Raw genomic sequence first — 115,343 nt, forward strand, 5'->3', positions numbered from 1 at the left:
TCTCACTAAAAATCTGCGCAAAATTAAAATCTGCCTGAGCCGTATCAAAAAGTGGGAAATTCGTTTGGTCACGATAAGGCGTATTCACGTAGAACAAACGCGGCTCTAGCGTTTGCGTCATTTTTTCACCGAGTAAACTGGCGCGCCGCTCAAAGATCAAACCGCTGTCCAAGGAAACACTGGGGACTGTCCTTTGCAAGCGCTCTGGTTGTCCAACTGCTGGATTATCGATTTGATAGCTTGTCGCATGAAAAGAAATTTTGGGGACAACAAAAAATGCTGGCTGTATCCAAGGTAAGGATAACTGTGGATTAATCACCGCACGTTGGCCACGAATGAGCGTCGGATGCCAGAAGCGCGTCATCAATGCATCAACCGACCAATCGAATCCAAGAATATCACTCTGTCCAGCGTGCACACTGAACTGAGGCAAACGTTCGTAAGGTAAAGTAATCGGCGCCGTAATATCTTGCAGAACTTGGTAGCTTGTCGATCGCAATGCGGCATTCCAGAATGAGCCGTAGTAGTCGAAACCCACTTCACGTAGCAAAAGTCGTTGTGCGGTTTTGGTCGTCGAATTAGAAAAATCCGCAGGGTAATCGTTGTCTGAGGCCTTATTCATGTTCCACGAAAAGACCAATTCAGGTGTCAGATTTTGGCGATGCACCGAGGTTCCAGCATAGCGTGTCGAGTCCGTCAATTTGTCGCGAATCACTTCAATCGCGGTCTCGCCCGCATAGGTTTCACCGAGATAGCGACCTTCCATCCCTAACTGTAATCCGCGTCGAGCGATCATTTTAGGATGCAATGTAAAATCGCGATTAGGTGCAATATTAAAATAATAGGGAACACCGAACTCCACCCCACCCTTGTTCGAGTGGCCGACCGTTGGCGGCAAAATACCAGAGTGACGTGCGCCAGACAAAGGGAAACTAAAATTCAACCATGACGGCGTTCCCATAATCGGAACACCTTTAAAGTACAAAACTGACTTACCAGCAATCCCGGTATCGAGCCCGGTGTCTAATCGCATCGTGTCGGCTTGCAAATACCAATCAGGATCTAATCCTTCGCATGTACTGTAAGTGCCATTGCTGATCGTTGCTTTTTCTTCATTCTCAAACGCTATTTGGTCAGCGCGACCTTGCCCCTTATTCTTGGCAAAAAAATAGCTTGGATTTTGAACAAATCCGGCACCGGTTTCTAAGACAAAACGCATTAAGTCACCGCTGTAACAGTCGCCATTGCGTTTTAAACTGACTTTACCTGTCGCATCAATTTGGTCTTCGATCGGTAAATACCTTGCCTTGTCCGCGTTAAATAGCAGATTTCCCCGCTGGACTTCCACGCCGTGATCGAGGTGAATAACCCGATCCGGTTGCCCTGTAACCAACTCAGCCTGAATCAAAGTCGGTCCCACATCATTTTTTTGATCATCTTTATTATTCGATTTAGTCGAAACTTTTGTTTCCACGATGAGGGGCTTGGGCGTACTTTCAGTTTGCCCGACTGCCGCAGTCAATGATGACGTCTTATTATTTTGTGCCGTCGTTGGTGGCGTATTTTGATGTGCAAGAGATTCTTGTGCATGTACGGGCGCAAAAGCCGTGAACAATACACTAGCGAGAATAGTTTGCTGCAGACCAGACTTTGCCGCAAACGTAGCTGTATGTGACGATGAGTGCGATAATACGTCTTTGATCCGATGACTGTACTGGCACATGGAATGGTTATTTAATGACATTAAGTTAACTGCTTCGCAAGCATTTTGGGTTGATTGACCACACGGTCGGCACCTTAAGCGATACATTTGCATCGAACTTTGTGAACAAATCTTGAAAGAAACTCAGTAAGTAACTCAAGAAAGCACCCAGTAAAAGCAAGCTATTATAGGCGCAAACGCCGCAAAAGTTGACTTTCACCCAAGGACAATTGCAGAAAGCCCAAGCGATTTTTCAACCGCATTCGAGTTTTCTAAGCGGCAAAAACTACCATAAACGACGTCAATCAGATTTTGAATCTTTTAAACTCGCATCCTATTTCATTGTAAGACTATGACCACAATCAATTCCCCCCAAGATCCCCAACGTCTACAAGACCTCAAGCAATGGCTTTCCAGCTTGAAGACACCGCAATTAGCAGTCGACACAATGCGCGTTGCTTCTGCCGACGCTAGTTTTCGACGCTACTTCAGAATTGACGGTCAGTTGAATCAAGAATCCATGAGCTTCATTGTCATGGATGCACCGCAACCGCAAGAGGATGTCAAACCATTTATCCAAATAGCGAATTTATTTGCCCAGTTACACCTCACAGTACCCCAAGTATTGGCTGAGGATACAGAACGCGGATTTTTGCTGTTGAGTGATCTCGGGTCAACCATGTATTCCCATGTACTGAATACGGACACCGCGCATAAATTGTATTTGGATGCAATCGACTCACTTGTTTTACTCCAATCGCAGAGCCAAGCCGATGTCTTGCCCGAGTATGATCGCGATTTCTTACTGCGCGAACTGATGATTTTCCCTGAGTGGTACATACAAAAGCATTTGGGGGTCAATTTGACCGAATCCCAAACTGCGAGCCTTCAAAAAGTATTTGATGCTCTTCTAGCAAATATTGTTGCTCAGCCCCAAGTTTATGTTCATCGTGACTTCCACTCCCGAAATTTGATGTTAATGGACAAAGGCAATCCAGGAATTCTAGATTTCCAAGGCGCCTTATACGGACCAATCACCTATGACCTAGTTTCATTGCTAAGAGATGCCTATGTGCAATGGGACGAAGAAATGGTCTTGGATTGGGCTATCCGATATTGGGAAAAGGCCCGTAAAGCTGGGCTTCCTGTGGCACCAGATATCGACAGTTTTTATCGAGACTTTGAATTCATGGGATTACAACGCCACCTCAAAATCTTGGGTATCTTTGCACGCTTAGCACATCGCGATGGCAAACAGCACTATCTAGATGACATGCCGACAGTGCTTGACTATGTGCGTAAGACTGCCAATCGTTACAAAGAACTGGTGCCCTTATTGCGCTTACTCGATAGTCTTGAAGACGCAGCACCGCAATTTGGGTACACCTTTTAATTGCGCTACCTATCGACTTCTGATCCATTCAACCACAGGTTAATTACTGCATGAAAGCAATGATCCTTGCCGCAGGTCGCGGTGAACGTATGCGCCCTCTTACCGATACTTGCCCCAAGCCCTTGCTCAAAGTGCGTGGACGCCCTCTGATCGTTTGGCACATCCTCAATTTGGTGAAAGCAGGAATCAATGAGATTGTCATTAACCACGCCCATCTAGGCCATCTCATCGTTGACGCTTTAGGCGATGGCAGTCGATTTGGCGCGAACATCCAGTATTCTGCAGAAGAGCAAGCTTTGGAAACCGCAGGAGGCATCGCGCTGGCTTTGCCCATGTTAAGTGATGGAATAGACCCTTTCTTGGTGGTTTCAGGTGATATCTACATTCCCCATTTCGACTTCAAAGAATGTTTTAATACACTTGAAGACAAGGATATGTGGGGCAACCCACATCCGCTCGACAAACGTGACGTGGCCTGGCTGTATATGGTGAAGAATCCTAGCTTTCATCCGGAGGGAGACTTTGCACTCAATCTAATGGGGCTGAGCAATCAAGACAACGTCGGCTCAGTACGTTTGACGTTCGGGAATATCGGCGTGTATCGACCCGAGATGTTTGCTGGCATTAAGCCAGGTAGCCATGCGAAACTTGCTCCCATATTGCGCGATTATGCTGATCGAGGTCAACTCGGAGGGGAGCTATATCGTGGAGAATGGCACAATGTTGGCACACCCGACCAACTTGCTGATTTAAACGCGCCTTTTCAGCCAAGTACCCATCAATAAATCGAACTTGAAAAGACATTCGGAATTCGAAAGTTATCCAAGCAAATAATCTCTATTCGCCCTATGCAACTGCACTCTCGCTAAGATGAAACTCCAGTCATTCACTGCTTCCTCCTCACGTATTGCTATTTGTGGTGCAGGTCCTGTTGGGCAGGCGCTTGCTCTCATGTTGTATCGATGTGGCGTCGCTGCGCACGACATGGTGTTATTTGATGCAAAGACGACAGAACAAGCTAGCCACGACGCTCGAAGTATTGCACTTTCATTTGGTAGCGAACAACTCTTGAAACAGCTGGGAGCGCCGACAGAACGAGTGACTGCGATCGAGGAAATCCACGTTTCACGTCGCAAACACTTTGGTCGCAGCTTACTACGCGCATCTGACTATGCGCTACCAGCACTCGGTTACGTTGCGCGATACGGGGACATTGTCGCGCCCTTGGAAGCCGCGCTCAATTCGGTCGGAATACAATCCATTAGACCTGCCCTAGTCGAACATATCGAGGAACAAAACCAGCACGTTTTACTTCATTTACAAGACGGCCGACAATTTGCTGCGGAGTATGTCATTCAAGCTGAGGGCGGCACATTCGCGGAGCAGGAACAAGGAATCCGACACCACGATTATCAACAAACCGCATTAATCGCCCATGTCACGACTTCGCATCCATTAGCAGGCCGTGCATTCGAACGCTTCACCGAACAGGGTCCACTCGCCTTGCTGCCGCAAGACACAGGCTATGCTTTGGTATGGTGCATGCGACCAAGCCAAGTTGATCAACACCTTGCGATGGGTGATCAAGAGTTCCTAACTGCATTACAAATTCAATTTGGCGACCGCTTAGGACAATTCATACACAGTACCAAGCGCGTCAGCTTTGCACTCGGACTCAACACTCAAGCCTCTGCCACCAGGCGGACAGTTAGAATCGGCAATGCCGCACAAACTTTGCATCCCGTAGCGGGTCAAGGATTGAATCTTGGTTTACGCGATGCAATTGGACTTGCGCAATTTTTCAGTACACAAATGAGTAATCTTGCAGTCAACAATGACACAATCGATTTACACGACTTCTTGAATACTCGGCGTATCGATCGGCAATGGACGATCAAATTGACTGACACAATGGCGAGGATTTTCGCCAGCAGTGCGGATGGATCACTCTTGCAAAGTCTGCTTGGATTGGGATTGTGCGCAATTGATTTGGTTCCGCCACTCAAACAAAGTTTAGCCGAACAGATGATGTATGGCGCTCGCCACTAAGCCCTTGATTCGCCACTATCAAAATCCATCGGTGCCCGAAGAGTGTTCTCTCGGGCATGCTCGATTAGAATCCGTCAATGCGTTCAACGCTGTGATGGGCGCTTCAACGTGCTAGCTTTATCCAATGGCGCCTGCCTCTTTTTGCTGCCAGCTTGGTCTTTTGTTAAATCGATTTGCAAACTCAGAGATGGTGCATCCTCAGGCTGCAGTTTTAACTGAAAACGATGCAGCTCATCACGTCGGAACGCATGAACCTCAACCGTTTCACCAACACGGTAGGGATTGAATAAAGTCGACAAATTATTTGCCACGTCACTCGCGCTCACCCGCAATCCATTAATGGCAACGAGTATGTCCCCCGCCGACATTCCGGCCTTCTGTGCAGCGCCTGAATCAAAGACTTGGAGCAATTTACAATCGGCACCGCTCTTACCCAAACGCGCATTCATTGACGGCTTTTTCGCTGTTGAATCCTCCACCATTGAGACGCCAAAATCCGCATAGAGTTTTGCCAAAGGAAGATCTTCAGTTCCTTTGACAATACGATCAATGAAACGGGCGACCGACACCCCTGTCACCTGTTCCACTAATTCGGCAAAGCCATCTTCACTCAAGCCTTGCTGCATACCGGACTTCTGCTTTAGATAAAAATCTTTTCCGTATTTTTTCCATAGCGCACGCATCACATCATCGAGTGATTTCTTCCCAGCTGTTTCCGCGCGGATCATCAAATCGAGACCGAGCGCAACTAAAGAACCCTTTGCGTAATAGCTCACAATCGCGTTGGGTGCGTTTTCGTCTTGGCGATAATACTTCGTCCACGCATCAAAACTGGAATCCGCTAGGCTTTGTTTCTTTCTTCCCGAGCCGCGCTGTACTGAATTGATCGTCTTCGCGACCAATTTCAAATATGCAGCCTCGTCGATGATCTCACAACGACGTAAAAACAAATCATCGTAGTAACTTGTAAATCCCTCAAACAGCCATAACAAACTAGTGTAATTTTCTTGCGCTAAATCATAGCTTGCAAAACTCGCAGGTTTGATCCGTTTGACATTCCATGTATGAAAATACTCATGGCTACACAAGCCCAAAAAGCTGCGATATGCCTCACTCATATTCGCATCATTTTTGGTTGGTAAATCGTTGCGACTACAAATTAACGCTGTCGAAGCTCGATGTTCAAGTCCGCCATATCCCTCGCCAACCGCCATCGTCAAGAAAACATAGCGCTCCATCGGCGCCTGCTTGGTTCTCGGCTCAAAGAATGCGATTTCAGCTTCACAAATTTTTTGAAGGTCTTTCGCCAATCGAGACAAATCCAGATTAGGTACTCGACCTGTCACGACTACATCATGCGGTACGCCATGCGCCTTAAACGTCACGAGGGCGAAATCCCCCATCTCAACTGGGTGATCGACTAATTCATCATAGTCACTCGCAACGTAGGTGCCAAACCCATACCGCTTTGCCTTCAATTCTGGCAATGAAGTGGCAACACGCCAATTTTTAGCAGCAGGATCAAGCGGCTGCTGAATATCGACAACGTGTGAGATTTGTTCTTGTCCATGTACTTGTAAAAACACACTAGTTCCATTGAAGAATCCATGTGTTTGATCAAGATGAGCTGCACGTACAGATAAATCCCATGCATAGACTTGATAAACTATTTGCAAGGGGCTGTCACATGGGCTTGCTTGCCAGCTTGATTTATTCAACTTCTTTAAACCCAGCTTTTTACCTTTAGCAAAAGCAGAAATTTGCACAATATTGCGCGCGAATTCACGCACCATGTAACTACCAGGTATCCAAACGGGCAACGATACTATTTGGCCATTGAGATCAGGATTCGCAACTGTTAACTCAATCTCAAATAAATGAGCACTCAAGTTCAGTGCCTTGATTTGATAAAAAAGTGCATGCTTTGTTTGCGCGACCATAATCACCTCATGCGTAATTACGAACTGTAAAAGTCACGAACATCAAAACTTGGGTTGTCACTACCACGCAAGTCAGACGATAACGCAACTCCACAAACCATGATGGCAAATCAAATCGCTGATACATGCGCTTGTCATACTGGTAGGAGAAAACGAAGGCAATCATCTGCACTAAAAAGGCAGTTCCGGAAATATAGGCCAAGGAAAACCAAGCAACAATGGTTGGTACGACGCCCCAGATCAAATCCCGTTTCAAATCATGCGTACTACGCTTACTCTCAATAAATGAAAGCCCCCAATGCAAACCACCAACAAATCCAAGGATCGCGACGCCATAGACTAATTGTGCTTCAACAAAAAATGCAGCCACTTCCAATGGCACTAGCCAACACAAGATCATTAGTAAGACGAACGGTGCCAAAGCGATCATGCCTAGACGCGTGGCAAATTGTTTATCAAGATTATCCATACCAGCCAAAAAAAGAAAATCGCCGTTGGGCGATTGGTAAATTCGTCAAAGAAAACAGTATTTTAGGCGAAAATCTCGAGGAAAGCCCTAAATCGCACTGAATTTCTCGTGTCGCAAGACTAAATTGAACAGACGATCGATCATCCATCAATCAAATCGTCGCTTACATTCATCCATTCATCGAGAAAGATCTGCCGGATAATCAATATCACGCAAAATTCCAGGATCATTCACGGGCAATTCCGTCACTGGCAAATCACGCAATAATTGACGTGCGCCTTGATCGCCACTTAATTGCGATAACAAAGAAAAGTAATGTCGTCGAAATCCTACCGGATTGCCGCGCTGTCCTGCGTAAGTCGGTACGACAACGCTTGCACCTGCACGCATGGACGCGACCATCGCATGAATAGTGGTCGGTTGCACGAACGGCATATCGCCGAGAGCAATCACCACAGCATCGCAGTCAACTGACAAACAGGCTAAGCCAGCGCGTAACGAATGCGCTAGGCCTAGACTTGCATCGTCACAATCACAGATTGTCAACTTGGTCAGTGACAACGTTTCCCTCAGTTGCTGGCTGTGTTGACTTTTTGCGGAAATCACCACCATGCTTTCGGGTAAAACCGCATTCAGGTTTGCACTACTCGTCGCAAGAATGGAGCGTCCATCAGCTAAACTACTTAATAACTTATGCTTACTGCCTGAAGAATCAAACCGCTCGCCACGCCCAGCGGCGAGCAACATACCGCAGCAACGAAAGGTTTGCATATTCACTTCGTGCAAACTTATTTTGCTACGATCGAAGGGTTCTTCAAACTGGCAAATTTATCTTCCAAGCCTTTGACATCGACCATCCCCGGCAAGCGGGAACCGTCGGTAAAGATCACGGTCGGCGTCCCCGTTACTCGTAATTTCTTACCGAGCGCCAAAATTTTATCATTGGGGGCATTGCAATTTGCAGGTGCAGTCGCAGCCACTTTGCCATTCATCATCCACTCGTCCCAAGCTTTGCTACGATCGGCTGAACACCAAATATCGCGTGATTTCACCGCAGAATCTTCCGCCAAAATGTTATACATAAAAGTGTAGATCGTCACGTTGTCGACAGACTGCAAAGTTTTGCGAAATTTCTTACAGTAACCGCAATTCGGGTCTTCGAAAATAGCAATGACGCGTTTGCCATCCCCTTTCACATACTTCAACGCGGATTCCAAAGGAAGCTCAGAGAAATTCACCCGATTCAGTTCGTCCGTACGCTGCTTGGTGAAATTGACTGTCCCCTTCACATCAATGATGCTGCCGACGAATACATACTTGGCTTTTTCATCCGTGTACACAATCTCGCTGCCCATGCGCACTTCATACAAACCGCCATAGGGAGTTTTCGTCACAGAATCAACCTTCGCACCGCCACCGATATTTGCCGATATTGTTTTCTTTATATAGGCCTCTGTCGGTGTTTCTGCCTGAGCAAACGTACCCACTCCGGCAAGTACAAGCGCAATTAATATTTTTTTCATTTATTTTCCTTCTTTTGATTCGATACAAATTTAAGAGGCCAAGCCTGGTAATACGCTAAGTTGCTTTTCCCATTGCATGGGAGATTAATTTTCTTTTTAGGACTGGTAAGTGATTCAGTAAGTTCATTCCCGCACCCCGCACCAGACGAACGGCTGGAAATGCGCTACCGAAGAGACGTGCCAAGCCGTCCGTCGTTATTTGCATCAACGCGACCTCTTCGCTGCGAGCCCTTTGATAACGGCGCAACAATCGACGATCGCCACAATCACGATAAGCCTCACGCTGCGTCAAAATTTGTACCAATGCCTGAACATCACCAAAACCTAAATTCATTCCATGTCCCGCCAATGGATGCACGGCATGCGCCGCATCACCGATCAAAGCAACGCGCTCTGCCACCATGCTATGAGGACGGATCAAACGCAGAGGAAAAGCCTTAATCGTCGCTGGCTCCAAAGGCGTCAACTCGCCCAGTGAGTCGTGAACATAGATCGATATTCGCTGTGCTAAATCCGTCAAACTCATTTGCAACAATTCAGACGCAAGTGCATCAGGTGCTGACCAAACCAATGACACCAAATTTCCCGGCAAGGGTAACAAAGCAATAATTCCCTGCTCTTCCACAAACCATTGCCGTGCAATTCCTTGATGCGGCTTAGTACATGCAAAATTCGTCACCACGCCTTGTTGACCATATGAACGATAATCGAGACCTATATCCGCTTGTCCTCGTACCCACGACTGTGCACCATCGGCACCAACAATTAATTCTGCCTGTATAGTTCGCCCATCATGTAATTGCAAACTTGCGTAGCTCTCCTGAATACTCATACCTGTAGCGGTGCCAACATATTGCTGAATATTCGGAGCAAATCGCAGTGCCGTATCGAGAGCACGATTTAAATTGCTATCTTCGACTATCCACGCCAATTCATTAATGTAAGCACCATAAGCATCAAAATGTAGTAGACCCTTTGCATGTTCCGATGCATCAGCGACATGCATGGCGCTCACTTCAGCAATGCGACTCTTATCCAATGCACCCCAAACTTTCACGCCATCAAGTAAGCGATGGGCTACATGGTTTAACGCAAACACCCGCACGTCCCATTCCGCGGGAAGCGCACTAGTGGAAAAAAGTGCCGCATCTTTTGTACTGCTCGCACTTAAGAGACTCACAGATAAGCCAGCTTGTGCCAATGCCAATGCCGCTGCTTTTCCAACCGCCCCATCACCGACGATACAGACATTCGTACGACTGAATTGTTGGTTCATATTCAACCTTTGTTGAGAGAAACACAGAATCTCCGCATTATACGTGAGCGCCCAAATTTATCCGTGGAAGCAAAATCCTCAACTGATTTCCCTCAAACTCGGAGATCAATTCACAAATAATTTGCTTTTTTCCGAATATGTGTCTATAATTCTTGGTCTTGGCCTGGTAGCTCAGTCGGTAGAGCAGAGGATTGAAAATCCTTGTGTCGGTGGTTCGATTCCGCCCCGGGCCACCAAGAAATTCGTATTAAAAATAAGGGCTTACAGCGATGTAAGCCCTTATTTTTTGCGCCGTCAGTTCTACAATATGGGTCTAACTCTACAATTCCTTTGGCTTAGGGAAGTTTACGATATTGTATGAGTGTCGAAAAATTGACTATTGAGTGAACTTATCTTTTTATTCTGCGATTTCTGTTTCGTATTCGAAAGTTAGTTTCGCATCATTTCCCCAACTTTGGTCGTAGATTGGGGGGACATATCTATTTACGGCCTTTCCTTTATATACAAAGATTTTTCGTTCCCCCTCCTCTAGGCTAACCGAAGTAAATCGACGAGGCTCAGCAAATGCGATCGCTACCTTTTTTGATTGACATACGCTAGCTCCCATTGACAGTGACACTTTCATTAAAAAAGTTAAGTCTCGCTTGTTCATCGCCCAATCCATTTCACATTGAAGACGGAGATCTCCTAATCTCTTCTCGTTTACTAGTAAATTTGGGGATCGAACCGCGGATTGAAATCTGGTGGTCCCTGATTTCGTGGATACTATTACTTCAATGTCCTCTTGTTGCCCTTTACTCATGTTTTTATCTAAGCGAAAGAATCCGTCTTCTTCCATAGGAATTACAGCTTCGGCATCGGAAGAAACCAAGCGCAAGTTCAAGCCTTGAATATTAACTCTTACATTTTGTTGAGGAAGTAATTGAAAACCGACATCCGCTTTTGGCGCAAACGACTGAAATTTTTCAGCGGCTTCAAGGCCATAAAGAAAAGATTGTAGGGGACGACGGTCAGGATTTTTTATTGCCAAAATCTTAACTTTTCGCGTGATGTCATGTTCTTGGAATGAGGTGGTTACAGATGCATAGGCATCTTTTTGAATTCCAGATGTTATGAAAGCTGTTAGTAGCAATAATAAATAATTTGACTGATATTTCATGTTTCCATCCTAAATTTCTCAAATTAGAATTTGCTTTTGTATTAGATTTTCGATTAGCGATGCGCTTACGCCCGGCCTATTTACGATTTCTGAATAAGTCATCGAGTTTGCTCTAATAGAATTAAGCAATAAATAGAAATTCACGCTAATTGAGTTAGTTAAATAATGTTTTCGATCAAAAAGAACATAATTTGAAATAGTGTTTTTATTAACTTCAAACATGATGTATCTTTTTTCATTCAACTAAAATGTTCTAAGTGCATTGTTATATTTGTCGATGGTATTTACTTCAGTTTCTTCATCAACAAGCACGTGATTAATATACCGCCAACACTTCCATTGCTCATAGCTATTTACCAATTAATTTTCCAAATGATTATATATTTTATTAATTTCATTTGTAATATACAAATCACGTAACTGCCCTTTTTGAAGATGTACCATGGAGAAGAACGTTATTTTATTTTCCATTAAATTTGTGGGTAAACGTCGAACCACTGCTGGGATTAATGTGGTTTGTGTCAAATAAGAAAGAAATGGAATCCCCGTACGAACACTAATTTTCTTCGCCAAAAATTGACTTGGATAAGATTACCAGAGTCTTTTTTGTTGTTACCTTTTCCTTTATTGCCATCTAAGAATGCAAGTATTGATCTTTTTTCTTTACTGCTCCCCGTACCACCAATGCCATAGGCTGAGTTGACCGACGCGGCATTTAAGACTATATAAAAACAGCGATAGGAAAAGTTTTGAGGAGTAAAGGACGTATCGTCAATACGCGCTTTTTTGCGATAACAGCGTATTACCAGTTTGATCCTGACTTCAGTAATGGTGCCTCTGGCTGGAAGAAATGGATTGCTGAAAAGAGAGTACTAGATTGTCGCCGCCGTGTTTGGCATAAGGCTACGCTGGAAAGGAGTGGTAGCTTGGCCGAACCCAATGCGCAATTGGGCACACAGTACAACCGATTTTGGAGCGAGTATTGCCACCCGGACTACCCTAATTTACCAGCCGCTGATTTACTTGGACAACAAAAAGTATCGCAAAACTCGATGTCTTCCAATCGACGATACTTTCATATTGCAAAATAAATACCAAAACCTTACTCCAATAAATCCCCACTCCCTTCACGCAAATCTGCGAACTTCTTCGCCATGGTCGGATTCCCTTTGGTCAGACGCTTAATTGTCACATCCTGCGCCTTATCATTCGCTAAGCGCAAATTGCGATCAGTGCCCAACAAGGCGTCTTTGGTCTTTTGCAGATGATCGATGGACTTGTCGATTTCCTCGATGGCTTTTTGGAACTTCGCGGAAGCCAACTCATAATTTCTACCGAACGCAGCCTTAAAGTTATCGAGCTCACTCTCAAAATTGGTGATATCAATATTCTGCGACTTCACCAGCGCTAGCTCGTTCTTGTACTGCATAGAATTCATCGCCGCATTGCGCAACAATGTGATCATGGGGATAAAGAACTGCGGGCGCACTACATACATTTTGGGATAGCGGTGGAAGACATCAACGATGCCCGAATTGTAGAGTTCGTTTTCTGGCTCAAGCATCGATACCAAGATCGCATATTCGCACTGCTTTTCATGGCGATCTTTGTCGAGCTCTTTCAAGAAATCTTCATTCTTTTTCTTGGTCGCGGTCTCTTCGTTTTCGTTTTTCATCTCAAACATGATCGAGACAATCTCGGTACCCGATTCATCAAAATCACGGAAAATAAAATCGCCCTTGCTGCCGTTGCGCGCGTCATTGTCTTTTTCAAAGTCTGCACGCGGAAATGCCATCGAACGGATCTTGTTAAACTCGATCTCGCAATGCTGCTCCAAAGTCTCGCCCACCATCTTGGTCGACAGCTTGGCCTTCATATCCTTCAAACGCTCAATCGCTTCATCGCGGTCTTTCAACTGCGTTTCGTATTTCTCTTTCAACGCACTTTCAGCCAAACTACGTTCCAGCTGCGAACGTTCTAAACCGCTCCTCAATTCATCACGCTGTTTCTCAACTGTCGTAATCGCCTCTTTAATCGCCAATTGCTCGCTGATGGCCTTGGCATCCAACTGCGCTTTCAAACTCTGAATCTGCGCCTCTTTCTCTGCCGCGACTTTCTGCATCTCGGTTTGCAATTTCGCTTCCAACAAAGCCGCTGCTGCTTCGCGATCACGCTTGGCTTGCGCCAATTCATTCACCAAGGTATCACGTTCTTTTTGCACCTGACTCAAAGCCTCAGCCACCGCCAACTGCTTCTCAACCCCCACAGCATCAAGCTTAGATTTCAGCGCCACGATCTCAGCATCCTTACTCGCCGCCACCCGCTGCACCTCACTCGCACTTTTCGCCTCCGCCAACTGCACCGCCGTCTGCTTCTCTTGCGCAGCCAAGCTCAAACGCTCATGCAAAGCCTGCTCAAACTCAGCATCATGCACCTGCCGCACGATATCGGCATAACCAGTTTCATCGATCTTGAAAGCTTTACTGCAATGGGGGCAAATGATTTTGTTCATAAAAAGTACCTGAAAATAGTATTACTCGCACTATACACAAACAGCATGACATAGGCTGTCGCAATCTCGGCGCAAGATTTAAAAAGTCTTAAAAATTAATACGTAGCTTGCACAAGCACATCAGTCATTCAAACACTGCCAACGCTAACGACATGAAATACGGTAGCGACGATATGCAGCTAACTCCCTCGATTTTTTAGCGTGCATAAGTCGAGGCATTCCCGATACGAATGTGTCCTGCCGGTACCATTGCAAGAAGCAAACGTGATTACTCGCACGGTCTGTTCTTATCCATTATCGCTTCCACCAACGCGGCAATAATGCTTGAATTTGGTCTTGTTGAAATCGATCGTCAATTAAGTAAATCACACCGCGATCTGTGTTGGTCCGAATCACGCGCCCCGCAGCTTGTACCACTTTTTGCAATCCAGGATACAAGTAGGTGTAATCATATCCAAACCCAAATAGTTGATACATTCTTTGCTTGATTTGTTCGTTGATAGGATTGATTTGCGGCAGTCCTAGCGTTGCTATAAAGGCGCCTATCAAACGCGTACCAGGCAAATCAATTCCTTCGCCAAAAGCGCCACCCAACACCGCAAATCCTACGCCTTGACTGTCCTCAGTGAAATTGGCAATAAACCGATTCTTCGAAGCTTCGTCCATCTTTCTAGTCTGCACCCAAGTGCTGATGTGTGGAAAACGCTGCGTGAACAAGCTCGCGACTTGATCCATGTATTCAAAACTACTGAAGAAAGCAAGATAAGCACCTGGCGTTTGATCGAATTGGTTTGCCATCAGATCCGTGATCGGCGTCAGAGATTGATGCCGATCTGCATAACGGGTGGATACTGTTTCAACGACATGGACCGCTAACTGTTCAGGATCAAATGGGGATTCGACATCAACCCATGCGGTTTTCTCTGGCATGCCGAGGAGATCACTATAATAATTCCACGGCGTCAATGTCGCAGAAAACAAAGCACTTGTGTGACTTGCTTTAAATCGTGCTTGTAAAAACGGTGCAGGCACAATATTTCGGATACAGAGAATAGATCCATTTTGCTTCATCGACACGTCGAATATCGAATGCTCTCCAAAACATTCACTTAGTCGAATAAAGATCAAAGCATTGAAATAGAACTCTTGCAAACCGGAATTATTCGCCGAGGGATGGTCGACAAAATAGCTACCAATTTCGGCACAAAGACTTATCAATGTTTTAGTCAATTTATCGGGAAGTTGTGCGTGAACTTGATACGAATCGATACCCTTGCTTTGTATTAGATCTGACTTCTCAAGCATTCGCCACTGTCGCCGTACTTTATCGCACGCCTTTTTTAGTTCGGGTGGCGCTTGTCTTTGCATCTCCTTAAAACGTGCAGAATGCAATTCTATTGTGTACATCTCACGCGCACGCGCCACCATATTGTGCGCCTCATCAATTAGGACGCTGATCTTCCAGTTATTATTCAGTGCCAAACCGTACAACATCGCATTTAAATCAAAATAATAATTATAGTCACCGACAACGATGTCACTCCATTTGGCCATTTCGATACTCAAATAATACGGACAAATTTGATGAGATAAGGCAACCTCTCGCAACTGTGCCTGATCAAGGATCGCAATCCCAGCGGCAGCCGCGCGCGCCTCGGGTAGGCGATCATAAAACCTTTTTGCTAAAGGGCATGCTTCGCCATGGCAGGCGTTTTCTGGAAATTCACATGCATTCGCTTTCGCGACTAACTCCAGTGCTCTTAATGATGACGGCGGTAGTTTCTCCTGCATGGTGGCGATCGCATTCAACGCTACTTTCCGCCCAGAAGTTTTGGCGGTCAAAAAAAAGAGCTTATCAAGTTGGTGTTCCGCGATCGCTTTGAGCATAGGAAAAAGGCTGGCGATAGTTTTGCCAATTCCTGTTGGTGCCTGTGCTAATAAACAGCATGCACGATTGCTTGCTTTGAACATGGCTTCGGCTAGTTCGCGCTGACCAGCTCTAAAACTAGGATGAGGAAACGGCATCACACGTAAAGCTTGGTCGCGCTGTCGACGATGCGTCGATTCGTGTCTAGCCCATGCCAAAAAACGCCTGCAAGTTTGCTCGAAAAAATGAGCCAATGTGGCGATATCGAAAGTCTCAGTGAGTGGGATTTCGGTCAGCCTATCGATATCGTAATAGATCAACGCCAGACTCAATTCTGGTAGTGCGTGCTGTTGACACAATAAATATCCGTATATTTTTGCTTGCGCCCAATGAAGCTGATGATGATTCTCGGGAATCGCATGAAAGTCACCACGATAAGTTTTGATTTCCTCCAGTTGAACTCGATCAGGGTCAAACCCATCCGCACGGCCTTTAATTACTAATTCCTCATAGCGTCCTTCTAGTCGAATTTCTCGTTGGTAGTTAGGCTTTCTGCGCGCAGCAACTTGTTGATGTCCTTCTATTCCCTCTAGTCCCGATGGTGAAGGTGTAAAGCGGAAATCCAAATCTCCTTGCTTTGCTGTGAACTCGACCAAGCTACGCACCGCGACCACATAGGAACTCGAATTCACAAACTCACCTCGCACCATTCGAGATAGCAAACCGCGATCGGCATTTGATGTGTAAGGCAGTATTCCATCATCCTTTTCTGATTATCTTGCAAGCGATCACCTGGCCCCTTTACTTCAATCATGTTGTAGCGCTTTTCTTGAGGCCAAAACTGAATCAAATCAGGGAAACCATTTCGATTCAATTTCACGTCAGACAAAATTCGCGTAAACCACAGTTTGAGATGTGATGCAGGAATACAGGTTAAAGCAAGATCAATTAACGTATGGTCTAGCAGGCTCCAAAATACAAATGGAGACTGCATGCCTTGTTTCTCAACATAGGTTTGTAAAATCGTCGTCGCGTATTCGCCAGTCTCTAGCTGATTGAAACATTGTTCGAAAATATCTTGGCGCCTAGCATAAAAATCCACACTTGTTAGATCAACTGGGCCTCGATGAAAGGGATGAAAAAAAGCACCAGAAACAGGTTTGAAAATCGCTTTCCAACACAATAATCCGAACAATGAATTAATGAGAGAATTCTCAACATAAAACACCGGGGCATCATCTCGATGGAGAAAATCTCTGACCACATTTTCCACGGAATAGGCTTCACCTGGATAGGGCAATTGCAGATCCATTCTTTCCACACTAGATGGGTTCGCTACTCCAACTTGCTTATGTCCGAGCCTACGTTGCAAGCGTGGCGCACTACGCTGTAATTGCTGCAGCTCTGCTTCATTTTCCGGTGCAGTCAAAGCTTCATTGAGTAAATCTAAAGCTTGCAAACTCTGTCCATTTTTCTCGAATGTGCGGATCAGGCGTGCACGCACGCCTGGGTAAAACGTGCGTTGATAAATGTGGATTGCCAAATCCCAATCCTTGCACTTTTCCGCTGCCTGTCCAAGCTGAAACATGAATTTATGTCGGCGCCGATCTATCCACTTATTCTGAATATGAAGACTGAGCGCATGAGAACAGGCAATCGAAATTTGCGCATCCTGTTCAAACAAATCCCGATATTGTTGCAAGCGCAAATAGTCATCGATGTCACCCCTCGTCTGAAAGCCGCGTGACTCCAAAGAAATCTCGACCGATTCATAGCGATAAATACCTAAGTCTGACAAAACAAATTCCGACCAGTCTTGATGACAATTTCCAAAGAAAATCAAACGCAAGCGATCACATAGCGCTTGATTCGTAATCTGAACAAGGGTTTCTTGCGAACTGGAGTGCCAACAAGAATAGCGCTTTGCTGGGCCCACACGATCGCGTAGGTAGCATAATTGTTCGGCTTTTTTCGATTGCTTGATTGGTGCGGTCAGATCGAATATCGAAGTGATTTCCGGCTTCGACAAGACCTCAAACAACTGATCAATCGAAAGCATGGGATCAGACTCGACCCAACCAGCTGCGATCAGTGGAGCAATCGCCATTTGCGGGTCACCAATTTCTGCATAGTTCAATTTCGTGAGGCGAAAAAATTCTCCCTTGCGCATCACCATTCGAACGAACAAAGCTTGCGCGTTACTTGGCAAACTTTGAAAAGACGCGATAAATTCACGCTCGTCCGCAGTCAATAAATCGTTATAACGCGTAGTCAGCCAATCGAGAACCAACTGAAAATTTTCGAGATAGTACAACGGGTTGTCGAGAATGGGTTTCATGAGAAAAAATTGCTGCGGCGACTGCGAGATTCACGACATTTGAAAGTATTGATTGATTATTGCCTGACATATTACACTGATTAAATATACAGTGTAAATGTCGTTTCAGCCTGCGTCGAAAAATCTCTCGTTCGAACAATGCAAACACCAATTCTTGGCCCGCACTATCTCTTGGCATTCTCTTATTTTGAGCGGTGACACTCGACGATCTACGCATTGGAAATCGATTCATTTGTAGAACAAGTAACCTCAGCGTAGTCATGGTCCCTGCCACCCACTTGCCTTTTGCATTTTTAATTTTATATTTACATTAGTTAATGTTGACACACTCAGCACTTGAAAGTGCTTAATTGATTGTTGACGGCGTCTATCAGATACACTCCACGGTCGACCGACTACGACGCTACCATCCAATCAAATCAGCATTGATATCTGCCGCAACGGAACCTTTCCCTTTTTATAGAAATAGAAGAGACATCCTCGCAAAACTTCATCCTACTTTGCGTCTCAGCGCACGCCAATTCACGCATTTAGGAAAGGAAAAGATAAAATCGTGCCCATTAACCACGACAGGTTCGCGCTTCCTTGGAGACACTCAAATAGTGCGCTATGATGTTTCTTAGTATTCAGTCTCTAGACATCGGATCGCTGGTCACAAGTGATGACCATCTCGGTTGGTTTTTTGTGATTCACGGATAAAAATATGGTGCGCATTCGCAAACTGCACACACGGATCATCTTCGCATTTTCTGTCTTGCTTTCGATGGTGCTGATCGTCGAGCTAGCGGTGGTGAATAGCGTCGTCTCACAAAGTGCAAATGAGGCTATTGAGCGCAACTTGCTGGCTGGCGAACGCTTGTTCAATTCGATCCGAGAAGACAATATCAAACGACTTTCACAGTCTGCAGGGATCTTGACATCCGATTTTGCTTTTATTAAAGCGACTGCAACCGGCGATCACAACACCATAGTCTCTGTATTACTCAATCATGGTGGTCGCATCAACGCCGATATGGCAATGCTCGTCGCGCCCGATAATCGCGTTATCGCTGACACCCTAAGAAAAAGTGTCAACGATCAAGCATTTCCGTTTCCAGAGTTAATCAAACGCGCCGAACTGAAAGGACAAACCACTTCCATCGTGACCTTAGATGGCAAGCTATATCAACTGATCGTGGTACCCGTTATGGCACCGCTACCCGTCGCTTGGCTGGCGCTGGGATTTGTGATCGATGACAAATTCGCGAGAAACTTGAAAGGCGTTACTGGCCTTGATGTATCGTTTCTGACGCCGATCACTGGTTCAGATCGCCTTAACGTTTTAGCGACAACATTAAACGCCGACCGCGCTGCGGATTTATCCAGCGATGTCAACAAAGTGTCAGAAACCGTTGGAGCGACGACCAAGGTTTTAAAGCTCAGTAGCGAAGAATACCTAGCCCGCATCGATCACTTAAAAATCGATGATGGTACAGAAGCGATCACAGTATTGCAGCAGTCCCTCGATATCGCATTGGCACCATTATTCCACTTGCGCTGGATACTGACAGGTTTAGGTTTTTTCGCTTTAATAGCGACGCTCGTCGCAGGCTATCAAATTGCGCGTAACATTTCCAAACCTTTGGTGGACCTTAGCCAAGCCGCGCAAGACATTGAAGCGGGTCACTACTATACGCAAACTACCGTGATTGCGCGTGATGACGAAGTCGGTCAACTTGCTACTGCCTTTCAAAATATGTCAAAAGGAATTGCAAGCCGCGAAGATAAAATTAGTGAACTTGCTTACCGGGATCGTCTCACTGGCTTGGCTAACCGCACTTTGTTTAGCATTTCCATCAATGACAGAATCAACAAAATAACATCACTGGGAAACGATAAAGCGAGCGCTAATAGCTCTGACTTTCCATTCGCGATCTTGCTGATCGATATCGATCGATTCAAAGAAGTGAACGATATTTTAGGTCATCATATTGGCGACCTACTCTTACAGGAAATCGCCCAAAGACTTCAGGTAGTAGTGGCGCAAAGTGATGCGATGGTGGCGAGACTCGGGGGCGATGAATTTGGCATATTAACAAAGGCTGTCGATCAAACTGTTTCAATGGCACTCTCCCAAGCGATCTTAGCTGCCTTGGATAAACCTATCTTATTGGAAGGCCATCAACTAATTGCAAGTGGGAGTATCGGGATCGTTCATTTTCCAACTGATGGCAATGACATCAATGCCTTACTTCGTCACGCTGAGTTGGCAATGTACACTGCGAAACGTAACAACAGCGGCAGCGCTAGATATGACACCAGTCTTGAGAGTGCGAGCCAGCAGAATCTGTCGCTGATGGCAGAACTTAAACAAGCGATAGAGCACAATGAACTGCAACTCTACTATCAGCCCAAAGTCGATCTTCACAGCAACACGATTAGTGAAGTCGAAGCATTAATACGCTGGATTCATCCTAAACGCGGTGTGATTCCACCTGATCAATTTATTCCTTTTGCTGAGAGTACAGGATTTATCGCGGCAATTACTGAATGGGTAATCGCTCGAGCACTTGAACAGCGAGCTGTTTGGCAAACGCAAGGATTTCCCTTATCGATTTCGGTGAATATTTCTGCACGTGACTTACTGAACGCCAAACTACCAGGAAATTTTGCACAGTTGATGGAAACACACAACGCCAGCACCGACTGGCTGAGTTTGGAGATTACCGAGAGTGCGATCATGACAGATCCAGAAGCAGCGATGCAGGTTCTCAATCAATTAAGAGAAAATGGTTTAGCCATGTCTATTGATGATTTTGGGACGGGATATTCGTCCTTAGCTTACTTAAAAAAATTACCTGTGACCGAATTGAAAATTGATAAATCTTTCATCACAGAGATGGAAAATAATCCTGATGATGCGATCATCGTTCGTTCAACAATCGATCTCGGACACAACATGGGATTGCGTGTGATAGCAGAAGGCGTAGAAAACCAAGCAACTTGGGATGCTCTTGTGGCGATGGGTTGCGATTCTATCCAAGGTTATTTTGTGAGTCGCCCTCTCGCAGCTGAAAAACTGATGACTTGGTTACAGCACTCGCAATGGAAATTTAAAGAAAAACCACAATCATATCGACTTACAGGCAAAGAGAATGTCATCACTTCAGCATCCACTTAAGTTTAAGGTCAAGCTCAAAGCACAAAAGCTACAAATCTTAAAGCGACGTTGGCTAGATCTCGCCATTGCTAGCGCATGTAGCATCGCTGCGATTTATCCAGCGCAAAGCCATGCGGAAGACTTCGCGCAACTGGACACACGTCTCAGATACGACAGTAATTTGGGCAATGCTAAAGCACCTTACATCGTCAGTGACTCTAGCTGGTTGACTAGTTTGATTTTGGGCAAGCAGCATTTTCTCGGCGAAAGCAATGTCAATTTATCGTATGCGGCAAAACTCTCGAATGAAAGCTTCAATCGGCTACCCGGATTGAGCCACACTGGCGCAGGAATACAAATAAGTGGTAAGCATAAACTTGGCATAGGTCCGTACGCACCCAACTTCACTCTCACCGCTGCACTAGAACGTCAAGCTTTTCGCGATCAAATCCGCAATGCGACCCAACACCAGATTGAACTCAAAATGGGCAAACGTCTTTCAGAGCGTCTATCAGTTTGGGCTGCAATGTCGAGCGAGAAAAATCACTCAGATCATCAAGAAAAGGTCGAATATTACATTTCCGGCGCAACCTATGAAACCAGCAATCGCAATTACAAATTGAATCTTGATTTCGCACAGCGAGAAAACATCATCTGGAACCTAAGCTATTCCATGCGGCGTGGCGACGTTTTGGTCACCACGATGGCTGATCTCGACTACAACTATGATATCGCGCGCGCAATTCGCCCTGATCCGAGTTTTGGGCCAGAACGCGATATTTATCGCCTCAATGGCAGCACACAAACTATTGCAACTGGCATCACTCACAGCATCAACACAAACTGGACTTTGCATATGCATCTGCAAAAAAACTGGACCATCATACCGGGCGGTGTGAACTATCAACGGCATGGTTTTTCGATGTCGGCGAGTTACCAATTTTAAAAGAGTGTGATGATGAAAATGACATGTCTAAATGCAATGAGCGTAATCCTTTTCAGTCTATCGCTCCCGATTCACGCAGGAGAAATTCGCGTGAACGTGAAAGACCAACACGGCAAAGCAGTCGAAGATGCGGTGCTTTTGTTGACACCAGTCGATCCGTCCAAGATACCCAAACTAAAACCCAAAGATGAAGTCGTCGACCAGATTGACAAGGAATTTGTTCCTTATGTCAAACCGATTGTCACCGGGTCACGTGTTTTTTTTCCCAACAAAGATAATGTCAGGCACCACGTCTACTCGTTCTCTCAAGCAAAGTCATTTGAGATTCAACTTTATTCTGGCAAATCTGCGGCACCTGTTGTACTCGATAAGGCCGGCATCGTTGTCTTAGGTTGTAACATTCATGACTGGATGCTTGGATATATTTATGTTGCCGACACGCCTTACTTTGGCAAATCCAAGTCTGATGGCAACATTACTGTTGCTGCACTGCCAGATGGAGAATATACGCTCAAAATATGGCATCCTGGAATGGGGATGACGGCAGGAGAAAACGGCAAACGGGTCACCATTAGCGAATCCAATGTTGCACAACTTAACTGGCAAGTGAACTTGAAACCTATCATACGCATCCCGCGTAAGACCTCAGGTCAGGGACCGGGCTACTAACAAGGTCTCATGATCACAATAAAGAGTTGACATGATGATGCCATGCAGATTCAAGACTTTTCTAAACGAATTCTTATCCGCTTATTCATTCAGCTTGCGGTGCTGAACGTTCAACGTGAGGCGCGTAACTTTTGCAAGAGTTGATCAACCTCTCGACTCAACGGAATCCGATGTTCGCGCATCAATTGCACATGTAAAACAAGATTTTCCAATACAAGCTTTGCAGCAACAGCTAACAAAGTAAGGTGCTTATCTTCTTCACTGAAATTAATCATTTTTTCCGCAATCTCGCATAAATGAAGCGCGACAATCTCACGCAATTCATCTTCTTTAAATGGCAAATCGGCAAAGTCGATAGGATCATCTTTTTCGACTTCTTTCATTAGGACCTGCAACAAATCTGGCGTGATTGTCATGACATCATCCTTTCAGAAACAACAGCAATTCAAGCAAACGATGCGGAAACTTTAAATGAAAAAGAAATTCATGCCAACCTCACTATTTCGAGTATGGCAAGTCCAAAAAATTTTCAACAGAAATTGCTTTCATCAAAAGGGTAGTCGATCGACGTCTTGATCAAGTTTCACAACACAACGCACTCCTCAAAAGCAAAAAAGCTGATCAGTCGATCAGCTTTTTACTATCACTACACCGATTGTCTGAGAAGCGCTAATTCGCACGCTCGGGACGGCAAGTCTTTAAAACTCAGATTGAATACCAATCGTAAAGTTGGTCACGCCAGATGTTGTCTGTGGATATCCAGTTACTTTCACATTGCGGTGATCAACCTCGGCACGAATTGCGACTTTTTTATCCACTTGGTACATCACGCCAAATCCAATCAAAGGTTGTCCGGAATAATGCGTTTCTCCTCCGTTAAATCCATTCACACTAGCGACCACTTCACCTTTCATAAAGGCTACACCTAACTTCGCGAAACCAACGAAATTGTTGATTGGTGCTGTGCGCGCTACGCCTGCCAAATCAATGCCACGTCCATTAAATGTCGCATTTAAAGGTGCCACTGTCGCACCAACTTCATTCAAGAAAACATAGCTACCTTCCACACCAAAATTAGGAGAGAAGTCATAACCACCAAAGAGCTTCCAACTACCTGCCGCTGTATGGCAACTGGTCGCACCAGAGCAATCAAAATTCCATTTTGCGCGACCAACTGCACCGCCAAAATAACTCGTTTGCGCTGCAGCGTGAGCACTCAATACAGCGCTACCCAGCACAAAGGCAGCTGCCAATACATTTTTCTTTAACATGAAGGATCACCTTTCAAGGATGTTTTAAAAAGCTCGCTACCTAATTTGCAAGCAGTCTCTCCAACGATGTCATAAAGCAGGTTTATGATTTCGTATTAATTTGGCATTCTACCTGCATGCGATCTGCTTGCGCAGCAATTCTTTACGAAATCCCAGAAATCGTTGCATACAGGTTCGCAGCAACAATAGATTGCAATCACTCGACTAGCGAATCGGCAAACTACTCACTGGCTTAATTTCTTCCATACAGATCATAGAGCGCAAGTTACCGACGCCGGGTACTTGCATGAGTTTATCCGTCAAGAACTGCGATAAGCTTTTCAAGTCATTGGCAACGACTTTCAACAAATAGTCAAAATCACCGGAAATCGTGTGGCATTCGATAATGTCAGGAAACGCCATTAAGCTGCGTTCCAGTTCGCGTGCATTGCGATATTGTTCGCGGTCCAGTGATAAACTGACGAATGCCATGACACCCAATCCAATCGACTCGGGCGCAACTTGGGCAGTATAAGCACGAATCACCTTCGCCTCTTCCAATGCACGCACTCTTCGCAAGGTTTGTGGTGGAGATAAATGGATTTTTTCTGCCAGCTGCAAATTGCTGATTCGGCCATCTTCCTGCAAATGCCGCAAAATGTTTAAATCGTAGCTATCCATATCCTCACCATTCAAATTATTACTTAATAACTGCTATTTTATACTTAAATTTCACCAAAATAACAATTTAAGAAATTTAATTTCCAAAAGATTGGGTTTTCACTAAAATAACGCAATCATTTTTTTTGCTCGACAGCTATAATTTGCCTGCTTGAACAACGATGATTTTAGGCCGATTCAGTTTTTCGGTCGATCAGAAATATCTTGGTCGAGTGACGCTGCAAGCTTTACTATTCGGCTGTCAGATCAATCAAGATTTGATTTTTTGCGCTAAGCGAACGCAAATCAGTCTCGCTATTTTTTGGAAAGTACATATTCGGATATGAAAACCATTTCACTTATCGGTGCACCTACAGATGTTGGCGCAAGCGTCAAAGGTGCCGGCATGGGTCCCGATGCGTTACGCGTTGCGGGTTTAGTACAGGCGCTTGAAGCGCGAGAACTCTCCGTAATAGATCACGGAAATCTACATGGCCCCGCCAATCCGTGGCAAGCACCTGTAAATGGATTGCGTCATTTAAATGAAGCGATTGATTGGAATCAAGCGGTGTATGACGAAGTGAGTAGCGCATTACAACTCGGTCACATGCCAATGATGCTCGGTGGTGATCACTGTTTAGCGATTGGTTCTATTAGCGCCGTTGCTAAACATTGCAAAGATCATGGAAAAAAATTGCGAGTCCTTTGGTTTGATGCACACGCCGACAGCAACTTATCGACCATCAGTCCAACTGGCAATATTCATGGCATGCCTGTTGCGTGCCTGATGGGTCATGGCCCAGAGCAGTTAATTGCGTATGGAGGCTACACGCCTGCAATGCAAGCAAACGAAATTCGTCAAATCGGCATTCGTAGTGTTGACGACGGTGAACGTCAATTCATTCACGACATGGGAATTCCTGTATTCGATATGCGCTACATCGATGAACATGGAATGCGTGCTGTCATGTTGAAGGCGCTAGAGGGAATCGACGAGAATACCCATATTCACGTGAGCTTTGATCTTGACTGTTTGGATCCAGATATCGCACCCGGAGTCGGAACAGCTGTGTTGGGTGGACCGACTTACCGCGAAGCACAATTGTGCATGGAAATGATTGCCGACACAGGTTTACTAGGGTCACTCGATATTGTAGAACTCAATCCCGCCTTGGACCTGCGCAATCAAACGGCTATTCTAGCGGTCGATTTAATTGAAAGTTTGTTCGGTAAATCTACACTAGTCCGTATGGCGAACAAATAGACCGTCAGGAAATTGATAAGGAAGCCCGCTGATCGAGATCGCGGGCTTTTTTATGTACAAACATCATCAAGGATTAGCTGACCAAAACCAGATTGTCTCGATGAATCAATTCGGGCTCTTCGACAAAACCAAGAATACTTTCAATGTCGGACGAGCTGCGACGCATAATGCGACGCGCGTCTCCGCTACTATAGTTTGTCAAGCCTTTTGCAACAATTTGACCAAGCTGATCAACGCAGCTGAGTACAGCGCCTCGCCCAAATTCTCCCCTAACCTCGCACACACCGATCGCAAGCAACGATTTACCTTCATCACGTATTTTAGTCACTGCACCCGCATCAAGGACTAACTGTCCCGACGTCTGCAAATGATCCATCATCCATTGTTTACGTGCTGCTAATGGCGCCATATCGGAGCTCAATTCGGTGCCGATAGCCTCGCCTTTTGCCAATCGAATCAAGACATTGTCTTCACGCCCCGAAGCGATCACCGTATGCGCACCAGAACTCGCTGCTCGCTTTGCAGCGATAATTTTGGTAATCATCCCGCCCGTACCAACATTGCTTCCGGCCCCACCTGCCATCATCTCGAGATTAGGATCTCCAGCGCGCGCTCGGTGCACAAATTGCGCTTGCGAATTCTTACGTGGATCCGCTGTATAAAGACCTTGTTGATCAGTTAATATGATCAGCGCATCAGCCTCAACTAAATTTGCAACCAAGGCCGCTAAGGTATCATTATCACCAAACTTGATTTCATCAGTAACAACCGTGTCATTCTCATTGATCACTGGCACAACACCCAATCCCAACAAAGTCGTTAAAGTTGAGCGTGCATTCAAATAACGCTCACGATCAGCCAAGTCAGCGTGCGTCAACAGAATTTGCGCAGTACCTAGTTGGTGAGCACGAAAGCTAGTTTCATAAATCTGTGCTAATCCCATCTGCCCTACCGCCGCACACGCTTGCAACTCATGCACTCCAGTTGGCCGTGTTTCAAAACCCAAACGCTGCCGCCCCTCCGCAATCGCCCCCGAACTCACCAACACGACCTCTTTCCCCATCGATCTAAGTGTGGCAATTTGTTGCGCCCAGTTAGCGATGGCAAAGCAATCAAGGCCTCGACCGTCGTTTGTCACCAATGACGAACCAACTTTAATAATTAAACGTTTCGCATTCAGGATGAGAGATTGCATAAAAGACTAGTTACCGTATATTTACTTGGATAATTTTCATCAAATTATACATTATTCTGACTTAATTAATATTTTCAGAATTTTATTTCGAGTCGACTTCATCTCGTATATTCAAGCACAGCTTACTTGTTCCAAACATGCAATAGTGCTAAGCTCATTACTCTATTTCAACAGAAAACCACACGAAAACATGTTTATCGAAAAGCGTCAATCGTTTCAAATTGCGATAGGCATCCTCAGCTTATGTCTCTCGCTTGTTTGCTGGTTAATTCTGCGCCCTTATGTTCCGAAAACCGACTCGCTCAGCCAAATCGCATTCGCCGTCTTGTTGCTCGCAGCCTCACACGGTTTTGTGTCTATTTTCAAACTCATTCTTCCTATAGGAATAGGCAAAATTTGGCCGCAGCTGAATTCCACAATGGGTACCGTGAAGAATACAGGGTGCGAATCATCGCAAAGCAAAAACAGTCTCGACAAAAAAAGAGCCGAACGAGTCGGCTCTTTTTTTACTTAGATCGCTATATCAACTTAGCTTCAGTCAATCACTTTGAATCGTGGATCATCGGGATCAATAGACAGAATGCCTTGCGCCTCTTCTTTCATTTGCGTCTCTTGCGAACGTTGCTCTGCTGTGCGCTTCTCTTCGAGATGCACGTAAATATCGTTCACCAAGGCTTGGCAACCCTCATGATTTAACGCGGAAATTTCGAACACGGGGCCTTTCCAACCGAAGCGCTTAACGAAGTCCTTGACGCGCTTTTTACGCTCGTCTTCACTCAACACATCAAGTTTATTTAAGACTAACCAACGCGGTTTATCTGCCAGCGTTTCATCGTATTTTTGCAATTCTTTAATCAAAGCTTTTGCATCTTTAACTGGGTCTGCGCCCTCGTCAAATGGTGCTAAATCAACGATGTGCAAGAGCAAACCAGTGCGCTGCAAATGCTTCAAAAACTGGACACCTAGGCCCACACCATCCGCCGCCCCTTCGATCAATCCTGGGATATCTGCAATGACGAAACTCTTTTCGTGGCTGACGCGTACCATGCCCAAATTCGGGTGCAGAGTGGTAAATGGATAATCAGCAATCTTGGGACGCGCATTCGATACTGCGGTAATGAATGTCGATTTACCCGCATTCGGTAAACCCAATAATCCCACGTCGGCCAAGACTTTTAATTCAAGTTTGAGTTCGCGGCGTTCGCCATCTTTACCATCGCTGCGTTGGCGTGGTGCACGGTTCGTCGACGATTTAAAATGGATATTACCCCAGCCACCCTCACCGCCACGCGCCAATAAAACCTCTTGACCGTGCTCAGTAATATCAGCAATCACCTCATCTGTATTACGATCAATAATCAAGGTACCAACAGGCATACGCAAACGAATATCATCTGCGCCTTTACCATAGCAATCAGCGCCACGACCGTTTTCGCCATCTTTGGCTTTGTGTAATTTGGAGTAACGGAAGTCAACGAGTGTGTTGATGTTACGGTCACCTACGGCATAAATACTGCCACCTTTACCGCCATCGCCACCATCAGGGCCGCCAAATGGACGGAATTTTTCACGACAGAATGAGGCAACACCGTTGCCGCCATCACCTGCAATGACTTCGATTCTTGCTTCGTCAATAAATTTCATGTTTTGCCGCCTAAACGAAAGGGCTTTTCAGCCTTAAATCCCAGTCTTTCTTTTGGTGGCATCTACTAGAGACAGACGCGCTTCACACCGAATACTGGGGAACTACGAATTGGGAGTCGGAACAGATTATTGTGCTGTTTTATTTTACGCGCAACAATAGACAATGTTCTAAGACAAAATAAGCTAGTGGCAACTACCGCTAGCATGAATGATTAATACAATCATTTAACTAAGTAGGGATCAACTTATCTCCCATACCTTTTCTGAAAACTAAAAAGGCTCTACCTATGGCAGAGCCTTTTTTTAAGCTTGCGCTTACAGCAAGTTGTCAGCTTAAATTAAGCGGTAACAACAGTTACTGTTTGACGCTTCAACGCGCCTTTGATTGCAAATTGTACTTTGCCTGTTACCAAAGCGTACAAAGTGTGATCTTTACCCATACCAACGCCTTCGCCTGCGTGTACTTTAGTACCGCGTTGACGAACGATGATACCGCCAGCATTGATAGCTTGGCCGCCGTAAACTTTAACGCCTAAGCGTTTTGACTCTGAGTCACGGCCGTTGCGCGTGGTGCCGCCGCCTTTTTTATGTGCCATTTAATAGCTCCTTGAAATCTAGTGAAATTGCTTACGTTAATGAACAGTTAAGATTAACCGTTGATAGAAACGATTTGCAGTTCAGTGTAATTTTGGCGATGACCTTGGCGCTTTTGGTAATGCTTACGACGACGCATTTTGAAAATGCGAACTTTGTCGTGACGACCGTGGTCGATTACCTTAGCCAGCACCGTAGCACCTGCGACCAATGGAGTACCAAATTTAATTGTTTCTCCAGCACCCATAGCGAGTACTTGATCAATGGTGATTTCGGAGCCAATGTCTGCAGGTATCTGTTCTACTTTAAGTTTTTCACCAGCGACAACTTTATATTGTTTGCCACCGGTTTTTATGACCGCGTACATGTGAAACCTCATCAAATAAATAATAGGAATTCCCCGAAGCTCTTCTTGACATCGCCAACAAAAAATCAAGGGAACTGCGGATTATACATAACTTCAGAAGTAGGGTCAAAAGAAATTTGCATAAAAATTCAGCAATCGAATGCAAACTTGTATGCAAAGTAAATAAAAATATCAAGCTCATTTCACGCGTTGATTTGCCTTCCTTTGGTGCAACTGCGTCAACGCCTTCATTTCACGCCAAATTCTCGCGTTGCGCCAACCTGGTGCAGCCAGCTGCAAATCCCATAACGCAACACCGACACCCAATTTACTAGCATCACTCAAATGGGAAGAGATATCAGTACCGGTCCCACCCTCACCCCACTTAGCCATCCAAGTTGGCATCCCCATCAATATCTGATCCTTGCGAAAGCCAGCTCGTTCTGCGTAAGAAAGTTGCCAACTATACTTGAAGATCGCAGCCCCTCCTTCACATGCTAGCTTCCCTTCAGGTCTGAAACTCACAGTACTCGCTTCAAATAAATCTTGATAGCCCATGCTATGAATTGTATCAACGTAATCTTTCCAATCGCTCCACCAACTCATGTTAGGCGCGTTAGCACAGGGACTATGAAAACTATCAACCGTTAATAATTTACCATTATTGCGCAATTTCAAGCCGAGTCTACGCACGAAATCAGCGTATGCAATACGATCGCTGTCGAATTCACCCTCTCCCTCCAAATCTAAATCAACCCCATCGAGGCCGTACTCATGGACGTTCTTCACCAACGCATCAATAAATTCACTAGGATTATCCCGAAAGGCGCGACGTGCCAACTCCCAATCCCATTTTTTTGTTAACTGTGAATTATTATAGACAGTGAGTAATACTTTGATTTTACGTGCCTTAAGCCACGCCACCACCTGCTTCACTTGCCGTTTTTCAACACTTTGGCCAGTTTCGTTCTTAGGCGCCAACTGAATGCTCTTACCGTCTATCGTCGGATTCCAAAATTGCAATCCAACTCGACTTAAGGTCGCCCCTATAAATGGATGAGTTGTCAAAATTTGCATCGACTTATCGATGCCATAGGCAGGAATCCATGACATTACCTGGAGCGGCTTTCCATTCGTTGCAGCAGCACACGATAGAGAACAGAAAAAAAGGAAAGTGACCAACAGTGTTCGACAAAATTTCATAAGCGGGGGATTCTCAAGGGAAAAAGAAGAAAAATCCGATAGGCTTGCTATCTCAGGGACCATTCTGCCGAAATTCCTCAAGGAAACAATTGGGGTTTTAGCTTACTGTCGGGCAATTTGCATGGGCGCGAAATGATCTAAAATCGACGCTAGATAACAATTTAATTCAAATCAACTCAATCAAACATTTGACCACCCACCTTTCAATTGCGATACGCTACGATGAGGACTTCTTTTGCAGCTTTGCATAGGCATCGTATAATCACGGCACATTTCATTTGCTTTTGCAGGATATTCCCTTGTCTGCCACGCCCAATCAAAACACTATTAATCAATTAATCGCACCAGAAATGGATGCGGTGAACTTGGTTATTCGCCAACAACTTCACTCTGATGTTGCACTAGTTAGTCAAATCTCCGAATATATTATCAATGCTGGGGGGAAACGAATTCGTCCGGTTCTTGTCTTGCTGATGGCAAAAGCGTACTCGTATCAAGGCAAACATCATTACGATTTGGCCGCGATTGTTGAGTTCATTCATACCGCCACTTTATTGCACGACGATGTTGTTGATGAATCATCGATGCGCAGAGGTCGGCAGACAGCAAATGCACTGTTTGGCAATGCAGCATCGGTCTTGGTGGGTGACTTTTTGTACTCACGCGCTTTTCAAATGATGGTGTCAATCAACAGCATGCAAATTATGCAAATCCTCGCTGATGCAACGAACGTCATCGCTGAAGGTGAAGTGTTGCAATTATTAAACATGCACGATCCTGACGTCACTGAAGAACGTTATTTAGAAGTGATTCGCTGCAAGACAGCAAAATTATTTGAGGCCGCTGCTGAGATAGGGGCGTTAATTAGCGGTGCAACGGCGAACCAAATTGCTGCGGCGGGCGAATATGGACGCTCACTCGGCACCGCATTTCAATTGATCGACGATGTCTTGGACTATTCTGGCAAAGCGGAAGAAATCGGTAAAAATGTCGGTGATGATCTACGTGAGGGCAAGCCAACCTTACCGCTGATTTATTTGATGAAGAATGGATCACTAGATGAACAAGCTCTCGTCAAAGCCTGTATCGAGCAGGGAGACGAATCAAAGTTCGATGCCATTTTGAATGCCATTACGCAGTCTGGCGCACTTGCATACACGAAAAATGCAGCATTTCAAGCTGCAGAGCGCGCTGCACTTGCCATTAATGACTTACCGGCGAGCCCATACAAGCAAGCCCTACTTGATCTCGCATTTCTCTCGGTCAATCGGAATCATTAATTCAAAGCAAACCTGGTCGAATGGTGCTTTCACCAGGTTCGTCAAGACGTTCCGATCTATCGCAATCGTACCTTTAAGACAACAGAAGCAGATTGAACTTAGGACGCCGGACTCAAAGAGTCTCGATTGCAGCTTTAGAGCTATTTTTCTGTCGCTTGCCTTATAGCTTGCCTTATAAATACCTGTCAAATACCTGTCAAAGCTGACAGATCAGCGTTTTTATCATACACAAACAAAGTAAACTCCCTGTTTACAAAAGTCTTACTTAGTTGCATTATCACAAAGCAACCATTTTCACTCTTAATTTCTGTGCGAGAACTATGTCAGCTGTCCCACCCAATTCTGCATCGACACCGCCTGCTTCGGGGCTTGCTCGTGCTTTAGCGCAAGCGAATTTACTTACCCCAACGCAACTAGATGCGATACAGAAAAAGGTTCAACTTGAGAAAAGTCAGTTCCTCGATGCATTGCTTCAAAACGGTGCGATCAATGCGCGCGATCTAGCGACGTTCTGCTCCGAAACCTTCGGCTACCCTCAGCTTGATTTAAGTGTCTTTGACGAAGCAATGTTGCCAGAGAAAATCATCGATATGAAGATGATGCAAACCCAGCGTGTGGTTGCTCTGGCCAAAAAAGGCAATAAAGTTTCGATAGGCATCTCTGATCCGACTAATACGATAGCCATTGACCAGATCAAATTTCAGACTGGTCTCAGCGTCGATATCGTGATTGTGCAGCATGACATATTGCAAAAGCTGATCGATAAAATAAGTAAATCATCTGAGCAGTCCATTACCGATTTGGCGGGCGATGATTTTGAAATTGAATTCAAAGAAGAAGATCTGAATTCAGGTGTAGCGGACACACAAGCGGCGGAAATTGACGACGCACCTGTCGTTAAATTTTTGCAAAAAATGCTGGTCGATGCAATCAATATGGGCGCATCCGATCTCCATTTCGAACCATTTGAGAAGTTCTACCGAATTCGCTTTCGTGTCGATGGTGAGCTAAGAGAAATTGCACAACCTCCCCTCGCGATTAAAGACAAGCTCGTATCACGGATTAAAGTCATTTCGAAATTAGATATTTCTGAGAAGCGTGTACCCCAAGATGGGCGGATGAAACTTGTTTTGTCCGCGAACAAAGCAATCGATTTCCGGGTCAGTACTCTCCCCACATTGTTTGGCGAAAAAATCGTAATGCGTATTTTGGATGGCTCCCAAGCGCAAATGGGGATTGATGCTCTCGGCTATGATCCTGATCAAAAAGAAATTCTTTTGGACGCTATTCAGCGCCCGTACGGCATGGTGCTTGTGACAGGACCAACAGGCTCCGGTAAAACCGTTTCGCTCTATACATGCCTCAACGTAATTAATAAGCCAGGGATCAATATTTCTACCGCTGAGGATCCCGCAGAGATCAACTTACCGGGGGTCAATCAAGTCAACATCAATGATAAGGCGGGCTTAACTTTCCCAGTGGCACTGAAATCATTCTTACGTCAAGATCCTGACATTATCATGGTCGGTGAGATTCGTGACCTTGAAACCGCTGACATTGCGATCAAAGCGGCGCAAACAGGTCACATGGTTTTCTCGACCCTACATACCAATGATGCGCCCTCCACTCTCACTCGCTTAATGAATATGGGCGTCGCTCCTTTCAATATTGCGTCTTCTGTAATCTTAATTACAGCACAACGACTGGCACGTCGCCTTTGCACGTGCAAGAAACCTGTTGACGTTTTAGATGAAGTCCTGTTGGCTGCCGGTTTCTTAGAAGATGAATTGGATGGGACTTGGAAACCCTACGGCCCAGTTGGCTGCGAGCGTTGCAGTGGATCCGGCTATAAAGGTCGAGTAGGTATTTATCAAATCATGCCGATTACTGAAGAAATCGAAAAAATTATTTTGGCCAATGGTACTTCCTTAGAAATCCGCAAGCAGTCTGAAGCAGATGGGGTTAAAGGATTGCGTCGCTCTGGATTAATGAAAGTCCGTCAGGGCTTGACGAGCCTTGAAGAAGTACTTGGCTGTACAAACGAATAAAAATAAGAGGAACCGGAGATGGCTACATCATCAAACAGAAGTAATAAACCGTCTCAAGTCAAAGAGAATCTTTATTCTTGGGAAGGAAAAGACAAACAAGGCAAGTCTGTCAAAGGTGAATTGCGCGCTGGGGGCGAAGCGATCGTCAGCGCCACATTACGTCGACAAGGCGTAATGGTCACCAAGATTAAGAAGAAAAGTTACAGCTCGGGAAAGAAAATTACCGACAAAGACATCACACTTTTCACACGTCAATTGGCCACAATGATGAAGGCTGGCGTTCCCCTCTTGCAGTCTTTTGACATTGTCGGAAAGGGACATGCCAATCCATCCGTGTCTAAATTATTGTTGGATATCCGTTCAGATATCGAAACTGGTACCAGCCTAAATCAGGCTTTCCGTAAATATCCTTTGTATTTCGACCCGCTATTTTGCAATTTAGTGGGCGCTGGTGAACAGGCGGGTATTTTAGAAGATTTGTTAACCCGGTTAGCGATTTACAAAGAAAAAACCCTTGCTATCAAAGCAAAAATTAAATCAGCACTCACCTATCCGATCGCGATTCTTTCGATTGCCTTCATCGTCACTGCAGTGATTATGATTTGGGTAGTTCCTGCCTTTAAGGAAGTTTTTAAGAGCTTCGGCGCGGATTTACCAGCACCGACATTAATGGTGATGGCGATCTCCGATTTTGTCGTTGCCAATTGGTATTTTATCTTTGGTGGGCTGTTCGGATCATTGTATTTCTTCTTCCAATCATGGCGTCGCTCATTGGAAATGCAACGTTTCATGGATAGAGCCCTACTACAAGCACCGATTTTTGGTGAAGTCATTCGAAAAGCAACCATTGCCCGTTGGACACGGACATTGGCAACCATGTTTGCCGCCGGGGTGCCACTCGTCGAAGCACTTGACTCCGTTGGTGGCGCATCGGGTAATGCCGTGTATTTAGACGCAACGATTAAAATTCAGACCGAAGTCACCACTGGCACAAGCCTGACAGTAGCAATGCAAAATGCTGGCGTATTTCCAAGCATGGTGACGCAAATGGTCGCCATCGGTGAAGAATCAGGTGCACTCGATGGCATGCTCGGCAAAGTTGCTGATTTTTATGAAGAAGAAGTTGACGATGCCGTTGCCAATCTAGCGTCATTGATGGAACCAATGATTATGGCAATTCTCGGCGTCATCATTGGTGGTTTAGTTGTTGCGATGTACTTGCCTATCTTTAAATTGGGTGCGGTGGTTTAATGGTCGACTTATTTCTTTTCACAGCACCTCAAAATGCACTCAGTGCTGGCTTTTTTGGCATTCTAGGCTTACTGATTGGTAGTTTCTTAAACGTCGTTATTCATCGCATGCCAATCATGATGCAGCGAGAGTCGGATAATTATGTCGCCAGCGAATCGGGCAAAGAACTAGTCCACACCAGTCCGTACAATTTAATCGTTCCTCGTTCAGCTTGCCCACATTGCAAACACCCAATAAGTGCATGGGAAAATATACCTATTGTTAGCTACCTAGTCATTGGTGGAAAGTGCCGGGGATGCAAAGCACATATCTCAATTCGCTATCCGACAATTGAGGCTTTAACTGGATTATTGTCTGGATACATGATCTGGCATTTTGGTAGTGGCACAGCAGGAATGGCTGCCGTTGTTTTTGTTTGGTTTTTGATCGCAATGACATTCATCGATGCCGATACCCAACTACTTCCGGATGACTTAACGCTACCCTTACTCTGGGGAGGCCTTTTAGTCAATTTGTATAGCACCTTCACCTCTCTAGACAATGCAGTGATTGGTGCCGCAGCAGGTTACTTATCGCTTTGGTCCGTATATTGGGCATTTAAACTCATCACAGGTAAAGAGGGAATGGGCTATGGCGACTTTAAATTACTCGCCGCACTGGGTGCATGGATGGGCTGGAGCATGCTCCCTTTAATCATATTGCTATCCTCCGCGGTTGGCGCAATCATCGGTGTCAGCATGATCGTGCTCGGTAAGTTGGGTAAAGGGAAGCCAATACCATTCGGACCCTATCTTGCCATCGCAGGTCTTATCGCGTTTGTGTGGGGGCCGACGATCAATCGTCAATATTTAGGACTGATGGCCTGACATGTCTTTTGACGGCACACAACAGTTTTACATCGGTTTAACTGGTGGAATCGGAAGTGGCAAAAGCACAGTTGCACAATATTTCGCTGAGCTCGGTGTCAGTATCGTAGACACCGACGTCATTGCGCACGCTCTAACTGCTCCCGGAGGTGAGGCGATCGAACCCATTCGCATGCAGTTTGGAGCAGATTTCATCAGTGCCGACGGCTCAATGGATCGCAAGAAAATGCGTGAATTGATCTTCACCAACCCTGAAGCTAAACAGACCCTGGAACAAATACTACACCCACGAATACGCACAGCCTGTGAGACGGCTGCTCGTCATGCTGAAGGTAGCTATGTGATGTTTGTTGTTCCTCTGCTAGTTGAATCGGGCAATTGGATAGATAGAGTTAAGCGTATCCTTGTGGTGGACTGTGACGAGGAAATCCAAATTCAACGTGTGATTGCGAGAAACCATTTCTCACGCGAACAAGTCGAGGGCATCATGCGAGCACAAGCTAGTCGAGCATTCAGATTGCGACATGCAGATGACGTTGTTAATGCCAATCTCAATTTGCTTGAGGTGGCCCGTCAAGTTGAAGCATTACACCAAAAATATCTCAAAATGTGTGTGTAAGCTCAAACAATCTCACGCAATGTTTGTAATTTTCCCCAGCTTGGTTCAGAATCACGTGAAACTTATTGCGCACTGCATTAGCACCATATTTACAGGGAATTTATTTTGATTGTTTACGAATACCCTTTCAACGAGCGTATTCGCACGTTATTGCGGTTAGAAGACCTGTACGAAAAGTTTTCGTTTTTCTTACACCAGTCCGATCCACTGCAACACCACGTTGCTATCGCTACTATTTTTGAAATGCTCGAAGTGGCAGGTCGTGCCGACTTAAAATCAGATCTATTGCAAGAATTGGATAGACAAAAAAATACCTTGATAGGATTTAAGTCAAACCCCAATGTGCAAGCAGATATGCTCGATCAAGTGATTAACGACGTCGAACGGGCGAGCACCAATTTAATGGCATCCACTGGCAAAACTGGGCAGCACATTCGTGATAACGAATGGCTGATGAGTATCCGCGGTCGCACCATCATTCCCGGAGGTGCTTGCGAATTTGACTTACCAAGCTACCATGCATGGAAAAAATTACCGGCCGAAAAGCGGTTTAACGATATTTCGAATTGGTTCACACCTATTGCCCCTTTGTTTGACGCGATTGCTGTTGTACTACGTCTGTTAAGAGAATCCGGTAGCACCACGAAAGTGATAGCGCAAGCAGGCAGCTATCAACAAATGTTACAAGGTAAAGTGTATCAACTTTTACGTGTCTCTATCGACCAAGGAATGGGCGCCATTCCTGAAATTTCAGCAAATAAATATATGCTGTGGATACGTATCATGTCGCAAGACGGCGATATGAAGCCGAAGCCATTTGAAGGCGACGTTCCATTTGATCTTACCCTCTGCAATTTCTAACAATTAAATTCTAGCTATGGCAACTGTTGTATCCTGCCCCACTTGTGGGGCTAAAGTCACTTGGGAACCGGCGAGTACTTATCGCCCTTTCTGTTCCGATCGTTGCAAAAAAATTGATCTTGGTGCGTGGGCAGAGGAAAAATATACGATCCCCGCTGTGAATTTACCCGAAGATCCCAACACTCCTGATGGTCCCGATCTCAGTGATCTCAATTAACACATCCCAACATCGGATGATAATTACTTCTTAGGAATGCCATGCTTGCGCAATTTGGCCGCAATCATGGAATGCGAAGTATCGAGCCTAGCTGCCAATTTACGGCTGGATGGGTATTCCTGATATAGCTTGCTGAGCAAGGCTGATTCAAATTGATTGACGGATGCTTCCCAGGTTTCTGCTTCCTCAAATACCACATTATCCGCCTGCATAGAATCTTCCGCCCAATCCAAATCGGCAGCATCCAATACACGTTGATCAGCCATCGTAATCGCGCGAAAAACGACATTCTGCAATTGCCGCACATTACCCGGCCAACGGTTATTCAGCATCGCCGTGGTAGCAGCTTGATTCAAGCGCGATACAGGTTTTTGCGCTTGCGTACAAGCACGCTCTATAAAATGGCGCGCCAGTAGCAAAATATCGTCAGCGCGTTCACGCAGTGGCGGCATTTCTAAATGCAGGACGTTCAAACGATAAAACAAATCTTCGCGGAAACTGCCTTCTTGCACCATCTTGCGTAAATTACGATGGGTGGCGCTGATGATGCGCACATCGACTTGAATTTCTTTGTCGCCGCCTATACGACGGAATTTCCCATCGTTTAAAAAGCGCAACAACTTCGCTTGCAGGTACAGCGACATCTCGCCGACTTCGTCTAAAAATACCGTACCGCCATCCGCCATTTCAAACAAGCCAGGCTTACCGCCGCGATTCGCACCGGTAAAAGCGCCCGCCATATAACCAAACAATTCGCTCTCGGCGAGACTCTCAGGCAATGCTGCACAGTTCAATTCGAGAAACGGTGCGTTGCTGCGCGCGCTCACCCCATGACACGCTTGAGCCAGCAACTCTTTACCCGTTCCCGTTTCGCCCGTGATCAACAAAGGTGCATCCACTACAGCAACCCGCGCTGCACGTTTTTTCAATACCCTAATTTGTTCAGAATCACCGATGATGGCTTCAAAGCCACCAATCTCAGCGCGTGAAATCGCATGCAAACGCTCACCTATGCGTTTCGGTGCGGTCAGTGTCAGGAGCGCACCAACGGCCTTACCATCGCTTGCTGTGCCTGCTGATAAAGGCTCAAACACGGGCGTGACGTCCATCATAAAAGGCTCGCCATTCAACAGCACTTCGCGTGTCGGCGCACAAAATTCGTTGGCGATTAATTCATGTTGGATCGTGCTATCTTGCAGCACTTGATATAAGGATTTTTGGCAGAGCTCTTTTTCCGTACAGCGCGCCACTTCGGCTGCAGCGGCATTGGCGATCACGATGCGACCTAACGCATCAATCGCCAACACTGGGTCTTCCATCACCGCCATGATGGTGTCGAGATTAAGACTGCGACGCATGCCCGGCAAAATATCAACGACTTCTATCGTTCCTACACCCGCAACCTGATCGCAATCGGCTTGTAAGCTTGCGAGCATGCTTTGCTTTAACTCGGGAATGTCGATATAAATATTCGGCGGATCGACCTCCACCGCTTGCACATTCAAACCCTGACGCGCCAATACCGCGAGAATCTCGTGAGCGATACCGACTCGATCTTCAAAGGGAATGTTGACGCGCATGCTCAGACTTTCTTGTTACAGGTTTCATTAAAAAACTAAATCCCCCAATGCCAAGACAATAAGGGATTTTGAATTTCATCTTAAATTGCAATCGGGCGATTCATGCTGCCATAGCGATCCATGTACAAGCCCTCGGTCGAGATTGCAGGCTTCTTGCCGGAAATTAAATCCGCAAGGAATTGGCCGGACCCGCAAGACATGGTCCATCCCAAAGTACCGTGGCCGGTATTCAGGAATAAATTGCGATACGGGGTAGGACCAACTATCGGTGTGCCGTCTGGTGTCATAGGACGCAAACCAGTCCAGAATTCGGCTTTACTGACATCACCACCATGCGGAAATAAATCAGTAACTGAGTGCACCAAAGTCTTGCGACGTGACTCTCGCAAACGCAAGTCGTAGCCTGTGATTTCAGCCGTGCCACCAACGCGAATTCGGTCGCCCAACCGCGTAATTGCGACTTTGTAGGTTTCATCCATCACCGTCGATTCTGGCGCACCTGCTGCATCCGTAATCGGTACAGTGATCGAATAGCCTTTGATCGGGTACACCGGAATCTTAATACCTAATTCACGCAACAAAATTGGCGAGTAGCTACCCAATGCTAAGACAAATTTATCCGCAGTGAATTGGCCTTTGGAAGTTTGCACGCTCTTGACTTGATCACCCTCAGCAATGATGCGTTCTATGCTGACGCCATACTCAAATTTCACGCCCAAGCCCTCTGCCAGCTTCGCCAAATTCTGCGTGAATTTGAAGCAATCTCCGGTTTCATCACCCGGCAAACGCAAAGCTCCGACGAATTTTTCACGCACATTCTTTAATGCGGGTTCAACCCGCAAACACTCATCGCCACTCAAGGATTCATACGGGACGCCATAGCGTTTCAGGATATCGATATCGGCTTGTGAGCCATCGAGTTGCTGTTGATTGCGGAATAACTGCAAAGTTCCTTGCGTACGTTCATCGTAAGAAATGCCTGTATCTTCACGCAGTTGCTGCAAGACATCGCGGCTGTACTGCGCCATGCGCAACATACGGCCTTTATTGATCTCGTAACGCTTGGTTGTGCAATTCATCAGCATCTGGAACACCCAGCGCCACATCGCTGGGTCCATACTTGGACGAATTGCTAATGGACTATGTTCCATCATCAGCCATTTGATCGCCTTCATCGGCACACCTGGGCCAGCCCACGGCGCTGAGTAACCAGGAGAAACCTCACCTGCATTCGCAAAACTCGTTTCCAAGGCAGCGCCACTTTGCCGTTCAATCACGGTGACTTCGTGACCCGCTTTGGCGAGGTAATAAGCGGTAGAGGTGCCGATAACGCCTGCTCCCAAGATGACTATTTTCATGTGTATTCCAGTCTCAATTAATTGTGTGAATTCGGTAATAGGATTAAGCGTCGATATAGTGACGTTGATAACGCGGACCTAAACTGGTTAAGATTTCATAACCGATGGTGCCGGCACGTTTCGCAACCTGATCGACCGTGTTATTTGGGCAAATCAAATCCACTAAAGCGCCCGGATATAGAAGTTGCGGATCGACATGGCTCACGTTTAAGGTGATCGTATCCATCGACACATTCCCCACCATAGGCACTTCGACACCAGCGATATGCGCAACACCACAGTTGCTTAAACTACGCAACCAACCATCGGCGTAACCGACTGATACCGTCGCGATCTTAGAGGGTTGAGTAGCACGCCATGTTTTACTGTAACCGACACTCGCGCCCATAGGAATTTCGCGCGTTTGAATAATTCGACCTTGCAACTGCACTACCGAATGCATAGGGCTAGCCTGTCCTGCAACGGGTGCTACACCGTACAAAGCGGCGCCCGGACGCGCCAAATCAAAATGAAAATCCGTTCCCAAGAAGATGCCAGAGGAATTCGAAAAACTCGCTTTCAAGCCTGGATAATGCTGCCGCAATTGCGCCAATAAATTTTGAAAGCCCTTCAACTGCATTTGATTCATAGGATCAAGTTGATCTTCTGCGCAGGCCAAATGACTCATGGCGTAACGGACATCAATCCCATCAGTAATACTAAAATCATTCAGCCAAGTGATGAGTTCCGCTTGCGACAAACCCATGCGCGCCATGCCGGTATCAATCTGAATCACCGCTGGCAAATTTTCTTGGCGTTCCTGCGCAAGCTTGCGCCATGCGGTAATTTGATCGAGGCTATTTAAAACGGGCGTACAGCCATATTCGATGAACTCTGCTTCATAACCCACTGGAGAGCCATGCATCACATAAATCGCCACGTCGTGCGGAATGTGTGCACGCAAACTAATCGCTTCTTCCAGTTGCGCAACAAACAAATGACGACAACCTTCATCCACCAAAGCTTTAGACACTGGAATCGCGCCCAAGCCATAAGCGTCGGCTTTCACTGCGGCACCACAAGCAGCCTTCCCCAAGCGCCCTTGCAAATAACGGTAATTGGCACGAAGTGCACGTAAATCGATCGTCAGTAGCGCCCCAGCGCGTCCTGCTTCTTGCAGCATACTTTGCAGCATAGCAACCTCAAAAAATCATCAACTGCAGTGAAATAGCAATTGCCATGCCAAGTTTTTGAAGTAATACACGCCTAGCAAAATCAATGACTTAGCAATACAAGCGAGAATTCTAACAGAATAGACTGTATCGAAATAAATACAAGAAGAAATTTTCGGTGTCGAGAAAGTTCGACGTATAGAGGAGAACTAGAGAAAATCGGCAATATGTAACATTTTCAATACAGAGTACGGATTACAATACATTTTAAAGTCTTCACAATTGAAAAATCTAAACGTAGAAAGCCGTCAGCCAAATGCAGTCAACGGCAGACAAAGAGAATTTTATGTGCAAAGAAATCGCTATATAGCTCAAATCAGACAAAACAAGGTTGTCGAACTATGCGCCCCACAAATCGCCATTCGGATTCGTGCGCGGAGCAGTAAGCCCGAAATGCTCATAGGCACTGGCGGTTGCAATACGCCCGCGTGGTGTGCGTTGCAAGTAACCTTGTTGAATCAGATACGGCTCTAACACATCCTCGATCGTATCGCGCTCTTCGCCGATCGCTGCGGCGACATTATCTAAGCCAACTGGACCACCACCAAACTTGAACAAGATCGCTTCCAGCAGTTTTCTGTCCATCAAATCAAAACCGACTGCATCGACATCAAGCATCTTCAAAGCCGCATCCGCCATAGGTTTGGTGATTTCACCGTTGCCTTTGACTTGCGCATAGTCGCGTACGCGGCGTAACAAGCGATTCGCAATCCGCGGCGTACCGCGCGCACGCTTGGCAATTTCAAATGCACCATCATCTTTGATCGGTACTTCAAGCAAAGACGCCGAACGGGTCACGATACGACTTAATTCTTCCGAAGTATAAAACTCCAAGCGTGCAACAATCCCAAAGCGATCCCGCAAAGGATTGGTTAACATCCCCGCGCGCGTGGTTGCGCCCACCAAAGTAAAAGGTTGCAAATCCAGTTTGACTGAGCGTGCTGCAGGCCCTTCACCGATCATAATGTCAATTTGATAGTCTTCCAAAGCTGGATATAAAATCTCTTCCACTACGGGTGACAAACGATGGATTTCGTCGATGAACAACACATCATTCGCTTCTAAGTTCGTCAACAAAGCGGCCAAATCACCCGCGCGCTCCAACACGGGACCAGATGTTTGACGCAAATTCACGCCCATCTCGCGCGCGATAATATGCGCCAAGGTGGTCTTACCCAAACCAGGTGGACCGAATAACAAAGTATGATCAAGTGCCTCTTTGCGCTGACGCGCGGCACCGATAAAAATCTCTAACTGATCACGGATTTTTTCTTGACCTACATATTCATCAAGTTGCTTAGGACGTAGCGCACGTTCGATCGCTTCTTCATTGGGTGAAGTTGGCGTCGCCGCGATGATGCGCGTGTCGATGACTTGCGAAGTCAAATTGTCGGTTTGTATGCTCATATGGTTCTACTTGTATTTAGCTCTTCGACAGGGCTTTCAAAGCGGCCTTGATGCCATCCGAAACACCTGATCCTGCTGGCACCAATTTCAATGCAGCCAAGGCTTCTTTATCAGAATAACCTAGCGCCAATAAGGCATTCAAGATATCCGAGCTATGATCACCCGCAGCGGCAGCCACACCAGCCGCACCCAAATCAGCGCCCAGTTTACCTTTAAGCTCTAACAACAAACGCTCTGCGGTTTTCTTACCTATCCCCGGCACTCGCGTTAAGCGCCCAGCTTCTTGCAACGTTATTGCCTGCGACAAATCAGCCACCGACATACCCGACAAAATGGATAAAGCGGTGCGCGCACCGACGCCACTGATTTTGATTAATTGTTTGAAAGTCGTTCGCTCTTCAGCAGTACCAAAACCAAACAACACATGCGCATCTTCGCGAATCGCCAAATGCGTCAGTAAAGCTACCTTCTCGCCCAGTGCAGGCAAATTATAGAAAGTGCTCATGGGCACATCGATTTCATAGCCAACGCCTTGGCAATCAACAAGGATTTGCGGTGGATTCTTTTCGATCAGGATTCCGGCGATGCGACCTATCATGCTGGGCTTTCGTACTGTATAAATAAACAGTAATGGTAAACGATTCTTAAGAGCTTGTGGAAGAGATATGTGAGGATAGAACACTAGGTAAAATCATAAGAATATTATTCTCATTACATTTTTAATGAAATAAGAATTCCAACCAGCACTCTCAACCGATCAACCTACCTGCTTTCACACGCAAACCTCTTTTCGCCAACTCAGGCGCAAACGCACCAAGGGTTTTTAACGTATCGCCACTGTGTGCATGACAAATCGCCACACCCAACGCATCGGCAGCATCACTACTGGGCGTCCCAGAAAGAGACAACAAGCGCTGCACCATGTCTTGCACTTGTTCTTTTTTCGCCTTACCGTGACCGACCACACCTTGCTTCACTTGTAGCGCGGTGTACTCAGCGACTAGAAGTTCAGCTTGCACCAAAGCACAGATCGCGGCACCACGAGCTTGTCCAAGCAAAAGTGTAGATTGTGGATTGACGTTAACAAATACCTTTTCAATTGCGGCGCAATCGGGTTGGTAGGTTTGGATGATTTCGGTAACGCCGGAGAGGATGGTTTTCAAACGCTCTGGCAAAGTGCCTTCGACTGTTTTGATGGTACCTGAGGCGATGTAAGTGAGCTTACTGCCCTGCTTATAGATGACACCGAAACCTGTGGTGCGCAAACCGGGATCGATGCCGAGGATTTTCATTTGTGCTTGCTTCTGATGAATGATCGTTAGCAAATTATACGCAGAACTTGGGTTTTCACGTATGAGTTCTTCCCACAGAATAATCGCCTTAGGCTAGCGCAAAAAAATAAGCTCACAATAATGCGCTTGGAATTCGAGTATCGAGATGCAGTTCAAGGCGCAAAGCACAGCAATACGTCGGTATTGCGAGCATTTGCAACGATGAAATGCGCTCGAGACTCGGATTCAAGGCGTATTATTTAATGACGGAAGTGACGCACGCCCGTATACAACATCACCACACCACGCTCATCCGCAGCATCAATCACTTCCTGATCGCGCATAGAACCACCCGGATGAATCACACAGGTTGCGCCAGCATCGACGACGACATCGAGACCATCACGGAATGGGAAGAATGCGTCAGACGCGACTGCGGAGCCTTGCAAAGTTAAACCCGCATTTTGTGCTTTGATCGACGCAATACGTGCAGAATCAATACGACTCATTTGACCAGCGCCCACACCCAAAGTCATACCGTTGCCGCAGAACACAATCGCATTCGATTTGACATATTTAGCAACGCGCCATGCGAACATCATGTCGGCCATTTGTTGCGGTGACGGTTGCAGTTTACTGACGACGCGTACATCGGCTGGCAAGACGTTTTTCGCATCTGGCGCTTGGACTAACAAACCACCGCCAACACGTTTGACGTCGTATTGATTCACGCCTACGCCCAATGGAATTTCGAGCAAACGTACGTTTTGTTTCGCAGCAAAAATTTGTTTTGCTTCGGCTGTGAATGAAGGAGCAATCAAGACTTCGACGAATTGTTTGGCAACCGCCTCTGCTGCGGCACCATCACATACGGTGTTAAACGCAATAATGCCGCCAAACGCGGAAGTTGGATCTGTTTGTAATGCTTTGCTATAGGCTTCCAACGAGGTCGCGCCGATTGCTACGCCACATGGATTCGCATGCTTGACGATCACGCACGCGCCTGTGTCGAAAGACTTCACGCATTCCCATGCTGCATCCGCATCGGCGATGTTGTTGTAAGAGAGTTCCTTGCCTTGCAATTGCACATAGTTCGCCAATGCACCTGCGACTGGCGCCAGATCGCGGTAGAAAGAAGCGGATTGATGTGGGTTTTCGCCGTAGCGCATTTCTTGCACTTTTTCGAAATGCATATTCAAAGTTTGTGGGTAAACACTGCGTGTTGTGTGCGCTTTATCTTCACCCAAACTAGTCAAATAATTGGTGATCGCGCCATCGTATTGTGCAGTGTGCGCAAATACTTTTTTCGCCAGCATAAACTTGGTGTCATACGACACCACATTATTACCCGCCTTCATTTCAGCCAAAACCGTTGTGTAGTCGCTAGGATCGCAAATTACGACTACGTCTTTATGATTTTTCGCAGAGGAGCGCAACATGGTTGGTCCGCCGATATCAATGTTTTCAATCGCGTCTTCCAAAGAGCATTCTGCTTTCGCCACAGTAGCTTGAAATGGATAGAGATTGACAACCACCATATCTATCGTTGGAATGCCGTGTTTTTCTAAGGCTGCTTGATGTTCAGGAAAATCACGACGTGCCAAAATACCGCCGTGTACTTTCGGATGCAAAGTCTTGACACGACCATCGAGCATCTCTGGAAAACCTGTGTAATCAGCGACTTCAGTCACTGGCAAACCGTTGTCAGCCAAGAGTTTCGCAGTACCGCCTGTGGACAATAGTTTGACGCCCATGGCATTGAGTTCACGGGCAAATTCGAGAACACCAGTTTTGTCCGATACGGACAGGAGAGCTTGTTTGATCATGATAAAGAGATTGAAATAAAATTAAAGAAGACCGTGTTGCTGCAATTTTTTGCGCAAAGTATTGCGATTAATACCGAGCATGTCTGCAGCCTGAGATTGATTGCTATCCGTGCGTGTCATGACCATTTCTAACATCGGCTTTTCAACCGCCAACACCACCATATCGTAAATATTCGAAGCAGGTTGTTCTCCCAAATCACGGAAATATTTTTCCAGATTTTTGTGAACGGCTTCTTGAATGCTTTCTTTACTCATACTGAATTTTCTTCTTATTAATGAATTCGACTAACGATAAAACTGCTATGAATTCAAGGGTTAAACTAAATAAAACTACCACCAAAATAGTGCACATAACTCGCACCAAATACCATTAGGAAAATAACTCAAGCAGCTAAGGCTTGCGCTAATTCTCCGTTCGTATTCATCTCGGAGGGGCGGTATTGTAACCGTTCTGTCGGTCGACTATCAAAAAACATGTTGACCGCCGCCAATTGTTCCTCACAAGTTTCCAACTTATTCATTTGCTGGCGAAAGCCTTCGCCATCCACCAAATCTTCCACATACCAACCTATGTGTTTGCGCGCGGTGCGCACGCCCATAAACTCGCCATAAAACGCATAATGCTCGCGCAAATGACGGTCTAACAATGCTTTAACTTCCGATACCAAAGGCGCTGGCAAATAGGTGCCCGTCTTTAAGTAATGATCGATTTCTCTAAAAATCCACGGCCGTCCTTGCGCCGCGCGACCGATCATGATGGCATCGGCACCCGTGACTACCAACACGTATTTGGCTTTCTCAGGTGTCGTAATATCGCCATTCGCCACGACTGGGATACGTGCTTGCGCCTTCACTGCGGCAATGGTCTCGTATTCTGCATCGCCCTTGTAGCCATCGGCACGTGTGCGCCCGTGCAAAGTCAACATCGCAATTCCAGCCGATTCGGCAATTCGCGCAATTTGCAAAGCATTCTTGTTCGCTCTATCCCAACCAGTGCGAAACTTCAAAGTCACTGGCACATCGACCGCAGCAACTACGGCATCCAAAATCTCACCGACGAGTTTTTCATCTTGAAGCAAAGCTGAGCCGCACCATGCATTGCAGACTTTTTTGACTGGGCAGCCCATATTGATATCGATAATTTGCGCACCTTTATCGACATTGTATTTGGCGCATTCCGCCAACATCTTGGGATCCGCTCCTGCGATCTGCACCGCCTTGGGTTCCATCTCACCTTCGTGATTGGTTCGCCGCGTGGACTTCTCGGTTTCCCATAATTTAGGATTTGATGCAGCCATCTCAGATACCGCATATCCCGCACCTAAGTCTTTACACAATTGGCGAAATGGCCTATCGGTCACACCCGCCATGGGCGCGACAAAAATATTATTCTTCAGCTGATAGGAGCCAATGTGCACGATGTAGAACCTTGGGAGAATCGGAGGAATTTCGAGGAAGCGCTATTCTACCTGAAAAGCTGCCTAAATAATTAGCAAAACTTTAGGTAAGTACGAACAATTTTTTTTAATTTAGAGCAGTCTTTCAATAGACTTTTTTGAAGAATCTTGCCTAATTACAGTCTAAGACTACTATGCGTTAGACCACAATGAACGCCACCATTAATCAGGACTTAGCCAACTCGCGAGCAAGTAATTGATTTAATTCATCAAATGAGGGTTCACCAACATAGCGCTTCAAAATATTTCCCTGCTTATCAACGACAAAGGTCGTTGGAGTCAATCTCACATCGCCAAACGCTTGTGCAATTTTCCCCTCTAAATCAAGCACGACATGAAAGGGCAGTTGACGTGTTTCGGCGAAATTTAGCACATAGTTCGGTGGATCATAACTCATTGCAATTGCTAGGAACTCTAAACCTTGTGCGCGGAACTTTTCATAGCTAGCAATCATTTGTGGCATTTCTTTAATACACGTGGTACACGACGTCGCCCAAAAATTCACCAAGTACACTTTGCCATGCAAGCTTTGTTGGCTAATGTTTTTTCCTTGAATATTCGTAAAGTTAATTTTCGGCGCTGCTTGCTTGGAACTGAGTGAGAAAAAAGCAAAACCAGCGACTAGCAGAGACAGCAATATTAGAAATGCTACCCACCTCTTCGTTTTGCCAATTGGCTTCTGTTGTTCGCTAGTCATATCTATCCAATGCCTTTATCAACTGACCGAATCATCTACCGCACTCTTCAGCCTACCATCCATACGATATTATACTGCGTCTAAAAAACCAGTTCAGTGCTTCGCTCTTTGTTGTTCGACCCAAACATCAGGCGCGGTCGGTTTAGAGTACAAGAAACCCTGCATCGAATCACATTCATTGGCCATCAAATAGTTTGCCTGTTCTTGGGTTTCGACACCTTCAGCCACCACCTTCAGAGAAAATTGCTTCGCCATCGATAAAATGGAACGAACGATCGCGGTGCCATTTGCATCGTCAGGGATATCCTGCACGAAACTCTTATCAATTTTGAGTTCATATAAGGGTAAACGTTTTAAGTAATTCAAACTGGAGTATCCTGTTCCGAAATCATCGATGGAAAAACGAATACCCAAGTCAGCCAATTTGTCCATTCTAGAAATCGTCTCCTGCAGGTTATCGATAAAAAGACCTTCCGTAACCTCAAAAATCAAATGATTTCCATCCACACCTTCACCCGCCAGAGTTGCCGATACTTTATCAACGAAATCTTTTTGACGAAATTGTTTAGGGCTAACATTGATCGACAATGGAAATGTGAACCCCTCACGCTGTAAGTGTTTTAGAATTTGACATGCCTGTAATAAAACCCAGTCCCCCATTCTCACGATCAATCCTGATTCTTCCGCTAATGGTATAAATGTCGCTGGTGAGACCATTCCACGTCGTTTATTGTTCCATCGCATCAATAGTTCTGCGCCAAGTGGTACGCCATTTTGATCAACCTGCGCCTGCATCACCATATGCAATTCATTTTGGTCGAGTGCTTTCGCAAGATCACGTTCTAAAGTCAGGCGTTCCTCGACCTCGGTTTGCATTGCACCTTCAAAGAAAGCAATTTGATTTCTCCCAGCAGTTTTGGCGCGGTACATTGCCGTATCCGATTCACGCAATAAATCGTCTGCACTTTGACCAGGCTTCGGCATGAGACTCACCCCAATACTGCAGCTGGAACTATAAATTTGATCATTAATTAAAAAATCTTGAGACAATGCATGCCGCACTTTTTCAGCGATGGTCAGTGCTAGTTTTCCGGCAAGTTCAATATGTGAATCCAAACTATCAACAAGCACAACAAATTCGTCGCCGCCGATACGAGCAACTGTATCGACTTCACGCAAAAGCTGGCTAAGACGTTTTGCCACTTCGACCAACAGAACATCACCCACTGCATGCCCTCTTGCATCATTGATGGTTTTGAAATGATCTAGATCTATAAACAGTACCGCACTGTAGTTACCTGTTCGCTGTGCATTGGCAAGTTGAACCCCCATACGATCACGCAGTAGGCGACGATTTGGCAAACCCGTCAAGACATCAAAGAACGCTAGACGATAAATATCTAACTCTGCCTTTTTTCTGTCGGTAATGTCACGTTCGATCGCAACATAATGTGTACAGTGTCCATCCTGATTATTGATCGGTCGAATATCGACTTCGAGCCAGAATTCGTCTGCATTCTTTGTATAACTAATGATCTCTGAGCGGATCGCATGACGATCTGCCATGGCGGAACGAATTCGGTGAATTTCATGAATATCGGAATTCGCACCAAAAAGCATTTCAAGGCTATTTCCAATAGCCTCATGGCGACTATAACCGCTGCTACGTTCAAATGCTTTGTTCACAAACACGAGATGCGGCCCTTGATCAGACAAATTATTGTCAGTGATCATCACCATGTCGTTTAAGTTTTCGACTGCTGCTGAAATCAGTCTAAGTTCCTCATTTGCATGCCGAAGTGACTTTTGTTCTTGCTGCAAATGCAGACTAATTTTCATCTGTTTACGAAGCGATTCTTCCAAACGCCTTAGCAAGACTCCGCAAGTCACAGTGATGACAGAACTAATAAACGTAAAATTCAGTGTAATAATAATCCAGCGGAGGAAAGGTTGGTCGTGGTAACGATCAAATTGGAGATCAATATCAAACCAATAACCCACTGTGACTAAAGTGACCGCATTGACCACCAGCATCAAAATCGCCGGCCGTAAACCTAACAGCAATGCCGCCAACACTGGCACTGCCATCATATAAATTTGGCTAACTGGACCGACCTTAAACAGAAAAAAAACGCCAACAGCGAATACGATGAGAAGAAAATTCCAACTACGTATCGTAAAACTCAATGTACGCCAGCGCCACATAACAAACAGCCAAGCAATCGCCAGAACATCGATCACTACGACCGAATACAAGCGATCACGTAGAGCCATCAAAATGCTCGGGACTGCGGTAATACCACCAAGGCCCAGTGCTACAGACAGAATGGCGCCCAACATTTGATCTCGCCAAACCTGCAGATCTCTAGTAGGAAGACGCTGGGCACGCAAAAAACGTCGCAAAAACGGTCGTACTATCTTCAATTGTGCACCTTTTCAACAACTGACTAAGTAGGGAGATTGGACTTATGATTGGTCTAATAATTGATCTGATACTTGATCTAAAATTGCGACGCACATTCCCGTTCATTTGAGGCTTTTGCCTTATCCCATTCAATGTACCAAGATCAACATCCGGCATTGCCTTGGTAAGGAGGGTGCGCATTCAGATTACGTAGCTATGTTTATACGCTGTTTCTTTCTTGCTGAAAAGTATTTTTTTACAGTCATTTAAGAACCGATCCGGCTTAAGGAATATCCTCCCCTGTTGCCGCTCGCCATAAATCGAACCATTGCCCTTTACTCAATTGGCAGTCCAAGGCCTGAACTGCCTCGGTCAAAACCTTCACACGCCCAGAGCCTGTCAACAACATCGGCCTCGTTGGTAAATTCAACACCCATGCCATCGCTACAACGGCAGCACTCCCATTTACTTCATCGGCAATTTTTGCTAAAACTCGCTGCAGCCGCAACCCAACTTGACTTTGGTCTGTGAACAAACGACCTCCACCCAAAGCTGACCAAATCATAGGAGTCAGGCGCAAGCGCTGGCAAAGATCGAAGCTCCCGTCATAGATTGGCGACATGTTCAACAAAGAGCACTCCACCTGATTCGTCACTAATGGATAACGTGCATTCAATAGTTCAAATTGTGTGGGAGTAAAATTCGATACGCCGAAATACTTTACTTTTCCAGCCCGCTCCAATTGCTCAAACGCCTCGGCGACTTCATCAGCCTGCATCAAAGGATCCGGTCTATGAATCAACAATAGATCAATTTGATCAACTTGCATATTTTGCAGAGACTGATTGACTGAATTCTTGATATGATCACCACTCGTATTATAAATATGCGCTGTCTGAGTCGGTCTTTGAGCAGATGGAAACTGGATCCCGCACTTCGTCACAATTTGAAATTGTTGACGCAAATCTGGCGCTAACGCAAATGCCTCCCCCAGCAATGTTTCACTTGTGTAGTCACCGTAAATATCCGCTTGATCAATTGTTGTAATACCTAGGTCTAAAGCTTCACGTAAAAATAGTACACGTTCAGATGGACTCATCTGCCACGAAGATAGGCGCCACAAACCGAGCACAATTCGAGAAAATTCAGGTCCGTCTGGGGCTATTTGAATGCGTGAGCTTTGCATAAATTCAACCTTCAAAAAACGAATGGAATTACAAATAATCTCCACTCTAATACAGATATGTTTTGCCTAAAATGGGCGCATTCTCGTTAGAAAAAATGACTGGGTTCATCCTAACTAGGAAACAAAGCCTCGAAATTTTTAGCCACTTCCTCGCATTTCGCATATCCAGAGCTTAACATGTGCAAGCCGTCCTCCTGCACCAACAACAAAACGGGAAAACCGCGAATACCCCAACGTTGGATTTGTTGGAAGTGCATGCGAGTTTCCTCTTTTGTAGAAACATCCGTCATCGTTTCCAAAAAACTCGCGACATCAAACGTAAATGACCTATCAGCACGATTCAATGCTTCAACAACAATCTCAGCAAGCACATGCTCGTCAGTGATATCTTGTGCCTCAGCGTAAAATGCATGCTGTATTGCTTGAAACGCCAGAAAATTAACTGAAGTCGGCATATCTTCCGTTAGGATTTTGGCTGCAACGACTGCTCGACAAGCCGGTTCCGTATCATAGATAAATCCTGACTTATCTAAACCAGTCATATTAAAAGGTAGGCCACTCACTTGCTGAACACGATCCCAATGCGACAGGATCATTTCTCGCTGATCTGCATCCAGCACCTCGGTATTGTATGCGCGCAAACCACCTAATACGATGTCCAATTCCGCATTCGGTTTGTTTTCAAGAAATCTTACCAACTCCTTACTAAAGCCATAACACCAAGAACACATAGGGTCCGCAACATATAAAAACTTGAGCATTGTTGATCTCTCACTAAAGGTTGATGCTTGTTCTTTGACCCGTAGGGAACATCCCTAACTCAAGGTGCTGGTGTGTACCATCCCACCTTGTCCATCTGCATATTAGCACTCGCCTACGCGGTACATCTAAGCGGGATAAAGCGCACCGAGAATGCGCTGCCCTTTTGCGCCGGTCACCTCACTTAAGTTACCGTGCTTCCTTATAACGAATTGCCGAGCCAACCATGCAAATGCAAGTGCTTCAACATGATTGGGTGCAACACCAAGAATGTCAGTATTTTGCCATTGGATGGCAGGGGAATAGTCCTGCAGGTTTCGCATCAATTGAGCGTTGTACGCTCCGCCACCACAGACATAAACGGCCGTGCATTCAGGAGCAAATCGCGCGATTGAGGAACAGATTGTCTCGGCGGTCAATGCACATAAGCTTGCTTGAACATCCCTTGGTGTCAATTCTTGGAAATCGTTTAAAGACTGTTGCAGCCAATCCAAATGAAAAAGGTCACGCCCTGTGCTTTTTGGTGGCGACAAAGTAAAAAAGCTTTCCTTAAGCAAGCGATTCAGCAAGCCTGCATGCACCCTCCCCTCGGCGGCCCACTGACCATTCTCATCATACGATTTTCCTTGGTGCAGATGGATCCAAGCATCCATCAATACATTTCCCGGTCCAGTATCAAAACCTATCGTCCGCCCATCAGAAAACAAAATACTAATATTACTGATCCCACCAATATTCAGCACAACCCGACACTCACCTTCTTTCGCAAACAGAGCTCGGTGAAATGCGGGCACCAAAGGAGCACCTTGTCCACCTGCCGCAACATCACGACTACGGAAATCTGCAATGACATCAATATCTGTCAACTCGGCCAGCAGCGCAGGATTATTTGATTGTCGCGTCATGCCAAGTTCAGGACGATGACGGATAGTCTGGCCATGGGCGCCAATTGCACAAATTGGTAAATCAGGATGTTCTAATCGAAGTTGATGGACACACTTCGCATAAATGCGCGCTAAGCTATTTGCCAACAGTGCCTCTCGTTCAATTTCGTTGTCACCAGCCACCTGCAAAGACATCGCGATCGATTTGGTTCCTGCATCAAAGGGGATGTGGGTATTGGCTAGCAATTCTAAGCGTGTCACCGCCGAATTTTCGTGATCAAGAAATCGAACCATGACGCCGTCGACACCATCTAAACTTGTGCCTGACATTAGCCCGATAAACACATTAGAATTTTGACTCATAATTATTCAAATAATTGAATGAGCAACTTGGCTCAAGAATTGGACTCAAACGAAAGATCGGACGAGATTTGTTGGCAACAAAAAAGCCGAACCAAGTTCGGCTTTTTAAATTGTTCGCACAAATCGATAGTCTAACGTGCAGCAACACGCGCAGCAGAATTGCGTTCTGGCCTTAGCAAATCGAAACGATGAGACATCTCTGCCGCGACCGTTCTAAATTTTGGCAACTCGTGTGCAGCCAATGCCGCCGCACTTTGCACACTGATCGTATTCGGATCACGAGGCTCGTTATTGACACGGAACTCATAATGCAAATGCGGTCCCGTCGACCACCCAGTTGAACCAACATAACCGATTACTTGACCTTGACTTACACGCACACCCTTCCGGGCGCCTGGTGCGAATCGGCTCATGTGTGCATAAGCCGTACTGTAGCCATTCCAATGTTTTACGATCACCATATTTCCATATCCACCCTGTGGACCAGCATGTTCAATCGTGCCATCCGCAGAGGCTCGAATCGGTGTCCCAGTGACTGCCGCAAAATCAATCCCCGTATGACGTTTCCATTTTCCCGAAATTGGGTGGACACGCATAGAAAAACCAGAAGACACACGAGAAAACTCAAGTGGTGACTTCAAGAACGCTTTCTTCAGCGACTTACCGTCAAAGCTATAGTAGCCTCCTTCACCTGCACCTTCGTCGAACCATACAGCCTGTGATAACTTACCAGAATTACGGAATTCACCTGAGAGCAATTTTCCTGTCTTTACCAACTCACCATTCAACCAGAAAGTTTCGTAAACAACGTTAAAGTAATCGCCACGCTGCAAACGACGAAAATCAATACTAGTTTCAAACATTTTCACAATTTGATCCGCGATCGGGGCAGGAATTAGAGCCTTGTCAGTCGCCACGAACAAAGAAGATTGGATATCACCAGAACGCATTTCTATCCGACGTTCCAATTGTTCAACCACTTCTGTCGCTTTAAAGCCGCTCTGCTCATTACGCGAAACCAGCAGAGTTTTATTACCATTATCCGTGCCGTCTATCCCTACGCGCAACCATTCTAAAGTACCTTCATCCGTCGTTTTGACTCGGATTGATTTACCTGCTCGGGCCTGCAAAACACTTCGTGCTACAGGATCCGTTCTTAAGAAGTTTGCTGCGTTCACATCATCGACACCCAATCGCTGCAATAGCGAGGCTAGCGTATCACCACGCTGAATCTTTTCTTCTTTCACATAATGCTGTTGCTGCAAAACGATCTTGGCAATTTGTTCATCCAATGAAGGCAAAACCAACTCATGAGTAACAGTCTTCACGGGTAAATTTGCGGCATCTGGTGCTAAAGGCGCAACACCCACAGCACCCACAGCGCATACAGCAAAAAATAAGCCTGCAAAAGAAATAACACGTGATGCGCGCATCCCACGCATATTGGCGATGCCCACAGCAATCAAGGACTCGGCTTTAACTTGTGTAGTTGCAGCTAAATGACGGAATTTATCGGATAAACGCATGCAATAAGTTAAAATTGATGTTTCGCTGTCGATCTTGGCTATCCGCAGCGAACAGAGTGTTGGCAAACCCACTCCTTTTATTTTTATTAACTTAAGGTGGGGCTTAAAAAATGTCGCCTGATTGTAAAGCATATGGCGAATAATGCAAGCTAAGGATTATGTGAGGAAGCCGTTTTTTTCGCTAGCTCTGTTACAAATTTATGAGAGATCTGTTGATCTGATTCGATCTTTTTAGATAATTTTTTTAATTAATTAGTTGGAAACATCATGACATCGCCACAACACAACGACAAAGCGCCAGGCGCAACGACTCTCCTGCCCCTCTCTGATGCTGTGCAACATGCATTAGCTGTAACAAAACGTGGTGTCGATGAACTACTGATTGAAGCCGAATTTGCTCAAAAATTGGCTCGCAGCGAAAAAACTGGTACTCCTTTACGCATTAAGTTAGGGTTGGACCCAACTGCGCCCGATCTACATTTAGGTCATACCGTGGTGCTCAATAAAATGCGGCAATTGCAAGATTTAGGTCATACCGTGATTTTCTTGATTGGCGACTTTACGTCAATGATCGGCGATCCGTCTGGTCGCAATGCGACACGCCCTCCTCTGACCCGTGAACAAATCGAAGAGAACGCCCAGACTTATTTCAAACAAGCGTCTTTAGTTTTGGACCCAAGTAAGACTGAAATTCGATATAACTCCGAATGGTGTGATCCACTCGGTTCGAGAGGGTTAATTCAGCTTTCATCCAAATACACCGTCGCACGTATGATGGAGCGAGATGACTTTACGAAACGTTTTAAGGCTGGCACGCCGATTTCTGTTCATGAATTCCTCTATCCACTCATGCAAGGTTATGACTCTGTCGCGTTGCACTCAGATTTAGAACTTGGCGGAACCGACCAAAAGTTCAACTTGCTGGTTGGACGTGAATTGCAAAAAGATTATGGGCAAGAACCGCAATGTATCTTAACAATGCCGCTGCTTGAAGGTTTGGATGGTGTCGAGAAGATGTCCAAGTCAAAAAACAACTACATCGCCATTACCGAACCAGCCAATACGATGTTTGCCAAAGTGATGAGCATTTCAGACGAGATGATGTGGCGTTATTATGATTTACTGTCGTTCTGCACTTTAGAACAAATCGCGCTGTACAAAAAATCTGTTGCTGACGGACAAAACCCACGAGATGTTAAAGTCGCTATCGCGCAAGAGATCGTGACGCGCTTCCACAACAAACAAGCTGCGGAGGATGCATTGGCCGATTTCGTGAATCGTTCAAAGGGTGGCATTCCCGATGATATCGCCGAAATCAGCCTGAATGGGGCTCCGATCGGAATTGCACAATTATTAAAGCAAACCAATCTTTGTGCATCAACCTCGGAAGCGATGCGTATGGTTGATCAAGGCGGTGTCCGCATCGATGGCAGCGTCATTAGTGATAAACAATTGCAAGTGAAAGCGGGAACGGTAGTCCTTCAGGTAGGAAAACGTAAATTTGCGAAAGTCACGCTGTCAATATGATTGCGTTATTACAACGAGTCACCGAAGCCAGCGTTGTCGTCGATGGCACTACGATCGGCGCAATCAAAACTGGACTTATGGTTTTGGTCTGCGCGGAACGAAATGATACGCCTAAGGATGTCGAGTACTTAGTCTCCAAGTTACTCAGTTATCGCGTGTTTTCAGATGATGCGGGTAAAATGAATCGTAGCGTGACTGATGTGCAAGGTGGGCTTTTGCTTGTCCCGCAATTTACACTGGCGGCCGACACGCAATCGGGTACGCGTCCATCATTCACGCCAGCTGCACCGCCTGAATTGGGAAAACAATTATTTAATCATTTCGTCACCAAAGCAAAAGAACGGCTCCCCATCGTCGAGACCGGGGAATTTGGTGCAGACATGAAAGTGTCGCTAACAAATGATGGTCCTGTGACTTTTTGGTTGCAGAGCAAACCCACAACAGAAAAATCAAAGTGACCGAAATTTTGCTCATACGCCACGGAGAGACCGCTTGGAATGCCGTGCGCAAGCTTCAAGGGCATCTCGATATTCCCTTGAATGCTGAAGGCAGACGCCAGGCCAAAGCACTTGCCAATCGACTACAACACGAAAAACTTACTGCAGTGATTTCTAGTGACCTCCAGCGTGCTATGCAGACAGCTGGTGAAATTGCACGTCAGCAATGTTTACCTACTCGCATTGATGCAGATTTACGCGAGCGTTGCTTTGGCGATTTCGAGGGCAAGCTTTACAGCGAATTGCCTGATATTTACCCTGTCGCCTATGCAAGTTGGCGCTCGCGAGATCCGGATTTCCATTTTCCTAGCAAGCCTGAGGATCCCAGCAATGTCGGCGAAAGCATAAGAGAGTTCCATCAACGTGTGATCGCTTGTATCGCGCACTATGCTGCACAATTTTCGGGAAAAAAGATTGCATTGGTCGCTCACGGAGGTGTGCTCGAATGTGCTTATCGTGAGGCGATGCATTTACCGCTCAATGCAGAGCGCACTATGACCATTTTTAACGCGAGCATTAATCGTTTTCAATTTCAAGATCATCAACTCACCCTACTTGATTGGGGTGACACGACTCACCTCAACTCCCTTGCCATCGACGAAATCCAATAACATTTGATGCGTGGGGTCTGGATTTTACGATTTCCCAGGACGAAGCAACGCAGTTCGTCAATCTGATGAATCGAGGTATCCCCCCATGAAGGCATAGATCAGATCAAGAACAAAGCAATTCCATAAATTCTACTTAATTGACTAATTACTATGCGTGAGTGAAAATCAATGGTTATTTATTTTTCTTTTTATTCCTGAATTTTCATGCCCGTCTATTCACGCCACCTTCTCATCATCACACTTCTAACGAGTATTTGCCTTTGTGTCGACACAAAGGCACAAGAAATTCAAATCCCAGCAAAAAAGAATGATGGATCGAATACTCAAATAAAGACCCAACAAGTTGAGGTAAAAAGTAAAAGTGAAACTCAGCTTGCTCGGCGTGATGCGGCTGCAAAAACGGTGATTACAAGTGAAGAACTTCAGCGCTTTGGTGACACAAATATTAACGATGCAATGAAACGTGTTCCTGGCGTTCTAGTTGTAAAAGATCAATTACAACTACCGGGAATGAATAGTAATTACACACAAATCTTAATCGATGGCGAACCGCCGCGCGGCATCACTATTGCCGATATTCCCCTGAACACGATTGAACGTGTTGAAATTTATCGTGCAGGTAGCGCACAGTTCAGCAGTCAAGCGATGGCGGGAACAATTAACATCATCCTCAAACGAGTTCCCAACAATCGCCAAGCCCAAGTCAAACTAAATGTCGCACATGGTTTCGGCAGCAACTACACCGTCGATTGGTTGAACTCGGATAAATTCGAGCGCTGGTCGTATTCTATATCGGCCACAGCAGCCAAATTAGGCGGTCTAATGGCTGCGCCGTTTAGCTTTACGGACCAACTATTCGATGCAAAGGGACAACTCGTCCAAAGCTATCAAGTTCGACAAAATCGCCAACTCACAGGGGATACACTACGAGTTAATCCGCGAATCCAATGGAAGACTGAAAATGGTATAGCTTTAACTTCGACCTCGTCACTAAACCACAACACCAGTCGTTTTAATAATGACGAATCATATCAATTCGATATCGGCCCAGTGCTTCCCTCTGCACACATCGTACGCAAAAATTTTTCAAAGAATCAAGCAATGAGTAGCTCCTTGCGTGCTGTGGGAAGCATAGGAAAAAATGATGCCATTCGCTTCGACATCAATACTGGTGTCAGTCGACGCAATGCGAATTCCTACGGAGACTATTTATCTTATACACCGGATACCAAAGAAGACTATCAACGCTTCTTTCAGACCGACACGGTCTCGAATGGTTGGAACAATTCTGGCAAACTGACAGCCCCCAGTCATACCGAACATGATATTGTGACGGGCTGGACGGTTTCCAATTCAGCGAATGTAAATAACCGGCATGAAACTCAGGTGAACAAACAAGTTGTATCAAGCACCCACACCGTGCAATTAACAGATAGTAGTATCTTTAAGTCCGCATTATTTGTACAAGACGAATGGAAATTTAGAAAAGAATCTTCCGCTTATTTCGGCTTACGTTGGGAGTCGATACAAATTCAAAGTGAAGGGAACATTCAAGAAAAGATGCGTCACCGTTCTAGCGTTTTAAGTCCAATTATCCAAACGCTGTGGCAACTCAATGCAGAGAATACAGACCGTGTCCGGCTAGGCCTATCCCGCACATATCAAGCGCCGTTCGATTTCTATCTTATCTCTCCCATATTTAAGACCATCAATAATTCTATTTCTTCACCCAACTTTCGTGGAAATCCGAGTTTACGTCCCGAACTTGCATGGTCGATCGATGCAGCATACGAACACAATGGAAAAGATGAATGGAACTACAATATTCGTAGCAAACTACGCAGCATCAATGACTTACATCGCGAAGATGTTAGTTTTTATGACAATGCATGGTGGCGCCAATTTATCAATGCAAGTCACGCAAATAGCTTCACGATAGAATTCGATACACAATTTCCCTTGAAACGTTTTTTCGACGATGCTCCCAATATCGACGTTGGTTTTGATATGAATCGCACGTGGTCACGCGTAGACTATTTGCCTGCACCGAACAATATCCTTTCGCCCAATCCATTCAATGCGAAACTCAATTTAGATTACCGTGCGCAAGCACTTCCCCTTAGTCTAGGCACAAACATTCGCTATATGGGAAGGCATTGGCAGCAAAGTTCCAAAATCAGCAGAGAGTTTTCTGGAACGCCAGTTGAAATGGACATCTACGGTTTGTGGAAATTCAACAAGCAAACACAGATCAGAACCAGTATTGATAATCTATTTAAGCATCCTTACACTTATCTGACCGAACAACAAAACGAAGGCGCGATCTTCCGTTCAAATTTTTACAATCCAGCCATACGTACTATTTCTCTCAATCTCGAACATAAATTTTGAATTGGTATTTATCCTGAAAAAAGCTGCATCGGATGGTTGAGTGGACCCAATATAGTTATTTTGGTGCTGCCGCTTCAATCTGTTATTGAAGGAGGCGATCGAAAGCGTATCGAGCAATGCTTTGTACAAGCAATATTTTTTTAGTCAAACAACGGTATTCACAAAGCTGAATTTTCATTCTGGTCTCGTACTGAGCTGGATAATGTTCGAAAACTGATTGCACAATCTGTTGACATCCAAGACAACGAACAACCACATTCAAACCTCAAAAAAAAATAAGACGCCCGATGAGGCACATCGGGCGTCTAAACAACAATTTAGCTAACAAACTTTGTGTCTTATGAGAATGTAATTGTGATAGTCATTTTAAGACTTACAGTGGAGAGTCTCTGTGTACATTTTTGCCGTCACTTTTCCCCAACTACTAAATTTCCCATCGCAGCTCAAAGTTTTCCCGCCGACTGCTTTACCTTTTGAATCATAGTAAGTTATTTGAAATGGTTGAATCATTATTGCATACGCAAAAGTGGCGCTTAGGCTTAAAACTGCGACTAAACTAGTTACAATCGTTCTATTTAACTTCATTCTCAAATTTCCAAAATAAGACTATCTATTCAAAAACATGGATCGCTTTCTGAGGAATACTGTGCTGTTTGTTTTCCCCATTTACTAATACCACCACCGCAACTTGTATAGCTGCCACCCACTACTTTTCCTTTTGAATCATAATAAGTCGTTCGAACACTTTGGGAAGGTCTTGCGTATGCAAAAGCGGCGGCTAAACTTACGATAACGACCAAACTAGTACCTATGACTTTATTCTTCTTCATCTTAAAATCTCCAAATTAAAATTAGTTATTCACTCAGGTTGTCTCACAACTTCAATTTCGCATTGTTCGACTAAAGAACAATATGTAATCAAAGGAAGCAATGCAATCACCCGCTTAGAGTAACCCTACATCGCATCGCGAATGAATTAGCTCGGTTTACGCTTTTTTATACAAAGGCGTTGCGTTATATCTTGTGATGTGATTTTTTCAAAAAAACACGCTGGGTTTGTGTGTATTTTTTTCAATTCCGCAATTTTTAGATTTGGCTTTTGATAAGCTCGAAATATCGGCCTGTTTTGACATTAAGAAGGAATTAATTGCAAACGAATTACAATCGATTATGCGACAAGCAAGTTTGTTATAAATTGATTGGGTGGGTCGATCGACTTATGGTGTCGTCTCAAATTTGATGGATTTAAATTCAAGCTATTTTATACGTATCAGCAATTCGACTACTGCACACAAGATTGATAACGTCGGCACTAACTGAGTGCACAATTCGTATACTCCGACCGAATCAACATAGCTCATCTCGTCTCTCCTGCATGACCGTAGTATCGTTGATATAAAAAAATAGACGAGCCACAACTTTTATCCAAATGGCTGCCGTGGCGAATTGAAAGAGTCACTATCACTTTAAAAAGAAAATTTAAAATGACTACCTCTCTTCTATCTATTAAAGGAATAAAACTGATTACACTATCGATTGCCTCATAAGACAACAAAGGCAACATTCAAACCTCGAAAACAAAACGCCCGATGAGATTCATCAGGCGTCTACGCTACACTGCTTGCAGTCAACTCTTTACAAGATTACTCAACTATATACTTTCTCATTTCAAAAAATGATCACAATCATTTTTTCATCAAGTCCAACAAGGCAAGCACGCTAGCCTCAATTCCCGCGCGAACGGCTGGCTCTGGGGTAATTTTAAATATTGGGCTATGGTGCCCTGGCACCGCAGGTCCGCCTTTTTTCTCATTGTCAAAATCTTCCTTAGGTGTACCTCCAATCGAGAAATACACACTTGGAATATAAGGTTCACTGACAAAAAAGGGAAAATCTTCCGCCCCCATTCCATCTCGCATTTTTGGCGCAGCAAATGCTTCTTTACCTAACTTATCAGTCCACACTTTTTTCAAGCGTTGAGTTAAGGGAATATCATTCAAAGTCGGTGGCGTTGGCGTATCGACCTCCACAACCTCAGGCAAAAGATTTTCAGGTAGACCGGCTGCTCTACCTGTATTGATCGCGACACGCTTAATTGCAGACAACAGCAAAGCACGTGTTTCCTTGCTTTCGCTACGAACACTCAATTGCAGTTTCGCCTGATCAGAAATGATGTTGGACTTTGTCCCTGAATGGAATGAACCTACCGTAATGACAGCAGGCTCTCGAGGTGCAACTTCACGAGTCACAATCGTTTGCAGCGCCATGACAATTTGTGCACCAATAACGACTGGATCTTTTCCTAAATGCGGATAAGCCCCATGTGTCCCTATCCCATGTACTGTAATCTCGACGGTATCAACACCGGAATACGGCGAGCCTTCTTCAGCCGTAATTTTTCCGGCCTCTGAGCCAGAATCAACATGGAATGCCAAAGCATACTTGGGTTGTCCAAACCGTTTCCAAATTTGGTCCTTCATCATCAGCGCAGCACCTCCTACTCGCTCCTCAGCAGGCTGACCGACCAACATCAGCGTGCCAGTCCATTGACTCTTACGAGCCGCCATTTGGACCGCGGTACCGACCAAACTCGTAATATGAACATCATGCCCACAGGCATGCATTACATGTTGTAATTTGCCATCTGGATCTTTTTGCTGAACCTTCGATGCGTAGGGCAAACCAGATTTTTCCTCAAGCGGCAACCCATCCATATCTGCGCGCAACATCACCAATGGTCCGGGGCCGTTTTTGAGCATCGCGACCACACCGGTCTTCCCCACACCCTCGGTCACTTCAAATCCCGCCGCACGCAATTCCTTAGCCAAACGGGCTGAAGTATTCACTTCCATAAACGATAACTCTGGATTTTGATGGAAGTATTCAAATAATGGCTTTAGTTGCGCGTTATAGTTTTTCGCAATCGCCAATTTCAACTCATTGTCGGCAGCAAGACTTGGCTGACTCAATCCACAAACCAACGCAACAGCGAAATAAATTGGTCGCAAACGAGTTTGCGACATAAAGAAATTTGGTTTCAAATCAGCTCTCCTGTACATCGATGATCAAACGAATGACGTTCACTTCGCGATCGAAGGTGTCAACATTAAAAGCCTATTGTGCCTGATCTCCGTATCGAGCCAAGTATTTTCAATGGGAACGGTCTGTGGATATGGATGGGATACAACAAACAGCGCAAACCTCATGAAAATCGAAGTAAAAATGCTAGTGTGTTATTCAAGTTTCTGCATTCCTTACAAAGCGAAGCCACTTCATCGTCTGCTCTGTGTCGTCCTACAATACACGATACGCCAGCATGTCGAGTCGCGTTCGACTTAGGCGTTGCAACACACGTTTTACTTGCGGTGGGTAGTCTTGTAATCGCTCGATCTTTTTGTAACTGGCTATTGTTTGCGTGTGTACCATGATCTCCGCTAATTCCGCATCTCGCCTCTCAATTAATTCACCGCGTGGATCAGTGAATAAAAGCGCGTTTTCGAGATCTAGACGAAACGCACGTGGATTCAGATTATTTCCTGTTACTAAAGTATACAGTTGATCTATCCAGACACCTTTAAGGTGATAAGTATGCTCTGCATCCTTCCACAGACATATTTCAAGTCCTCCACTTGTAATATCGTATTGATGATTCTTCGCAAAACGACGTAAGTTCATCTCGTATAGATAAGGCAAACAAGCGATCGGTTTAAACACTTGATCCGGTGGAATATAAAAGTCATTCGCCGTCTTATCACCGACAATAATTCGAACTTTGACACCACGTGCCAAGGCGCGATTGACTTCGCGTGTCATCTCTCGCGGAAAATTGAAATACGGCGTGCAAATCACAATTTGATATTTCGCCGACGCCAAAAGCTGGCATATCGACCGATTCAATCGGTTTCCTTTACCCATTCCGACTATCGGCGTCACTCTCAAACTAGTCAAATCAGCGCGATCCTGATTCCTCTGAACGACATACTGCGTTTTTTTCAGTTGGTCACGCGATGCGCGAATTTCCTTTCGTATCGTTTTGGTAGTCGGTAACGAAGCTTGGTCAAGACGATGTACAGATGGTGATCCGATAAAATGATGGCGCATCCAATCAACCATACAATCGGCTAAATCCGCTTGTTGAATCAACCAATAACGATCGTAACGATATTTTTCTGCGTAATGTAAATAGACATCGTTGACACTCGCACCTGTGTAGAGGACGGTGTCATCGATCACCGACCCTTTCAAATGCAAGACCCCGAATAATTCACGTGTCTGAACCGGCACGCCAAAAATCGGAATGCTGTATTGATGCAGTGTGCTTTGCGTTTGATACCAAGCCGCATTTCCCATCTGCTTTCCCGGAATTGTTTTTTCCCCGATCAAACCGCGTTGTGCACGATGCCAGTCTACAAAAATTTGAATATCTACATTCGGATTGTTTCGCTTTGCCGTGTATAGCGCATCAAGTATCAGTTGTCCGGCCGCATCGTTCTGCAAATACAGGCTACATAGATAAATTCGCTTACGTGCGTTCGCAATTTGATCGAGCAAAGCCACTCTGAATGCGGCCGCACTGTGGAGGATTTGTATTGCCTGTGAACCAAGAGGAATCGCAGCGAAGTCATTAAAAGTGGGTTTGGGCTTAAACAGAGGCATGCGTTAATCGATAAAATGAGGGGCTACGTGAGTGAAATAAACGAGTGAACTAGATCAATAGAGAAACAAAACCTCACTACTTCGACCTAGCCCGAAAGCAGCTAGTGCCGACCGTCACTATTGCCGACAGATTTCTCTGCACAATAAAATATATTGTTCTCAAAGCCGACTATTCAAGAGCAAGGGGCTAAGTCGATTTAAAACTTTGAAGTGAGCGCCGCGTGAACGCAATTATCAATAACGCGCAAGCTAAACAAATCATTAAAATGGATACCACCCAAACGGATCCCATTTTTTCTTCCGACATGCTCATGTCGGCTGCAACCGTCTGATCTAGGTTCAATATAATTTTGTCACCGACACGTAAACTCCAAATTCTTGTCAGTCCGGTCTTTGGCGAGCCTTTTAAAAGGCCTAATTGCACGCGTTCAAAACGCTTCAAACTAAGCAAGGCCACCTTACTTTCTTCTGGCAACAAATGATCCCATCCTCGCACTGTTGCTAACCAATTTGCTTGAGAAGCCTGCTCCGACAACAATTCAAGTTGCAAATAACGCGCTGGATATCGAGCATGCTTAGGTTCTATCACCTCTGGAGCTTGACTCAAAGTCCAAGACTGCAATTCAATTTGTTCGTTTGCCACCCGTTCTGGTGCATTGATCATACGCGCAACGAGCAAACCCACAAAGGCAATCAGCAATAAGCTAAGGGCCGCTGATTGCACTCCTAATTTCTGTGGCAAATACATGAAGAAAGAGCTCCTTTTTCAATGTGAATTCTTAGCATTATCAAACATGGTTAGAGGCAACAAAGCAGCATAAAATTCACGAATATTGCGAATCACAACAAAATAATTGGGAGTTCAATCGATCAGTAAAATCTATGCGTCACCTTGCACGAAGGCCAGGTAATAACCATTGCAATCTCGAATCGCAAACTCTCGGGTTCCGTAGGGCATATCCTGCAAAGTCCAAGCGATGTTGACATGCTCCTTTACCGCTCGGAAATAATCGTCGATGTCGTCAATTGTCAAGTAAATTGTGCCAGATAGTTGCGGCGCTGTTCGCCACAAGTCCTGCGATGTGAACAAAATATGGCTGGCTGATTTAGAGGTAATTTGCGAACCACCACCAAAGCTGTCTGTGGCACGTCCTTTAATTGCACGAAAACTTGAGGTATTTAAATCAACAACGTCGAAGCCCAAAATCTCAGAATAAAAACGACGTGTTTGCTCTAGATCCGTACAAAATAACAAGACCGATAAACTCATCGTTTTAACTAAAGTTTTTGCAATTCAGGATGAAATTTTTGAATAAACTGATGCGCTATGTCGGCAGCAATAGCATGTCCTTCAGGAAGGGCGGTGTAGACTTCATAGGCCCAGCGCCAAACTAAATCAATGTAGTCCTCATCGTCTTGACTCGCATCGATATCGGTGACCGTGATTTTAGGACGATTTTGTGAAGAAATTGGCCGTATATATTCCTGTTCTCGTCCAATTTTGTAGGTATCGACAACTTCACTTAACATGCTTGAATAGTCATAGCACCATTGCACGTGTTGCACCAAAATCAGATGCAAACGAGCCAAATGAAAATGATTATTCCAGCGTCCGTGAATTTCCATGTGTGTCAAAGCATGCGCATCAACACATAAGAAAATAGTCATTTTTTCTATACCCACCGCATGTGAGACTTTGTGGGTTAAGTGTCCGGCAGTTTCAACACATTCAGTCAAGCCGTGCAAGGTCTCTGCACCGCACAGCTGGCAAAGACCATCCTCGAGAACCTCCAGCTCATTTTTCGCCGCCTGCTCTAACCACTTTTGCATAGTCCACCTCCAATGCGCTGACACACGCTAAAACTGCACGTCCATCATAAAACACGCGACGAAATTAAACTAGCGTTGTCGCTCTTTTTCCCACAACACATCAGACCCGCCCGCAAAACGGTTCAACACTCGCGACAATACGAACAACAAATCCGACAACCGATTCATATATTGGCGAGGCGCTTCGTTGATCTGCTCTGCTTTGCCGACACTAACGATCGCTCGCTCAGCCCGTCGGCAAACAGTTCTGCAGACATGTGCCATCGATGCTGCGCGCGAACCGCCGGGTAAAATAAAATCTTTTAGAGGCGGTAAATCAGCGTTGTACTTCGCCAGCAATGCATCAAGACGTAGTACTTGAGCTTCAGTAATCATCGTGTATCCAGGAATACACAGTTCGCCGCCCATATCAAACAGGTCATGTTGAATCGAAAGCAATTCCTGTTGCATTTCGGCGGGGATTTCTTCGCAAATTAACGCGCCGATATGTGAGTTCAATTCATCCACATCGCCCATCGCATGCACTCGTAATGCATCCTTATCAATGCGACTGCCATCACCTAGGCCAGTTGTGCCCGCATCCCCTGTTCGTGTGGCAATTTTCGAAAGTCTGTTACCCATAGCATTCACTTTAAATTCGGTAAAAAGCAAAGGATACGCGAAATTTCTAACAGCGCGGGCATGTCCATGCCCCAATTAGGGGATTGGCATAGCGAACCCATTCTCACTGCAATTCCCACAGACAATCAAATTCGTACTAATTTCCTCTCGATGCAGTATTGAATACAGTATCTAAACTGGAAGAATCAGACTTACAGTCAGACCACCACTGTCACGATTATTGAGACTTATCCGACCTCCGTGTGCTTCGATAATCTCACGAGCCAAAGCAAGTCCAAGGCCAGTTCCATGACGTTTGGTTGAATAAAAAGGCACTAGGGCATTCGACATTACGGTATCACTCATTCCACTCCCCGCGTCGCTGACTTCAATCTTCAGTCCATCAAAGATGGGCTTCACCTCCAAACTAATGGCGGCAGGATCGGATCCCGACTCCAAGGCATTTTTCAGCAAATTAAGTAAGGCCTGCTCCATTTGCGCTAGATCAAACGCAACCTCCGCCTCTGGCAACTTACCGACAACTTGAAATTGCATCTGAGACTGCAAACGGCCAAGAAAATCTTGCCAACTCGTCGTCTCGTAGCGCGGTGTCGGCAATTTGGCAAATCGGGCATAGCCGTGAATAAAGCTCTCCAAATGTTGTGCTCGCTCTTCTATTGTCTTCATGATTTCAGGCAATCGTTCGTACTGGCCTCGCTGTATCAGAGCGGTAGCAGAATTCGCAAGAGACGCAACAGGTGCTAAGGAGTTATTCAATTCATGGCTAATCACACGAATGACTTTTTTCCAGGTCTGCACCTCTTGTCGGCGCAATTCAACTGTCAAATGCCGAATCAAAAAAAGTTCGTGTTCGGTGCCATTCAATATGAACACACGTCGAGACAAATGATAGATGTCATCTTCACCATCATGCTCCTCGACATTGTCATCTTGATTTTGCTTGATCTGCGCAGTAAATAAGCCGTCACCGCCCTGCGCAATCGCCTCCCGCAATGAATCTGACACTTGTCGAAGTATCTGCTCAAGCGTATTTCCTTCTAATTTTTTGCCATGATTAAGCAATTGTCTGGCATTGATATTGGCAAAAACGATGTGCCCACGCACACCAACCAGAAACATCGCCACCGGTGAATTTTGTAACATGCTGTCTAATAGCAATTCCCGTTGCACCAAATCGAGTCGCTGTGACCGCAATACTTCACCCAATGCATTATGCGCATCAACCAATTCCGCTAACTCGTCATTCCGCGACCAATTCAAACCAAAAGAAAAATCTCGGTCTTGATAACTGAGTACCGTCCCGCTCATTGCACGAAATAATTCAAGAATAGGGGCGAGTTGCGCGTGTAAAAGAATCACACCAATCGGTGTCAGCACCAACAAGATTGCCAAGGCAATGAACCAAATAAGATCAGGAAAGAAATGGCTCAACGCCACAACGCTGGCTAAACCTGACAACAATAAGCCTGCCAGCAACAAACCAAAGCGTGCCAACAAAGGAATACGGACGCCTCTCTGATTTTTGATATCGGATGGAGATGTGGAAATTGTAGGAATAGTGGGATTGTTCATAAACTAGCCGTTGCTTGCTTGGATTATGCGAATAAAACACGGATATTTCTTACCAGCGAGGGCTGTCATCTTCAATACAGAAACGAAAATTTAACTCCGTTTACGAAGGGGACGAACGAGAAATATTCAATCTTTCCATGCGACGGTAAAGTGCCTGACGACTCAAACCCAAGTCCGATGCGGCCTGTGCGACAACGCCCTTGGCATGTATTAATGCCTGCTCAATTGCTTCTTTGTCGGGCTCGCCGTCTGCACTGCCCAAGACCAAGGATTGCTGTGGCAAACCCAAATCACTCGCTTGGATTTCATCGGCTGGAGCGAGCAAGCAAGCGCGCTGCATCGCATTTTTTAATTCACGGACATTTCCTGGCCAAGAGTGGTTCAGTAAACTCGCAATTGCCGCTTGGCTAAAGGACTTACTTTCATCTTTAAAGGCATGCGCAAGTGGCAAAATATCATCAGGTCTCTCGGATAAAGGTGGCAAATTCAATTGAATCACATTGAGCCGATAAAACAAATCTTCTCGAAATTTTCCCTGTTTGATCATACTCGCTAAATCGGCATTCGTGGCACTCAACACCCTTACTTTCACCTGCCGCTCTTTGTTCGATCCAAGTCGTTCAAATCGTCCTGTTTCCAAGACGCGCAAGAGTTTCACCTGTCCAGCCAACGGCAGATTACCGATCTCGTCAAGAAATAAAGTGCCGCCATCGGCCGCTTCAAATTTTCCTTCGCGCGCTTTACTCGCGCCTGTGTATGCTCCAGCTTCCGCACCAAATAATTCTGCTTCGATCAATTCAGCAGGAATCGCTCCACAATTCAATACAACAAACGGGCCGTCTTTGACCTTCGAATTCGCTTGAATAATCGCTGCAATACGCTCTTTGCCCGCGCCATTTGGTCCCGTGATCAAAACTGATACATCCGATTTAGCGACCTGACACGCCATTCCCAGTACCCGTTCGGTTGCCATATCTTCCCAAACATAACCAAGTAAATCATAGCGCGCTTCGAGCTCACGTTTTTGCTGCTTTTCACGCCGTACTTTGTTTTGTAGACTACGATTTGCCTGTCCCAATTCAATCAGATTTTTCACTGTTGCAATCAGCTTTTGATCATTCCAAGGCTTAGCTAAATAATCGGCGGCACCCGCCTTAATCAAATCCACGGCGGCATCCAAATGCGTCCACGCAGTCAAGAGAATGACCGGCAAATCTGGATGCGCGCTGCGAATTTTCTGAAACAACTCCACACCTTCAGCACCGGATGTAGTGTCTTCACTAAAGTTCATGTCTTGAATCACCAAATCGATGACTTGTTTCTGCAGAATCTGCAATCCCTGCTGTGGTGATTGTGCGGTCACACTTCGGATATCGTGCAAAGACAAGAGAACGTCGAGCGCGATCGCTATGCTAGGATTGTCATCAATAATTAAAACTGTAGGCATGGAGAATCACTGTTTTCGTTTGTATCGATCGTTTCGTTCTGATAATTCGGTTTGTTCCGCGAAGAGGGACATTAGCGAGCATGTCAGTTGACTTCACCACGCTGGAACAAACACCAAACAAGGATATTACACTACACCACGGGTCGCAGTGGCAGGTGAGATACTAGCGGCACGCCACGCGGGAGCATACACGGCAAATATCCCCAAAATCCAGAAAATAAAAGGCGCAATGAACAAATAACTCAGTGGCAATTTACTCAACTCAAATTGACTTACCAATACTTGATTCAGGCCAAGTGCCAGCGCTGTTCCCACCACAATACCGCTGCTCGTGATCAAACAATTCTCTGTAAAAAAATATACCAGTATATGTATACGGCTTGCACCCAGAGCGCGGCGAATACCAATTTGCTTTTGGCGCTGCGCAACCCACAATGAACTCATTCCGACTATGCCTGATGCGGTCACGACAATCAGCAAAAGACTGACCGTTAACAACATCCAAGCCAATCCTTTTTCACTACGATAGCGGTCAATCCGCATGTCTTCCATCGTCAAACTTTTAACATTCACGGGTGTGGTAGAAGCCTTACGAAGTGCTTCCTCGACTTCCTTGATCACGCGATCACGTTGACCTGGTTCCGTTCTAACCGCGTAACCAAAATAGGGATCATTCGTCAAACGAACCGGCGAAAGTAGCGAATACTCGCCGCTTTCATCACTTTGCGCACCGGAAGTTTGCAAGCGTTCAACCACCCCAACTATCCTCAGAGACTGTGCCCCCTCTCCAGTTCCTTGAAAAAATTCCTTACCAACAAATTGACTTTCACCTGGAAATAATTTCTCCGCCAATGCTTTTGAAATAATCGCAGTCTTGGGAAAATCACGTGAGGCATTAACATCAATTTCCATAAAGTCTTCAGGTTTGAAATCACTTCCTTCTACCAATCGCAAACCCCATGTTTGAATCAAAGAATCCGGCGAGAAAAACATTCCCGCAGTCGCTGTGCTATTTGTCTGACGTCGATCTGCTGCCATTCCGCTATTACTACCGGACCGCGAAACAGGAAAAGAATTGACCCGCGCAACCGACACCACGCCAGGAACCGCGCGAATCGTTGCAGCCTCACGTTTTTGCATCGCAATTTGATCTTCATGCCCTCCCATCTTTTGATTGCTGATATTGACGCGAAAGCTATTGAGCTCTTCTGCAATTCCACTCGGGCGATTTGCCGCATCCAAACGCAAGTTGACAACATACAAGGCATTCACCAGCATCGCTAAACTGAGTGCAACTTGAATCGCAACCAGTAAAGGTCCTGTTTTATTGCGTAACATCGCCGAAAGGATAGGACGAACTTCGAATAGTGTTTTCATGAAATTTCCTTATTGATTTTTGCTTATTGAAGTTTCAATTGAATCGCTGGAGTCACTTGGCAAGCGCGCCAAGTTGGTAATAGGCCAGCTAAGATTGCGGCCCCAACCGACATTAAGAATGTCAGGCCCAACATTTGCCAATCCATGTGGGCGACTGCTGCTAACGCTCTCGATTGCATCGCAATTAACTGCAAAGCGCCTAACGCAAGAACGACTCCAACAATCGCGCCGACTAGACCCACGACGGCAGCTTCAATCAGAAATTGTGAAAAAATCTCACGACGCGATGCGCCCAAAGCGCGACGCACACCGACTTCAGAAGCACGCACTGAAAATTTCGCCAGCAACAAACCTATTGTATTCACCAAGCAGAGCAGCAAAAATCCAAACGCCAACCATGCTGAAATTTTACTGTCATCACCAATCAACTTACGTTCGATCAACCATTCTCGAACATTAAAGATGCGATTCGGGGCGTGACGTGGAAACCGACCGAGTTTTTGCTGTTCACTGACATAGTTATCCAAGTAACTTTGCAATTCCTGACGTTGCGACGCCGACTTCAATTCAAACCAAAAGTGGAACCAAGTACACTCAGAATCCAATAAAGCTTGCCAACCAGGTTCGCGCGAACTCGAACAACTCATACTTCCAGAATGGGGAGTCTCACGGCGAATTGCATTACTCAAAGGAATAATAAATTCATCCTCATTTGAAAATGCTCCAGAACGCCCATTGTAGATAAAGAATCGAGGTTGTGACTTCCAGTCATTCATCACGCCAACGACGGTGTAATCACCATTCATCATGCGTACGCGCTGTCCGACCGGATTGACATTGCCAAATATTTTTTCTGCCATCTTTCGATTGAGAACCACCACATCTGCAGCCGCGTTATCTTCACTCGCTTGCCAAGCTTGTCCATATAAAAATGGGACATCTAACATAGCAAAAAAGTCCGCACTCGCGGCAATTCCATCCATTGCCATGGCACCAAGCTCTTTACGTGCTGGCTCAACAATGGCATTGATCCCGTACATCCCTGCTCGGCGCTCTCCTTGCTTACTCTTAAGCAGCGCTTGCACATCTTTATAAGTTAATTGATGGTCGACATAACCTTGTCCGGGTACATAGCCTTCTTTTGGATTCACATCGACGGTAAGGCTGAGTAAGCGGTCGCTCTTTTGGGGAATAGGGTCGCCAGACATGACATGCAAGATGGTCAATGTCGAGACACTGGCGGCAACGCCAATTGCCAAAATAAGTACCATCAGCGCAGTCAACGCTGGGTTACGCCGTAGACTTTTCACGCCAAGCATAAAGTAATACTGAAACATTGGAAATCTCCTCGTCTACCGCACTGATTAGGCAATGTGTAAATTGCTTGGGCTTGCATTATGATCAACGACCAAACTGGGCGATTTACGCACCAAGTCTGAAACCTGACCATCGATAATATGAACATTTCGTTGTGAACGTAATGCCAATTCTGGATCATGTGTGACCATCAAAATCGTTGTGCCCCGCGCGTTAATTTCTTCTAACAATTCCATCACACTGCGTGCCATCTGAGTATCGAGATTACCTGTTGGTTCGTCTGCCAACAACAGGCGAGGTGAACCAGCTAAAGCGCGCGCAATCGCAACCCTTTGTTGCTGACCTCCCGACAATTCGGCAGGATAATGTTTCATTCTGGAAGACAATCCGACTTGCGCCAATGCGTCCTCAATCCTTTCTTTCCGCTCTTTCGAAGCTAATCCGCGATAACGTAAAGGTACATCGACGTTATCAAATAAATTAAGATCAGGAATTAAGTTAAATCCTTGAAAGATAAATCCTAATTTTTCGTTGCGTAATCGCGTCCTTGCATTGTCATCCATGCCAGTCACATCCACGCCATCCAAAATATACTCGCCACCGGTGTAGTCTTCGAGTAAGCCCGCGATATTTAGAAAGGTCGTTTTACCGGAGCCAGATGGTCCGGTGACAGTAACAAACTCCCCCTGCTTGACATGAATTTCAAATCCGCGCAAAGCGTGCGTTTCTATCATGTGAGTTCGATATACCTTACTGAGATTTTTCATGTGCAACATACGATGTCCTTTGTCCTTTTCGTTTTTTCCGAGATTGGAAATTAGTTATTTAATGTGATTCTCTCTGCGTTTTCGAACTGATCTGTTCCTGCGACAACAACCTTCTCACCCAGCTTCAAGCCATCCACAATCTCTACAGCTGAAATGCTGGTTGCCCCCAATTTAAATGACCGGCGGATCGCAACATTGTTTTCGACAACATAGACAAATCGACCGCCTTCGCTCTCCACAAAAGGCCCTCGACTTAACATCAGAACATTGGTTTTTTCCTCGATTAGCAAGCGTGCAGAAACGCGCTGACTCTGACGCAAACCTACAGGCTGGGCACCATCAAATCGAACACGTGCCAGCACTTGATTTTTCACCACTTCGGGCGAAAGCGCCGACAATTTTCCGCGTGCTGTGATGCCATTGATCGTGATCTCGGCTGCCATTCCCAATCCTAAATCGGCGACGTAAGTTTCAGGAATTTCGAGTTCAACCTCAAGTTGAGACAAGTCGACCAAAGTCATCAGCGCTGTATTCGCCGCCACCACGCTGCGGTTCGCAACAGAGAGCGTTCCGACCATGCCATCGACTGGAGCTTTCAGTCGCAACTCTTCGACTTTACGTTTGGCATCATCACGGACGAGTCGTTGTTGTTCAAGTTGGGCAACTTTAGTTTTCAAACTCAGATCAACATCTTCGCCTTCGAGCTGTGTCGCTGCGGCCGCATGCTTTGCCCGAATTTCCGCCGTCTTCAACGCATCTTGCGCTTTGGCATAATCAATTTTTGAGATGACCCCAGTTGGGCCCGCAATCTCATAACGCTCAAAAGTTCGTGCAGCAGTGATGCGTTCAATTTCCGCTTGATCGGCATCTCGCTGCGCAATCAATTTTTGTTTACGAGCCAAAATACGTTGACGCGAGACTTCCGCTTCGAGTTGATCATAAATCGCTTGTTCACGCTTTAGTAAATTGCTGAGATCAGGAGACTCAAGTTCGGCCACGACATCACCTTTCTTGACCATATCGCCCGCTTTGACCTTGAGTGTTACCGTGCTCGATGCGGTGGAAAATAAAGTAGGACTAATTGCCGCCACCATACGACCATTGACAGCGACGTCGCGTACCAAAGTACCCCGTGTGACCTGCGCAATTTTTATACGCGCACTATGAATAGATTTACTATTTCCGGCATATGCCCGCACCAAAGCAACGCAGGCAATCAAAAAAGCACCCGCCACAAGGCAGCCAAGGATGAGTTTTTTACGCCGCCACACTGGGACTTGTGCGATCACGGCATCTTGTCCTGAAGTATCTCGAATCATGCTATTTCCTACTGAAGAATGGGTATGAATACCTAGTCTTTAGCAGGAACCGTGCCATCAAAATAACTTCTCGCAAGTATTTGATTTTAAAGAAATTTACAAACGATAGGGATTTTTTTACTCGTCCGAAAAGGCGTAGACGGACGGTGACGGACAGAACGCGAACATGCTCTATGGTGTAGATCGAGCTAAAATGAAAATTCCAATTACGATCACCAATATCCCTAGCATTTTTTGCATATCTAGTGTTTCGTGCAAAATCCAAACACTCGCCAAAGTGATGCCGATAAAAGTCATGCCTGCCATCAATGGTGAGGCAATACTTAATGCAGATTGCGATAATACTTGTAGCGTCAAAAGAAAGCTCAATCCATACAAAATGACGCTTGTGATCAAATGCCAACTCAAAAAACTGGCCATTTCACGAAATTGCACACCTCCCTGACTAGCCAACTTCATCAATACCTGCGCGGAAACATTACATAACACAGCGCAAAGTGCAATCAACCAAAGTTTCAATTTATTCCCCTTTCGCGTCTGATATTTTGGCTTCAAGACCAATTGTCGTGTTTTTAATCGTCATATCTTCCTGAATCAAATAAGTCGGCCGCCCTTTTACTTCATCATACAGTCGCGCTAAATAGTGCCCAATCACACCTAAACTAAGCAAAATAGCGCCCCCCATAATAATGATCAAAAGATTGACGGTCGTAAAACCGTCCATCGCCTTTCCTTCTATCTTTTGTACTAAGCTTATGCTGCCAATTACTATCCCAAAGAGCAGCGTAAATACGCCAAGGTAGGTAACCCATTTAAGTGGCAAACTAGAAAAACTCGTGATGTTGTCGACGGCATATCGAATTAATTTCCATCGGTTCCATTTGCTGTCACTGCCATCAGGTCGATCGGCGACTTCGAAGGGCAATTGTGCGCACGGAAAATTTGCCCAGGAAATCAATCCTCTGAAAAAACGTTGCCGCTCTGGCAAAGCCAACAAAGTTTGTACAACTTTTCGATCCATCAATTTGAAGTCAGAATGTCCCCGAAGATCGAGACCGGACATCGTTTTAAAGACCGCATAAAACGCTTTCGCAAATAATTTTTGCGCCAAACTTTCACGTGCCCGTTGCGCCTTTACAGCATGTACGACGAAAATCCCGCTTTCCCACAATCGCACCATCGGCGCGATTAACTCGGGGGGATGCTGAAGATCGCCATCAATAACCACAATCGCGTCGCCCACTGCGGACTCCAATCCAGCAAGTATCGCGGCCTCTTTACCAAAATTCCGCGTGAACCTAACAAAACGTAAGCGAGGCTCCTGTTGTTGCATATTAAGAAGAACAGCGGCTGTTTGATCAACGGACCCATCATCAACAGCAATCAGTTCAATCGCATAACGCGATTCAACACCTCGATTTAAGAGCGCAGAATCAAGCACCGACAGAATCTGTGGAATACTCGTCTGTATCATCTGCGCTTCGTTGTACACAGGAATAACAATACTAATTGTTTTCATAGTCAATTTTTCGTGATCTCAAAACGGGTCAATGTCATTGTTCTACAAGACGCAATTTTTTCAGATGTAAAGCATGCAAATCCAACTTCCCTTGGGCATGATAAAAGGTCCGTAATTCCAAGGTTTGATTCGCAGTACCGGCGTCGATCGAGAATGGGGCAGAAACACGAGTTCGTTGTCCATTCGATCCTGACAATTTCCCCGTGGCTAAGCGACGTCCGCCTTCTGGTACATCGGCAAGATTCACCCAAACCTCCCAATCCGCTTGCACCGTTTCATCTGAAAGATCACCAACATAGTCCAATACGAATTCATATGTACCCTGCAACACTTGTGCATAGGGTCCAAAACTCAAAATACCTGCTTGTCGATTACTGGTTAAAATTTCCACTCCATTCACTTGTGTTTGCACTCCGACTTGTGTTCCCAATTGCGTTGGAGACCACTGTATTGTATCGATCGGTCCGATAAAAGTCTCGCCCAAGCCATGCTCACGCAATTTCTTTACACGATCCAAGGTACTGCAGACAAGATATCGTTCCCACTTCAAACACTGTCCCTGCTCTATGCTTTGAACAAAACCATTCGGCGCTTTTAGGATATCTTTGAGTGGCATGACATAGATCGCATCGGCCATAAAGGCGCGTTCAAAGAAATCGCGATTTTTCTTGCAATCGACTTGATCGCGTGCAATATATCCAGTATCGATTTTCTTCTGATTCCGCGCTGCTAGACGTTGGAAGAACCACACCATATCTTCATTGTTTGTGCCACAAGAGAATGCAGGATAGACATGGAGTATCTCAATTCCTCTTAGTGGCGCTTCCCAAGCCTCCAGATCTGACTTACTTGATTCGGAAGCGATATTCGTCAGGCGCTGACTAAAATCACGCGTATCAATGAATTGCAGCCCACATGCCAAGATAAGGAGTCCGACTCGGTAGCGATTGAGTCGCTGCATCATGCCTGCTAAAACGAGAAATAGGACAGTGTACGCGACCACCCAAAAAAAACGTCCACTGCTACGGAAAGTGTCGGTGATTTTTCGCAATACGTTTGGCACCGTGTATTCAAACAGCAGTGTGTCGTTCCAAAATACACGATTTGCGCAGGCGTAAATACTTAAACAAAGCAAGAAAAAAAGGAACCATCTGTAATCCCAACACAAGGCTTTGAGATTGGCTCTCGCAAAAAACAAGCTAAACGGTAACAGGAAGAATACGCCCAAACCCAAATAATTCAATCCTTCATATTGCCCACGTGTCGGATCGGAAAAATGATAGGCGGCAAATTGATGTGCTTGCTCGTTCGCAGCACAGGAATAAAAATGACTACCGCAAAATGGCGCACTCAAATTCATCGAGTATTCGCCAAAACCAAAACTCGTCGTGTGTTGTCCGCCATAACCTAAAACGTAGAAAATGACAGCAAATACGACTAAGGATAATAGGAAAAACCATAGCCCATTCCGCCATTCACGATGAAGAATCATCTCTTCAAGGATGTTGAACATTAATAAGCTAAATAGCATTGCAAAAAAATACGGATGGATTAGCAATCCCAATACGCTCAAACTGAGCAGATAGATATGGGCACGATGCACAGATAATTCTGCTTGGCGTTTCTGAAAATAAACAGCGAGCCCGAACAAGATCAGGCACTGCGTCATCAAAGCTGTATGCCCAAAACGCCACATCAAGGCAGGCCATAGACAGGCAAAGAAGGCGGCAACCGCTGACGCAAAAACCGAGCGTGCGCCTAAACTACGAATCAAGACACTGGCACCCAAACCTTGCCCAATAAAAGCCAAGATATGCCACAGGGCGATGTAATGAAATTGTACTGGTAACCATGAGGCAAATGGTTTCAACAAGAGCGCAGCGAGGGGGATGCTGTCCATAAAAGCAATATTGACGCCGTCTGGACTATTTATGCGAGTTGTCTTTAGGAGCGGGAAACGCCACTCATCTTGGGCAAAAAATTGCCAGCCAGCGATGTGTTGGGACGCGTCGATTTTTTCAAAAAAACCTCCTTGACCAGTCCAAAATTGGAAAGGAAATAGGACAAGCAAAATCATGAGGGCTACAAATAGCCCAACTAGCTTTGTCGCTTGCGGACTATGTTGATGACTCGTAGTCCACTTTGCCATTTGTTGAATCGTATTCATATTGTCGCGCTCTCGTCAGACCTTATCATCAGCTTGCGGTACCGCAATCACTTTACCGGCCACATGAGTGGTCAAAACAATTGCCGTCGAGGTGGAACCAAATGCATTCAATTCATTGATGATACGTTGCAGATGCTCGACATCAGTGGCCAATACCTTCATGACTGCACCATCTTCGCCCGTCACCGTGTAGCAATCAATAATCTCTGGGCATGCAGCAACATATTGCGCATAGGGTCGTCCCTGCTGGGTTGAAACTCTGATCATCGCTGTGATGTCGTAACCCAAGGCTTTAGGATTCACTTCCGCACGATAGCCGCGAATAATTTGCTGACTCTCTAAGCGTTTTATCCGCTCCGACACGGCGGGCTGACTAAGATGCACTTGCCGTCCGATCTCTGCATGCGACATGCGAGCATCTTCTTGCAATAATTGCAGGATTTTTCGGTCAAATTGATCGATTCTTTGATTCATAAGCAAAACCCTCAAATTTCATACAATTTCATGGCAAAAGCACGCTTTAGCCTTTCAATCACCATTCTATTTCCGCATTGTACGCGCTACAGTCATGCATCTCCAAACCATGTCAACACCGAACAACCTAGGAACGACCAAGATGCAGAATGCTATCCAAGCACAACAAATACATACTATTGTGCAAAATTACCAAACACCTTGCTGGGCGTATGATGCGACGCGGATTCGTCAACAGATCAATCTGCTACGTCAATTTGATGTGATTCGATTTGCTCAAAAATCTTGCAGTAACATTCATATCCTGCGCTTAATGCGTGAGGAAGGCGTATTGGTCGACTCCGTCTCGTTAGGGGAAGTGGAACGCGCCCTCATTGCTGGGTTTGATCCTTCCGTCGATGCGCACCACGCACCGATCGTCTTTACTGCCGATTTGCTAGATCGTCAAACGCTGAATCGTGTCGTCGAATTGACTATTCCCGTCAATTGCGGCTCTCCTCAGATGCTCGAACAATTAGGGCAGATCCACCCAGGTCATCCTGTTTGGTTACGTATCAATCCAGGTTTTGGGCATGGTCATAGCCGCAAAACCAACACAGGTGGAGAACAAAGTAAGCACGGGATCTGGCATGAGGAATTACCGCAAGCCTACGCGCTGATTCAACAGTACGGCCTCAAGCTCGTTGGCCTTCACATGCATATTGGATCAGGGGTTGACTACGATCATTTACAAAGCGTGTGCGATGCCATGATTGCACAAGTCAAGGCATGTCCTTTTGATCTCACGTCCATCTCAATCGGTGGGGGATTATCTATCCCTTATCAAGCCGATGAGCCCGAGGTCGATACCACCCACTACTTCGAAATGTGGAACCTAGCCCGTCAACAAATCGAACGGCATCTCGGACACAAGGTCAGCATGGAAATCGAACCCGGCCGCTTTTTAGTGGCACAGTCAGGGATATTGATTTCAGAGTTGCGAGCACAAAAACAGGTCGGTTCGAATTTTTTCCTCTTCGTCGATGCTGGATTTAATGATTTGGTTCGCCCTTCGATGTATGGCAGCTTTCATCGTATCAGTGCGCACACAGCAGACGGACAATTACGTGGTGGTGCGACAAGACCGAGCGTTGTTGCAGGTCCTCTATGTGAATCCGGAGACGTATTTACGCAGGAAGAAGGCGGAGTCGTAACCCACCAAAATTTACCCGTATGTGAAGTGGGTGATCTTATCGTCTTTCATGATGCGGGGGCATATGGTGCCAGCATGTCGTCAAATTACAATTCCCGTCCATTGATACCCGAGGTGTTGGTCGACGGCGATACGATGCAATTGATAAGACGGCGACAAACCATACAAGAGTTAATTGCACTTGAGCAATAAGTGATGGTGATCTGCTTTTGTCGCAGCGCCAAAAGGAAACCGCTAGCCAAAACTGGACTGCGCTGAAGACCAACATGGTGGGTGAGTTTAGCTCCCAACTCACCCCCATTTTTTCGACTACCGCAAGATTGCAATGTAGCGCCGAGTCCGTCAAACAAATTAGGCGTGTAACCCTAAAACGAGAGTCATTAGTGCATCAATTCATGTGGGAATTTGAGCATCTGGCGACATACTGAATTTCATTCATCGCATTTTCACTGTTTTTATATCTAGTGTTTTTTATACTTTCGAGCACCTACTAAAACTCGGCACGTTGATGCTGGTTTTTAGATCAGGTATTTCATTTTAAACACACGAGATACAGGAAAATAAAGATGCAAACTCTAATGCAAATACGTTTGATCGCAACCAGCCTTTTATTCGGATCACTTTGCTTACCAGCCATGGCGCAAATGTCTGGGCCGGTACAACTGCATGCCGCTGCTCCTGGCAGCGATGGTGGTCAAACAGGTGTAGCTGTCTTGTCGATACCCGACTACCAAGGTGCAAAAACTTCACGCACACTCCTTGTTCCATTGATCGATTATCAATGGGCAAATGGTTGGTTTGCAGGCGTCTCCAACGGCGTTGGTTATAATTTCGGAACCAGCCCACAACTCGACTATGGACTTCGTCTAACCGCCAACTTGGGACGTCGCGAAAAGCGCTCATTGCGACTGCGCGGGATGGGCGACATTAAAGAGAGCGCTGAAATTGGCAGTTTCTTCAATTGGCATTTCAATTCAGAAATCGGGATCAGCCAAACTATTCAATTTGGCGCGGGCAACACACATCGTGGTGCAAGCATGAATATCGCGGCGCACTTTAATAAAACAGTGGGCAATCATTTGCGGGCAGGAGCGAGTCTCGGCGCGGTCTACGCAAATGAAGACAGCATGCGTAATTTTTTTGGAGTTGATGCCTTGCAGGCGGCACGTAGCCACCTGCCGCAGTTTCGAGCGAGAGCTGGTCTACAACAAACCTATGTATCGGCGTTTGTGAATTACACCTTAGACGAACGCTCTGCACTCAGCCTCATCGTTAGCAGTGAACTCTTAGCGGGCGATGCAAAATCGAGTCCACTCACACAAATCGCGCGCACCAACACGATCGTCGGTGCGTGGACTTATCACTTTTAAGTACTTGGCAATCACTTTACCTATTCAACAAAATTGCACCAACAGGGTCGGGTTCACCCGCCCTGCAAAGATTCTCAGACAAAGCTTGTGAACCTGCTTAATTAGCGACCGACAAATCAGCAGGGGCCAGCTTAACAACCAACACGATCCGCAGCCCCTCAAATTCTTTAGAAAGCGGTCGCGGTGCATGCAAGCTATCTGCAGGAAAGCTCAATATACGGTTTCCCTTGGGTAAAACAGACGCGACAATTTCTTTGTCTTTGTTAAATATAACAGTCTCGCCCCCCCATTCGGGTTTCCATTCATGATTTAAATAGAGAACGCAAGTTTGTTCTCCTGGTCTATCTGTATCGGTATGCGGCCACCCATCAGTCCCATAGGTATGGGCATTCATATAAAAGCGCAAGATTTTTGTGCCAGCCGGTGCCAAATGTTGCAGAAAAAAATCGAGATATTTCGCAAAGATGGGCAAAGGATGCGCACGCACTTTATCGGAAACGTCTAGGACATTTTTTTTACCACCATGACCTATCTCATAGTGCCAATAGCGCGAATGCGGATTGGATGGAGTATTCCATCCAAACGACCAACCAATTTTCGGCAAGGTTGTATACAGCTCACTCAATATCTCGACCGGAACAGCATTGTGAATTAATTGAATTTGGCCAAATTGAAGATGGTTTTGCATATTTTTTTAACTGGGGATATTTCGCTAAGAAATAAATTATTCGGTATCGTATGGCGAGGATCAAATCACAATTTCAGGCTTACTCGCAGAACGCGAATGAGGAATGGGTTCGTTATCCAAAGCACGATAAGTGAAAACCATAGAGAATTTGGTTTGAGTCGTTTGATTGCATCCAGCAGCATGAAATAAGTTACTTGAAAAGAGCAATACATCGCCTTGTTTTAGAGGCACGGTAACCGCCGTTTCGAGCAAGGATTGATTCGTAACATGGTCAGCACGTAAGAATTGCGCTGAGTCTAGTTGTGCCGATTCAATCTGCCATCGATGTGAGCCAGGTAGCACTAACAGACATCCATTTTCGACTTTTTCATCACGTAAAGCCAGCCAAACGCTGATCAACTCGGGGCGTTGAAAATGCCAGTAACGACTGTCCCTATGCCAGCCTGTCAGGCTCGAAAATCGCGCTTGTTTCGTCATGATGCAATTATGGTGTACCTGCGACATTCGAACGTTTTGTCCCAATAATTGCTTTAAATTGTCCGCCAGATCTTTCTGCGTCGCCCATTCTGCAATCAATTCAGCACGTGAATAGGCCTGCAACAAACGACGAGCCGTTTGCCCCCCTTCTGCATCGCGCGAAGCTGGTGCACCTGGATAGCGAGTATCTGCCTCATATTCAATTGGTTGGACAATGCCATCCAATTCAGACTGGGCAAACGACAATAGCCGATCACATAATTCAGGAGTCGTAAATTGTGGCAAAACCAAATAGCCTTGGCGTTTAAATTCTTCAAGTTGAGCGAAATTCAGCATAGGGTAGATGTCCATTTTCGTGATTCCGCATTATAGTGCGAAGCAGATTCTTCCATGCCCGAAAATCCGAACGAAGGGATTAAAAAAAGTAAAAACTTTGTACACTCAATGATGTACTTAGACGTTAAAATTTCCTGTCTTTAATTTTGTATCGAGTCGCTATGACCACCCGTCGCCATTTTCTTCGTCGATCCCTTCTATTGACTGCATCTGGGCTAATGCTCGGTACTCGTTCCGGTTTGCTATTGGCACAAGATGGTGAATCCAAAACGAGCAAACTCAGCCCACCACCCGATCTATTTGATGCACAAGTCTTGGATGTCGATTTTTGGCTAAAACCACGTACTTTAGATGTGATTCGTCCAGCAAGTGGAGAGCGTGTAAAACTCTTGTACTGGAAAGATGGTGATATGATTGATTCTGCGTATCAGCAATTCTGTCATATTCTACGTGACGTGAACGGTAGAAAGACTGCGCCGATCGACCCCAAATTATTAGAGACCTTATGGGCAACGCAAGCATTCATCGCGCGATTTGGCATGACCAAGCCTTTAGAAATTTTGTCTGGATATCGCACACCAGAATCAAACCAACGACTGCGTGAGGAAGGCATTCCCGCTGCACGAAAATCCCTACATTTAGAAGGCAGGGCTGCCGATATTCGTATCGGCGATTTACATGAAGAAGTCCTTGGGGAATTAATTCAAAGTTTCAAGCAAGGTGGTGTAGGTTTCTACTACCGCGCAAGCAGCAAAGGCGGTTGGATACATACGGACACCGGATTACAACGTAGTTGGAAAGGTTAATTCGCTTACCGCATCGGTGACTTAACGTTTTTTACGTGAGCGATCCGCGGACTCACGTAAAATTGTAAAGTTCCAATCATGCTCATTGGTCACGCCATTATGGACAGTAATAATACGAAACAATTCCGGCTCTGACTTCAAGCGTTGACCTGTCGCTTCTAACTTCAGTTCCAGATTGTTTTTATCATAGACATCGAGCTCAACCAGCGAACCATCAATCGCCGCAGGTGACAATAGTGAGGCGATGGTTTTCGGCGTGTATTCCAACATATACACAGGCATGGCAAAGGCACCCATCGCAACTCCTTGTTAAACTTGAGATACTCCGATTCTACTCGCCCCAATTCCGCTGTGGCAATGTATTTCCAAATTAGAAAAACAAAACGGGTGGCAAAACCACAGTGCTTCGCCACCCGTACTCTATTCCCCACTCACAGAATCTAGCCACTCAAGTTGCGCTCACCTTCCACTCAATTGTGCGGAAGGCAAACCAGCCTCAGACGCCGGATGCCAAAGCCTATTTTTTCGTGGCGACCCAGTCCTTAATCCGCGTTTCCAAAATATCAAGAGGCAAAGCACCTGCGCCTAAAATCTCATCATGAAACTCTTTGAGACTAAATTTCGCTCCTAATGCCTTATTCGCGTAGTCACGCAACTCGAGAATCTTTAGTTGGCCAATTTTGTATCCTAATGCTTGCCCAGGCCAAACTATGTACCGATCAGTCTCGCTTTGTATTTCCACTTCCTCGATACCGGAATGGTTACGGAAAAAATCAACAACTTGTTGCCTATCCCATTTTTTGTAGTGCAATCCGGTGTCAACGACTAGGCGAATTGCTCGGAGCATTTCATCTTGTAGGTGACCATAAAAGCTGTAAGGATCTTGAAAAAAACCTAATTCCTGGCCCAAGCGCTCGGAATACAATGCCCAACCTTCTACATAGGCATTATTTCCGCCTTGCTGTCGATATGCAGGCAATCCTTCCAATTCTTGGGCAATGGCGATTTGCATATGGTGGCCAGGCACGCCTTCATGTAACGCCGTCGTTTCAATCGACAAAGTCATCCGATTTGCAAAATCCCCCGTATTCACCATCACATGACCCGGACGCGAACCGTCCGCGGCACCAGGATTGTACGAAGCGCCTGCTGCCTCTTTTTCGCGGAACTCTTCTACCGCCATGATCTTGACCTTGGCTTTTGGTAAACGACCAAATAGTTCGGGAATTTTGGCATACATCTGATCTGTGTACTTGCTATACAAATCCAAAATTTCTTGACGAGACTTTGGATGAAGTGCCGGATTTTTTTCCATCGAAGCATTGAATGTCTTCAAATCAGCAAAGCCAAGTTTCTTCGCGACTTCAAGCATTTGCGCCTCTATCCTAGCAACTTCGCGCAAACCAATTTGATGGATTTCTTCGGCCGACTTATTAGTTGTGGTTTGTGTTTTCACTTGCAATTTATAGCGAGCTGCACCGTCAGGTAGTGACCACATCCCGACATGCGGGCGACCATGTGGCGCATATTCTGAGCGAACAAAATTAGCAAAATTTTGATAGGCTGGGATGACTTTGTCTTTTATTGCAGCAAGCACACTTGCCTTTAAGCGATGCTGATCTGCAGCAGAAATATCCGCTGGGAATTCGCTTACTGGTTTTGCAAATGGCGACGCATCCATGCTCATCGCAACAATATCTTCACATTGACGCGCGATCTTTGGCAGCAAGAATTGTGGTGGCATGATTTTATTCTTTACCCCCAAACGCATCTGTACCATCGTTTGCTCGAATAACACGGGCAATTTGTTCAATCGGCTAATGTAATCCTCGTAGTCCTTGACGGACTTAAAGCTCAACATCGTGACTAACTCAGGTGCATCCAGATGAATGCCTGAATTTTGCAGTACGGGCATTTGCCAGCCCTTAAATCGTGCTCCCTCAATTTCTTCTTGCAGCTGTCTGACCATCAAGTCTTTGTTCAACTTCTGCTGTACATTGAAACCGCTCGTATCGATTGCATGAAAGCGCTGAAGGAATTCGCGAGTCTTTTTTAAATTTGCATCGATGGCAGCTTGGGAAAAATCTCTCAATTGATCGTTATAGCGCTTGTCCCCCAGCATAGATGCATATTCAGGATTAGTTCGTAGACTATATTCCCATTGTTCATTCAAAAGAGCGTCTAATTGTTTAAGACGTACTTCCAGCGATGATGAATTAACCAAAGTATGGTGCTTCGCTGGCGTTTTACCCTTGAGTGGCGCATCTACTTGCGCAGAGACAAACTGTGGAGCACTCAACAAACCGAGTGCGATCATTAAGCTAGCTAACTTATTTTGCGCAGAAAATTTCATCCTATTTTTATCTCCATTGTTTTTTAATATCTGATTCCATTCGAAACCAATCAAACCATATACCATCAGCTTAGACTTCGCAGTTGCCGCATACAAGTACGATACTCCTGCTGAATCCTCTCTTGATCGTGATGTCGTCCATTCTCGACCAGCAAGTTACCACCAACATACACATCACGAATCATAGGATCATTTCCAGCAAATACCACTGTACTTAACACTTCGGGCGCCGACAAATCTTGCAAATTCGGATGTGTATCGTCAAAGACCATGAAATCCGCACGTTTCCCCTTTTCCAGCGAGCCAACCGCTCGGCCAGTTGCTTGCGCTCCGCCAGCAAGACATTGCTGCCACAAATAATCTGCGACTCTACGCTGCCCTTGGATGCTCGCAATATTGCGTCCTTGCGAGCGTAAGCGCTGACCATATTCAAGCCAGCGAATTTCCTCGATAACACTTTGAGACACATGGCTATCAGTCCCAATTCCAAATCGGCCTTGCGCAGCGATATAGGCAGGAAGCTCAAAAAAACCATCCCCCAGATTACCTTCAGTTGAAGTACAAATACCTGCTACAGATTGACTCGCGGCCATTGCAGCGATCTCGCTCTCGTTCAAGTGGGTCGCATGCACCAAGCACCATCGTTGATCAACAGACTGCGTATCGAAAAGCAACTCGACCGGCCTTCTCCCCGTCGCAGCAATACAGGCATTCACTTCACGCATTTGCTCTGCAATATGAATATGAATCGGACGATCTTTCGGTAACGCCGCAACCAATTCTGCAATCTGTTGTGTACTAGCAGCACGCAGAGAATGCGGAGCAACGCCGACTTCAACCTGCGCATCCCTTTGCGACTCAAGTCGTTCAACGATGCGTAAAATCTCATCCACGCTAGTGTTAAAACGCCGCTGATCTTCGCGTAGAGGCTGCAACTGAAAATCTGCGTAACTGTACAAGACAGGCAACATAGTCATACCAATGCCGGTATGGCGCGCGGCATCAATCACACGTTGCGATGTTTCGGCTCTGTCTTCAAACCACTCTCCTTTGGGATCGCGGTGTACATAATGAAATTCGCAAATCGACGTGTAGCCATGGCGCAGACATTCCATATATAGTTGCGCTGCAATTACTCGCATTTGCTCAGGCGTAATCGCTAATGCAAAACGATACATTAAGTCCCGCCAAGTCCAGAAACTATCAGGCCCCTCACCCGCGATTTCTGTCATCCCTGCCATCGCGCGTTGAAATGCATGTGAATGGAGATTGCTCATCCCAGGTGATACAAAGCCAACCTGCTTTTCAAACGGGCTAGCCTGAGCATTGAATTCAATTTCCGTGAAATCACCTACTTGATTCCAATGAAGTCGAACATTGCTTGCCCATCCTGTCGACAGTAAGGCGTTTTTTGCGAAAAGTGTGTTGGTACTCATCTGATTTGCCTATCGCCGTTCTGTCCAGCCCAACTCAAACACGCCCGCAGCAACTGGCCTAACAATGGCTGAATTTGTGCTGCTAGATCTTCCCGATAGCTGAAAGGGAAATCCTCGTCCATATAGACACATTGACTCATTTCAAGTTGAACTGCATGAATATTCTCGGCTGGTTGCCCATACTGCCGCGTAATATATCCGCCTTTAAAACGCCCATTAAAAACGTGTGAATAAGGCGTAGCACTCGTCTCCATATGCTCCGCAAGCAATCGCTGCAAACTTGGTGCGCAAGAACGTTGATCAGCCGTTCCAAAATTTAGGTCTGGCAATTTTCCTTCGAAAAATCGAGGGACATGGGATGCAATCGAATGAGCATCCCAAAGAATCGCGATACCATGCGCCGCTTTCATACGCGCTAGCTCCGCTTGAATTTGTGAATGATAGGGTGACCAATACTCTCGAATTCGATGTGCGACCTCATCCGAATTGGGCATTTTCCCTTCTAAATATAAAGCTTGCTTTGCAAACGTATCAACTGGACACAAACCTGTCGTGTCCTGACCAGGATACAAATTCATATCATCAGATGGCCGATTCAAGTCGATCACATAGCGGGAGTAACGTGCTTGAATACTGGAAGCACCGAATTCGTCTCGCATATTGTAAAGCAGTGGCAAATGCCAATCGGTATCCGCTTTCAATTGTGCAATCGGATCCATTTGGGCCGCAATTTGTTCAGGAATTTCCGTGCCGACATGGGGCATAGAAATGAGTAAAGGTACTTGACCTTGGTGGAAGTGATAAGATGTGGACATAAGAGTTTTTATTTCATTGCGAAATCAACGAGCAAGACGCGCTCATTGATTGCCGATTTTCATTTGCGATTGCGGTCGAGATCCCTCAGCTTTGTGGCGCCATTGATTGTAGCTCTAGTCGGACTTCGCTTTACATTCTTGCAGCGTGGTACTCGCAAAATTGGATTTCAACTGTTCCAAAATTTGACGCTCATCGCTGCTCAATTCCTGTACGCGATAATGTACTTTAGCCGAGCTTACCGTACGAGGTGCCAATTTTGCCTCCTTCAAACCTTTTTTTGCCAAGTTGGCTAAATGGGCTTTTGCTGCCTCTGGCGTTTTAAATACCCCTAATGAGATGCCCCACCGCATTGGGCTTTGATCCTGAACGATATAGAACTCAGCGATACCCAATTTACGTAGTTGTGCAGCTTTTTTTTCTGCGGCATCTTTACTGCCTAAAGACGGCAAATAAACCATATTATTCGCAACTTCAGATAGCTCGGTTCGAGTTAAGCGGGTCGCCAACTCAAGCGTTTTCAATTTTTCGTCAAATGCTTTTGCATCGGCAGCACTAAAACCAGACAACTCTACGCAGCTGAGTTTGACTTCCGCCTGTTTGCCATGCGCTTCAATCAAATCTTGTGCCGCGTTCGCGCTGAGCAACTTGATTTTGTCGGCATTTTTTTCGAGCTTCATACGTGATGGCTCGCGCTCATCGTCAGACCATTTACCGAGATAGCCCAAATTTAAGGCAAGCAAAAGGCCATTGATAATCAGGAAAATCCAAAAGAAAAATCTCAACATACGCTCTCTTTTACGTTCTATCAGGCATCGATTTAGAAATGTGGGAAATGTCCATCAACAGTTTTCAGAATGAGCGAAAAAATAAAGGCCTCGCATGACCAAATTTTCGATATGCTGCCAAGTAATTCCCGCATGTTTCCGCAACTCCGGCAAAATGTACGCTGCCGCCCCACCTGAAATAATCAATTGTACAGTCGGACCATTACTTTTTTCTAATTCGTTCACTGCACAAAGGATGGCACCGATTTGCGCATGGATGCATCCACTTATTATTGCCTGTTCGGTATTTTTTCCAAATAAGGATTGCAAACCTGAGTCAGCTGGAATATGGGGGAGTTGCGCGGTGCTGAGTGCCAGTGATGAGGCCATTAATTGCAGCCCTGGCAGGATCAAGCCGCCAAGAAATGTCCCATTGGGAGTCACTGCATCAATCGTCGTCGCGGTACCACAAGTTGCAACAATGAGTGCTTCCTTTGGAACAGTCGCGTGGGCACCAATCGCAGCAGCAAATCGGTCAGACCCTAGTCGACTCGGCTGAGTGTAAAGATTAGTCAATCCAGCACAATGTTCCGATGACACAAAACGACGTATGGCCATTGTTGGATGGGATTTCAGCAATATTTGTTCTAACTGCTGCTGTAGTTTTTCTCCGGCCACGTTTGACACCACACAGCGACGTATCGGCAACTCTTGAATGATGGGATTCAATTGCGCAAGATCACTATGCGGCAGGGTGCCGCTAGCGAGCCAAACCGGTGAAACGGCCACAGTCTGTTCAAGCACAGTCGCCCATTTAAGACGTGTATTTCCTACGTCGATCAACAGCAGAACAGATGAATTTTCGGACATCGACATAGATAGTCGCTATTTCATTGCAAAGTAGACATTCTATTCCAATGCACGCAAAGACACATCACCTGTATGTATTCTCTGGATCCCTGCGCTGGTTCGTAGCAACATACAGCCATCTTCATCGACGCCCATTGCGATGCCTTGCTGCTTTACTATACCGCGATCAAGAATAGATACCGTTTGTTGAGCATAGGCATGCAATTGATTCCAGCGATCATGGAAGGGTCGAAATCCTAGCACATTAAATTCCGTCAACATACTTTGCAGCGCTTGCAGAAGTTCCGCTAAAAGATCGTTGGGATTCATTTGGGCCAACCATGGAAGATCTGCGACGGCCTGTCCAATTTCATTTTCAAGTGCACTTGATGCACGTAAATTCAGTCCGATTCCAATTACAGCCCAATTGGTTAGATTTAATCCAACCTGGGTTTCAATCAGGACACCACCAAGTTTCTTTCCTTCTTTTAAAAGATCATTCGGCCACTTTAAACTAACTGGCGCGCCCAATTGGCGCAGTCGCTCAGCTATCACCACACCAACTGCGAGCGATAAACCAGACAATCTTTGCATAGAGCAGTCGAATGGCCAAGCGATTGAGAATGTCAATGTAGCATCCGCTTGCGAATGCCAATTTCTCCCAGCACGCCCCTTCCCTGCAGTTTGATGACGTGCAATCAACACCGTGGGTAAATTGAGCTGCTTCACACGAGCCATTAAATCAGCATTGGTTGATCCTGTCTCATCCACAACTTCAATCGCTATTGGGCTTGGATAAGCGGCTGCCGTCAATTGATGTAAGGCGTTTTCAATTAAGGAAATATCTAACGACATTTTTTCTCAAGTTATATGTACTACATTCAACAATTTAATACTGTCTATCACAAATAAAAACGGCACCGTAGCTTAACTACGGTGCCGTTCTCATTCTATCAAGCTACTTGATCGCTTTAATGAGCGATTCAGATCTCACCTGGAGTAGCATCTGACGCTGCTACTTCTGGAGCCGGAGCAAAAATTTCTTTCTCTGCTGCTAACAAGGCTGCACGTTCATCGGCTTCCCAAGATTCTTTCATCTTGCGAGCGCGGTGGTATGCGAGACCTGTACCAGCTGGAATCAAACGACCAACAATGACGTTTTCTTTCAAGCCGCGCAGTGTATCTTTCTTGCCCATGATCGCTGCTTCTGTGAGAACACGTGTGGTCTCTTGGAAGGAAGCGGCAGAGATGAAAGAATCTGTCGACAAGGACGCTTTGGTAATACCTAACAAGATATTTTCGTAAGTTGCTGGAATACCATTCGCCGCTGTTACGCGATCGTTTTCGCCCAACAAGTCAGAACGTTCAACTTGTTCACCAACGATGTAGTTAGTATCACCTGGATTCACAACCACAACACGACGCAACATTTGACGTACGATCACTTCAATGTGCTTATCATTGATCTTAACGCCTTGTAAGCGATAAACGTCTTGAACTTCGTCAACGATGTAACGTGCCAAGGCTTCGATACCCAACAAGCGCAAGATGTCTTGTGGATCAGCTGGGCCGTCAACAATCATCTCACCTTTGTTCACAACTTGACCGTCATGGACCAAGACTTGTTTATCTTTGGTGATCAAGAACTCGTGTTTCTGACCATCCATGTCGGTGATTTCCAGACGTTGCTTACCTTTGGTTTCTTTACCAAACGCAACCGTACCAGTCACTTCTGCCAACATACCAGCGTCTTTTGGTGAACGCGCTTCGAACAATTCCGCAACACGTGGGAGACCACCGGTAATATCACGGGTTTTTTGTGATTCAGTTGGGATACGCGCCAATACTTCACCAACGTGAACTTGTTGACCGTCTTTCACTGTAATCAAAGCACCAACTTGGAAACCAATCGTTACCGCGTGCTCAGTGCCAGAAATTTTCACTTCTTCACCAGCTTCGTTCAACAATTTAACTTGTGGACGCAAGCTCTTACCACCAGCAGAACCACGACGTTTCGCATCGATAACAACCAATGTGGACAAACCAGTCACATCATCAACCTGCTTAGCAACCGTCACGCCTTCTTCGACGTTTTCAAACTTCACTTGACCGGTGTATTCAGTAATGATCGGACGAGTCAATGGATCCCAAGTCGCCAAATCTGTACCTGCTTTGATCGTCATGCCGTCTTTTACGATCAAGGTTGCACCGTAAGGTACTTTATGACGTTCACGTTCACGACCGTGATCATCCGTGATCAAGACTTCACCAGAACGGGAAATCACGATTTGATCGCCTTTACCATTGGTAACATAACGCATCGTCGCTGTGAAACGAATTGTACCGTTAGATTTTGCTTCAACAGAAGAAGCAATCGCTGCACGAGAAGCCGCACCACCAATGTGGAACGTACGCATCGTCAACTGTGTACCTGGTTCACCGATGGACTGCGCAGCGATAACACCGACAGACTCACCTGCATTCACCAAGTTACCACGACCCAAATCACGACCGTAGCACATTGCGCACAAACCGTAGCGTGTGTCACATGTCAATGGCGTACGTACTTTCACTTCGTCGATGCCCAAGGCTTCGATTTCCTCGACCATGAATTCGTCGAGCAAGGTGCCAGCAGCGTACAGTGTTTCTTGCGTTTCTGGATTCACGATATCATTTGCAGCAACACGACCCAAGATCAAATCGCGCAAAGGTACGTTCACTTCACCACCTTCAACGATCGCCTTCATTGAAGAACCGTTGGATGTGCCGCAATCGTCTTCGATCACAACCAGATCTTGCGTAACGTCAACCAAACGACGTGTCAAGTAACCGGAGTTCGCTGTCTTCAACGCCGTATCTGCCAGACCTTTACGTGCACCGTGCGTAGAAATAAAGTACTGGAGAACGTTCAAACCTTCGCGGAAGTTCGCAGTAATCGGTGTTTCAATAATCGAGCCGTCTGGTTTCGCCATCAGACCACGCATACCTGCCAACTGACGAATCTGTGCTGCAGAACCACGCGCACCGGAGTCAGCCATCATGTAAATCGCGTTGAATGATTCTTGTGTACCTTGTGTGCCGTCACGACGTGTTACTGGTTCAACTTTGAGCTGTTCCATCATCGCCTTGCCGACTTCGTCACCTGTTTTACCCCAGATGTCGACCACTTTATTGTAACGTTCGCCTGCTGTCACCAAACCGGATGCATATTGCTGTTCGATTTGTTTCACTTCGTGCTCAGCAGCCGCCAACAAAGTGACTTTTTGTGGTGGTACCAACATGTCGTCGATACAGATAGAAATACCAGCACGTGTCGCCAAGCGGAAGCCAGACTGCATCAATTGATCCGCAAACACCACCGTCGCGCGCAAACCGCACTTACGGAAGGATGTATCGATCAATTTGGAAATTTCTTTTTTCTTCAAAGGACGATTTAAAACTGAGAATGGCAAGCCTTTTGGCAAGATCTCAGACAGGATCGCACGACCCACTGTCGTTTCGTAACGCTTAACTGTTTTAACGAATTCACCAGTCGCTTTATCTTTTGGATATTCAGTAATACGTACTGTGATACGTGTCGCCAATTCCACTTCTTTGTTATCCCAAGCACGAATCGCTTCCGATACGTCTGGGAACATCATGCCCTCACCCTTACCATTGATGGCTTCGCGTGATGCATAGTAGAGACCCAACACGATATCCTGAGAAGGCACAATCGATGGTTCACCATTGGATGGGAACAAAATATTGTTAGAAGCGAGCATCAATGTGCGTGCTTCCATTTGCGCTTCGATAGACAAAGGAACGTGAACCGCCATTTGGTCACCGTCGAAGTCAGCATTGAATGCCGCGCAGACGAGTGGGTGCAATTGGATCGCTTTACCTTCGATCAAGACTGGTTCGAACGCTTGAATACCTAAACGGTGCAAAGTTGGCGCACGGTTCAACATGATCGGATGTTCGCGAATCACTTCTTCCAAGATATCCCAAACGACTGGCTCTTGAATTTCAACAAGTTTCTTCGCTGCTTTGATCGTTGTTGCCAAGCCCATCAATTCCAATTTATTGAAAATAAATGGTTTGAACAATTCCAAGGCCATCAACTTTGGCAAACCGCATTGGTGCAATTTCAGTTGTGGACCAACCACGATAACGGAACGACCAGAGTAGTCAACGCGTTTACCCAACAAGTTTTGACGGAAACGACCGCCCTTACCTTTGATCATTTCTGCCAAAGATTTCAAAGGACGTTTGTTTGCACCTGTCATTGCTTTACCGCGACGACCATTGTCTAACAAGGAGTCAACCGCTTCTTGCAACATACGCTTTTCATTGCGCGTGATGATTTCCGGAGCGCGCAATTCCATCAAGCGCTTCAAACGGTTATTACGGTTAATGACGCGACGATACAAATCGTTCAAATCAGAAGTCGCGAAACGGCCACCATCCAAAGGTACCAATGGACGCAATTCTGGCGGCAATACTGGCAACACTTCCATGATCATCCAGTCTGGCTTGATACCAGAACGTTGGAAGGCTTCCAATACTTTCAAACGCTTAGAATACTTCTTGATCTTCGCTTCAGATTTGGATTCTTTGAGTTCAGTGCGCAAAGTTTCTGCATCACGATCGATGTCGATAGAACGCAACAATTCACGGATACCTTCGGCACCCATGAACGCGGTGAATTCGTCACCGTATTCTTCGTACTTCGCAGCGTAATCATCTTCAGACATGATTTGGCATTTTTTCAGCGGAGTCATGCCCGGATCAGTCACAACATATGCTTCAAAATACAAAACGCGTTCGATATCGCGCAAAGTCATGTCGAGCACCATGCCCAAACGGGATGGCAAGGATTTCAAGAACCAGATATGTGCTGTTGGGGAAGCCAACTCGATGTGGCCCATGCGTTCACGACGCACTTTCGCCAAAGTGACTTCAACGCCGCACTTTTCGCAGATCACACCGCGATGTTTCAAACGTTTGTACTTACCGCACAAGCATTCGTAATCTTTAATTGGGCCAAAAATCTTCGCGCAGAACAAACCATCACGTTCTGGCTTGAACGTACGGTAGTTGATTGTTTCTGGCTTTTTAACTTCGCCATAGGACCATGAACGGATTTTTTCTGGAGACGCGAGACCAATTTTGATCGCGTCGAATTGTTCATTGGGCTGAACTTGCTTGAATAGATCGAGCAGGGCTTTCATGTATTGCACTCCAGTGAAGTGTTGAATCGCTTGTGCTTATGGAACGCATTTGATCTGCTTTAAGTTTAACCCTGTTCGCATTAGCGGGAGAGCCTGTTCGACTTCTTGATCGAACCAAGTTCCGCAAAATACCGGGAACAAAAAACACAAAAAATGTTAGTCCATCTGAATGACCAACGCCCGAAATGAATTCGGGCGAAGGTTTACTACCAATTTACTAATTTAAATCTGATTAATGACAGATCAAGTGCCAATCAACTACGCTCTAGATCGATATCGATACCTAAAGAACGAATCTCTTTAACGAGAACGTTGAAGGACTCAGGCATACCAGCGTCGATCACGTGATCACCTTTAACGAGATTTTCGTACACTTTCGTACGACCATTCACGTCATCGGACTTCACAGTCAACATCTCTTGCAAGACGTAAGACGCGCCGTACGCTTCGAGTGCCCACACCTCCATCTCACCGAAACGCTGACCACCGAATTGTGCTTTACCGCCCAATGGTTGTTGTGTCACGAGAGAGTACGGACCAGTCGAACGTGCATGCATCTTGTCATCAACCAAGTGATGCAATTTCAAGACGTGCATGTAACCAACGGTTACATTACGTTCAAACGCTTCACCAGTGCGACCGTCATACAAAGTCACTTGATTCTTCGATGGCGTCATACCTAATTGTTTCGCGATTGGATCTGGGTAAGCCAAATCCAACATGCGACGAATTTCAGATTCGTGCGCACCGTCAAACACTGGGGTTGCGAACGGTACACCTTTTTTCAGGTTGGACGTCAATTCCATGATTTCGTCATCGGACAAACCATCGATATCTTCAGACTTACCAGACTCGTTATAGATTTGCTTCAAGAAACCACGTAATTCTTCAACTTTCACTTTCGCGTTCAACATTTCGCCGATACGCAAGCCAAGACCTTTCGCTGCCCAACCTAAGTGAACTTCCAAAACCTGACCCACGTTCATCCGTGATGGAACACCCAATGGGTTCAACACGATGTCCGCTGGTGTACCATCGGCCATGTATGGCATATCTTCGACAGGAACAATGCGTGAAACGACACCCTTGTTACCGTGTCGACCCGCCATCTTGTCACCTGGTTGCAAACGACGTTTAACAGCTAAGTAAACCTTAACCATTTTTTGTACGCCTGGTGGCAACTCATCACCTTGCGTCAATTTCGTACGCTTTTCTTCAAACGCTAAATCGAACTGATGACGTTTTTCAGCGATAGAATCTTTGATCGCTTCGATAGCACGTGCTGCGTCTTCGTCCGCTGGGCGAATATCGAACCAGTGGTACTTATCAACCTCTGCTAAGTATTCCTTAGTAATCGTCGCACCTTTAGCCAATTTATTTGGACCACCGTTAGCGACTTTACCAACCAACATACGTTGCAAACGTTCGAAGGCATCGCCTTCCACAATACGCAACTGATCGTTCAAATCGAGGCGATAGCGCTTCAATTCATCATCGATAATTTGCTGTGCACGTTTGTCGCGTTGGATACCTTCACGTGTGAACACTTGAACGTCGATGACTGTACCAACCATGCCAGAAGGCACGCGTAGGGATGTATCTTTAACGTCAGAAGCTTTCTCACCGAAAATCGCACGCAAGAGTTTTTCTTCTGGTGTCAGTTGCGTTTCGCCTTTTGGTGTTACTTTACCGACCAGAGTATCGCCCGCTGTCACTTCCGCACCGATGTAGACGATACCGGATTCATCCAGACGTGCTAATTGGTTTTCAGCGAGGTTAGAGATATCACGTGTGATCTCTTCTGCACCCAACTTCGTATCACGTGCAACTGCAGACAACTCTTCGATATGAATCGATGTATAGCGATCATCAGCTACCACTTTTTCGGAGATCAAAATCGAATCTTCAAAGTTATAACCATTCCATGGCATAAATGCGATCAACATGTTTTGACCCAGAGCTAATTCGCCCAAGTCAGTTGATGCACCATCCGCCAACACGTCACCCTTCGCTACGATATCGCCAACTTTGACGATAGGACGTTGGTTGATGTTCGTGTTTTGGTTCGAACGTGTGTACTTGATCAAGTTGTAGATATCAACACCGACTTCACCCGCTTGCGCTTCCGCGTCATTCACACGAATAACAATACGGCCCGCATCGATGTAATCCACTTTACCACCGCGCAATGCTTGTACTGTGGTGCCGGAGTCGACCGCTACAGTGCGTTCAATACCTGTACCGACGAATGCTTTTTCTGGACGCAAGCAAGGAACTGCTTGACGTTGCATGTTGGCACCCATCAACGCACGGTTCGCATCATCGTGTTCCAGGAATGGAATCAAGGATGCCGCAACTGAAACAACCTGACCGGTAGCAACGTCCATGTATTGAACACGCTCTGGAGAAACCAAAATAGTTTCGCCAGCTTGACGAGATGAAACCAATTCATCGCACAAACTACCATTCGCATCAATCGTCGCGTTCGCCTGAGCGATGATGTAACGACCTTCTTCAATCGCGGACAAGTAATCGATCTGATTCGTGATCTTGCCGTCGATAACTTTACGGTATGGAGTTTCCAAGAAACCGTATTCGTTCAAACGCGCATACAAAGCCAAAGAGTTGATCAAACCAATGTTTGGTCCCTCTGGTGTTTCAATTGGACATACACGACCGTAGTGAGTTGGATGAACGTCACGTACCTCGAAGCCAGCACGTTCACGAGTCAAACCACCAGGTCCTAATGCGGAAATACGACGCTTATGCGTGATTTCTGACAATGGGTTAGTTTGATCCATAAACTGAGACAATTGTGAAGAACCGAAGAACTCACGGATTGCTGCAGAAATAGGCTTAGAGTTGATCAAATCGTGCGGCATCAAGTTGTCAGCCTCGGCTTGACCCAAACGCTCTTTAACAGCACGTTCAACACGGACTAAACCAGCACGGAATTGGTTCTCAGCCAATTCACCAACGCAACGTACACGGCGATTACCCAAGTGATCGATATCGTCGACTTCGCCGCGACCATTGCGCAACTCAACCAAGATCTTAATCACGGACAAAATATCGTCATCAGACAAAGTCATCGCACCGGTCAATTCATCGCGACCAATACGGCGATTGAATTTCATACGACCGACTGCGGACAAATCGTAACGATCTTCGTTGTAGAACAAACCGTTAAACAAGGCTTCTACAGAATCTTCAGTTGGCGGTTCGCCAGGACGCATCATGCGATAGATCGCAACACGTGCTGCCATTTGGTCAGCCGTGTCATCTGCCCGCAACGTTTGAGAGATGTACGCACCTTGATCAAGATCATTGGTGTACAAAGTTTGAATGTCAGTGACTTTTGCATCACGCAATTTCGCCAACAATTCTTCTGTCAACTCATCATTTGCATTCGCAACGACTTCGCCAGTATCCGCATCAACGATATTTTTCGCCAATACGCGACCAAGCAAATAGTCTTCTGGTACAGAAATCATCTTGATACCAGCAGATTCAATTTCACGCACATGCTTAGAATTGATACGCTTGTCTTTCGCAACGATCAACTTACCAGATTTATCTGAGATATCGAAACGCGCAACTTCACCGCGCAGACGCTCAGAAACGAATTCCATTTCTGCGCCATCGCTATGCAATGAGAAGTTATCGAATACGAAGAAGTTCGCCAAGATCTGTTCGTTCGTCATGCCGATCGCACGCAACAAGATCGTGACCGGCATCTTACGACGACGGTCAATACGGAAGAACAGAATGTCTTTTGGATCGAATTCAAAATCCAACCATGAACCACGGTAAGGAATGATGCGAGCCGAGAACAACAGCTTCCCTGAAGAATGTGTCTTGCCGCGATCGTGTTCGAAGAACACGCCAGGCGAACGGTGCAACTGAGACACAATAACGCGCTCAGTACCGTTGATCACGAACGAACCTGTCGTCGTCATGAGTGGCAATTCACCCATGTAGACTTCTTGTTCTTTCATCTCTTTGACAACAGGTTTCGTTGGAGATTCTTTATCGAGAATCACCAAACGCACTTTGGCCCGCAATGGCGAAGCAAAAGTCAAACCGCGCAGTTGACATTCCTTGACGTCGAAGGCTGGATCGCCTAAAACGTAGGAAAGAAATTCTAAACGAGCGAACCCATTGTGCGACACGATCGGGAAAATGGACGTGAAGGCTGACTGCAAGCCCTCATTTTTACGCGCAGACGGTGCTTTGTCGGCTTGCAAAAAGCCCAAATATGACTCGAGCTGGGTCGCCAGCAGGAACGGAACGTTGTGGACGTTAGCGCGTTTCGCAAAAGATTTACGAATGCGCTTCTTCTCAGTAAATGAGTAGTGCATGGACACTCCGTGAGTGGCAAGGAAGGATGGAGAATTCAGATTTCAAAACTTTTTTCCACGTAAATGACACTACAAGAAAAACCATCAAGAAACCTCAAGTCTCAGCCCTCACCTTATGAGATTCGGCTTAGGAAATTTCAACAAACTTACATTGAACCAACAATTCTGCCGCAAGAACGACAGAGAAGCCAAAGAGGAACCTTCTCTTGCAAGAAGATTCCTTTCTTTGACTTAGGCAAACTCGAAAGTCTGCCAGTATAGCACGGAATTACTTAACTTCAACTTTCGCGCCAGCTTCTTCCAATTTCTTCTTAGCAGCTTCAGCATCTGCTTTGGAAACAGCTTCTTTAACAGCTTTTGGTGCGCCATCAACGAGGTCTTTAGCTTCTTTCAAGCCCAAACCTGTGATTTCGCGAACTGCTTTAATAACGCTAACTTTGTTTGCGCCAGCTTCAGCCAGAATTACGTTGAATTCTGTTTGCTCTTCAGCAGCAGCAGCACCTGCGCCAGCAGCTGGACCAGCAACTGCCATCGCAGCTGCAGAAACGCCGAATTTTTCTTCGAAAGCTTTAACCAAGTCGTTCAAGTCCATTACGGACATCGCGCCTACGGCTTCCAAGATATCTTCTTTACTAATTGCCATTTGAAACTCCTAATTTTTTAAAAAACATCGATTCAGTATTTGACGGAAACATCAGCTACACGCTAATAAGCGATTAAGCAGCTTCTGCTTCTTTTTTCGCTGCCAAAGCTGCGAGGCCACGTGCGAAGCCAGATACAGGTGCCTGCATCATGCCCAACAATTGTGCCAACAGTACTTCGCGGCTTGGGATGCTTGCCAACGCAACAACACCAGCTTTGTCCAAAGACTTACCAGCGTAGTTACCAGCTTTAACGACCAACTTATCATTGCCTTTTGCAAAGTCATTAACAACTTTAGCAGCAGCAACAGCATCATCCGAGATCGCATAGATCAACGGACCTGTCATTTCGTTAGCCAGGCTTGCAAACGCAGTTCCCTCTACAGCGCGACGTGCAAGTGTATTTTTCAACACGCGCATGTATACGCCTTGAGCACGTGCTTGCGCACGCAATTGCGTCAAATGACCGACCTGGATGCCACGGTATTCAGCTACGACGATGGTCTGCGCAGTTGCTACTTTTGCAGAGACTTCAGCGACGACAGCCTTTTTGTCATTCAGATTGAGACTCACGGTCAACCTCCATTAATGATATTCAGTCGATACACCACAATGATGCATTTCCCTCATATCGTTTCGAACACGGCGTCCGAAGTTAGGAGCTTCACTGGGTTAGCAGTGGTCACTACAAAACTTGCTCGGGTACACCATCTGCGTTGGGCATCAAGAATTCCTTCTCAACAATTAACTTTTTAAACGAATTTAAAAAGCCCAACGGTCTTTGACACTCTGACTGCTTACAATCTTAAATCGGAAGCAATCAGCCCAAAGATGCGCCACCCACTTTGCAGCAGATGGACTTAATTTTGAAATCTACTTAATTAAGCAGACAAGTTAGCGTGGTCTACGCGTACGCCTGCACCCATCGTGGATGAGATAGATACTTTACGTAGATAAACACCCTTACTTGTTGCTGGTTTAGCTTTGTTCAACGCGTCGATCAAGGCCAACAAGTTCGCTTTCAAATCGCCATCAGCGAAAGATTTACGACCGATTGTTGTGTGGATGATACCTGCCTTGTCCGTACGGTATTGAACTTGACCAGCTTTAGCGTTTTTAACTGCTGTAGCAACGTCAGGCGTTACAGTACCAACTTTTGGATTCGGCATCAAACCGCGTGGACCCAAAACTTGACCCAATGTACCAACGATACGCATTGTATCTGGAGAGGCGATCACAACATCAAATGGCATGTCGCCTGCTTTAACGCGTTCCGCCAAATCTTCCATACCAACGATATCTGCACCAGCAGCTTTAGCTTCTTCAGCTTTTGCACCTTGTGCGAATACCGCTACGCGAACTGTTTTACCTGTACCGGCTGGCAACACAACTGCGCCACGAACAACTTGGTCAGATTTCTTAGGATCAACACCGAGCTGAACAGAAACGTCGATAGATTCGTTGAATTTTGCAGTAGCACATTCTTTGATCAACGCGATAGCATTATCAAATGGGTACACTTTCAAACGGTCTACTTTAGTTTTCAGCAATTTTGCTTTTTTAGATAACTTAGCCATTACAGACCCTCCACCGTGATGCCCATGGAACGAGCGGAACCTGCGATTGTACGAACAGCAGCATCCAAATCAGCAGCAGTCAAATCTTTATTTTTGATTGTAGCGATTTCTTCAGCTTGCTTACGAGTCAACTTACCGACTTTGTCAGTATGTGGCTTAGCAGAACCTTTAGTGATGCCAGCTGCTTTTTTGATCAAGTAAGTTGCTGGCGGGGTCTTCATCACGAATGTGAAAGACTTATCAGCAAATGCTGTGATCACAACTGGAATTGGCATACCTGGTTCCATACCCTGAGTCTGCGCGTTAAACGCTTTGCAGAATTCCATGATATTCAAACCACGTTGACCCAATGCTGGACCGATTGGTGGGGATGGATTTGCTTTACCAGCTGGCACTTGCAGCTTGATAAAACCAATAATTTTCTTTGCCATGATGGCTCCTTCTATGGTTGAGTGGTAGCGCCTTTTAATCAAATTTCAATCAGAAGGCTCCTCGCTTTTTTCACTAGCATTTATATTTCTATACGGCGCCAGCCCCGCTTACTGCATAACTACTTATACTTTTTCGACTTGTGCAAATTCCAGATCAACTGGAGTAGCGCGACCAAAGATAGTTACATTGACGCGGACTTTTGACTTCGCGTAATTAACTTCTTCGACATTACCGTTGAAATCAGTGAATGGACCTTCTTTAATACGCACTACTTCACCCACTTCATACAATACTTTTGGCCTTGGTTTTTCAACACCATCCTGCACTTGCTGCAGAACTTTTTCGATTTCATGGCGTGGGATTGGCGCAGGCTTATTTGATTTACCACCAATAAAACCTGTCACTTTGCTTGTATTTTTCACCAAATGCCATGTGTCATCGGTCATTTCCATTTCTACAAAAACATAACTTGGAAACAAACGGCGTTCACTAACACTCTTTTTGCCATTCTTTACTTCGATAACTTCTTCGGTTGGCACAAGAATTTGACCAAACATATCTTGCATTTCTGCTCGCTCGATACGTTCCAGCAAAGCGCGCTGAACGCTCTTCTCCATGCCGGAATAGGCATGAACTGCGTACCATTTTTTTGCACTTTTAGGGACAGAAACACCAGAGTCTTGCTCTGGTGCGCTATCAATATTTTTCTCTGACGTTTGATCGCTCATTATTTAAGCCCAAGAATTACGTTCATAATCAAATATTCAAGAACTTTGTCGGTAGTGAACAAGAAGATTGACATAATCAATACAAACCCGAAAACCACCGCTGTCATCTGACCCGCCTCTTTGCGCGTCGGCCAAACGACTTTCTTAGCCTCACGAATCGATTCTTTAGCAAACGACACCAACTCGCGGCCAGTCTCAGAAATAAAGACCAACACAAGAGCCAATGCAAGGCCACCGAACAAAGCACCTAAACGCACATACTTCGCCTGACCAGCTAAGACATAAAATGCCACCACCCCAGCAACTGCAGCAGCAATTGCCAAAACAATTTTATATTTATCACTAGAAGTACTAACAGTTTGAACGGTTTGGTTAGACATGCTGATGTTTACTTTCGATGCCTTTTGGCCTTGATGGTGGCAGGGGCGGAGGGAATCGAACCCCCAGCCTACGGTTTTGGAGACCGTCGCTCTGCCAATTGAGCTACACCCCTACAACTAAGAACTTGGTAAGCAAAAACAGCGATCCATTCGGATCGCTATTTTTCACTTGAGAACTGCGATATTACTCGATGATTTTAGCAACAACACCAGCACCAACAGTACGACCACCTTCACGGATCGCGAAACGGAGACCTTCTTCCATCGCAATCGGGTTGATCAACTTAACTGTGATAGAAACGTTATCACCTGGCATCACCATTTCTTTATCCTTCGGCAACTCGATCGAACCAGTTACGTCCGTTGTACGGAAGTAGAACTGTGGACGGTAGTTGTTGAAGAATGGTGTATGACGACCACCTTCATCTTTAGACAAAACATAGATCTCGCCTGTGAAGTGGCTATGTGGCTTGATTGAACCTGGTTTCGCCAAAACTTGACCACGTTGGATATCTTCACGTTTAGTACCGCGCAACAATACACCTACGTTGTCGCCTGCTTGACCTTGGTCGAGCAATTTACGGAACATTTCAACACCAGTACACGTTGTTTTAACTGTGTCTTTGATACCAACGATTTCGATCTCTTCGCCGACTTTGATGATGCCGCGCTCAACACGACCAGTAACAACTGTACCGCGACCAGAAATAGAGAATACGTCTTCTACTGGCAACAAGAATGCGCCGTCAACAGCACGTTCTGGTGTAGGGATGTAAGAATCCAACGCATCAGCCAATTTCATGATCGCTTCTTCGCCCAATGGACCTTTGTCGCCTTCGAGCGCCAATTTTGCAGAACCTTGGATGATTGGCAAATCGTCGCCTGGGAATTCGTATTTAGACAATAATTCACGAACTTCCATTTCAACCAATTCCAACAACTCAGCGTCATCAACCATGTCGCATTTGTTCAAGAATACGATGATGTATGGAACACCAACTTGACGAGCCAACAAGATGTGCTCACGCGTTTGTGGCATTGGACCGTCTGCTGCGGAGCAAACCAAGATCGCGCCGTCCATCTGAGCAGCACCAGTAATCATGTTTTTAACATAATCAGCATGGCCTGGGCAGTCAACGTGTGCATAGTGACGCGCTGCTGTTTCGTATTCTACGTGTGCTGTATTAATTGTAATACCACGTGCTTTTTCTTCTGGAGCTGCATCGATTTCGTCGTATTTCTTTGCTTCGCCGCCGAATTTTGCTGACAATACTGTCGCAATCGCTGCTGTCAATGTCGTTTTACCGTGATCCACGTGACCAATTGTACCGACGTTAACGTGCGGCTTGGTGCGTTCGAACTTACCTTTTGCCATTTTAGACTCCTAACGATTGTGAGAGATCTTCTTAAGCTATCAGACACACGCCTGACAATAACAATGCGAAGATAATGAATTAAAACTACTCTGGTGCCCTTGACGTGGATTGAACACGTGGCCTCTCCCTTACCAAGGGAGTGCTCTACCACTGAGCTACAAGGGCAGCACCTGCACAAACCACATGCATCTTTAAAACTTTAAACTTGGAGCGGGTGAAGGGAATCGAACCCTCGTCTTAAGCTTGGAAGGCTTCGGCTCTACCATTGAGCTACACCCGCATACGAAACTGATCCGACTACTTCAGCTGCAAATATTTTGCCTGGTGGAGGGGGCTGGATTCGAACCAGCGTACTCAGAGAGAACAGATTTACAGTCTGTCGCCTTTAACCACTCGGCCACCCCTCCCAGGGAACCCCGAATTATGGAGATGTTCGATTTAACTGTCAATAGCTTTTTGTGAGGACAATCAAATTTTTTAATTTATCGAATCCATGTCTAGGTCGAAGTTAGGATGTTTATTTCATAAATTCAATGATTTAGCTAATTTCTAGCATGCGCCAATTGATATGACACCAATCCTTCAAATTTATTCATTTCCTCCGAAAGTAGACTTATTGACGTCGCAAGTTTTCTATTAAGGGCTACCGCGACAAATCGCCATTCACACATACCTTCTTTTGAGGAGATGATGATAGTTCCCCCTGCGACCTCATATCCACGCGCCATCGCCAATTGACGAATGGCAGCCTCGCTTGCCACAAAGCCCTCTCGAAATTGCATGACAATTGAAATTGCTTGGCGTGCAGGTAGCCAAGCTTCGAGTTTAAATACCCAAATCATACAGGCAGCCGAAAGAAAAGCGAGGAGTATGGCTGCCGCATAAAAGCCAACTCCAACTAAGATTCCGATCGCGGATGATGCCCAAAGAGAAGCGGCTGTGGTGAGCCCACTAATACTAAAGCCCTCTTTCATAATCACCCCAGCGCCCAAGAAACCAATCCCTGTGACTATGCCTTGTATGGTGCGCGAAGGATCAAGTGCGACAGGGGTAAGGGCACGCGCACCAAACCAGAAGTCTGGATAACCAGCGATCACCACCAAAGCGGCAGAAGCCATACATACAAGTCCATAAGTACGCATTCCTGCGGCACGTCCATGATAGGAACGCTCATACCCGACAACAAAACCTAATAGCATTGCACCAGTCAGGTTTAAGAAGATAATGGTATTTGCGCCTAATTCAGCATGCGACCAAAAATCTGCGGTATATGAAGCTAAAGTTGTCATAGACACACTCTCTCGTATTCATGTGGAGTTTTCAGTTTAGCAATTCATATCGTGACTGTCTAAACTATATGCTTGATTCATATTGTTTGCCACATTTCAACAACAAGGAACTTTTAATCCAGTTTGATAATCCGAACAGCGTCACAAAGTGCAGGTATATTCACAATATATTCAATTGGTAAATTTAATCTGGAGATTCCTATGCCTTATAACAGCAAACCAATTCATCAAAAGTCCAAACAAACGTTCTTCAAGTCAAAATGGTCCACAGGTATTGCGCTTGCGATAAGCATGCTCGGAGTACCCTCTGTCAACGCCCTTACGCCGGGCTCAGGCACTGATCAAACGATGCTTGCCCCATCTTCTACACAATCGAATATCGCAGAAAAAAATTTCAAGGCAATCTATCAACGTGAAGCTGCATTCCGTAATAAAGAATTTCCGGGTCGCCGCGCGGCGGATGATGAAGATGAAATTACGCAGGCCGATTACAGCGATACAGCTGAACGTCGACGACTGAAAGTTTGGCAGAGTTTTTCAGATGAACTCAAACAGATCGATATCAAACAACTCTCCACTGAATCGCAGATTAATTTTAAGATTTTTTCGGACCAAATTCGCAATCGTATAGATGCCACGAAATTGGATGCACATCTATTAACATTTAATTCAGACAGCCAATTCTGGGCAAGCGCAGCAGGCGCAGCAGATGCGACGCGTTGCGTTAATTTGAAAGCATGCGAGCGGTATTTGAAGCAGCTGAGCAGCATTCCCCACACTTTTCAACAAAAGATCGACCTAATGAAGTTAGGTATTGCACGTGGCATGACGATGCCACAAGTCGTATTAACAGGTCGCGACGCCAGTATTGAACGACACATTGTGAGTGACATCAATGAAAGCGTATTTTATCGAGCATTCAAACATTTGCCCAATAACATTCCCTCGCAACAACAGTCCGAAATACAGGGGCGCGCGCGCAAGCTCATTGTCGATAAAATCATTCCAGCTTACCAAAATTTGCTACAGTTTATCCGTAACGAATACATGCCCAAGGCACGCAAGACCATCGCAGCATATGACCTACCTAACGGCAAGGCTTTCTATGCGGCACAGATTTTTGAATACACAACTCTAGAAACTAGCCCTGAAGATATCCATGCAATTGGGCTTTCTGAAGTCACGCGAATTCGCCACGAGATGGAGCAGATCATTCGTGATTTAAAATTTTCTGGAGACTTTAAAGCTTTTCTCCATTTTCTCCGAACAGACCCACAATTTTATGCAAAGACCCCCCATGAATTGCTGGCAGAGGCTTCGTACTGGGCAAAAAAATCTGATGGGCTATTGATCCGCTATTTTGGAAAATTGCCGCGCAAACCCTATGGAATACAAGCGGTCCCAGCAGACATTGCACCCACTTACACCGCAGGTCGCTATGCTGGCAGCGGTGACGCGAATCGTCCGTCAAACTATTGGGTCAATACGTCATTACTTGACCAGCGGCCGATTTGGGCATTGCCAGCTTTGACTTTACACGAAGCGGTTCCCGGCCATCATTTGCAAATTGCACTCGCAGGGGAACAAGCAGAGCAACCCGAGTTTCGACGAAATGCCTATATTTCTGCCTTTGGTGAAGGTTGGGCTTTGTATGCAGAACATCTGGGGGTAGAAATGGGATATTACGAGACACCTTACCACCACTTCGGACGATTAGTATATGAAATGTGGCGAGCGTCGCGTTTAGTCGTTGACACCGGCATGCATGCAAAAGCTTGGTCACGTGATCAAGCATTACAGTTCATGCGCGACAACACAGCACTTTCCGAACATGAGATCACGACCGAAATTGATCGTTACATCTCTTGGCCTGGACAAGCTTTGGCCTATAAACTAGGGGAACTAAAAATTCGAGAAATGCGTGAAAAGACAGCCGCTATTTTGGGCGAAAAATTTGAAATCAAAGCGTTTCACGATAAATTATTAAGCTTAGGGTCTGTACCTTTATCCATTCTTGAAACGGAAATGCTATTGTGGGCGAACACACTGAAATCATCACAAAAATAGTAGGCGATGTCCAACAATGACGCATCCAACTACGTGCGAATGACGCGATCTATCTTATTAATTTAGATTTAATAAATAAAAAAGCCATGTCCTCTCTATCGATAAGAAACATGGCTTTTTTCGGATGTTTTTGCTATGAAAACACTTTCTAAAGAACAATTATTTTTGCTTAATTTCTTCCTTTAAATTTGCACCTTCAACCTTTGTCTCAGCTTTGCTATCGGACTTTACCTCTGGAGCGATGACGAGACTAGCCCTTTCTTTTAAGTGCTCTTCCATTTTCAACCAAGCTACGCCCTGCTTCATCCATTCGGGCGCGGCTTTACCCATTAGGTGATGATCGAAAAATTCTTTCATGCGTTGCATGTAATCTTTTTGATTTGGTTTTTTCACCAATCCGTGATTTTCACCAGGATATTCCAGCATGATGACGTCTTTGCCTGCACGCCGCAGTGTATTAAAGTACTCAACACCTTGCGTGTAATCAACTGCGCCATCGGCATCATTCTGCAACATCAGCAACGGTGTCGTCACATTTTTGGCAAAAAACACTGGGCTATTTCTCACATATGCCTCCCAATGATCATTGTAAGTTCCGAGAAAACGCCCCTGGCTACTTTCAAAAATGGCTTGGTTGGTACTGCCCGAATTCTTATACACCAAACTGTACATGCTGATCATATTCGTTAATGCTGCACCGGCAGACGCGGCCTTAAAAGCATCCGTTTGTGTTACCAAGTAAGCAGTTTGGTAGCCGCCCCAGCTGTGTCCTTGCAGACCGACACGCTTTGCATCAACAATCCCTGTCGCAATTGCCGCCTGCAACGCGGGTAAAACGCTTTCTTTTGCACTCACCCCTGGATCATTCAAACGATAAGTGATATCAGGGTTAAATACTGCGTATCCATGACTCGTGTAATAGGCACGATTGAAACCTCCTCCGCCAACTATCGGCGCGGTGTAACTATTTAAACCTTGGCTCAATTTTTCATAAATATAAACCAGAGTCGGATAAGACTTTCCTTGTTCATAGTTCGCAGGAAGAAATAATGCCCCCTGTAATTTCTTTCCATCTGTCCCGATATAGTCCACTAAGACGGATGCACCTCCCATTGTGTAGTTTTTTTCCTGACTTTGAAGATCGGTAAGCCGACGGGGATTGGACATCTGAGCATTACTCACATACAGGTCGGGCGCGAGATTTGATGTCTCTCTCGACCATACAAGTACTTCTGCTTTTTCAGCTTTCATCAAGCGCCGATAAGCCACCGCATCCCACCCAAGACGCTTCACTTTTCCATTCACATCCATTTGCAAGAGTCCGGCTTTCTTGGTCCATTCGCCATACGCACTAAAATATTGGGGTTTTGACAAATCAATCCCTTTTTCGTTGGGGTCAAGAACAAATCGACGTTGATATCTCACTTGTTCACGCTTCCCGTCTTCGGTGATTGCAATTGCTTTTCCTCCGTCAACTGGCATCTTCCAGATATCCCAACCATCGCTCAATAAAACATAACGGCTATCGGTGCTCCAACCGAATGGCGAAACAGGAGGTTTCACCAAATTGTGATCATCTTCAAGATTCACGAAACTCGTATTCAAACCTTCAGTTAAATTGCGTTGCTTTCCGGTTTCCATTTCAATGCTGAAGAAATGACCGTCTTCGTAATGCAGATAGTGGCGACCATCATTCGCCAACGCAAATGTCCAGTTGGCACGCTTCTTCAAAAGGCGACGCTCTCCAGTCTTTAAACTTACCGCATAAACGTCGCTGAAACGACGCCCATCCATACTAGCTTGGCGTTGATATTCGCTATCGTCTTGTGCTAAGGCCCAATTTCCCATCAACGGAAACGAAACTGAATTCAATTTTTCGTCCCCAATGCGAACAAACTGATTTTCAGCCAAACGATAGACCGCTGCAGACGATCGTTTCTTATCACTTTCCTGTTGAACTTTTTGTTGAGTGGGCAATCGCTTGTCTTGATGATGCCACAACACCAAGTTCACTTTTTCCTCAACTTCATTCTCTTTCTTTTCATCTTTCTGCTTCTTCTTGACATCTTTAATGCCAAAAGAAATCCAAGAAAAATCTTGACTCCAACGCGGTTGCGCGTCCACTGATACCGTCATATCGAGAGGAAAACCCTTGAGATTTGCTGGGTCTATCAAGGTTTTAGTGAATTGATCCTTTCCATTTAAACGAAACCCAAGAACACTCCACAATTTGTCGGCATAAAGTTTATCTTCGACCCCTTTTAGAACTGTCAAAGCAGTTCCTTTTTCATTCCACAGCAATTTTTCATAGACTACGTCGCCATCGTCAAGAACTTGACTGATGCCACTATCAAGAGCGTGAACCACTAAGCCATTTCCGCTTCTATCATTCGCGTCTATCAAATATGCGAGATATTTTCCTTGATCACTAAATTCAAATTCCGAAACATTACCGACATTCAGCGAGCTACCTGATTGAAGATTTTTCAAAATGAGATCTGCGCCCTTTACTTTACTGCTCGTGGACGACGAAGGATTCGTCGTTGAATTTGCTGGCACTGCACTCGATGGCGCTCCCGCAACCGATGCATCTTGCGCGAACTTGTGTATTGCTAACCAACCACCACGATCATTTGCGAAGGCAAACTTTCGAACTTTTTCTATTGTCGTGGACTTCCCATTGCGCAAGTCAACCAAGGTCATTTTCGTTTGAACAGGCTTCTTTGCCTTCTTAGCCGCATCTTGTTCTTTCTTACTCAAATGACTAGTGAAACCCACCCATGTACCATCAGCTGAAAACTCAATTGGCCCTGCACCTTGACCTGTCGAAAAAGAATATTCCTGCGTTCCATTTAACGATTTAACGACAACATTTCCGTCGCCCTCCGATTCGGCCAAACGCCATGCCGCCCATTGTCCATTTGGTGAGACAACAGCGGTACCAATACTTTTCCAACTGGCCATATCAGCGATTTCTATGGGGCGAGCTTTCATTTGCACAGCACTGCTGGCGACGGCCAAGTTTGTATTTGACTTCTCGACTTCCTTCACGCTGGTTTGTGCCACGACATTTGCACTAGCCAATAACAGCCCGATACTTAAAATTGGGGGAACACAATGCATTGCACACTCCATGGACAATTTAGAAAAAAAAGGGGAATTGAATAAGCAATCGCTTGAACCGTTAGAAGGCTAAAGCACCGATAAGTTCCTTAGTCTAACCGGCGATGACTAATTCACCTCAATCACGACGCCGCATACCAACTTTGACCACGTCTGCCGGGTAATGTTGGAGATAGGCTTTCCAAATTGCATCGGTGGTTGCCAAGCGCTCAATTTGAGATTTCAAAAAATTTTGCTCAGAGCTCTTGAGAGAGGTCTTCGAAACGTAGATGCCACTTTCTATCCAGTCCAACTCAGTGACAGTCTCATACCGAACTTTTCCAGCCATTCCTTCAAGACGTTGCTCGGTTTGTACCATCCCGTAAAAAAGAGTGGGCGTCATAATTGTGACGTAGTGGGGATTCCCTCGCATGAGTCTTGCAACCGAGACCGAATCCGTTTCAACAATCAATCGTTTCTGCAGATGCATCGCCTCAACAATCGATCTATACTCAGGACCATAGTCATAGGCACGAACGACAACAAGTTTAAGTTCTTTGCGTTGAAGAAGATCACGAAATCGGTGGATCGGCGCTTGCCCAGACTCAACCGAAATGAGCGTGGGTCTCAATTTAATGAATGGAATAAAGTCCCCGATTTTTTGCCGGCGATCGGTTTTTACCGTGGCGATCAGCAAGTCTGCTTCGCCACGTTCGAACATAATTTCCTGGCGATTCTTAGGTACATGAATGTACGTAAATCGACAATTTGATTTTTGCTCTATCAAGCTCAGGAAATCGGGAATCATCCCAGAGAATTGATGGTCGCGATACATCACGATGTAACCTGAAATTGCAACTGGTACTTGTATAGGTCGGGAGCAATTCGCGAACACATCGGATATCGCGCTGGTCCACAGCAAAAGCAATATCAACGCATGCTTGTATGGTACAAACGAGATGAGCTTGCATGCTGAACACTTCACTTTGATCATTCCAGTCTCAAACACAGTGGTCAATTGGTGAAAACGCACAATCAATAGGCGTGTTTCGCGATTGAACACCCCTACTTCGTCGCTTCTCATCGAAGCGCAAACCAGCGCACACATTGTGCGCCCAAACTTTCTAGACTGCTCAATCATCCATTTAAACATGCAATAAAATTTATACACGGAGCGAAAAATGTTATGTGAAAACGACAAATTACAAAATAAGCTATGCAAATACATACAAAAGGAACAGGCGTGTCAGACTCTCAGGCATATCGCAAGATACAAGCTGGTATGCTTTCGAATGACTTTCCTGAGCTTGAAAGCGTCAATGAATCTCATTACGCCAATTTTTGGGCGCAGCCAATTTTGCATTCACCCATTCCTATAAAAGGAGAATTTCATGTCGACCACTCGCACTTTCTTTGGAATCCGATTAGCGACCGTATTTTTTTCAATCTGGATTTACAGTACATTTAGCTTCGCGCAAAATCCCACAGCGACAGTCAATCCCAAATATGATGCTGAAACCGCTAAGAGCTTAGGTGCTGATCAGCGTGGTATGCGCCATTATGTTTTGGTTATTTTGAAGACTGGACCGAACAAGAACCCAGCAGGCAAAGAGCGAGACGACATGTTTGCCGGACATTTTGCAAACATGAAGCGCTTGGCAGCAGCTGGAAAGTTGGCGTTAGCGGGCCCTTTTGATGGCGCTGAAGGTTGGCGTGGACTATTTATTTTCGCAGTTAAGGACATTGAGGAAGCGCGGCTGCTTACCGCCACCGACCCAGTCATCACGAAAGGAGAGATGGTTGCCGAATACCATCCTTGGTATGGCTCAGCTGCTGTAATGGAAGTGGGGCGAATTCATGAAACACTCACGGCCATCAATCCTTGAACTATCACAAAGCAGCTGACCTGAGCGATTTTATTGCTTATTATCGAACGCGTTCACCATGCTCATTAATCACGATCTCACCGTCTTCTTTTTGAAAGGCGGTTAATTGACGCGTCGGTAGAATATCGAGTACTAGTTCACAAGGGCGACAAACCTTCGCGCCCATAGAAGTGACAACGATAGGCCGATTCAATAAAATGGGATGGACAGCTAAGTGATCTAGCAAAGCATCGTCATCCCACTTCGGGTCATCTAGTTGCAGTTCCATGTACACCGCTTCCTTCTGCCGCATCATCTCGCGAACGGGCACATTCAGTGTTGATACCAAGTTCTGTAGTTCACTCTTAGTTAATGGCCGTTGTAGATATTCTATGACTTGTGGTTCCACACCGGTGTGCCGTATCAAAGCCAATGTATTGCGGGAGGTTCCGCAACGGGGGTTATGATAAATCGTGATATGCATTATTCAATTCTTTATAATTAACTACAACGATGGAATGAACTCGCGCTATTTGCGCGCGAGCACATTATACGATTGCGTGCCCTGACGTTGATAGTCAATTGCAATTCAATTTGTACGATGCAATTGGGGTTCGATCGGCGTCCGACAATTTAAGCATCGAAGTAAGTGCAAACTGAATAAAAAAACTCCAATCGTCTATCCGTAATCGTGATGCTCAGTTTATTTGATGTATGCATCAATCAAAAAACTCCATCCAAGCAAAGTGTAATTATGATGCTCTCGAAGTAGATTAAAGTTATCATAGCGAATGCAACAAAATGAAATTGTAACCAAGCCCAAAGACTGCTCAAATAGTTGTATAGGATTTCATCCAGAACGCGCCTCCTCGGTTTCAGACAACATCACAATATCGATCATTGGTTCCTATGACACATGTAACA

98 protein-coding genes, 5 tRNA genes and 1 pseudogene (2 of these 104 only partly in view) are annotated in these 115,343 nt (G+C 45.6%); 26 read left to right on the top strand and 78 right to left on the bottom strand.

Going from position 1 to position 115,343, the window contains the following annotated elements; genetic code table 11:
• A protein-coding gene (locus tag KDM90_RS06735) for an LPS-assembly protein LptD (protein WP_212674817.1) crosses the window boundary here: on the bottom strand, nt 1-1,744 show its 5' portion. The gene continues 638 nt to the left of window position 1, outside the view; only the first 1,744 of its 2,382 coding nucleotides appear in the window; it begins with the start codon at nt 1,742-1,744; its stop codon lies off the left edge, out of view.
• A 310-nt stretch (nt 1,745-2,054) separates the two neighbouring features.
• On the opposite strand from KDM90_RS06735, the gene KDM90_RS06740 reads away from it, so the two are divergent.
• The 3 genes from KDM90_RS06740 to KDM90_RS06750 all read left to right on the top strand — a co-directional run bounded on the left by KDM90_RS06740 (nt 2,055) and on the right by KDM90_RS06750 (nt 5,144).
• Nucleotides 2,055-3,095, top strand: a complete 1,041-nt coding sequence (locus tag KDM90_RS06740) for an aminoglycoside phosphotransferase family protein (protein ID WP_212674818.1) — start codon at nt 2,055-2,057, stop codon at nt 3,093-3,095.
• 50 nt (nt 3,096-3,145) lie between these two features.
• A complete protein-coding gene (murU, locus tag KDM90_RS06745) occupies nt 3,146-3,880 on the top strand; it encodes an N-acetylmuramate alpha-1-phosphate uridylyltransferase MurU (protein WP_212674819.1) in 735 nt (244 codons plus the stop codon).
• 85 nt (nt 3,881-3,965) lie between these two features.
• A complete protein-coding gene (locus tag KDM90_RS06750; protein WP_212674820.1) occupies nt 3,966-5,144 on the top strand; it encodes an FAD-dependent monooxygenase in 1,179 nt (392 codons plus the stop codon).
• 83 nt (nt 5,145-5,227) lie between these two features.
• Here the strand turns inward: KDM90_RS06750 and KDM90_RS06755 are convergent, their stop codons facing one another.
• The 5 genes from KDM90_RS06755 to KDM90_RS06775 all read right to left on the bottom strand — a co-directional run bounded on the left by KDM90_RS06755 (nt 5,228) and on the right by KDM90_RS06775 (nt 10,352).
• On the bottom strand, nt 5,228-7,084 hold the full coding sequence (locus KDM90_RS06755) for a M61 family metallopeptidase (protein ID WP_212674821.1): 1,857 nt from the start codon (nt 7,082-7,084) through the stop codon (nt 5,228-5,230).
• Between the two features lie 7 nt (nt 7,085-7,091).
• Complete coding sequence (locus KDM90_RS06760) at nt 7,092-7,553, bottom strand: DUF3429 domain-containing protein (protein WP_212674822.1); 462 nt, start codon at nt 7,551-7,553, stop codon at nt 7,092-7,094.
• A gap of 177 nt (nt 7,554-7,730) precedes the next feature.
• Nucleotides 7,731-8,324 (bottom strand): nucleotidyltransferase family protein, encoded by a 594-nt coding sequence (locus KDM90_RS06765; RefSeq protein WP_212674823.1) that lies wholly within the window; start codon nt 8,322-8,324, stop codon nt 7,731-7,733.
• Between the two features lie 17 nt (nt 8,325-8,341).
• The gene (locus tag KDM90_RS06770) at nt 8,342-9,076 is read right to left on the bottom strand and encodes a DsbC family protein (protein WP_212674824.1); all 735 of its coding nucleotides are present in this window, start codon (nt 9,074-9,076) and stop codon (nt 8,342-8,344) included.
• 55 nt (nt 9,077-9,131) lie between these two features.
• The gene (locus KDM90_RS06775; RefSeq protein WP_212674825.1) at nt 9,132-10,352 is read right to left on the bottom strand and encodes an FAD-dependent monooxygenase; all 1,221 of its coding nucleotides are present in this window, start codon (nt 10,350-10,352) and stop codon (nt 9,132-9,134) included.
• A 160-nt stretch (nt 10,353-10,512) separates the two neighbouring features.
• On the opposite strand from KDM90_RS06775, the gene KDM90_RS06780 reads away from it, so the two are divergent.
• Nucleotides 10,513-10,588, top strand: a tRNA-Phe gene (locus KDM90_RS06780).
• A 161-nt stretch (nt 10,589-10,749) separates the two neighbouring features.
• On the opposite strand, the gene KDM90_RS06785 is transcribed toward KDM90_RS06780, so the two are convergent.
• Nucleotides 10,750-11,511, bottom strand: coding sequence for a hypothetical protein (locus KDM90_RS06785; RefSeq protein ID WP_212674826.1), 762 nt, complete (start codon nt 11,509-11,511; stop codon nt 10,750-10,752).
• Between the two features lie 749 nt (nt 11,512-12,260).
• Here KDM90_RS06785 and KDM90_RS06790 point away from each other — a divergent pair.
• Nucleotides 12,261-12,602, top strand: a complete 342-nt coding sequence (locus KDM90_RS06790; RefSeq protein ID WP_212674827.1) for a hypothetical protein — start codon at nt 12,261-12,263, stop codon at nt 12,600-12,602.
• Between the two features lie 11 nt (nt 12,603-12,613).
• Here KDM90_RS06790 and KDM90_RS06795 read toward each other — a convergent pair whose 3' ends face one another.
• The 4 genes and pseudogenes from KDM90_RS06795 to KDM90_RS18535 all read right to left on the bottom strand — a co-directional run.
• On the bottom strand, nt 12,614-14,023 hold the full coding sequence (locus KDM90_RS06795; RefSeq protein ID WP_212674828.1) for a DUF2130 domain-containing protein: 1,410 nt from the start codon (nt 14,021-14,023) through the stop codon (nt 12,614-12,616).
• 294 nt (nt 14,024-14,317) lie between these two features.
• A complete protein-coding gene (locus KDM90_RS06800; protein ID WP_329605302.1) occupies nt 14,318-16,582 on the bottom strand; it encodes an ATP-dependent DNA helicase in 2,265 nt (754 codons plus the stop codon).
• Nucleotides 16,579-17,478, bottom strand: coding sequence for a VRR-NUC domain-containing protein (locus KDM90_RS18530; protein WP_438947428.1), 900 nt, complete (start codon nt 17,476-17,478; stop codon nt 16,579-16,581). Before KDM90_RS18530 ends, KDM90_RS06800 begins: the two co-directional genes overlap by 4 nt.
• A 330-nt stretch (nt 17,479-17,808) precedes the next feature.
• A pseudogene (locus KDM90_RS18535) lies at nt 17,809-18,228 on the bottom strand (VRR-NUC domain-containing protein); the annotation flags it as partial.
• A gap of 703 nt (nt 18,229-18,931) precedes the next feature.
• On the opposite strand from KDM90_RS18535, the gene KDM90_RS06810 reads away from it, so the two are divergent.
• From KDM90_RS06810 to KDM90_RS06820, 3 genes are read left to right on the top strand one after another with little or no spacing between them, the layout of a single operon-like run.
• A complete protein-coding gene (locus KDM90_RS06810) occupies nt 18,932-21,388 on the top strand; it encodes a bifunctional diguanylate cyclase/phosphodiesterase (RefSeq protein WP_212674830.1) in 2,457 nt (818 codons plus the stop codon).
• A complete protein-coding gene (locus tag KDM90_RS06815; RefSeq protein WP_212674831.1) occupies nt 21,363-22,313 on the top strand; it encodes a hypothetical protein in 951 nt (316 codons plus the stop codon). Before KDM90_RS06810 ends, KDM90_RS06815 begins: the two co-directional genes overlap by 26 nt.
• A gap of 9 nt (nt 22,314-22,322) precedes the next feature.
• Nucleotides 22,323-22,982, top strand: a complete 660-nt coding sequence (locus KDM90_RS06820; protein WP_212674832.1) for a methylamine utilization protein — start codon at nt 22,323-22,325, stop codon at nt 22,980-22,982.
• Nucleotides 22,983-23,092: 110 nt separating this feature from the next.
• Here the strand turns inward: KDM90_RS06820 and KDM90_RS06825 are convergent, their stop codons facing one another.
• The 3 genes from KDM90_RS06825 to KDM90_RS06835 all read right to left on the bottom strand — a co-directional run bounded on the left by KDM90_RS06825 (nt 23,093) and on the right by KDM90_RS06835 (nt 24,913).
• Nucleotides 23,093-23,398 (bottom strand): hypothetical protein, encoded by a 306-nt coding sequence (locus tag KDM90_RS06825; protein WP_212674833.1) that lies wholly within the window; start codon nt 23,396-23,398, stop codon nt 23,093-23,095.
• 282 nt (nt 23,399-23,680) lie between these two features.
• Complete coding sequence (locus KDM90_RS06830) at nt 23,681-24,253, bottom strand: outer membrane beta-barrel protein (protein ID WP_212674834.1); 573 nt, start codon at nt 24,251-24,253, stop codon at nt 23,681-23,683.
• A gap of 204 nt (nt 24,254-24,457) precedes the next feature.
• A complete protein-coding gene (locus KDM90_RS06835) occupies nt 24,458-24,913 on the bottom strand; it encodes an Lrp/AsnC family transcriptional regulator (protein WP_212674835.1) in 456 nt (151 codons plus the stop codon).
• A gap of 322 nt (nt 24,914-25,235) precedes the next feature.
• Between KDM90_RS06835 and rocF the strand changes: the two genes are divergently transcribed.
• On the top strand, nt 25,236-26,156 hold the full coding sequence (rocF, locus tag KDM90_RS06840; protein ID WP_212674836.1) for an arginase: 921 nt from the start codon (nt 25,236-25,238) through the stop codon (nt 26,154-26,156).
• A gap of 73 nt (nt 26,157-26,229) precedes the next feature.
• Here the strand turns inward: rocF and proB are convergent, their stop codons facing one another.
• From proB to KDM90_RS06865, 5 genes are all read right to left on the bottom strand, one after another.
• The gene (gene proB / locus KDM90_RS06845) at nt 26,230-27,351 is read right to left on the bottom strand and encodes a glutamate 5-kinase (protein WP_212674837.1); all 1,122 of its coding nucleotides are present in this window, start codon (nt 27,349-27,351) and stop codon (nt 26,230-26,232) included.
• A 534-nt stretch (nt 27,352-27,885) separates the two neighbouring features.
• On the bottom strand, nt 27,886-28,995 hold the full coding sequence (gene cgtA, locus KDM90_RS06850) for an Obg family GTPase CgtA (RefSeq protein WP_212674838.1): 1,110 nt from the start codon (nt 28,993-28,995) through the stop codon (nt 27,886-27,888).
• 338 nt (nt 28,996-29,333) lie between these two features.
• Nucleotides 29,334-29,591 carry a 50S ribosomal protein L27 gene (rpmA, locus tag KDM90_RS06855; protein WP_212674839.1) on the bottom strand — a complete coding sequence of 86 codons (258 nt, stop codon included), beginning with the start codon at nt 29,589-29,591 and terminating at the stop codon, nt 29,334-29,336.
• A 53-nt stretch (nt 29,592-29,644) separates the two neighbouring features.
• Nucleotides 29,645-29,956: a 50S ribosomal protein L21 gene (gene rplU, locus KDM90_RS06860; protein ID WP_189346156.1), complete on the bottom strand. Its 312-nt coding sequence runs from the start codon at nt 29,954-29,956 to the stop codon at nt 29,645-29,647.
• A gap of 177 nt (nt 29,957-30,133) precedes the next feature.
• Complete coding sequence (locus KDM90_RS06865; RefSeq protein WP_212674840.1) at nt 30,134-31,048, bottom strand: glycosyl hydrolase family 18 protein; 915 nt, start codon at nt 31,046-31,048, stop codon at nt 30,134-30,136.
• Nucleotides 31,049-31,437: 389 nt separating this feature from the next.
• Between KDM90_RS06865 and ispB the strand changes: the two genes are divergently transcribed.
• The 7 genes from ispB (at nt 31,438) to KDM90_RS06900 (ending at nt 38,280) form a co-directional block, all read left to right on the top strand.
• A complete protein-coding gene (gene ispB, locus KDM90_RS06870; RefSeq protein ID WP_212674841.1) occupies nt 31,438-32,418 on the top strand; it encodes an octaprenyl diphosphate synthase in 981 nt (326 codons plus the stop codon).
• Between the two features lie 320 nt (nt 32,419-32,738).
• A complete protein-coding gene (pilB, locus tag KDM90_RS06875; RefSeq protein ID WP_212674842.1) occupies nt 32,739-34,466 on the top strand; it encodes a type IV-A pilus assembly ATPase PilB in 1,728 nt (575 codons plus the stop codon).
• Between the two features lie 18 nt (nt 34,467-34,484).
• Entirely contained in the window at nt 34,485-35,717 is a 1,233-nt protein-coding gene (locus tag KDM90_RS06880) for a type II secretion system F family protein (protein WP_212674843.1), read from the top strand.
• Nucleotides 35,717-36,583 carry a prepilin peptidase gene (locus tag KDM90_RS06885; protein WP_212674844.1) on the top strand — a complete coding sequence of 289 codons (867 nt, stop codon included), beginning with the start codon at nt 35,717-35,719 and terminating at the stop codon, nt 36,581-36,583. The genes KDM90_RS06880 and KDM90_RS06885 overlap by 1 nt, the downstream gene beginning before the upstream one ends.
• Before the next feature lies 1 nt (nt 36,584).
• Complete coding sequence (gene coaE / locus KDM90_RS06890; protein ID WP_212674845.1) at nt 36,585-37,202, top strand: dephospho-CoA kinase; 618 nt, start codon at nt 36,585-36,587, stop codon at nt 37,200-37,202.
• Between the two features lie 105 nt (nt 37,203-37,307).
• On the top strand, nt 37,308-38,063 hold the full coding sequence (gene zapD, locus KDM90_RS06895) for a cell division protein ZapD (RefSeq protein ID WP_212674846.1): 756 nt from the start codon (nt 37,308-37,310) through the stop codon (nt 38,061-38,063).
• A gap of 16 nt (nt 38,064-38,079) precedes the next feature.
• Nucleotides 38,080-38,280, top strand: coding sequence for a DNA gyrase inhibitor YacG (locus KDM90_RS06900; RefSeq protein WP_212674847.1), 201 nt, complete (start codon nt 38,080-38,082; stop codon nt 38,278-38,280).
• 23 nt (nt 38,281-38,303) lie between these two features.
• Here the strand turns inward: KDM90_RS06900 and KDM90_RS06905 are convergent, their stop codons facing one another.
• The 15 genes from KDM90_RS06905 to KDM90_RS06975 form a co-directional block, all read right to left on the bottom strand.
• On the bottom strand, nt 38,304-39,860 hold the full coding sequence (locus KDM90_RS06905) for a sigma-54-dependent transcriptional regulator (RefSeq protein WP_212674848.1): 1,557 nt from the start codon (nt 39,858-39,860) through the stop codon (nt 38,304-38,306).
• Nucleotides 39,861-39,940: 80 nt separating this feature from the next.
• On the bottom strand, nt 39,941-41,236 hold the full coding sequence (locus KDM90_RS06910; RefSeq protein ID WP_329605306.1) for a D-amino acid dehydrogenase: 1,296 nt from the start codon (nt 41,234-41,236) through the stop codon (nt 39,941-39,943).
• A gap of 25 nt (nt 41,237-41,261) precedes the next feature.
• Nucleotides 41,262-42,392, bottom strand: coding sequence for an alanine racemase (gene alr, locus KDM90_RS06915; RefSeq protein ID WP_230409651.1), 1,131 nt, complete (start codon nt 42,390-42,392; stop codon nt 41,262-41,264).
• 376 nt (nt 42,393-42,768) lie between these two features.
• Nucleotides 42,769-43,836 carry a Holliday junction branch migration DNA helicase RuvB gene (gene ruvB, locus KDM90_RS06920; RefSeq protein ID WP_212674850.1) on the bottom strand — a complete coding sequence of 356 codons (1,068 nt, stop codon included), beginning with the start codon at nt 43,834-43,836 and terminating at the stop codon, nt 42,769-42,771.
• A 16-nt stretch (nt 43,837-43,852) separates the two neighbouring features.
• The gene (gene ruvA / locus KDM90_RS06925; protein WP_212674851.1) at nt 43,853-44,434 is read right to left on the bottom strand and encodes a Holliday junction branch migration protein RuvA; all 582 of its coding nucleotides are present in this window, start codon (nt 44,432-44,434) and stop codon (nt 43,853-43,855) included.
• Nucleotides 44,435-44,585: 151 nt separating this feature from the next.
• Nucleotides 44,586-45,128, bottom strand: coding sequence for a crossover junction endodeoxyribonuclease RuvC (ruvC, locus tag KDM90_RS06930; protein WP_212674852.1), 543 nt, complete (start codon nt 45,126-45,128; stop codon nt 44,586-44,588).
• Between the two features lie 239 nt (nt 45,129-45,367).
• A complete protein-coding gene (gene purH, locus KDM90_RS06935; RefSeq protein WP_212674853.1) occupies nt 45,368-46,933 on the bottom strand; it encodes a bifunctional phosphoribosylaminoimidazolecarboxamide formyltransferase/IMP cyclohydrolase in 1,566 nt (521 codons plus the stop codon).
• A 21-nt stretch (nt 46,934-46,954) separates the two neighbouring features.
• Complete coding sequence (locus KDM90_RS06940) at nt 46,955-47,188, bottom strand: helix-turn-helix domain-containing protein (RefSeq protein ID WP_186892113.1); 234 nt, start codon at nt 47,186-47,188, stop codon at nt 46,955-46,957.
• A 128-nt stretch (nt 47,189-47,316) separates the two neighbouring features.
• Complete coding sequence (dusB, locus tag KDM90_RS06945) at nt 47,317-48,351, bottom strand: tRNA dihydrouridine synthase DusB (RefSeq protein WP_212674854.1); 1,035 nt, start codon at nt 48,349-48,351, stop codon at nt 47,317-47,319.
• A 205-nt stretch (nt 48,352-48,556) separates the two neighbouring features.
• Nucleotides 48,557-49,087: a TlpA family protein disulfide reductase gene (locus KDM90_RS06950; protein WP_212674855.1), complete on the bottom strand. Its 531-nt coding sequence runs from the start codon at nt 49,085-49,087 to the stop codon at nt 48,557-48,559.
• Between the two features lie 93 nt (nt 49,088-49,180).
• A complete protein-coding gene (locus KDM90_RS06955) occupies nt 49,181-51,427 on the bottom strand; it encodes a putative bifunctional diguanylate cyclase/phosphodiesterase (RefSeq protein WP_212674856.1) in 2,247 nt (748 codons plus the stop codon).
• A gap of 347 nt (nt 51,428-51,774) precedes the next feature.
• Nucleotides 51,775-52,677: an aldo/keto reductase gene (locus tag KDM90_RS06960; RefSeq protein WP_230409652.1), complete on the bottom strand. Its 903-nt coding sequence runs from the start codon at nt 52,675-52,677 to the stop codon at nt 51,775-51,777.
• Between the two features lie 110 nt (nt 52,678-52,787).
• On the bottom strand, nt 52,788-53,438 hold the full coding sequence (locus KDM90_RS06965) for a DsbA family protein (protein ID WP_212674857.1): 651 nt from the start codon (nt 53,436-53,438) through the stop codon (nt 52,788-52,790).
• A gap of 126 nt (nt 53,439-53,564) precedes the next feature.
• Nucleotides 53,565-54,683 (bottom strand): anhydro-N-acetylmuramic acid kinase, encoded by a 1,119-nt coding sequence (locus KDM90_RS06970; protein ID WP_212674858.1) that lies wholly within the window; start codon nt 54,681-54,683, stop codon nt 53,565-53,567.
• Nucleotides 54,684-54,814: 131 nt separating this feature from the next.
• On the bottom strand, nt 54,815-56,275 hold the full coding sequence (locus KDM90_RS06975) for a M23 family metallopeptidase (protein ID WP_230409653.1): 1,461 nt from the start codon (nt 56,273-56,275) through the stop codon (nt 54,815-54,817).
• A 201-nt stretch (nt 56,276-56,476) separates the two neighbouring features.
• Here KDM90_RS06975 and tyrS point away from each other — a divergent pair, with 201 nt between their 5' ends.
• The 4 genes from tyrS (at nt 56,477) to KDM90_RS06995 (ending at nt 61,235) form a co-directional block, all read left to right on the top strand.
• Entirely contained in the window at nt 56,477-57,736 is a 1,260-nt protein-coding gene (gene tyrS / locus KDM90_RS06980) for a tyrosine--tRNA ligase (RefSeq protein WP_212674859.1), read from the top strand.
• Nucleotides 57,733-58,194 (top strand): D-aminoacyl-tRNA deacylase, encoded by a 462-nt coding sequence (dtd, locus tag KDM90_RS06985; RefSeq protein WP_212674860.1) that lies wholly within the window; start codon nt 57,733-57,735, stop codon nt 58,192-58,194. The genes tyrS and dtd overlap by 4 nt, the downstream gene beginning before the upstream one ends.
• Nucleotides 58,191-58,844 (top strand): histidine phosphatase family protein, encoded by a 654-nt coding sequence (locus KDM90_RS06990; RefSeq protein ID WP_329605303.1) that lies wholly within the window; start codon nt 58,191-58,193, stop codon nt 58,842-58,844. The genes dtd and KDM90_RS06990 overlap by 4 nt, the downstream gene beginning before the upstream one ends.
• A gap of 204 nt (nt 58,845-59,048) precedes the next feature.
• Complete coding sequence (locus KDM90_RS06995) at nt 59,049-61,235, top strand: TonB-dependent receptor plug domain-containing protein (protein ID WP_212674861.1); 2,187 nt, start codon at nt 59,049-59,051, stop codon at nt 61,233-61,235.
• A gap of 366 nt (nt 61,236-61,601) precedes the next feature.
• Here the strand turns inward: KDM90_RS06995 and KDM90_RS18450 are convergent, their stop codons facing one another.
• From KDM90_RS18450 to KDM90_RS07080, 18 genes are all read right to left on the bottom strand, one after another.
• Entirely contained in the window at nt 61,602-61,820 is a 219-nt protein-coding gene (locus KDM90_RS18450; RefSeq protein WP_369123429.1) for a DUF6289 family protein, read from the bottom strand.
• A gap of 29 nt (nt 61,821-61,849) precedes the next feature.
• Nucleotides 61,850-62,065 carry a DUF6289 family protein gene (locus tag KDM90_RS07000; RefSeq protein ID WP_212674862.1) on the bottom strand — a complete coding sequence of 72 codons (216 nt, stop codon included), beginning with the start codon at nt 62,063-62,065 and terminating at the stop codon, nt 61,850-61,852.
• 855 nt (nt 62,066-62,920) lie between these two features.
• Nucleotides 62,921-64,276, bottom strand: a complete 1,356-nt coding sequence (locus KDM90_RS07005; RefSeq protein WP_230409655.1) for an amidohydrolase — start codon at nt 64,274-64,276, stop codon at nt 62,921-62,923.
• A 253-nt stretch (nt 64,277-64,529) separates the two neighbouring features.
• Complete coding sequence (pssA, locus tag KDM90_RS07010; protein WP_212674863.1) at nt 64,530-65,891, bottom strand: CDP-diacylglycerol--serine O-phosphatidyltransferase; 1,362 nt, start codon at nt 65,889-65,891, stop codon at nt 64,530-64,532.
• Between the two features lie 187 nt (nt 65,892-66,078).
• Nucleotides 66,079-66,639 (bottom strand): hypothetical protein, encoded by a 561-nt coding sequence (locus tag KDM90_RS07015; RefSeq protein WP_212674864.1) that lies wholly within the window; start codon nt 66,637-66,639, stop codon nt 66,079-66,081.
• Nucleotides 66,640-66,771: 132 nt separating this feature from the next.
• A complete protein-coding gene (locus KDM90_RS07020) occupies nt 66,772-67,161 on the bottom strand; it encodes a VOC family protein (protein WP_212674865.1) in 390 nt (129 codons plus the stop codon).
• Nucleotides 67,162-67,169: 8 nt separating this feature from the next.
• The gene (locus KDM90_RS07025; RefSeq protein ID WP_212674866.1) at nt 67,170-67,721 is read right to left on the bottom strand and encodes a DUF5946 family protein; all 552 of its coding nucleotides are present in this window, start codon (nt 67,719-67,721) and stop codon (nt 67,170-67,172) included.
• A 69-nt stretch (nt 67,722-67,790) separates the two neighbouring features.
• On the bottom strand, nt 67,791-68,342 hold the full coding sequence (locus KDM90_RS07030) for a cob(I)yrinic acid a,c-diamide adenosyltransferase (protein ID WP_212674867.1): 552 nt from the start codon (nt 68,340-68,342) through the stop codon (nt 67,791-67,793).
• A 171-nt stretch (nt 68,343-68,513) separates the two neighbouring features.
• A complete protein-coding gene (locus KDM90_RS07035) occupies nt 68,514-69,914 on the bottom strand; it encodes a sensor histidine kinase (protein ID WP_212674868.1) in 1,401 nt (466 codons plus the stop codon).
• A 100-nt stretch (nt 69,915-70,014) separates the two neighbouring features.
• Nucleotides 70,015-71,361: a sigma-54-dependent transcriptional regulator gene (locus KDM90_RS07040; RefSeq protein ID WP_212674869.1), complete on the bottom strand. Its 1,347-nt coding sequence runs from the start codon at nt 71,359-71,361 to the stop codon at nt 70,015-70,017.
• A gap of 126 nt (nt 71,362-71,487) precedes the next feature.
• Nucleotides 71,488-72,738, bottom strand: coding sequence for an ABC transporter permease (locus tag KDM90_RS07045; RefSeq protein ID WP_212674870.1), 1,251 nt, complete (start codon nt 72,736-72,738; stop codon nt 71,488-71,490).
• Nucleotides 72,739-72,761: 23 nt separating this feature from the next.
• Entirely contained in the window at nt 72,762-74,075 is a 1,314-nt protein-coding gene (locus KDM90_RS07050) for an ABC transporter permease (protein WP_212674871.1), read from the bottom strand.
• Nucleotides 74,076-74,102: 27 nt separating this feature from the next.
• A complete protein-coding gene (locus KDM90_RS07055; RefSeq protein ID WP_212674872.1) occupies nt 74,103-74,831 on the bottom strand; it encodes an ABC transporter ATP-binding protein in 729 nt (242 codons plus the stop codon).
• Nucleotides 74,832-74,872: 41 nt separating this feature from the next.
• On the bottom strand, nt 74,873-76,141 hold the full coding sequence (locus KDM90_RS07060; RefSeq protein ID WP_212674873.1) for an efflux RND transporter periplasmic adaptor subunit: 1,269 nt from the start codon (nt 76,139-76,141) through the stop codon (nt 74,873-74,875).
• A gap of 171 nt (nt 76,142-76,312) precedes the next feature.
• Nucleotides 76,313-76,660, bottom strand: a complete 348-nt coding sequence (locus KDM90_RS07065) for a DMT family transporter (protein ID WP_212674874.1) — start codon at nt 76,658-76,660, stop codon at nt 76,313-76,315.
• 1 nt (nt 76,661) lies between these two features.
• Complete coding sequence (locus KDM90_RS07070; protein WP_212674875.1) at nt 76,662-77,660, bottom strand: glycosyltransferase family 2 protein; 999 nt, start codon at nt 77,658-77,660, stop codon at nt 76,662-76,664.
• A 34-nt stretch (nt 77,661-77,694) separates the two neighbouring features.
• Nucleotides 77,695-79,827: a DUF6311 domain-containing protein gene (locus KDM90_RS07075; protein ID WP_212674876.1), complete on the bottom strand. Its 2,133-nt coding sequence runs from the start codon at nt 79,825-79,827 to the stop codon at nt 77,695-77,697.
• A 15-nt stretch (nt 79,828-79,842) separates the two neighbouring features.
• Nucleotides 79,843-80,301 carry an Lrp/AsnC family transcriptional regulator gene (locus tag KDM90_RS07080; protein ID WP_212674877.1) on the bottom strand — a complete coding sequence of 153 codons (459 nt, stop codon included), beginning with the start codon at nt 80,299-80,301 and terminating at the stop codon, nt 79,843-79,845.
• 142 nt (nt 80,302-80,443) lie between these two features.
• Here KDM90_RS07080 and lysA point away from each other — a divergent pair, with 142 nt between their 5' ends.
• Both lysA and KDM90_RS07090 read left to right on the top strand, forming a co-directional pair.
• Nucleotides 80,444-81,685: a diaminopimelate decarboxylase gene (gene lysA / locus KDM90_RS07085; protein ID WP_212675046.1), complete on the top strand. Its 1,242-nt coding sequence runs from the start codon at nt 80,444-80,446 to the stop codon at nt 81,683-81,685.
• Nucleotides 81,686-82,059: 374 nt separating this feature from the next.
• Nucleotides 82,060-82,863, top strand: coding sequence for a MipA/OmpV family protein (locus KDM90_RS07090; protein WP_212674878.1), 804 nt, complete (start codon nt 82,060-82,062; stop codon nt 82,861-82,863).
• Nucleotides 82,864-82,960: 97 nt separating this feature from the next.
• On the opposite strand, the gene KDM90_RS07095 is transcribed toward KDM90_RS07090, so the two are convergent.
• Both KDM90_RS07095 and KDM90_RS07100 read right to left on the bottom strand, forming a co-directional pair.
• Nucleotides 82,961-83,551, bottom strand: a complete 591-nt coding sequence (locus KDM90_RS07095) for a 2OG-Fe(II) oxygenase (protein ID WP_212674879.1) — start codon at nt 83,549-83,551, stop codon at nt 82,961-82,963.
• Nucleotides 83,552-83,611: 60 nt separating this feature from the next.
• Complete coding sequence (locus KDM90_RS07100) at nt 83,612-84,379, bottom strand: phytanoyl-CoA dioxygenase family protein (RefSeq protein ID WP_212674880.1); 768 nt, start codon at nt 84,377-84,379, stop codon at nt 83,612-83,614.
• Between the two features lie 146 nt (nt 84,380-84,525).
• On the opposite strand from KDM90_RS07100, the gene KDM90_RS07105 reads away from it, so the two are divergent.
• Nucleotides 84,526-85,170, top strand: a complete 645-nt coding sequence (locus KDM90_RS07105; RefSeq protein ID WP_212674881.1) for a YcbK family protein — start codon at nt 84,526-84,528, stop codon at nt 85,168-85,170.
• 21 nt (nt 85,171-85,191) lie between these two features.
• On the opposite strand, the gene KDM90_RS07110 is transcribed toward KDM90_RS07105, so the two are convergent.
• The 21 genes from KDM90_RS07110 to KDM90_RS07210 all read right to left on the bottom strand — a co-directional run bounded on the left by KDM90_RS07110 (nt 85,192) and on the right by KDM90_RS07210 (nt 107,385).
• Nucleotides 85,192-85,467, bottom strand: a complete 276-nt coding sequence (locus KDM90_RS07110; RefSeq protein ID WP_212674882.1) for a hypothetical protein — start codon at nt 85,465-85,467, stop codon at nt 85,192-85,194.
• Nucleotides 85,468-85,687: 220 nt separating this feature from the next.
• Complete coding sequence (locus KDM90_RS07115; RefSeq protein ID WP_230409656.1) at nt 85,688-87,523, bottom strand: DUF885 domain-containing protein; 1,836 nt, start codon at nt 87,521-87,523, stop codon at nt 85,688-85,690.
• A gap of 65 nt (nt 87,524-87,588) precedes the next feature.
• Complete coding sequence (locus KDM90_RS07120) at nt 87,589-88,959, bottom strand: formimidoylglutamate deiminase (RefSeq protein WP_212674883.1); 1,371 nt, start codon at nt 88,957-88,959, stop codon at nt 87,589-87,591.
• Complete coding sequence (gene hutG / locus KDM90_RS07125; protein WP_212674884.1) at nt 88,956-89,774, bottom strand: N-formylglutamate deformylase; 819 nt, start codon at nt 89,772-89,774, stop codon at nt 88,956-88,958. Before hutG ends, KDM90_RS07120 begins: the two co-directional genes overlap by 4 nt.
• A 114-nt stretch (nt 89,775-89,888) precedes the next feature.
• On the bottom strand, nt 89,889-90,560 hold the full coding sequence (locus tag KDM90_RS07130; RefSeq protein ID WP_212674885.1) for an SPOR domain-containing protein: 672 nt from the start codon (nt 90,558-90,560) through the stop codon (nt 89,889-89,891).
• 54 nt (nt 90,561-90,614) lie between these two features.
• On the bottom strand, nt 90,615-91,415 hold the full coding sequence (locus KDM90_RS07135; RefSeq protein WP_230409657.1) for a type III pantothenate kinase: 801 nt from the start codon (nt 91,413-91,415) through the stop codon (nt 90,615-90,617).
• Between the two features lie 33 nt (nt 91,416-91,448).
• Nucleotides 91,449-92,243: a biotin--[acetyl-CoA-carboxylase] ligase gene (locus KDM90_RS07140; RefSeq protein WP_212674886.1), complete on the bottom strand. Its 795-nt coding sequence runs from the start codon at nt 92,241-92,243 to the stop codon at nt 91,449-91,451.
• Between the two features lie 128 nt (nt 92,244-92,371).
• Nucleotides 92,372-96,601 carry a DNA-directed RNA polymerase subunit beta' gene (gene rpoC, locus KDM90_RS07145; RefSeq protein ID WP_212674887.1) on the bottom strand — a complete coding sequence of 1,410 codons (4,230 nt, stop codon included), beginning with the start codon at nt 96,599-96,601 and terminating at the stop codon, nt 92,372-92,374.
• A gap of 254 nt (nt 96,602-96,855) precedes the next feature.
• Nucleotides 96,856-100,962 (bottom strand): DNA-directed RNA polymerase subunit beta, encoded by a 4,107-nt coding sequence (rpoB, locus tag KDM90_RS07150; RefSeq protein ID WP_212674888.1) that lies wholly within the window; start codon nt 100,960-100,962, stop codon nt 96,856-96,858.
• 268 nt (nt 100,963-101,230) lie between these two features.
• Nucleotides 101,231-101,605, bottom strand: coding sequence for a 50S ribosomal protein L7/L12 (gene rplL, locus KDM90_RS07155; RefSeq protein WP_212674889.1), 375 nt, complete (start codon nt 101,603-101,605; stop codon nt 101,231-101,233).
• 73 nt (nt 101,606-101,678) lie between these two features.
• Nucleotides 101,679-102,176 (bottom strand): 50S ribosomal protein L10, encoded by a 498-nt coding sequence (rplJ, locus tag KDM90_RS07160; RefSeq protein ID WP_189347197.1) that lies wholly within the window; start codon nt 102,174-102,176, stop codon nt 101,679-101,681.
• A 308-nt stretch (nt 102,177-102,484) separates the two neighbouring features.
• Entirely contained in the window at nt 102,485-103,180 is a 696-nt protein-coding gene (gene rplA / locus KDM90_RS07165; protein ID WP_212674890.1) for a 50S ribosomal protein L1, read from the bottom strand.
• A complete protein-coding gene (gene rplK / locus KDM90_RS07170; protein WP_212674891.1) occupies nt 103,180-103,611 on the bottom strand; it encodes a 50S ribosomal protein L11 in 432 nt (143 codons plus the stop codon). The genes rplA and rplK overlap by 1 nt, the downstream gene beginning before the upstream one ends.
• 123 nt (nt 103,612-103,734) lie before the next feature.
• Nucleotides 103,735-104,340, bottom strand: coding sequence for a transcription termination/antitermination protein NusG (gene nusG / locus KDM90_RS07175; protein ID WP_212674892.1), 606 nt, complete (start codon nt 104,338-104,340; stop codon nt 103,735-103,737).
• Entirely contained in the window at nt 104,340-104,720 is a 381-nt protein-coding gene (gene secE, locus KDM90_RS07180; protein ID WP_212674893.1) for a preprotein translocase subunit SecE, read from the bottom strand. Before secE ends, nusG begins: the two co-directional genes overlap by 1 nt.
• 37 nt (nt 104,721-104,757) lie before the next feature.
• Nucleotides 104,758-104,833: transfer RNA gene (locus KDM90_RS07185), tRNA-Trp, on the bottom strand.
• Nucleotides 104,834-104,904: 71 nt separating this feature from the next.
• Nucleotides 104,905-106,095: an elongation factor Tu gene (gene tuf, locus KDM90_RS07190; RefSeq protein WP_212674894.1), complete on the bottom strand. Its 1,191-nt coding sequence runs from the start codon at nt 106,093-106,095 to the stop codon at nt 104,905-104,907.
• A gap of 91 nt (nt 106,096-106,186) precedes the next feature.
• Nucleotides 106,187-106,261, bottom strand: a tRNA-Thr gene (locus KDM90_RS07195).
• A gap of 41 nt (nt 106,262-106,302) precedes the next feature.
• Nucleotides 106,303-106,376, bottom strand: a tRNA-Gly gene (locus KDM90_RS07200).
• 42 nt (nt 106,377-106,418) lie between these two features.
• Nucleotides 106,419-106,503: transfer RNA gene (locus KDM90_RS07205), tRNA-Tyr, on the bottom strand.
• Between the two features lie 135 nt (nt 106,504-106,638).
• Entirely contained in the window at nt 106,639-107,385 is a 747-nt protein-coding gene (locus tag KDM90_RS07210) for an MgtC/SapB family protein (RefSeq protein WP_212674895.1), read from the bottom strand.
• 201 nt (nt 107,386-107,586) lie between these two features.
• On the opposite strand from KDM90_RS07210, the gene KDM90_RS07215 reads away from it, so the two are divergent.
• Nucleotides 107,587-109,452, top strand: a complete 1,866-nt coding sequence (locus KDM90_RS07215; RefSeq protein WP_212674896.1) for a DUF885 domain-containing protein — start codon at nt 107,587-107,589, stop codon at nt 109,450-109,452.
• Nucleotides 109,453-109,611: 159 nt separating this feature from the next.
• Here the strand turns inward: KDM90_RS07215 and KDM90_RS07220 are convergent, their stop codons facing one another.
• Together KDM90_RS07220 and KDM90_RS07225 are read right to left on the bottom strand one after the other, a co-directional pair.
• Nucleotides 109,612-112,575, bottom strand: a complete 2,964-nt coding sequence (locus KDM90_RS07220) for a S9 family peptidase (RefSeq protein WP_212674897.1) — start codon at nt 112,573-112,575, stop codon at nt 109,612-109,614.
• A gap of 118 nt (nt 112,576-112,693) precedes the next feature.
• Nucleotides 112,694-113,638 carry a type 2 periplasmic-binding domain-containing protein gene (locus tag KDM90_RS07225; RefSeq protein WP_212674898.1) on the bottom strand — a complete coding sequence of 315 codons (945 nt, stop codon included), beginning with the start codon at nt 113,636-113,638 and terminating at the stop codon, nt 112,694-112,696.
• Nucleotides 113,639-113,945: 307 nt separating this feature from the next.
• Here KDM90_RS07225 and KDM90_RS07230 point away from each other — a divergent pair, with 307 nt between their 5' ends.
• The gene (locus tag KDM90_RS07230) at nt 113,946-114,440 is read left to right on the top strand and encodes a YciI family protein (RefSeq protein ID WP_212674899.1); all 495 of its coding nucleotides are present in this window, start codon (nt 113,946-113,948) and stop codon (nt 114,438-114,440) included.
• 40 nt (nt 114,441-114,480) lie between these two features.
• On the opposite strand, the gene arsC is transcribed toward KDM90_RS07230, so the two are convergent.
• Nucleotides 114,481-114,906, bottom strand: a complete 426-nt coding sequence (arsC, locus tag KDM90_RS07235; protein WP_212675049.1) for an arsenate reductase (glutaredoxin) — start codon at nt 114,904-114,906, stop codon at nt 114,481-114,483.
• Nucleotides 114,907-115,328: 422 nt separating this feature from the next.
• On the opposite strand from arsC, the gene KDM90_RS07240 reads away from it, so the two are divergent.
• Nucleotides 115,329-115,343, top strand: the beginning of a protein-coding gene (locus KDM90_RS07240; protein WP_212674900.1) for an ATP-binding protein. The gene runs 1,869 nt beyond the window's last position; only the first 15 of its 1,884 coding nucleotides appear in the window; it begins with the start codon at nt 115,329-115,331; the stop codon falls past the right edge of the window.

The organism is Affinundibacterium fentianense (genome assembly GCF_018139545.1).
GTDB lineage: Bacteria > Pseudomonadota > Gammaproteobacteria > Burkholderiales > Burkholderiaceae_D > Undibacterium > Undibacterium fentianense.

What these genes read in the sequence shown, in the direction of transcription:
- KDM90_RS06940 (WP_186892113.1), bottom strand. Translation starts at nt 47,188, where the DNA reads ATGAGTAAAGAAAGCATTCAAGAAGCCGTTCACAAAAATCTGGAAAAA.
- KDM90_RS07120 (WP_212674883.1), bottom strand. Translation starts at nt 88,959, where the DNA reads ATGAGTACCAACACACTTTTCGCAAAAAACGCCTTACTGTCGACAGGA.
- KDM90_RS06970 (WP_212674858.1), bottom strand. Translation starts at nt 54,683, where the DNA reads ATGAGTCAAAATTCTAATGTGTTTATCGGGCTAATGTCAGGCACAAGT.
- rpmA (WP_212674839.1), bottom strand. Translation starts at nt 29,591, where the DNA reads ATGGCACATAAAAAAGGCGGCGGCACCACGCGCAACGGCCGTGACTCA.
- KDM90_RS07215 (WP_212674896.1), top strand. Translation starts at nt 107,587, where the DNA reads ATGCCTTATAACAGCAAACCAATTCATCAAAAGTCCAAACAAACGTTC.
- KDM90_RS06965 (WP_212674857.1), bottom strand. Translation starts at nt 53,438, where the DNA reads ATGCTCAAGTTTTTATATGTTGCGGACCCTATGTGTTCTTGGTGTTAT.
- KDM90_RS06950 (WP_212674855.1), bottom strand. Translation starts at nt 49,087, where the DNA reads ATGACTAGCGAACAACAGAAGCCAATTGGCAAAACGAAGAGGTGGGTA.
- KDM90_RS07135 (WP_230409657.1), bottom strand. Translation starts at nt 91,415, where the DNA reads ATGTCGATGTCCGAAAATTCATCTGTTCTGCTGTTGATCGACGTAGGA.
- KDM90_RS07130 (WP_212674885.1), bottom strand. Translation starts at nt 90,560, where the DNA reads ATGTTGAGATTTTTCTTTTGGATTTTCCTGATTATCAATGGCCTTTTG.
- KDM90_RS06775 (WP_212674825.1), bottom strand. Translation starts at nt 10,352, where the DNA reads ATGAACCAACAATTCAGTCGTACGAATGTCTGTATCGTCGGTGATGGG.
- KDM90_RS07030 (WP_212674867.1), bottom strand. Translation starts at nt 68,342, where the DNA reads ATGGGTAACAGACTTTCGAAAATTGCCACACGAACAGGGGATGCGGGC.
- cgtA (WP_212674838.1), bottom strand. Translation starts at nt 28,995, where the DNA reads ATGAAATTTATTGACGAAGCAAGAATCGAAGTCATTGCAGGTGATGGC.
- nusG (WP_212674892.1), bottom strand. Translation starts at nt 104,340, where the DNA reads ATGAGCGATCAAACGTCAGAGAAAAATATTGATAGCGCACCAGAGCAA.
- pssA (WP_212674863.1), bottom strand. Translation starts at nt 65,891, where the DNA reads ATGCCTCTGTTTAAGCCCAAACCCACTTTTAATGACTTCGCTGCGATT.
- KDM90_RS07100 (WP_212674880.1), bottom strand. Translation starts at nt 84,379, where the DNA reads ATGGACATCTACCCTATGCTGAATTTCGCTCAACTTGAAGAATTTAAA.
- dtd (WP_212674860.1), top strand. Translation starts at nt 57,733, where the DNA reads ATGATTGCGTTATTACAACGAGTCACCGAAGCCAGCGTTGTCGTCGAT.
- KDM90_RS06880 (WP_212674843.1), top strand. Translation starts at nt 34,485, where the DNA reads ATGGCTACATCATCAAACAGAAGTAATAAACCGTCTCAAGTCAAAGAG.
- purH (WP_212674853.1), bottom strand. Translation starts at nt 46,933, where the DNA reads ATGATCAAACAAGCTCTCCTGTCCGTATCGGACAAAACTGGTGTTCTC.
- KDM90_RS07055 (WP_212674872.1), bottom strand. Translation starts at nt 74,831, where the DNA reads ATGTTGCACATGAAAAATCTCAGTAAGGTATATCGAACTCACATGATA.
- KDM90_RS06825 (WP_212674833.1), bottom strand. Translation starts at nt 23,398, where the DNA reads ATGACAATCACGCCAGATTTGTTGCAGGTCCTAATGAAAGAAGTCGAA.
- KDM90_RS06755 (WP_212674821.1), bottom strand. Translation starts at nt 7,084, where the DNA reads ATGGTCGCGCAAACAAAGCATGCACTTTTTTATCAAATCAAGGCACTG.
- KDM90_RS06795 (WP_212674828.1), bottom strand. Translation starts at nt 14,023, where the DNA reads ATGAACAAAATCATTTGCCCCCATTGCAGTAAAGCTTTCAAGATCGAT.
- lysA (WP_212675046.1), top strand. Translation starts at nt 80,444, where the DNA reads ATGCAGAATGCTATCCAAGCACAACAAATACATACTATTGTGCAAAAT.
- KDM90_RS06740 (WP_212674818.1), top strand. Translation starts at nt 2,055, where the DNA reads ATGACCACAATCAATTCCCCCCAAGATCCCCAACGTCTACAAGACCTC.
- KDM90_RS07035 (WP_212674868.1), bottom strand. Translation starts at nt 69,914, where the DNA reads ATGAACAATCCCACTATTCCTACAATTTCCACATCTCCATCCGATATC.
- KDM90_RS07080 (WP_212674877.1), bottom strand. Translation starts at nt 80,301, where the DNA reads ATGAATCAAAGAATCGATCAATTTGACCGAAAAATCCTGCAATTATTG.
- KDM90_RS06785 (WP_212674826.1), bottom strand. Translation starts at nt 11,511, where the DNA reads ATGAAATATCAGTCAAATTATTTATTATTGCTACTAACAGCTTTCATA.
- rplU (WP_189346156.1), bottom strand. Translation starts at nt 29,956, where the DNA reads ATGTACGCGGTCATAAAAACCGGTGGCAAACAATATAAAGTTGTCGCT.
- KDM90_RS18530 (WP_438947428.1), bottom strand. Translation starts at nt 17,478, where the DNA reads ATGTTTCAGCTTGGACAGGCAGCGGAAAAGTGCAAGGATTGGGATTTG.
- KDM90_RS07050 (WP_212674871.1), bottom strand. Translation starts at nt 74,075, where the DNA reads ATGTTTCAGTATTACTTTATGCTTGGCGTGAAAAGTCTACGGCGTAAC.
- murU (WP_212674819.1), top strand. Translation starts at nt 3,146, where the DNA reads ATGAAAGCAATGATCCTTGCCGCAGGTCGCGGTGAACGTATGCGCCCT.
- KDM90_RS07015 (WP_212674864.1), bottom strand. Translation starts at nt 66,639, where the DNA reads ATGTATTTGCCACAGAAATTAGGAGTGCAATCAGCGGCCCTTAGCTTA.
- KDM90_RS06810 (WP_212674830.1), top strand. Translation starts at nt 18,932, where the DNA reads ATGGTGCGCATTCGCAAACTGCACACACGGATCATCTTCGCATTTTCT.
- KDM90_RS07025 (WP_212674866.1), bottom strand. Translation starts at nt 67,721, where the DNA reads ATGCAAAAGTGGTTAGAGCAGGCGGCGAAAAATGAGCTGGAGGTTCTC.
- KDM90_RS06830 (WP_212674834.1), bottom strand. Translation starts at nt 24,253, where the DNA reads ATGTTAAAGAAAAATGTATTGGCAGCTGCCTTTGTGCTGGGTAGCGCT.
- pilB (WP_212674842.1), top strand. Translation starts at nt 32,739, where the DNA reads ATGTCAGCTGTCCCACCCAATTCTGCATCGACACCGCCTGCTTCGGGG.
- KDM90_RS06820 (WP_212674832.1), top strand. Translation starts at nt 22,323, where the DNA reads ATGATGAAAATGACATGTCTAAATGCAATGAGCGTAATCCTTTTCAGT.
- KDM90_RS06865 (WP_212674840.1), bottom strand. Translation starts at nt 31,048, where the DNA reads ATGTCATGGATTCCTGCCTATGGCATCGATAAGTCGATGCAAATTTTG.
- KDM90_RS07060 (WP_212674873.1), bottom strand. Translation starts at nt 76,141, where the DNA reads ATGATTCGAGATACTTCAGGACAAGATGCCGTGATCGCACAAGTCCCA.
- KDM90_RS06750 (WP_212674820.1), top strand. Translation starts at nt 3,966, where the DNA reads ATGAAACTCCAGTCATTCACTGCTTCCTCCTCACGTATTGCTATTTGT.
- KDM90_RS07040 (WP_212674869.1), bottom strand. Translation starts at nt 71,361, where the DNA reads ATGCCTACAGTTTTAATTATTGATGACAATCCTAGCATAGCGATCGCG.
- KDM90_RS07075 (WP_212674876.1), bottom strand. Translation starts at nt 79,827, where the DNA reads ATGAATACGATTCAACAAATGGCAAAGTGGACTACGAGTCATCAACAT.
- ruvC (WP_212674852.1), bottom strand. Translation starts at nt 45,128, where the DNA reads ATGAAAATCCTCGGCATCGATCCCGGTTTGCGCACCACAGGTTTCGGT.
- KDM90_RS06960 (WP_230409652.1), bottom strand. Translation starts at nt 52,677, where the DNA reads ATGCAAAGCTCACGCATTCAAATAGCCCCAGACGGACCTGAATTTTCT.
- KDM90_RS06770 (WP_212674824.1), bottom strand. Translation starts at nt 9,076, where the DNA reads ATGAAAAAAATATTAATTGCGCTTGTACTTGCCGGAGTGGGTACGTTT.
- KDM90_RS07210 (WP_212674895.1), bottom strand. Translation starts at nt 107,385, where the DNA reads ATGACAACTTTAGCTTCATATACCGCAGATTTTTGGTCGCATGCTGAA.
- KDM90_RS06765 (WP_212674823.1), bottom strand. Translation starts at nt 8,324, where the DNA reads ATGCAAACCTTTCGTTGCTGCGGTATGTTGCTCGCCGCTGGGCGTGGC.
- KDM90_RS07230 (WP_212674899.1), top strand. Translation starts at nt 113,946, where the DNA reads ATGTCGACCACTCGCACTTTCTTTGGAATCCGATTAGCGACCGTATTT.
- KDM90_RS07220 (WP_212674897.1), bottom strand. Translation starts at nt 112,575, where the DNA reads ATGCATTGTGTTCCCCCAATTTTAAGTATCGGGCTGTTATTGGCTAGT.
- rpoB (WP_212674888.1), bottom strand. Translation starts at nt 100,962, where the DNA reads ATGCACTACTCATTTACTGAGAAGAAGCGCATTCGTAAATCTTTTGCG.
- KDM90_RS07115 (WP_230409656.1), bottom strand. Translation starts at nt 87,523, where the DNA reads ATGAAATTTTCTGCGCAAAATAAGTTAGCTAGCTTAATGATCGCACTC.
- ruvB (WP_212674850.1), bottom strand. Translation starts at nt 43,836, where the DNA reads ATGAGCATACAAACCGACAATTTGACTTCGCAAGTCATCGACACGCGC.
- KDM90_RS06905 (WP_212674848.1), bottom strand. Translation starts at nt 39,860, where the DNA reads ATGCGCGTCAACATTCCCTTTGAAGATCGAGTCGGTATCGCTCACGAG.
- KDM90_RS06835 (WP_212674835.1), bottom strand. Translation starts at nt 24,913, where the DNA reads ATGGATAGCTACGATTTAAACATTTTGCGGCATTTGCAGGAAGATGGC.
- KDM90_RS07110 (WP_212674882.1), bottom strand. Translation starts at nt 85,467, where the DNA reads ATGGGTGCCTTTGCCATGCCTGTGTATATGTTGGAATACACGCCGAAA.
- rplL (WP_212674889.1), bottom strand. Translation starts at nt 101,605, where the DNA reads ATGGCAATTAGTAAAGAAGATATCTTGGAAGCCGTAGGCGCGATGTCC.
- coaE (WP_212674845.1), top strand. Translation starts at nt 36,585, where the DNA reads ATGTCTTTTGACGGCACACAACAGTTTTACATCGGTTTAACTGGTGGA.
- KDM90_RS07140 (WP_212674886.1), bottom strand. Translation starts at nt 92,243, where the DNA reads ATGTCGTTAGATATTTCCTTAATTGAAAACGCCTTACATCAATTGACG.
- KDM90_RS07070 (WP_212674875.1), bottom strand. Translation starts at nt 77,660, where the DNA reads ATGAAAACAATTAGTATTGTTATTCCTGTGTACAACGAAGCGCAGATG.
- KDM90_RS07095 (WP_212674879.1), bottom strand. Translation starts at nt 83,551, where the DNA reads ATGCAAAACCATCTTCAATTTGGCCAAATTCAATTAATTCACAATGCT.
- KDM90_RS07000 (WP_212674862.1), bottom strand. Translation starts at nt 62,065, where the DNA reads ATGAAGAAGAATAAAGTCATAGGTACTAGTTTGGTCGTTATCGTAAGT.
- tuf (WP_212674894.1), bottom strand. Translation starts at nt 106,095, where the DNA reads ATGGCAAAAGGTAAGTTCGAACGCACCAAGCCGCACGTTAACGTCGGT.
- rplK (WP_212674891.1), bottom strand. Translation starts at nt 103,611, where the DNA reads ATGGCAAAGAAAATTATTGGTTTTATCAAGCTGCAAGTGCCAGCTGGT.
- KDM90_RS07090 (WP_212674878.1), top strand. Translation starts at nt 82,060, where the DNA reads ATGCAAACTCTAATGCAAATACGTTTGATCGCAACCAGCCTTTTATTC.
- KDM90_RS06885 (WP_212674844.1), top strand. Translation starts at nt 35,717, where the DNA reads ATGGTCGACTTATTTCTTTTCACAGCACCTCAAAATGCACTCAGTGCT.
- KDM90_RS07225 (WP_212674898.1), bottom strand. Translation starts at nt 113,638, where the DNA reads ATGAGAAGCGACGAAGTAGGGGTGTTCAATCGCGAAACACGCCTATTG.
- KDM90_RS07020 (WP_212674865.1), bottom strand. Translation starts at nt 67,161, where the DNA reads ATGAGTTTATCGGTCTTGTTATTTTGTACGGATCTAGAGCAAACACGT.
- proB (WP_212674837.1), bottom strand. Translation starts at nt 27,351, where the DNA reads ATGCAATCTCTCATCCTGAATGCGAAACGTTTAATTATTAAAGTTGGT.
- KDM90_RS06760 (WP_212674822.1), bottom strand. Translation starts at nt 7,553, where the DNA reads ATGGATAATCTTGATAAACAATTTGCCACGCGTCTAGGCATGATCGCT.
- hutG (WP_212674884.1), bottom strand. Translation starts at nt 89,774, where the DNA reads ATGTCCACATCTTATCACTTCCACCAAGGTCAAGTACCTTTACTCATT.
- rpoC (WP_212674887.1), bottom strand. Translation starts at nt 96,601, where the DNA reads ATGAAAGCCCTGCTCGATCTATTCAAGCAAGTTCAGCCCAATGAACAA.
- KDM90_RS06900 (WP_212674847.1), top strand. Translation starts at nt 38,080, where the DNA reads ATGGCAACTGTTGTATCCTGCCCCACTTGTGGGGCTAAAGTCACTTGG.
- alr (WP_230409651.1), bottom strand. Translation starts at nt 42,392, where the DNA reads ATGCTGCAAAGTATGCTGCAAGAAGCAGGACGCGCTGGGGCGCTACTG.
- rocF (WP_212674836.1), top strand. Translation starts at nt 25,236, where the DNA reads ATGAAAACCATTTCACTTATCGGTGCACCTACAGATGTTGGCGCAAGC.
- KDM90_RS06955 (WP_212674856.1), bottom strand. Translation starts at nt 51,427, where the DNA reads ATGTTGGGCGCCATTCTGTCTGTAGCACTGGGCCTTGGTGGTATTACC.
- KDM90_RS06995 (WP_212674861.1), top strand. Translation starts at nt 59,049, where the DNA reads ATGCCCGTCTATTCACGCCACCTTCTCATCATCACACTTCTAACGAGT.
- tyrS (WP_212674859.1), top strand. Translation starts at nt 56,477, where the DNA reads ATGACATCGCCACAACACAACGACAAAGCGCCAGGCGCAACGACTCTC.
- secE (WP_212674893.1), bottom strand. Translation starts at nt 104,720, where the DNA reads ATGTCTAACCAAACCGTTCAAACTGTTAGTACTTCTAGTGATAAATAT.
- KDM90_RS06815 (WP_212674831.1), top strand. Translation starts at nt 21,363, where the DNA reads ATGTCATCACTTCAGCATCCACTTAAGTTTAAGGTCAAGCTCAAAGCA.
- KDM90_RS07105 (WP_212674881.1), top strand. Translation starts at nt 84,526, where the DNA reads ATGACCACCCGTCGCCATTTTCTTCGTCGATCCCTTCTATTGACTGCA.
- rplA (WP_212674890.1), bottom strand. Translation starts at nt 103,180, where the DNA reads ATGGCTAAGTTATCTAAAAAAGCAAAATTGCTGAAAACTAAAGTAGAC.
- KDM90_RS18450 (WP_369123429.1), bottom strand. Translation starts at nt 61,820, where the DNA reads ATGAAGTTAAATAGAACGATTGTAACTAGTTTAGTCGCAGTTTTAAGC.
- KDM90_RS07045 (WP_212674870.1), bottom strand. Translation starts at nt 72,738, where the DNA reads ATGAAAACACTATTCGAAGTTCGTCCTATCCTTTCGGCGATGTTACGC.
- ruvA (WP_212674851.1), bottom strand. Translation starts at nt 44,434, where the DNA reads ATGATAGGTCGCATCGCCGGAATCCTGATCGAAAAGAATCCACCGCAA.